The organism is Vibrio ostreicida (assembly GCF_013074385.2).
GTDB lineage: Bacteria > Pseudomonadota > Gammaproteobacteria > Enterobacterales > Vibrionaceae > Vibrio > Vibrio ostreicida.
Genome location: NZ_JABEYA020000001.1, coordinates 288,358 through 403,700 on the forward strand (window position 1 = coordinate 288,358; position 115,343 = coordinate 403,700).

The 115,343-nt window shown below is 46.5% G+C and carries 112 protein-coding genes, 1 tRNA gene and 1 pseudogene (2 of these 114 only partly in view); 79 read left to right on the forward strand and 35 right to left on the reverse strand.

Going from position 1 to position 115,343, the window contains the following annotated elements:
• The 4 genes from HLM86_RS01265 to HLM86_RS01280 all read right to left on the reverse strand — a co-directional run.
• Nucleotides 1-575, reverse strand: partial view of an outer membrane protein transport protein gene (locus HLM86_RS01265; protein ID WP_076585403.1) — the start only. 694 nt of this gene lie to the left of the window's left edge; 575 of the gene's 1,269 nt are visible here — the first part of the coding sequence; it begins with the start codon at nt 573-575; its stop codon lies beyond the left edge, outside the window.
• A 320-nt stretch (nt 576-895) separates the two neighbouring features.
• Nucleotides 896-2,167, reverse strand: a complete 1,272-nt coding sequence (locus HLM86_RS01270) for an outer membrane protein transport protein (protein WP_076585401.1) — start codon at nt 2,165-2,167, stop codon at nt 896-898.
• Nucleotides 2,168-2,431: 264 nt separating this feature from the next.
• Nucleotides 2,432-3,160, reverse strand: coding sequence for a DUF3379 domain-containing protein (locus HLM86_RS01275; protein WP_076585399.1), 729 nt, complete (start codon nt 3,158-3,160; stop codon nt 2,432-2,434).
• Complete coding sequence (locus tag HLM86_RS01280; protein WP_143678112.1) at nt 3,153-3,728, reverse strand: sigma-70 family RNA polymerase sigma factor; 576 nt, start codon at nt 3,726-3,728, stop codon at nt 3,153-3,155. The genes HLM86_RS01275 and HLM86_RS01280 overlap by 8 nt, the downstream gene beginning before the upstream one ends.
• 452 nt (nt 3,729-4,180) lie before the next feature.
• Between HLM86_RS01280 and fadI the strand changes: the two genes are divergently transcribed.
• The 3 genes from fadI (at nt 4,181) to HLM86_RS01295 (ending at nt 8,262) form a co-directional block, all read left to right on the forward strand.
• Entirely contained in the window at nt 4,181-5,488 is a 1,308-nt protein-coding gene (fadI, locus tag HLM86_RS01285) for an acetyl-CoA C-acyltransferase FadI (RefSeq protein ID WP_076585395.1), read from the forward strand.
• Entirely contained in the window at nt 5,488-7,608 is a 2,121-nt protein-coding gene (gene fadJ / locus HLM86_RS01290) for a fatty acid oxidation complex subunit alpha FadJ (RefSeq protein ID WP_170882137.1), read from the forward strand. Before fadI ends, fadJ begins: the two co-directional genes overlap by 1 nt.
• 105 nt (nt 7,609-7,713) lie before the next feature.
• Entirely contained in the window at nt 7,714-8,262 is a 549-nt protein-coding gene (locus HLM86_RS01295; RefSeq protein WP_170882136.1) for an NAD(P)H nitroreductase, read from the forward strand.
• Between the two features lie 43 nt (nt 8,263-8,305).
• Here HLM86_RS01295 and HLM86_RS01300 read toward each other — a convergent pair whose 3' ends face one another.
• Complete coding sequence (locus HLM86_RS01300) at nt 8,306-9,181, reverse strand: LysR family transcriptional regulator (protein WP_076585389.1); 876 nt, start codon at nt 9,179-9,181, stop codon at nt 8,306-8,308.
• A gap of 239 nt (nt 9,182-9,420) precedes the next feature.
• On the opposite strand from HLM86_RS01300, the gene HLM86_RS01305 reads away from it, so the two are divergent.
• From HLM86_RS01305 to recR, 6 genes are all read left to right on the forward strand, one after another.
• A complete protein-coding gene (locus HLM86_RS01305) occupies nt 9,421-10,521 on the forward strand; it encodes a response regulator (RefSeq protein WP_170882135.1) in 1,101 nt (366 codons plus the stop codon).
• 331 nt (nt 10,522-10,852) lie between these two features.
• Nucleotides 10,853-11,218 (forward strand): YbaN family protein, encoded by a 366-nt coding sequence (locus HLM86_RS01310; RefSeq protein WP_170882240.1) that lies wholly within the window; start codon nt 10,853-10,855, stop codon nt 11,216-11,218.
• 157 nt (nt 11,219-11,375) lie between these two features.
• Nucleotides 11,376-11,921, forward strand: coding sequence for an adenine phosphoribosyltransferase (apt, locus tag HLM86_RS01315; protein WP_076585382.1), 546 nt, complete (start codon nt 11,376-11,378; stop codon nt 11,919-11,921).
• 12 nt (nt 11,922-11,933) lie between these two features.
• Entirely contained in the window at nt 11,934-13,964 is a 2,031-nt protein-coding gene (dnaX, locus tag HLM86_RS01320) for a DNA polymerase III subunit gamma/tau (protein ID WP_170882134.1), read from the forward strand.
• 65 nt (nt 13,965-14,029) lie between these two features.
• Nucleotides 14,030-14,359: a YbaB/EbfC family nucleoid-associated protein gene (locus HLM86_RS01325; RefSeq protein ID WP_076585378.1), complete on the forward strand. Its 330-nt coding sequence runs from the start codon at nt 14,030-14,032 to the stop codon at nt 14,357-14,359.
• 15 nt (nt 14,360-14,374) lie between these two features.
• Complete coding sequence (recR, locus tag HLM86_RS01330; protein ID WP_076585376.1) at nt 14,375-14,974, forward strand: recombination mediator RecR; 600 nt, start codon at nt 14,375-14,377, stop codon at nt 14,972-14,974.
• Nucleotides 14,975-15,096: 122 nt separating this feature from the next.
• On the opposite strand, the gene folD is transcribed toward recR, so the two are convergent.
• Nucleotides 15,097-15,954, reverse strand: coding sequence for a bifunctional methylenetetrahydrofolate dehydrogenase/methenyltetrahydrofolate cyclohydrolase FolD (folD, locus tag HLM86_RS01335; protein ID WP_076585374.1), 858 nt, complete (start codon nt 15,952-15,954; stop codon nt 15,097-15,099).
• A gap of 200 nt (nt 15,955-16,154) precedes the next feature.
• Between folD and HLM86_RS01340 the strand changes: the two genes are divergently transcribed.
• From HLM86_RS01340 to HLM86_RS01390, 11 genes are all read left to right on the forward strand, one after another.
• Nucleotides 16,155-16,231 (forward strand) — tRNA-Arg (locus tag HLM86_RS01340).
• 380 nt (nt 16,232-16,611) lie between these two features.
• A complete protein-coding gene (locus tag HLM86_RS01345) occupies nt 16,612-17,505 on the forward strand; it encodes an N-acetylmuramidase family protein (protein WP_170882133.1) in 894 nt (297 codons plus the stop codon).
• Between the two features lie 19 nt (nt 17,506-17,524).
• Nucleotides 17,525-18,640, forward strand: a complete 1,116-nt coding sequence (locus HLM86_RS01350; protein WP_170882132.1) for a hypothetical protein — start codon at nt 17,525-17,527, stop codon at nt 18,638-18,640.
• Between the two features lie 62 nt (nt 18,641-18,702).
• A complete protein-coding gene (locus HLM86_RS01355) occupies nt 18,703-19,479 on the forward strand; it encodes a lamin tail domain-containing protein (protein ID WP_076585368.1) in 777 nt (258 codons plus the stop codon).
• Nucleotides 19,480-19,493: 14 nt separating this feature from the next.
• On the forward strand, nt 19,494-20,426 hold the full coding sequence (locus HLM86_RS01360; protein ID WP_076585366.1) for a hypothetical protein: 933 nt from the start codon (nt 19,494-19,496) through the stop codon (nt 20,424-20,426).
• A gap of 218 nt (nt 20,427-20,644) precedes the next feature.
• On the forward strand, nt 20,645-21,076 hold the full coding sequence (locus HLM86_RS01365) for a hypothetical protein (protein WP_076585364.1): 432 nt from the start codon (nt 20,645-20,647) through the stop codon (nt 21,074-21,076).
• Entirely contained in the window at nt 21,069-21,368 is a 300-nt protein-coding gene (locus HLM86_RS01370; RefSeq protein WP_076585362.1) for a hypothetical protein, read from the forward strand. The genes HLM86_RS01365 and HLM86_RS01370 overlap by 8 nt, the downstream gene beginning before the upstream one ends.
• A gap of 339 nt (nt 21,369-21,707) precedes the next feature.
• Nucleotides 21,708-22,415, forward strand: coding sequence for a hypothetical protein (locus HLM86_RS01375; protein ID WP_076585360.1), 708 nt, complete (start codon nt 21,708-21,710; stop codon nt 22,413-22,415).
• A 100-nt stretch (nt 22,416-22,515) separates the two neighbouring features.
• Nucleotides 22,516-23,103: a hypothetical protein gene (locus tag HLM86_RS01380; protein ID WP_170882131.1), complete on the forward strand. Its 588-nt coding sequence runs from the start codon at nt 22,516-22,518 to the stop codon at nt 23,101-23,103.
• A gap of 41 nt (nt 23,104-23,144) precedes the next feature.
• A complete protein-coding gene (locus tag HLM86_RS01385; RefSeq protein WP_170882130.1) occupies nt 23,145-23,312 on the forward strand; it encodes a hypothetical protein in 168 nt (55 codons plus the stop codon).
• Between the two features lie 15 nt (nt 23,313-23,327).
• Nucleotides 23,328-24,551, forward strand: a complete 1,224-nt coding sequence (locus HLM86_RS01390; RefSeq protein ID WP_170882129.1) for a hypothetical protein — start codon at nt 23,328-23,330, stop codon at nt 24,549-24,551.
• A 307-nt stretch (nt 24,552-24,858) separates the two neighbouring features.
• On the opposite strand, the gene HLM86_RS01395 is transcribed toward HLM86_RS01390, so the two are convergent.
• From HLM86_RS01395 to HLM86_RS01445, 11 genes are all read right to left on the reverse strand, one after another.
• Nucleotides 24,859-25,113, reverse strand: a complete 255-nt coding sequence (locus HLM86_RS01395; RefSeq protein ID WP_076585352.1) for a hypothetical protein — start codon at nt 25,111-25,113, stop codon at nt 24,859-24,861.
• An 11-nt stretch (nt 25,114-25,124) separates the two neighbouring features.
• Entirely contained in the window at nt 25,125-25,316 is a 192-nt protein-coding gene (locus HLM86_RS01400; RefSeq protein WP_076585350.1) for a RebB family R body protein, read from the reverse strand.
• A gap of 59 nt (nt 25,317-25,375) precedes the next feature.
• Nucleotides 25,376-25,642, reverse strand: coding sequence for a RebB family R body protein (locus HLM86_RS01405; RefSeq protein WP_076585348.1), 267 nt, complete (start codon nt 25,640-25,642; stop codon nt 25,376-25,378).
• 11 nt (nt 25,643-25,653) lie between these two features.
• Nucleotides 25,654-25,914, reverse strand: coding sequence for a hypothetical protein (locus tag HLM86_RS01410; protein ID WP_076585346.1), 261 nt, complete (start codon nt 25,912-25,914; stop codon nt 25,654-25,656).
• Nucleotides 25,907-26,299, reverse strand: a complete 393-nt coding sequence (locus tag HLM86_RS01415) for a RebB family R body protein (RefSeq protein ID WP_170882128.1) — start codon at nt 26,297-26,299, stop codon at nt 25,907-25,909. Before HLM86_RS01415 ends, HLM86_RS01410 begins: the two co-directional genes overlap by 8 nt.
• Nucleotides 26,300-26,367: 68 nt before the next feature.
• Nucleotides 26,368-26,658 carry a hypothetical protein gene (locus HLM86_RS01420; RefSeq protein ID WP_076585342.1) on the reverse strand — a complete coding sequence of 97 codons (291 nt, stop codon included), beginning with the start codon at nt 26,656-26,658 and terminating at the stop codon, nt 26,368-26,370.
• 61 nt (nt 26,659-26,719) lie between these two features.
• Nucleotides 26,720-26,983, reverse strand: a complete 264-nt coding sequence (locus HLM86_RS01425; RefSeq protein WP_076585340.1) for a RebB family R body protein — start codon at nt 26,981-26,983, stop codon at nt 26,720-26,722.
• Between the two features lie 47 nt (nt 26,984-27,030).
• Complete coding sequence (locus HLM86_RS01430; RefSeq protein WP_076585338.1) at nt 27,031-27,294, reverse strand: RebB family R body protein; 264 nt, start codon at nt 27,292-27,294, stop codon at nt 27,031-27,033.
• Nucleotides 27,295-27,316: 22 nt separating this feature from the next.
• A complete protein-coding gene (locus HLM86_RS01435; protein WP_170882127.1) occupies nt 27,317-27,583 on the reverse strand; it encodes a RebB family R body protein in 267 nt (88 codons plus the stop codon).
• Between the two features lie 52 nt (nt 27,584-27,635).
• Entirely contained in the window at nt 27,636-27,836 is a 201-nt protein-coding gene (locus HLM86_RS01440; RefSeq protein ID WP_076585336.1) for a RebB family R body protein, read from the reverse strand.
• A gap of 95 nt (nt 27,837-27,931) precedes the next feature.
• Complete coding sequence (locus HLM86_RS01445; protein ID WP_170882126.1) at nt 27,932-29,098, reverse strand: AraC family transcriptional regulator; 1,167 nt, start codon at nt 29,096-29,098, stop codon at nt 27,932-27,934.
• A gap of 370 nt (nt 29,099-29,468) precedes the next feature.
• Between HLM86_RS01445 and HLM86_RS01450 the strand changes: the two genes are divergently transcribed.
• From HLM86_RS01450 to HLM86_RS01475, 6 genes are all read left to right on the forward strand, one after another.
• Nucleotides 29,469-30,080: a DUF2913 family protein gene (locus HLM86_RS01450; protein WP_170882239.1), complete on the forward strand. Its 612-nt coding sequence runs from the start codon at nt 29,469-29,471 to the stop codon at nt 30,078-30,080.
• A gap of 468 nt (nt 30,081-30,548) precedes the next feature.
• Nucleotides 30,549-32,000 (forward strand): protein adenylyltransferase SelO, encoded by a 1,452-nt coding sequence (locus HLM86_RS01455; RefSeq protein WP_170882125.1) that lies wholly within the window; start codon nt 30,549-30,551, stop codon nt 31,998-32,000.
• A gap of 240 nt (nt 32,001-32,240) precedes the next feature.
• A complete protein-coding gene (locus HLM86_RS01460) occupies nt 32,241-33,239 on the forward strand; it encodes a DctP family TRAP transporter solute-binding subunit (RefSeq protein WP_076585330.1) in 999 nt (332 codons plus the stop codon).
• A gap of 81 nt (nt 33,240-33,320) precedes the next feature.
• The gene (locus HLM86_RS01465; RefSeq protein WP_076585328.1) at nt 33,321-33,992 is read left to right on the forward strand and encodes a TRAP transporter small permease; all 672 of its coding nucleotides are present in this window, start codon (nt 33,321-33,323) and stop codon (nt 33,990-33,992) included.
• A 3-nt stretch (nt 33,993-33,995) separates the two neighbouring features.
• A complete protein-coding gene (locus tag HLM86_RS01470; protein WP_076585326.1) occupies nt 33,996-35,357 on the forward strand; it encodes a TRAP transporter large permease in 1,362 nt (453 codons plus the stop codon).
• Nucleotides 35,358-35,499: 142 nt separating this feature from the next.
• Nucleotides 35,500-35,733: a DUF2789 domain-containing protein gene (locus HLM86_RS01475; RefSeq protein ID WP_076585977.1), complete on the forward strand. Its 234-nt coding sequence runs from the start codon at nt 35,500-35,502 to the stop codon at nt 35,731-35,733.
• A gap of 60 nt (nt 35,734-35,793) precedes the next feature.
• On the opposite strand, the gene HLM86_RS01480 is transcribed toward HLM86_RS01475, so the two are convergent.
• Entirely contained in the window at nt 35,794-37,137 is a 1,344-nt protein-coding gene (locus HLM86_RS01480; protein WP_170882124.1) for a sigma-54-dependent transcriptional regulator, read from the reverse strand.
• A gap of 14 nt (nt 37,138-37,151) precedes the next feature.
• Entirely contained in the window at nt 37,152-38,939 is a 1,788-nt protein-coding gene (locus HLM86_RS01485) for a sensor histidine kinase (RefSeq protein WP_170882123.1), read from the reverse strand.
• Between the two features lie 504 nt (nt 38,940-39,443).
• Here HLM86_RS01485 and tig point away from each other — a divergent pair.
• The 13 genes from tig to pyrF all read left to right on the forward strand — a co-directional run bounded on the left by tig (nt 39,444) and on the right by pyrF (nt 53,754).
• The gene (tig, locus tag HLM86_RS01490; RefSeq protein ID WP_076585320.1) at nt 39,444-40,748 is read left to right on the forward strand and encodes a trigger factor; all 1,305 of its coding nucleotides are present in this window, start codon (nt 39,444-39,446) and stop codon (nt 40,746-40,748) included.
• A gap of 102 nt (nt 40,749-40,850) precedes the next feature.
• On the forward strand, nt 40,851-41,477 hold the full coding sequence (gene clpP, locus HLM86_RS01495) for an ATP-dependent Clp endopeptidase proteolytic subunit ClpP (RefSeq protein ID WP_076585318.1): 627 nt from the start codon (nt 40,851-40,853) through the stop codon (nt 41,475-41,477).
• 89 nt (nt 41,478-41,566) lie between these two features.
• Nucleotides 41,567-42,850 (forward strand): ATP-dependent protease ATP-binding subunit ClpX, encoded by a 1,284-nt coding sequence (gene clpX / locus HLM86_RS01500; RefSeq protein WP_076585316.1) that lies wholly within the window; start codon nt 41,567-41,569, stop codon nt 42,848-42,850.
• Between the two features lie 129 nt (nt 42,851-42,979).
• Nucleotides 42,980-45,331 carry an endopeptidase La gene (lon, locus tag HLM86_RS01505; protein ID WP_076585314.1) on the forward strand — a complete coding sequence of 784 codons (2,352 nt, stop codon included), beginning with the start codon at nt 42,980-42,982 and terminating at the stop codon, nt 45,329-45,331.
• Between the two features lie 193 nt (nt 45,332-45,524).
• Nucleotides 45,525-45,797, forward strand: coding sequence for an HU family DNA-binding protein (locus HLM86_RS01510; protein WP_076585312.1), 273 nt, complete (start codon nt 45,525-45,527; stop codon nt 45,795-45,797).
• Between the two features lie 169 nt (nt 45,798-45,966).
• Nucleotides 45,967-47,820 carry a peptidylprolyl isomerase gene (ppiD, locus tag HLM86_RS01515; protein WP_076585310.1) on the forward strand — a complete coding sequence of 618 codons (1,854 nt, stop codon included), beginning with the start codon at nt 45,967-45,969 and terminating at the stop codon, nt 47,818-47,820.
• Nucleotides 47,821-47,958: 138 nt separating this feature from the next.
• Complete coding sequence (locus HLM86_RS01520) at nt 47,959-48,270, forward strand: ComEA family DNA-binding protein (RefSeq protein WP_076585308.1); 312 nt, start codon at nt 47,959-47,961, stop codon at nt 48,268-48,270.
• Nucleotides 48,271-48,410: 140 nt separating this feature from the next.
• Entirely contained in the window at nt 48,411-49,091 is a 681-nt protein-coding gene (gene cmk / locus HLM86_RS01525) for a (d)CMP kinase (RefSeq protein WP_076585306.1), read from the forward strand.
• 103 nt (nt 49,092-49,194) lie between these two features.
• Nucleotides 49,195-50,865: a 30S ribosomal protein S1 gene (gene rpsA / locus HLM86_RS01530; protein ID WP_076585304.1), complete on the forward strand. Its 1,671-nt coding sequence runs from the start codon at nt 49,195-49,197 to the stop codon at nt 50,863-50,865.
• Between the two features lie 213 nt (nt 50,866-51,078).
• On the forward strand, nt 51,079-51,360 hold the full coding sequence (gene ihfB / locus HLM86_RS01535; protein ID WP_076585302.1) for an integration host factor subunit beta: 282 nt from the start codon (nt 51,079-51,081) through the stop codon (nt 51,358-51,360).
• 137 nt (nt 51,361-51,497) lie between these two features.
• Entirely contained in the window at nt 51,498-51,782 is a 285-nt protein-coding gene (locus HLM86_RS01540; protein ID WP_076585300.1) for a LapA family protein, read from the forward strand.
• A gap of 24 nt (nt 51,783-51,806) precedes the next feature.
• On the forward strand, nt 51,807-52,976 hold the full coding sequence (gene lapB / locus HLM86_RS01545; protein WP_076585298.1) for a lipopolysaccharide assembly protein LapB: 1,170 nt from the start codon (nt 51,807-51,809) through the stop codon (nt 52,974-52,976).
• A gap of 82 nt (nt 52,977-53,058) precedes the next feature.
• On the forward strand, nt 53,059-53,754 hold the full coding sequence (pyrF, locus tag HLM86_RS01550) for an orotidine-5'-phosphate decarboxylase (protein ID WP_076585296.1): 696 nt from the start codon (nt 53,059-53,061) through the stop codon (nt 53,752-53,754).
• A 78-nt stretch (nt 53,755-53,832) separates the two neighbouring features.
• Here pyrF and miaE read toward each other — a convergent pair whose 3' ends face one another.
• Together miaE and HLM86_RS01560 are read right to left on the reverse strand one after the other, a co-directional pair.
• On the reverse strand, nt 53,833-54,612 hold the full coding sequence (miaE, locus tag HLM86_RS01555; RefSeq protein WP_076585294.1) for a tRNA isopentenyl-2-thiomethyl-A-37 hydroxylase MiaE: 780 nt from the start codon (nt 54,610-54,612) through the stop codon (nt 53,833-53,835).
• Nucleotides 54,613-54,677: 65 nt separating this feature from the next.
• On the reverse strand, nt 54,678-55,442 hold the full coding sequence (locus tag HLM86_RS01560) for a DNA repair protein (protein ID WP_076585292.1): 765 nt from the start codon (nt 55,440-55,442) through the stop codon (nt 54,678-54,680).
• Between the two features lie 298 nt (nt 55,443-55,740).
• On the opposite strand from HLM86_RS01560, the gene cysB reads away from it, so the two are divergent.
• The 5 genes from cysB (at nt 55,741) to HLM86_RS01585 (ending at nt 60,882) form a co-directional block, all read left to right on the forward strand.
• A complete protein-coding gene (gene cysB, locus HLM86_RS01565) occupies nt 55,741-56,715 on the forward strand; it encodes an HTH-type transcriptional regulator CysB (protein WP_076585291.1) in 975 nt (324 codons plus the stop codon).
• Nucleotides 56,716-56,769: 54 nt separating this feature from the next.
• Nucleotides 56,770-57,978, forward strand: coding sequence for a methyltransferase (locus tag HLM86_RS01570; RefSeq protein WP_170882238.1), 1,209 nt, complete (start codon nt 56,770-56,772; stop codon nt 57,976-57,978).
• 148 nt (nt 57,979-58,126) lie between these two features.
• Nucleotides 58,127-59,092, forward strand: a complete 966-nt coding sequence (locus HLM86_RS01575; protein WP_076585289.1) for an ABC transporter substrate-binding protein — start codon at nt 58,127-58,129, stop codon at nt 59,090-59,092.
• A gap of 56 nt (nt 59,093-59,148) precedes the next feature.
• On the forward strand, nt 59,149-60,033 hold the full coding sequence (locus tag HLM86_RS01580) for an ABC transporter permease (RefSeq protein WP_076585287.1): 885 nt from the start codon (nt 59,149-59,151) through the stop codon (nt 60,031-60,033).
• Between the two features lie 54 nt (nt 60,034-60,087).
• Nucleotides 60,088-60,882 carry an ABC transporter ATP-binding protein gene (locus HLM86_RS01585; protein WP_076585284.1) on the forward strand — a complete coding sequence of 265 codons (795 nt, stop codon included), beginning with the start codon at nt 60,088-60,090 and terminating at the stop codon, nt 60,880-60,882.
• Nucleotides 60,883-60,897: 15 nt separating this feature from the next.
• Here the strand turns inward: HLM86_RS01585 and dusC are convergent, their stop codons facing one another.
• The gene (dusC, locus tag HLM86_RS01590; protein ID WP_170882122.1) at nt 60,898-61,881 is read right to left on the reverse strand and encodes a tRNA dihydrouridine(16) synthase DusC; all 984 of its coding nucleotides are present in this window, start codon (nt 61,879-61,881) and stop codon (nt 60,898-60,900) included.
• A gap of 165 nt (nt 61,882-62,046) precedes the next feature.
• On the opposite strand from dusC, the gene HLM86_RS01595 reads away from it, so the two are divergent.
• The 4 genes from HLM86_RS01595 (at nt 62,047) to serS (ending at nt 66,088) form a co-directional block, all read left to right on the forward strand.
• Nucleotides 62,047-62,658, forward strand: a complete 612-nt coding sequence (locus HLM86_RS01595) for an SEC-C metal-binding domain-containing protein (protein WP_076585280.1) — start codon at nt 62,047-62,049, stop codon at nt 62,656-62,658.
• A gap of 82 nt (nt 62,659-62,740) precedes the next feature.
• Entirely contained in the window at nt 62,741-63,337 is a 597-nt protein-coding gene (gene lolA, locus HLM86_RS01600) for an outer membrane lipoprotein periplasmic chaperone LolA (RefSeq protein ID WP_170882121.1), read from the forward strand.
• A complete protein-coding gene (locus tag HLM86_RS01605; RefSeq protein ID WP_217702080.1) occupies nt 63,334-64,686 on the forward strand; it encodes a replication-associated recombination protein A in 1,353 nt (450 codons plus the stop codon). The genes lolA and HLM86_RS01605 overlap by 4 nt, the downstream gene beginning before the upstream one ends.
• A 94-nt stretch (nt 64,687-64,780) precedes the next feature.
• Nucleotides 64,781-66,088, forward strand: a complete 1,308-nt coding sequence (serS, locus tag HLM86_RS01610; RefSeq protein WP_076585273.1) for a serine--tRNA ligase — start codon at nt 64,781-64,783, stop codon at nt 66,086-66,088.
• 46 nt (nt 66,089-66,134) lie between these two features.
• Here serS and HLM86_RS01615 read toward each other — a convergent pair whose 3' ends face one another.
• The gene (locus HLM86_RS01615) at nt 66,135-67,007 is read right to left on the reverse strand and encodes an NAD(P)-dependent oxidoreductase (protein WP_170882120.1); all 873 of its coding nucleotides are present in this window, start codon (nt 67,005-67,007) and stop codon (nt 66,135-66,137) included.
• 281 nt (nt 67,008-67,288) lie between these two features.
• On the opposite strand from HLM86_RS01615, the gene HLM86_RS01620 reads away from it, so the two are divergent.
• The gene (locus HLM86_RS01620) at nt 67,289-68,629 is read left to right on the forward strand and encodes an aminotransferase-like domain-containing protein (protein ID WP_170882119.1); all 1,341 of its coding nucleotides are present in this window, start codon (nt 67,289-67,291) and stop codon (nt 68,627-68,629) included.
• Nucleotides 68,630-68,692: 63 nt separating this feature from the next.
• On the opposite strand, the gene ansA is transcribed toward HLM86_RS01620, so the two are convergent.
• Both ansA and sppA read right to left on the reverse strand, forming a co-directional pair.
• Nucleotides 68,693-69,709: an asparaginase gene (ansA, locus tag HLM86_RS01625; protein WP_076585267.1), complete on the reverse strand. Its 1,017-nt coding sequence runs from the start codon at nt 69,707-69,709 to the stop codon at nt 68,693-68,695.
• Between the two features lie 145 nt (nt 69,710-69,854).
• The gene (gene sppA / locus HLM86_RS01630) at nt 69,855-71,705 is read right to left on the reverse strand and encodes a signal peptide peptidase SppA (RefSeq protein WP_170882118.1); all 1,851 of its coding nucleotides are present in this window, start codon (nt 71,703-71,705) and stop codon (nt 69,855-69,857) included.
• Nucleotides 71,706-71,906: 201 nt separating this feature from the next.
• On the opposite strand from sppA, the gene HLM86_RS01635 reads away from it, so the two are divergent.
• Nucleotides 71,907-73,910 (forward strand): NADPH-dependent 2,4-dienoyl-CoA reductase, encoded by a 2,004-nt coding sequence (locus tag HLM86_RS01635; protein ID WP_170882117.1) that lies wholly within the window; start codon nt 71,907-71,909, stop codon nt 73,908-73,910.
• A gap of 96 nt (nt 73,911-74,006) precedes the next feature.
• Here the strand turns inward: HLM86_RS01635 and purU are convergent, their stop codons facing one another.
• Complete coding sequence (gene purU / locus HLM86_RS01640) at nt 74,007-74,840, reverse strand: formyltetrahydrofolate deformylase (protein ID WP_076585261.1); 834 nt, start codon at nt 74,838-74,840, stop codon at nt 74,007-74,009.
• A gap of 234 nt (nt 74,841-75,074) precedes the next feature.
• Between purU and yoaA the strand changes: the two genes are divergently transcribed.
• From yoaA to rnd, 7 genes are all read left to right on the forward strand, one after another.
• The gene (gene yoaA, locus HLM86_RS01645) at nt 75,075-77,000 is read left to right on the forward strand and encodes a DNA repair helicase YoaA (RefSeq protein ID WP_170882116.1); all 1,926 of its coding nucleotides are present in this window, start codon (nt 75,075-75,077) and stop codon (nt 76,998-77,000) included.
• 12 nt (nt 77,001-77,012) lie between these two features.
• Nucleotides 77,013-77,714 (forward strand): tRNA (adenosine(37)-N6)-threonylcarbamoyltransferase complex dimerization subunit type 1 TsaB, encoded by a 702-nt coding sequence (gene tsaB / locus HLM86_RS01650; protein WP_170882115.1) that lies wholly within the window; start codon nt 77,013-77,015, stop codon nt 77,712-77,714.
• Nucleotides 77,715-77,734: 20 nt separating this feature from the next.
• Nucleotides 77,735-78,037: a chromosome partitioning protein ParA gene (locus HLM86_RS01655; RefSeq protein WP_076585255.1), complete on the forward strand. Its 303-nt coding sequence runs from the start codon at nt 77,735-77,737 to the stop codon at nt 78,035-78,037.
• A gap of 19 nt (nt 78,038-78,056) precedes the next feature.
• The gene (locus HLM86_RS01660; protein WP_170882114.1) at nt 78,057-78,614 is read left to right on the forward strand and encodes a Slp family lipoprotein; all 558 of its coding nucleotides are present in this window, start codon (nt 78,057-78,059) and stop codon (nt 78,612-78,614) included.
• Complete coding sequence (locus HLM86_RS01665; RefSeq protein WP_170882113.1) at nt 78,611-79,468, forward strand: alpha/beta fold hydrolase; 858 nt, start codon at nt 78,611-78,613, stop codon at nt 79,466-79,468. Before HLM86_RS01660 ends, HLM86_RS01665 begins: the two co-directional genes overlap by 4 nt.
• 110 nt (nt 79,469-79,578) lie before the next feature.
• Nucleotides 79,579-81,267 carry a long-chain-fatty-acid--CoA ligase FadD gene (fadD, locus tag HLM86_RS01670; protein WP_076585248.1) on the forward strand — a complete coding sequence of 563 codons (1,689 nt, stop codon included), beginning with the start codon at nt 79,579-79,581 and terminating at the stop codon, nt 81,265-81,267.
• Between the two features lie 96 nt (nt 81,268-81,363).
• Nucleotides 81,364-82,482 (forward strand): ribonuclease D, encoded by a 1,119-nt coding sequence (gene rnd / locus HLM86_RS01675; RefSeq protein WP_076585246.1) that lies wholly within the window; start codon nt 81,364-81,366, stop codon nt 82,480-82,482.
• 54 nt (nt 82,483-82,536) lie between these two features.
• On the opposite strand, the gene HLM86_RS01680 is transcribed toward rnd, so the two are convergent.
• Together HLM86_RS01680 and rne are read right to left on the reverse strand one after the other, a co-directional pair.
• Nucleotides 82,537-84,093, reverse strand: coding sequence for a SulP family inorganic anion transporter (locus HLM86_RS01680; RefSeq protein ID WP_170882112.1), 1,557 nt, complete (start codon nt 84,091-84,093; stop codon nt 82,537-82,539).
• 294 nt (nt 84,094-84,387) lie between these two features.
• The gene (rne, locus tag HLM86_RS01685; protein WP_076585242.1) at nt 84,388-87,306 is read right to left on the reverse strand and encodes a ribonuclease E; all 2,919 of its coding nucleotides are present in this window, start codon (nt 87,304-87,306) and stop codon (nt 84,388-84,390) included.
• A gap of 571 nt (nt 87,307-87,877) precedes the next feature.
• Between rne and rluC the strand changes: the two genes are divergently transcribed.
• Complete coding sequence (gene rluC, locus HLM86_RS01690; RefSeq protein ID WP_076585240.1) at nt 87,878-88,828, forward strand: 23S rRNA pseudouridine(955/2504/2580) synthase RluC; 951 nt, start codon at nt 87,878-87,880, stop codon at nt 88,826-88,828.
• Nucleotides 88,829-88,888: 60 nt separating this feature from the next.
• On the opposite strand, the gene HLM86_RS01695 is transcribed toward rluC, so the two are convergent.
• Complete coding sequence (locus HLM86_RS01695) at nt 88,889-89,470, reverse strand: Maf family protein (protein WP_076585973.1); 582 nt, start codon at nt 89,468-89,470, stop codon at nt 88,889-88,891.
• A 147-nt stretch (nt 89,471-89,617) separates the two neighbouring features.
• On the opposite strand from HLM86_RS01695, the gene yceD reads away from it, so the two are divergent.
• From yceD to HLM86_RS01770, 15 genes are all read left to right on the forward strand, one after another.
• Nucleotides 89,618-90,142: a 23S rRNA accumulation protein YceD gene (yceD, locus tag HLM86_RS01700; RefSeq protein ID WP_076585238.1), complete on the forward strand. Its 525-nt coding sequence runs from the start codon at nt 89,618-89,620 to the stop codon at nt 90,140-90,142.
• 30 nt (nt 90,143-90,172) lie between these two features.
• Nucleotides 90,173-90,343, forward strand: coding sequence for a 50S ribosomal protein L32 (gene rpmF / locus HLM86_RS01705; RefSeq protein ID WP_006959289.1), 171 nt, complete (start codon nt 90,173-90,175; stop codon nt 90,341-90,343).
• 9 nt (nt 90,344-90,352) lie between these two features.
• Entirely contained in the window at nt 90,353-91,375 is a 1,023-nt protein-coding gene (gene plsX / locus HLM86_RS01710) for a phosphate acyltransferase PlsX (protein ID WP_076585236.1), read from the forward strand.
• Between the two features lie 8 nt (nt 91,376-91,383).
• Complete coding sequence (locus HLM86_RS01715; protein WP_076585234.1) at nt 91,384-92,334, forward strand: beta-ketoacyl-ACP synthase III; 951 nt, start codon at nt 91,384-91,386, stop codon at nt 92,332-92,334.
• 77 nt (nt 92,335-92,411) lie between these two features.
• Entirely contained in the window at nt 92,412-93,347 is a 936-nt protein-coding gene (gene fabD / locus HLM86_RS01720) for an ACP S-malonyltransferase (protein WP_170882111.1), read from the forward strand.
• A 16-nt stretch (nt 93,348-93,363) separates the two neighbouring features.
• Nucleotides 93,364-94,098, forward strand: a complete 735-nt coding sequence (gene fabG / locus HLM86_RS01725; protein ID WP_076585971.1) for a 3-oxoacyl-ACP reductase FabG — start codon at nt 93,364-93,366, stop codon at nt 94,096-94,098.
• 235 nt (nt 94,099-94,333) lie between these two features.
• Entirely contained in the window at nt 94,334-94,567 is a 234-nt protein-coding gene (gene acpP / locus HLM86_RS01730) for an acyl carrier protein (protein ID WP_076585229.1), read from the forward strand.
• A 91-nt stretch (nt 94,568-94,658) separates the two neighbouring features.
• Nucleotides 94,659-95,903: a beta-ketoacyl-ACP synthase II gene (gene fabF, locus HLM86_RS01735; RefSeq protein WP_076585227.1), complete on the forward strand. Its 1,245-nt coding sequence runs from the start codon at nt 94,659-94,661 to the stop codon at nt 95,901-95,903.
• A 75-nt stretch (nt 95,904-95,978) separates the two neighbouring features.
• Complete coding sequence (pabC, locus tag HLM86_RS01740; protein WP_170882110.1) at nt 95,979-96,782, forward strand: aminodeoxychorismate lyase; 804 nt, start codon at nt 95,979-95,981, stop codon at nt 96,780-96,782.
• Entirely contained in the window at nt 96,779-97,795 is a 1,017-nt protein-coding gene (gene mltG / locus HLM86_RS01745) for an endolytic transglycosylase MltG (protein ID WP_076585222.1), read from the forward strand. Before pabC ends, mltG begins: the two co-directional genes overlap by 4 nt.
• Nucleotides 97,792-98,421 (forward strand): dTMP kinase, encoded by a 630-nt coding sequence (gene tmk / locus HLM86_RS01750; RefSeq protein WP_076585220.1) that lies wholly within the window; start codon nt 97,792-97,794, stop codon nt 98,419-98,421. The genes mltG and tmk overlap by 4 nt, the downstream gene beginning before the upstream one ends.
• Nucleotides 98,422-98,423: 2 nt before the next feature.
• Nucleotides 98,424-99,386 carry a DNA polymerase III subunit delta' gene (gene holB, locus HLM86_RS01755; RefSeq protein ID WP_076585217.1) on the forward strand — a complete coding sequence of 321 codons (963 nt, stop codon included), beginning with the start codon at nt 98,424-98,426 and terminating at the stop codon, nt 99,384-99,386.
• A complete protein-coding gene (locus HLM86_RS01760; protein ID WP_076585215.1) occupies nt 99,377-100,144 on the forward strand; it encodes a TatD family hydrolase in 768 nt (255 codons plus the stop codon). The genes holB and HLM86_RS01760 overlap by 10 nt, the downstream gene beginning before the upstream one ends.
• 446 nt (nt 100,145-100,590) lie before the next feature.
• Nucleotides 100,591-102,201 carry a PTS transporter subunit EIIC gene (locus HLM86_RS01765; protein WP_076585213.1) on the forward strand — a complete coding sequence of 537 codons (1,611 nt, stop codon included), beginning with the start codon at nt 100,591-100,593 and terminating at the stop codon, nt 102,199-102,201.
• Nucleotides 102,201-102,638 (forward strand): hypothetical protein, encoded by a 438-nt coding sequence (locus HLM86_RS01770; RefSeq protein ID WP_076585211.1) that lies wholly within the window; start codon nt 102,201-102,203, stop codon nt 102,636-102,638. Before HLM86_RS01765 ends, HLM86_RS01770 begins: the two co-directional genes overlap by 1 nt.
• 128 nt (nt 102,639-102,766) lie before the next feature.
• On the opposite strand, the pseudogene HLM86_RS01775 reads toward HLM86_RS01770, so the two are convergent.
• Nucleotides 102,767-103,371: pseudogene (locus HLM86_RS01775) on the reverse strand (IS3 family transposase).
• A 36-nt stretch (nt 103,372-103,407) separates the two neighbouring features.
• On the opposite strand from HLM86_RS01775, the gene HLM86_RS01780 reads away from it, so the two are divergent.
• Both HLM86_RS01780 and HLM86_RS01785 read left to right on the forward strand, forming a co-directional pair.
• The gene (locus HLM86_RS01780; protein ID WP_076585209.1) at nt 103,408-103,722 is read left to right on the forward strand and encodes a P-loop NTPase family protein; all 315 of its coding nucleotides are present in this window, start codon (nt 103,408-103,410) and stop codon (nt 103,720-103,722) included.
• A 160-nt stretch (nt 103,723-103,882) separates the two neighbouring features.
• On the forward strand, nt 103,883-104,269 hold the full coding sequence (locus HLM86_RS01785; protein ID WP_390225203.1) for a hypothetical protein: 387 nt from the start codon (nt 103,883-103,885) through the stop codon (nt 104,267-104,269).
• Between the two features lie 48 nt (nt 104,270-104,317).
• On the opposite strand, the gene HLM86_RS01790 is transcribed toward HLM86_RS01785, so the two are convergent.
• Nucleotides 104,318-104,416: a MetS family NSS transporter small subunit gene (locus HLM86_RS01790; protein WP_143678096.1), complete on the reverse strand. Its 99-nt coding sequence runs from the start codon at nt 104,414-104,416 to the stop codon at nt 104,318-104,320.
• Nucleotides 104,416-105,879, reverse strand: coding sequence for a sodium-dependent transporter (locus HLM86_RS01795; protein WP_076585205.1), 1,464 nt, complete (start codon nt 105,877-105,879; stop codon nt 104,416-104,418). Before HLM86_RS01795 ends, HLM86_RS01790 begins: the two co-directional genes overlap by 1 nt.
• A gap of 653 nt (nt 105,880-106,532) precedes the next feature.
• Here HLM86_RS01795 and cydH point away from each other — a divergent pair.
• Both cydH and HLM86_RS01805 read left to right on the forward strand, forming a co-directional pair.
• Entirely contained in the window at nt 106,533-106,625 is a 93-nt protein-coding gene (gene cydH / locus HLM86_RS01800) for a cytochrome bd-I oxidase subunit CydH (protein ID WP_143678094.1), read from the forward strand.
• 10 nt (nt 106,626-106,635) lie between these two features.
• Entirely contained in the window at nt 106,636-107,766 is a 1,131-nt protein-coding gene (locus tag HLM86_RS01805) for a patatin-like phospholipase family protein (RefSeq protein WP_076585203.1), read from the forward strand.
• A gap of 50 nt (nt 107,767-107,816) precedes the next feature.
• Here the strand turns inward: HLM86_RS01805 and pyk are convergent, their stop codons facing one another.
• Nucleotides 107,817-109,259: a pyruvate kinase gene (gene pyk, locus HLM86_RS01810; RefSeq protein WP_170882109.1), complete on the reverse strand. Its 1,443-nt coding sequence runs from the start codon at nt 109,257-109,259 to the stop codon at nt 107,817-107,819.
• A 289-nt stretch (nt 109,260-109,548) separates the two neighbouring features.
• On the opposite strand from pyk, the gene mlc reads away from it, so the two are divergent.
• Nucleotides 109,549-110,766: a sugar metabolism global transcriptional regulator Mlc gene (gene mlc / locus HLM86_RS01815; RefSeq protein ID WP_170882108.1), complete on the forward strand. Its 1,218-nt coding sequence runs from the start codon at nt 109,549-109,551 to the stop codon at nt 110,764-110,766.
• A 123-nt stretch (nt 110,767-110,889) separates the two neighbouring features.
• Nucleotides 110,890-111,840, forward strand: a complete 951-nt coding sequence (locus tag HLM86_RS01820; RefSeq protein ID WP_076585197.1) for a chemotaxis protein CheV — start codon at nt 110,890-110,892, stop codon at nt 111,838-111,840.
• Between the two features lie 41 nt (nt 111,841-111,881).
• On the opposite strand, the gene HLM86_RS01825 is transcribed toward HLM86_RS01820, so the two are convergent.
• Both HLM86_RS01825 and HLM86_RS01830 read right to left on the reverse strand, forming a co-directional pair.
• Entirely contained in the window at nt 111,882-114,953 is a 3,072-nt protein-coding gene (locus HLM86_RS01825) for an error-prone DNA polymerase (protein ID WP_170882107.1), read from the reverse strand.
• Nucleotides 114,954-114,966: 13 nt separating this feature from the next.
• Nucleotides 114,967-115,343: the end of a Y-family DNA polymerase gene (locus tag HLM86_RS01830; RefSeq protein WP_170882106.1), read on the reverse strand. The gene runs 1,024 nt beyond the window's last position; 377 of the gene's 1,401 nt are visible here — the last part of the coding sequence; the start codon falls outside the window, past its right edge; the stop codon is at nt 114,967-114,969.

A 115,343-nucleotide genomic window follows, 5' to 3' on the forward strand; every position in this document is an offset into this window, starting at 1 on the left:
CCAGATAACGGCGAGTGAGTAGGTGCGATCGCGCCAAAACTCCCTTCACCCACTATGTAACGGATACCTCCCCCGATACTAACTGAGTCGTTAAGCTTATAGGCAGCATTCAAGTTGGCTTCCATTGTAGTAACGCTAGCTTCGTTACCAAAATGAGAGGCCGCAAAGTCTGTGCCTAGATTTGTTTCCATACCGTAGTTAGTACCCAATGCTAGGCCAAGTACTAGTTGTTCGGAGTATTGATGAGATAGGTAGACGTTTGGAATGACAGCGTCGTCAGCAAAGTCTTCTGAATCTGCTCTCAGAGAATGATTAATCGTTCCGCTAACATCAACATTCGGATTTACATAGATAGCACCGACAGAAACCTGAGTCCCTTCGAGATAGGTCAGCATTGCTGGGTTGCGCCACTGTGTACTTGCGTTGTCGGCCATCGCTGCTTCACCCGCGTACGCGCGACCCAAACCTGTTGCTGAATACTCAGCGAGCTGAAAACCTGCGGCTCCAACGGTTGTTGACGTTGCAATCAGGCCACCTATCACTGCAATGGAAAGAAGGGTTTTGTTAGTTTTCATTTTTATGTTCGCTGAGTTTAATCATATTAGGTCGAGCGATCATAAGGTTAGAGCTAATACTTTAAAAATAAAAAACAGTGTTAATATTGTATTTAGTATAAAATATCGCGATGTGACCACTCTCCTGCTTAATTAACTGAATGTTAAGGACTTGTTTTTAATTTTGGGCGTACACACGTAGTCCGAAAATGTGGTTTTCTCGTAAATAGGTAAGCTGAAAAGACGGGAGAAAAAAGAGGTTTAAGGTGGGCTTGATGGTTCAGCTAAAAGAAAGGACCAGTAAAACTGACCCTTGGGATAATTCAATCTGATTCTCTTAATTAGAAGCTGCGGCTGTACTGCAAACCTAGTAGGATTGCATCTGCATGGGTTGTTGCAGTTACGCCTGTTGACAGGGTGCTTCCGAAATCGATAGATTCCGACACCGCGACATCGTCACCCATTAGGTATGTGAAGCCAAAGTCTACGTTAGAAACCCCATCGATATGATAAGTAAAGCCAGTCGATAACCACTGACGATCAGAATCAGGGACAGAAATAGATGTTAGGCTGTCTTGGGCACTTGTGTCGTACATATAGCCTGCGCGAAGTGTCCAATCACTATTGAGGTAATAGGTACCTCCGATTGCGTAGTGCCACCCATCCTGCCATTTATATTGCTTCTGATAGCTCGAACCTAACAATGAACCTTGTAAGTTTTCAAAATCGATCTGATCAAAATCACTCCAGCCTATATATTGAATACTATAGTGGACAGCGAATTGAGTATCTTCAATTTTGTGGAAACCAGAAAATTCTGCGATGTCAGGAAGGGGCAATGTTATTTCTTGGCTTTTATCATCTTTAGCTGTGATGTCAGGGCTGAATCGGTAGGATAAGCCAAATCGGTTGTTTTCGTCCAACTCGTACACGGTACCAACGTTGAAGCCAACGGCCCACCCTGTCGCACTGTCGACATCGATTAAGCTTGTGCCCGCAGGAACCTGCCCACCACTTAAAGTACCTAGCGTTGAACTTGTCACGCGTTTCATGGTGCCTTTGCCGTAGATTAAATCTAGTCCAGCTCCCAAACTCCATTGTTGATCGACCCGATAAGATGCTGCCAGACCAAAGTTAAAACTTTGGACATCTGTTAAGCCAGCATATTCAGTTGCAGTATAGTCGTCTTTAAATTCGGTTTTTGTGCCAAAATTTGAATAAGCGTTAACACCAACGGCAAACTTTTCGTTAATCGGAATAATTAAGTGGATATTGGGCGCGACTGAGGTGTCCCCTACATCGTCAGTGCTATCAACAGAAGTACTAAACGTGTTTACAGAATAAGAAGCATCTTTTACTTCGATCATTGATGTGATGCTTTCAAAACCCAAAGAGAGAGACATATCTTCAAATAGCGCCATTGTCGCTGGGTTTCGAGCCATGGATGAAGCGTTATCTGCAATGACAGCATCACCCGCGAAGGCTCGACCGATACCTGTAGCAGATTGAGCATTAAGTTGGAATCCTGCAGCAAGAGCTTGGTGTGAAGCCATAGCTGTTGAAGCGATGGTCACTGCTAAAAGCGTTTTTTGGAACACACGCGTGTTATTCATTGTATTTTCCTTTTTCGTTCGTCTCTAACCGGACGTTTTACTTGAGCAAAAGCTCAGTTGGTGGCTGATACTAGAGACAAGTATACGAGATAGAAATCCGACCATTCCCTAATTGGATGATAAAATTACGGAAATGATGACTAACTGACAGGAAAAGAGGGAAAAGAAACTCATATTAGAGTTAGAACTCTATTTTTTTTGAAAAAAAATGGCTTGAGCGCGATACTCAAGCCATGATGTATGTCACAAAATGTTAATTTTTTGTTAATTCATGGGTTTGATCATTGTAGCGATATTTTCGGCTATTTTAGCGACGTCTTCGCCTTGTTCTCCCACGAGTATCAAACTGGTGTTCCCAATAGGTTCGACGACGCCAGCCATGCCTTGTTTGTCAAAATCGACGCTTTTCTCACTGGCTATCCCAGTGAAAAACAAGGTTATTTTCCCTTTCTCACCCTGAAATACCATGTGGAGGGCATTCGATTGACCGAAGCCGCAATGATTAAGGTAGTAGACATGGTAGGGGAAGCGATCTCCAAGCTGGTAATCAAATGGCATCATTTTGGCGTTTATCTGCGACGATTGGACCTTTTCATCTAGGTTGTCGACAAAAGGCTTCTCATCCATAACGTGTTGAATCGCGGTTTCCGCGAGACTGGCCTGTGCTGGTGTAACCACTAAGTGACTCCAGTTGACTTGCCCGACCAATAAACCAAAAACAAATGCAATAGAGGCGGCCATTGCCATCGCGCGTTTGGCAACATTGGGTCTGTTTACACTCGCATCAAGGGTTGATGTCTGATTGAATAATATTCTGTCGGCCAAATCCTCGGGCACATCGACATTGAATGCTTTATTTATCTGAGTATCAAGATCAAGAATCTCTTCAGCGAATTTGCTGTTGGTTTCATGCAAGTTTATGGCTTGCATCATATCGTTGTCTCGGTCTTTTGGATCGGACATAATGCGACGACGAAATTCTAATTCATCCATTTTGCTGCCCTCTGTGACGGTTTTCAGTATCTAGCATATCTTTGAGCTGGTTCCTTGCTCGGAACAGTCTCGTCATGACGGTATTCTTGTTCAGGCCTAATATTTCGCCAATTTCTTCGCCACTAAAGCCACCCACGACTTGGAGAAAAAGCGGTTCACGATACTCATCTTCCAGTTTCATTATCTGGGCCTGAACCCATTCTGACTGATGATAAGGGTCATCGCTCACGTGCGCATCATTGCCGTGATCGTCAATATCAACAAGGTCGAATTGCTTTCGTTCGAAGCGGCGGGCGTTTTCTCGCCTCAATATGGTGATCAGCCAAGACTTTGCCGCTTTTTCATCGAGTAAACTGTCAAGGGACTTCCAAGCCCGCAGGCAGGTTTCCTGAACTAAATCCTCGGCAACCGACGGGTCTTTACATAACCAATAGGCATAGCGGTAGAGATCTCGGTGATACGCTCTGACCAGCGCTTCATATTTTCTTTGTCTATCCATATCCGAACTGACCGGACTGGGCGACTTTTTCTTTCCAAAAAAGCTGATGACTGACACATGAGCCTCCAAATTTGCTCTGTGGTGTGTGGTTGAATGGCGTCCAAGTATAGTATTGGCGAGTTCAACGGGTTTACCAACGAATGATCTCATAGTGATCGTTAAAGTAAAAGGCGGCTTTAACAAAATAGGCGCGAACATTGGCAGACAAGCAGCAAACTGAATTAACGTGCGGTCATGGAGTGAGCCACAAAACCCTTTGGATGCGAACGTCGGACAACATCGCTTTGCTGTTTGAATGATGACTGAAGGTGTTAAACATTATCGGATTATCGCCAATTCATCGTTTATGTGCGCGTATTCAAGACTTACGTCAAATGAATATCGTGTTCAGGCGATGTTCATCTGCTTGGGTTAACCTTGCTTTTCGGTCCGAAATCACGTTTATCTAAACACTGGTTTGATTGAGTTAACAATCTGATTACAATGACTCTGGTCTGACCTCTATTCTTAAAGGAGAAATAATGGGCAAACAGGAAGTGAAAACAGGTTCCGGGGAACGGGTCGCAGTCGTCGCTGGTTTGCGTACGCCATTTGCACGCCAAAGTACCGAGTTCAGTCAGGTACCGGCGGTAGACTTAGGCAAAATGTTGGTCAATGAACTGATGGCACGTACCGATATTGATCCCAAGTTGATCGACCAGCTGGTGTTTGGTCAGGTTGTTCAAATGCCAGAGGCGCCGAATATAGCGCGTGAGATTGTATTGGGTACCGGAATGAACATTCACACCGATGCCTATAGTGTGACTCGCGCTTGTGCGACGAGCTTTCAATCTGCGGTGAACGTCGCAGAGAGCATTATGGCCGGGACGATTGATGTCGGCATTGCTGGGGGGGCCGATTCCTCTTCGGTATTGCCGATCGGTGTTTCTAAGAAACTTGCGGCCAACTTATTGGCATTGAGTAAAACAAAAACCATGGGGCAGAAGCTTAAAATCCTCAAAAGCTTATCGTTTAGAGACCTGATGCCAGTGCCACCCGCAGTGGCAGAGTATTCGACGGGGTTGTCTATGGGGCAAACCGCGGAACAGATGGCCAAATCTCACGGTATTAGCCGAAAAGAGCAAGATGAATTGGCGCATCGCTCTCATCTTTTGGCGTCACAAGCATGGAATGACGGCAAGATTGAGGGGGAGGTGATGACAGCCTTCCCAGAGCCTTACAAACAATGGTTAGCGAAAGACAATAATATTCGTCATGACTCAACGGTAGAAGGGTACGCCAAGCTGCGTCCCGCTTTTGACCGTCAGTTTGGCAGTGTCACGGCTGCGAACAGCACGCCTCTCACTGATGGCGCAGCTGCAATCATGTTGATGCGCGAAGGTAAAGCCAAAGAACTTGGTTTAGAGATTATGGGGTATATTCGCTCTTACGCCTTCTCTGCGATTGGTGTGGAAACGGATATGTTGATGGGGCCTTCTTACGCAACGCCAATTGCTCTTGACCGTGCTGGTATTCAACTTTCTGATCTGACGTTAATTGATATGCATGAAGCCTTTGCCGCACAGACTTTGTCCAACGTTAAAATGTTCGCTTCTGATCAATTCGCTCAGAAGAACCTCGGTCGTTCAAAGGCTATTGGGGAAATCGATATGGACAAGTTTAACGTTTTAGGTGGCTCGATAGCCTACGGTCACCCATTTGCAGCAACGGGTGCGCGTATGATCACGCAAACCTTAAGAGAGTTAAAGCGTCGTGGTGGTGGACTGGGTTTGAATACCGCTTGTGCAGCGGGTGGTTTAGGCGCAGCAATGGTTTTGGAGGTTGAGTGATGAGTGAGCAAAAAGCGTTTAATCTAAACATCGATGAGCAAAATGTTGCTTGGTTGTCTATTGATGTGCCCGGCGAGAAAATGAATACTTTGCAAGCGGCCTTTGGTGCGGAGATGGAGGTTATTTTTGGCCAGCTAGAGGCACAATCTCCTCAGGTTAAAGGCTTGGTTATCCATTCCCTTAAACCGGATAATTTTATTGCGGGCGCTGATGTTCGAATGCTTGAAGCCTGCGGCAGTGCGCAGGAGGCTCAAGCTTTGGCTGAAAAAGGCCAGCACATGTTTCAGCGTTTGTCGGACTTGCCTTATCCCGTTGTTGCGGCCATTCATGGCCCTTGCTTAGGGGGGGGATTGGAGCTTGCCTTAGCTTGTGACTATCGTGTGTGCACTCAATCAGACAAAACGCGCTTGGGCTTGCCAGAGGTTCAATTGGGCTTGTTGCCGGGCTCGGGGGGTACGCAGCGCTTACCGCGATTAATTGGTCTGTTACCGTCGTTGGATATGATCTTAACCGGTAAGCAACTCAGAGCTAAAAAAGCGAAAAAGCTTGGAGTGGTTGATGCGGTTGTCCCGGAAAGCATTTTACTCGAGGTCGCTCAGACCTATGTGGAAAAAAATGCTGGGAAGTCGAAGGCAAAACGAAAGCTATCAGCAAAGGAAAAACTGATTGCGAATACTGGACTTGGTCGCAAAGTCATTTTTGAACAGGCAGCGAAAAAGACCCAGCAAAAGACGCGAGGGAACTATCCTGCTGCAGAGAGGATACTAGACGTTATCCGTGTTGGTTTAGAGAAAGGTTTCGTGAGTGGGCAACGAGAAGAAGCACAGCGTTTTGGTGAATTAGTGATGACGCCAGAATCCAAGGCGCTACGTTCCATTTTCTTTGCCACGACCGACATGAAAAAAGACAATGGCAGCGAGGCGCAGCCACTGCCACTTGAACGAGCAGCGGTGTTGGGCGGCGGCCTAATGGGGGCAGGGATTGCTCATGTCAGTCTTGCAAAAGCGAACCTTCCTGTACGACTTAAAGATGTTGCTAATGAGGGGGTTTTCAATGCACATAAGTACAACTATAAGCTGTTTGATAAACAACGTAAGCGACGTATTCTTTCGAAGGCTCAACTGCAGTCAAAGATGCTGATGCTGACGGGCGGCACAGACTTTACCCAATTTAAACATGCTGATGTGGTTATAGAAGCCGTGTTTGAGGATCTGGCCTTAAAACAGCAAATGGTTGCGGATGTTGAAGGGAATGCCAAACAGAGTACGATTTTCGCCACCAATACTTCGTCTATTCCGATTCGAAACATTGCCGAGAAAGCATTAAGGCCACAAAATGTGGTTGGCTTGCATTATTTTAGTCCGGTAGAAAAAATGCCTTTGGTGGAAGTGATACCGCATGAAACCACATCGGATGAGACCATTTCAACCGTGGTCGAATTGGCGCGCAAACAAGGAAAAACCCCGATTGTTGTGAAAGATTGCGCAGGCTTCTTTGTCAATCGGATTCTGGCCCCTTATATGAATGAAGCGGCGCAAGTCTTGATGTCGGGAGAGCCTATAGAGCAACTGGATACGGCATTACTCAACTTTGGGTTTCCGGTGGGTCCCATTACCTTGCTTGATGAAGTCGGTGTGGACATCGGCGCTAAGATAGTCCCGATTTTAGTTGAAGAACTTGGCGAGCGATTTAAAGGGCCTGATGTCTTTAAAACGTTACTGGATGATGGCCGTAAAGGTCGTAAAAATGGTAAGGGCTTTTACACTTATAAAGGCAAGAAAAAGGACGTTGATAAATCCGTATACAAGCTATTGAATCTATCACCTCAGTCAAGTATGGCGGAAAAAGACATCGCTATGCGTTGTGTACTGCCGATGTTAAACGAAGCGGTACGCTGCCTTGATGAAGGCATCATTCGTAGCCCAAGAGATGGCGATATCGGTGCCATATTCGGTATTGGATTCCCTCCTTTCCTTGGTGGTCCCTTCAGGTATATCGATCAAATTGGTATAGCTAAGCTGGTCGAGATCATGAATGAGCATGCTAAAAAGTATGGCGAGAGATTCGCGCCCTGTGATGGGCTACTTACGCGCGCAGGTCTGGATAAATCGTTTTATTGAGAATCCATGGCGGTCATAGACTTCGGCGAACTTAAGGGTTCGCCTTTTTTATTACTCGAGGTTATGATCTGAGTAAACTGACCAAAAGACCAATGAGGATTTTTCATGGATGCGTTAGATTTGTTGCTCAATCGTCGTTCTATTGCCAAGCTTAGAGCGCCGGCTCCAGAGGGGAGCAACTTAGAGAATATTATTCGTTCAGGGTTACGAGCTCCCGATCACGCGGGGCTAACGCCCTGGCGTTTTGTGATTGCTCAGGGGCAGGGGCTGAATCGACTGGCTGACATATTAATGTCCGCAGCTGAACAAGAAAACAGCGAGCAATCAGTGAAAGATAAGTTAAAAAATGCCCCATTTCGTGCTCCAATGGTGATCACCGTTATTGCAAAAGTGACCGTGCATGACAAGGTACCGGCAATTGAACAACATTTGTCAGCAGGATGCGCGGTTCAAGCGATGCAAATGGCAGCCATCGCCCAAGGCTTTCAAGGGTTTTGGCGTTCGGGAAAGTGGATGTTCCACCCAAGCGTAAAGCAGGCCTTTGATCTCAAAGGGGATGATCAAATTGTTGGCTTTCTTTATCTAGGAACGCCTGACTGCACGCCAATGAAAGTCCCTACTCGGGATTTAAGTCAGTTTGTCGAATACCTCTAGAGAGCGCATAAAGGTGAGGGGCTTGATGACGAAGCCCCAAACATTAGTGAATTTTGTCAGCGATGACGAAATCGATAAACAGGCGCACTTTTTCCGGCAAATGGTCTTTATGGTTATAAAGCATATAGATATCACGGGGGTTGGCACTCCATTCTTTTAGAACTTGTATCAGACTGCCGTCCTCCAGGTATTCTTTCAGCATCGCATCGGGCATCAGGGTGATACCTAATCCATCAGAGCACGCGCTGCGCACCACATCGAGAGCATTTGCCTGAAAGCGCCCCTTGTCGTTGTTAATGAATGTTTCACCGTTTGCATTAATCAGTTGCCATTTTAGTAACGGGGCCCCTTTGAGCAGTTGATGATTGTGCAAGTCTTCTGCGTGTTTTGGCGTCAGCTGACTCGCCAAATAGTCAGGGCTTGCAACCAAAATATCTTTGACTGAACTGATTTTTCGGGCAATTAAACTGGAGTCACGCTGGGGGCCGACTCGGAAAATGACATCCCACTCAGTTGGATCGAGTTGATCAGCCTGATTGCTTGTCGTGAGTTCGAGATTGATATCGGGGTAAGAAGCCATGAAGCGATTGAACATCGGCATCATCAATCGCTTGGTTAAATTCGAAGGAGCAGAAATGCGAATTTTTCCCGCGGCGCCTCGGCATTCATCGGTTATTTCTTCGGCGGCAGAGGTCAGTCGATCCAGTAAGGGCGAACATTCACTGTAGAAACGTTCACCCGCTTCAGTAAGAGAAAGCTTTCGTGCATGTCGATTAAGCAGCCTGAGGTTGAGTGACTCTTCTAACGCTTGTATTCGCCGCGTGATTGTCGCAACAGGAATCATAGTTTTGCGTGACGTAGCTGTATAGCTGCCATTTTCAACAACCAGCCTAAACAGGTTAAGATCATCTAATTTCATTATTTCTGACACATTATCTTACGAAGTTGGTTGAATTATATCTATAACAGATATCAACGTCGGAGTCACATCAGCAAGTTCAGCTTTCTGTCAGATTCGTACATATGGTATGCAACAGAGTAACAGAGTGGCAGATTTGTATAAATTCGCTTTCAAGACTACTTTTAAATGAGCGTTTGAAACGCGCATATAAAAACAATAATAAATTGAGCAGTACGTTAAAGTTGTGAGGCAGGTTTATGCATAAAACAATGGAAGTGGCGACAATGCCAATATCCCAATTGGCGGTCAGCCAGAAACGAATTATGGTTGTCGATGATGACCCCGTTTTTCGTAAGATTACCAGCGGATTTTTGAAATCACAGGGGTATCTAGTCACGGAAGCGGGAAACGGGTTAGCTGGGCTTAACTTACTCAGGAGTACCCATCCTGATTTAATCCTATGTGATTTGGCAATGCCCGTGTTAGGTGGCATCGAGTTTGTCGAGGAAGTGAGTCTTGAATATCCCTCGCTTCCTTTGATTGTCGTTTCCGCAACCGATGAAATGTCGGAAGTCGCGAAAGCACTGCGCTTTGGCATCAAAGACTTTCTACCCAAACCCATATCAAATCACCATCATTTGGCGAGTGCGATTGAAAATACGCTTGAGGACTCTGACAATCACTTGTGTGATCAGAGGGATTTTGCCAGTCAGTGGTTTCGTATTGAAAGTGGGGATATGCCTGAAGAACAGGAATTACATTGGCATTTGGAATATTTGCAAGAAAATCCGACGGCGGCGAAAGATTTACTTCATGCGTTGCTTCCAGATAAAGATACATCGCAGGGGGATTGGAAATGCAGTTATCGCCTTTTGCAATCCATCGATGTGATGCCCTTGGTCTTTGATTATGCATGGTTGATGAATGGCCAGTTTGCTTTTTACCTTGTTGATTCTTCGAGCGAAGGTGATTACGGTGCCGCCACCACTTTATTGGTGCGGGCCCTATTCCATGATTACCTGCGTAATTTGAAGTGTTTCAATGCGGATCTTAAAGATATTGTTGATTTACTGGAAAATGGGCTAGCTTGCTCTGAAGCGACGAGCCCCGTCAAAGCATTGTTTGGCGTGGTGGATGTTTCTGAAGGCAGTATGACAATATTACCTGCGGGGTTGGATGGGCAGTGGTCAAACGGTTATTTGTCACAGCATATAGCCGCAGGAGTAAAGTTGGGAGAAAACTGCCGAAAAAACGCGGTGACAACTAACTTGAGTATTCAGTCTGCATGCCAACTGACGCTAAGCTGTCTTGGTTCGAGTAGTTTTAGTCTCGACCTATATCAGGGAGGGCGAGCCTAGTCGCCTAATCCGAAGCGCAAAATAACCCTTGTCTTACTCGGTGTTAATGGTGTGTGGATTAGGGTATAGTCCGCCCAAAAATGGCTCAATCTGTTAACTAAGTTGCAACAGATTGAGGCCACGACTGTAACCAATACGTGAGAGACAAACCATGGCAGATAAAGATTTCAAAGAACCGTACAATATCTTATACTTTTTAGGGTTCATAGCTGCATTATTGATCCCCACACTACCCGCAACATTGACGTGGCTTCGTGTGATGAATGGATACGCCGGCTTCTAACCTAACGCCCAGGAGCAGACCATCAGTTTACAAAGAATTGGCTTAAATATTGTTGGTGGTCTTAGTTTGTGTTTGGGGTTTCTTGGTATTTTTCTACCACTACTCCCGACGACGCCCTTTATTCTCTTATCTAGCGCGTGTTTTATGCGCAGTAGCCCGACGTTTCACCGTTGGCTACACCAACATCAAACCTTTGGCCCAATCCTCGACAACTGGCATCGCCATGGAGCGGTCACGAGTAAGACCAAGCGGCGTGGAGCTATCTGTATGGTGGCCAGTTTTTGTTTTTCTATCTGGCTGGTGCCCCATTGGTGGTTGAAATTTGCACTCATTGCGATGCTGAGCATTTTACTCACATGGTTTATTCGACTCCCTGTGGTTGAGCACCTTGCTGACCAGCCAGAAAATCACTAAAATTAGTCGTAATCGCGCCCGCTTTTAGGTGGGCTTTGTTTTTGCGCTGATAAATCTGGCCATGTAGTATAGATACATTGATCTTGCTTACAATTGACACGAGTCCCAGCCTAAGATATTCGATAGGCTTAAGCCCAGCTAAATTAAGAAACGAATTATGACTACTGACGCTATTTCCCTGATTAAATCGAGCATAAAAAGTATCCCTGATTACCCAAAGCCGGGCATCATTTTCCGAGATGTGACCAGCTTAATGGAAGATGCTCAGGCGTATAAAGCCACTATTGAATTACTGGTGAAGAGATATCGAGCTTTGGGCTTTACTAAGGTTGTTGGTACCGAAGCCCGCGGGTTTCTGTTTGGTGCACCGTTGGCACTTGAACTGGGTATTGGATTTGTTCCGGTGCGCAAGCCGGGCAAGTTACCGCGAGAAACTGTTGCACAATCCTATGAGCTGGAGTACGGGACAGATACGCTTGAAATCCATACTGATGCCATTTCACTAGGTGACAAAGTTCTGATGGTGGATGACCTCTTGGCCACTGGCGGTACGATCGAAGCGACGACAAAGCTGATTCGCCAGCTTGGTGGGGAAGTCGAGCATGCGGCGTTTGTTATTAACTTGCCTGACATTGGTGGTGAAAAACGTTTGGAAGCTCTGAACCTGAATGTTTATAGCCTGTGTGAATTTGATGGTCATTAATCGGAAAGAGTCATGAGTTATCTTGCTTTAGCTCGAAAGTGGCGGCCCAGCCAATTCAACCAAGTGGTTGGGCAAAGCCATGTTTTGACGGCCTTAGAAAATGCCTTAACGCACAATAGATTGCACCACGCGTACTTATTTAGTGGTACTCGTGGTGTCGGAAAAACAACGATAGGTCGCTTGTTTGCTAAAGGCTTAAATTGTGAAACTGGGATCACTGCGACCCCTTGTGGGATCTGTGATACATGTAAAGAAATTGATCAAGGCCGATTTGTCGATTTGTTAGAGATTGACGCAGCGTCTCGAACGAAAGTCGAAGATACTCGCGAGCTGCTGGACAACGTGCAGTACAAACCAGCAAGGGGTCGCTTCAAAGTGTACCTTATTGATGAAGTACATATGCTCTCGCGCCATAGCTTCAATGCTTTGCTTAAGACATTGGAAGAGCCGCCAGAGTATGTGAAATTTTTGCTCGCAACCACCGACCCGCAGAAACTGCCGGTGACGATTCTGTCTCGTTGTTTGCAGTTTCATCTCAAGCCAATCAGCGTTGATCATATCCATCAGCAGCTGTCACATATTCTGGACCAAGAAAAGGTCTCTTCTGAATCAAAAGCTTTGGGTATGATAGCTCATGCAGCCGATGGCAGCATGCGTGATGCCTTGAGCTTAAGCGATCAGGCAATAGCACTGGGCAATGGTCATGTCATGACGGACAGTGTTTCGGCAATGTTAGGGACATTAGATACAGATCAAGCGCTCTCCTTACTGAAGGCGATTAGCAGCCGGCAGCCACAGGTGGTTATAGAAAGCTTGTCTGGTATGGCTGAAAATGGTGTCGATTGGGATGGATTGCTCCAGCAGCTTGCCGCCCAACTCCATCGCTTAGCCCTGTATCAGGCATTACCTGCGACCCTAGATCACACACAGCCTGATGCTGAAAAAATTGCGCTTCTTAGCCGTGATCTCAGCCCTCAAGACGTACAGTTGTATTACCAGATTGTATTGAAAGGTCGAGACGATTTGCGCTTGGCGCCTTCAGAAAAAATCGGGCTGGAAATGGTGGCCTTGAGGATGATGGCATTTCGGCCTTACTCTGCCCCTCAAGCCAATCACATTGATTCTATGATGACGGCTGCCACAGCCACCGATGAACAGCGAACAAGGTTGGCACCTGACAATACTCCGCCGATATCGGTGAAAGTACCAAGAGACCCTTTGCCATCTTCAAACGAAAGTCGATTAGATGGGAAGGAGGAGACTTCATTAGCTCCCACTGGTGAACCGCCAAGGGCACCCGCGCCAGTTCCGCCGATAGGGGAGTCTAGTGTGCCTTCGGTCAGTGGTTTGCGTCATCAACTGCGTTCACAGCGTCAGGGACAACCTCGAGTAAACCGACCAAAAAAGACTGAAGCGACATCTGTGATTGAATCCGATTCCGTTCTTGAGCGTGTTGCACAGCGACACACAGGAAAGGTGCAGGTGTCGCCATTGTCGAACGAACAACCGATGGTCAGTGCTGAATTAGAGAAGAATGAACCGTATCAATGGAGGCCAATCCGCCCTCAAGTACAAAAAGTGAACAACGAGCTCACGCCGACGCAGATCAAAAAAGCGCTCGATCACGAAAAGACGGCAGAGATGGTCCAAAAGCTGGCAGATGAAAGCATTGTGCAAAATGAGTGGGCAAAATTGATTAGTCAGCTAGAAACGGCAAAGATGACTGAGCAATTGGCCCTCAACGCCCACTTTGAGCAGCAAGGCAGCTCTATTATACTGACACTGAGATCGCAACAAGCGCACCTCAACAACGACCGTGCACAAAGCGAGTTGTTGGAGGCACTAAACCGTGTTCTTGGAGAGCCGTGCCAGTTAAGTGTTACTATTGGTGACCAAGGTGAAACGCCGTTGGAATTAAGAGAAAAACTCTATCAGGGTAAGCTGAAACAAGCCTTTATTAGCCTTGAACAGGACAGTTACATTCAGTTTATAACGAAACAGTTTGCGGCACAGATCGATAAAGACAGTGTCAGGCCCGTTTAATGGGGGGTTGAAAACGGTGAGTGTACCCCCATCTACTTATGAAATAACCAGAGAGATAAATCATCATGTTTGGTAAAGGCGGTATGGGCAATTTAATGAAGCAAGCCCAGCAAATGCAAGATCGCATGCAAAAGCTTCAAGAAGAAATCGCAACGATGGAAATCACCGGTGAATCCGGCGCGGGATTGGTGAAAATCACGATCACTGGTAGTCACAGCGTTCGTCGTGTCGACATCGATGAAAGTTTGATGGAAGACGACAAAGAAATGCTTGAAGACTTGATCGCTGCTGCGTTTAACGATGCTGCGCGTCGCGTTGAAGAGACTCAGAAAGAAAAAATGGCGGGTGTGACTGGCGGTATGCAATTACCACCAGGCATGAAAATGCCTTTCTAACTGATTAGGTATCTTATGCGCACCAGTCATATGCTGGAGCAATTGATGGAGGCCTTACGTTGTCTGCCTGGGGTAGGTCCCAAGTCAGCACAACGTATGGCCTTTCATTTGTTACAGCGTGATAGAAAAGGGGGGCTTCACCTCGCCGAAGCCTTGAGTCAGGCAATGACGGAAATTGGTCATTGTCATCAATGCCGAACCTTCACTGAAGATGAAGTTTGCCATATATGTACGAACCCCAAACGTCAGGAAAATGGTCAAATGTGTGTCGTGGAGAGTCCTGCTGACATTGCTGCGGTGGAAGCGACTGGACAATATTCTGGCCGCTACTTTGTGCTTATGGGTCACTTGTCTCCACTTGATGGCATTGGCCCCAGTGATATTGGTTTGGATGTACTGGACTACCGTCTGCGCCACGGTGATGTGACAGAAGTGATTTTGGCGACCAACCCAACCGTAGAAGGTGAAGCGACAGCCCATTACATTGCAGAGTTATGCAAGGCACATCAAGTGCAAGCAAGTCGTATTGCTCATGGTGTTCCTGTTGGAGGTGAACTCGAATTGGTTGACGGCACAACCCTATCCCACTCTTTGTTGGGACGACAGAAGCTGTAAGTTTTTCGGGAATGAAACCACTCGTGAGAGTCGTTTCATTCCACTTCTATGCCAGTCTAAAAAACATGGAACGATTCGGCTGAGAGTGTTGCAGCCCACATGGTTGGAGCGGCTCAAAGAGGTTATTTCGTGTGGAATTGCTCACAGGCAAGTATGGTATTCTCAATGAGAGATGCCACTGTCATGGGGCCCACACCGCCGGGAACCGGAGTGATAAAACTCGCTCTTTCTTTCGCATTTTCATAGTCAACGTCGCCAACTAATTTACCGGTATCGAGGCGGTTGATCCCGACATCGACCACGATTGCGCCGTCTTTAATCCAGTTTCCCGGTACAAAGTTGGGCTTGCCTACAGCGACCACAACCACATCTGCTTGACGGACATGGCTTTCGAGGTCTTTAGTAAACCGGTGACAGGTCGTGGTCGTGCAACCTGCTAACAGTAATTCCAATGTCATGGGTCGACCGACGATGTTCGAGGCACCTACAACCACGGCGTGTTTACCACGGAGATTTATGTTGTAGCGCTCAAGCAATGTAATAATTCCCTTTGGTGTGCACGAACGCAGTTTAGGAATGCGTTGAGCCAAGCGGCCAACATTATAGGGATGAAAACCATCAACGTCTTTTTCAGGATGAATGCGTTCCAAGACCTTTGTCGCATCAATACCTGCGGGCAGTGGGAGCTGAACAAGGATACCGTCAATCTCCGGATCTTCATTTAATGTATCAATGGTATCGAGTAGTACTTGTTGAGGGGTATCGGCGGGCAGATCGAAAGATTTGGAAACAAAGCCAACTTCCTCACAGGCTCTGCGTTTACTTCCGACATACACTTGTGAGGCAGGGTCTTCGCCAACCAGCACGACTGCTAAACCTGGGGCTCTTAAGCCGGCATTGACACGAGCTTTGACCCGGGCGGCAACTTCGGAGCGAACTGTTTGAGAAATGAGTGTCCCATCAATATTTTGCGCAGTCATGTCTTTCCTTTAAATAGAATGGCTATTTAGTTGCGCGCATTGTCGCAAATAAATCGGTAGACATCCATAGGCAAACGTTTGCTTTGGACATTTTTTGGGGAAGTAATGAGTAGCTGACCTTTTTTTAGGCATTCAGATCAGAATGTTAAGAAAAGGTCTTGTGTTAAGATTTTGAACTCGTATAATCCTTTCCCTGTAGCGCGCCCTTAGCTCAGCTGGATAGAGCACGTCCCTTCTAAGGATGTGGTCGAAGGTTCGAATCCTTCAGGGCGTGCCATATTCTATAAGGCCTGACAGCTTATCAAGTTGTCAGGCCTTTGTCGTTTTTGTTACCAAAGGCACGCGAGCGCAAACCCATTATGACGTCGAGAGCGTTGTGCAATGCTTGCTTTCCACGCGTGATGATAAACAAGTTTCTCCCTCTGTATTTTTTGTCCCCTCTCCACCGCGGTGGTAGCCAGCAAGTGAAGCGCGCGATGAATCCCACACTTTGCGTGTTATATGAGCGATCATTGCAAAGTTTACGCGTTGGATCCTCCATTTAGCCAACAGGGTAAAGGATACCCTTTATTCAACCTACTTATCCCGTATTCACCCCGATAATCCCTTCGACTAGGCTGGTAAATTTTCTTTTACCAACAACGTCGAGGAAGGAAAATGAAAAACGTCAAATTGGATGCGTCTGTCGGCGCATCAGGAAACAACCATAGTGAAGATGTACTCGCGATTCAAAAAGCGCTCAATACGATTTCCGATAGCCTTGGTTTTAAATTACCACTTAAAGAAGACGGAAAAATCATTGAAAATCACACTGAATCACCAACGTGCCGAGCGATTGGCGACTTTCAGGTTAAAGTGCTTGGCTTCCAAACTCCGGATTATCGAATTGACGCAGGGGGAAAGAGCCATTACGCACTTGAGAAGGCTTGTGCTAACTCATCAGGAACAAGGTCTTCCCTTTTTCTCCCTTTAATTGAACCCACAACGGGTCTTGAAGCGATTGATTTCAAACATGCGGCGATGGAACTGGATTGTGATGTGGCTGCGATCAAAGCGGTGTCTGCGGTTGAATCTGCAAGCAGTGGTTTTTTTCCATCGGGATTACCAGCGATACTGTTTGAGGCACATATATTCTCCCAATACAGTCAACGCCGTTTTGATGACTCTCACCCGAATATTTCTTCCAAAAAATGGGACCGAACGCTCTACGTGGGCGGAGGCAAAGAATATGATCGTCTGCAAAGAGCGATGGCGCTCGATCGAAGTGCCGCCCTCATGTCTGCGTCTTATGGACGTTATCAAATCATGGGTTTCAACTATAAAGCGGCCGGCTACGAGGACGTAGAAGCGTTTGTGCGTGACATGTTTTTGGCAGAGTCCAACCACCTCAAAGCCTTTGTCTGTTTTATAAAAGCAAACGCCAAGCTACACCGCGCGATCACGTTGCTGGATTGGGCGAGTTTTGCCCGTTACTACAACGGTCCCGCCTATGCTGAAAATCGCTATGACGACAAATTGCAAGCAGCCTATGACACATTCAACGCTCAATAAACCACAAAAAGGGAACCCCATGGATTGGAGACATATAAAAGGAATACTTCGTACTCACGCTAAATCAGTGAGCCTTACGGTGGTCGGGGGGGTGTCTGCGTTAATGATCCCTGTGTGGCAAATCTACTTTGTAGAGACGTCCGATATCAACGTTGAAATCGGAGAGATTAGACGAATCAACTCTGACAATTATCAGGTGGCTCTTGCCACTGAAGAGTTGCAGTTGTTGACTCCGTACATTGATGAAGATCTGTTTTATGGCCTTGAGTTTAACGGTGAGCGAGGAGACAGAATTCGTTATCCGACATTTGATGTTGGCACGTTGGAGAGGGCATATAATAGCGCGAAAGTGGATTTAAAAAATATTGCCCAAACCAAACGTCAACTTTCACAGCATATCATGACAATTGACGCCTATCTTGACCCTGAAAATAGAGAATCCCTCCTAACAGAATTTCGTGTTGGAGAAATGAAAAGTTGGGGGCTTAAGAACTATATTGATGGCGATGAAGCCGTTTATTACGAACATCAGGTGTTATCGATTACCCGCAATTACTCTGACATGACGTTTCAAAGAGGTAAAGGGCCAGCGCTGAATGTGCCTGCATTGAAATTTTTACTCTCTGATGTCAAAGAAGATTTGCAGGAGGTCATTACCACAAATGATGCGACGCTAGAAAAACTGCGTGACAACATGCGTGGTATTGATGCGCAACTTGCCAAAATCAAACGTGAACAGCAAGAATTGTACAGTTTTTTTGAGTTGGATGCGGTGGCCACAAATATTGGCCGAGCGAGTACGTCTCTTCGCCCCATAGGTATGGTGCGGGTCAACATCAGCGATAACAATTATGTGGATGTGAAACTTGAAATGATTGATTTTCAGGAACTCTCTGAAATACCCGCTTCATCCACTCGTTTGTTGAGCTATCGCTCACAGGAACTCCACCAAATGCCAGTAGAAGATCGCAACCTCGTCAATGCATTTTGGGGCAGTACCGGACAGGCACGATTATTAAATTTAGATACAAAAATGCAAGTGTATTCCTCTAACCCGACCGCGTTCGCCTACAACAGCAATCAAAAGGTGCTGTTTGACCACCTCAAAAAAGCGGCAGCGTCATTATCATATTGATACAGCTCGTAGATATTACGGCAACCAATAAACCTTACAGATTAAAACTCAAGGAGAACAATGTGTCCAAAATAGAGAAAAACATACGGGAACTTTTATTGGAAATATTGGCAAAGCTGTCGGAAGGCGGCGTAAAAAGCAAAAATGAAATAGATAACTTCTGGCTCAAACTCAACCAACTTCAAGCGAGGAGTCAGGTGGAAATTCGCCATATTCAATTCCAAGGCGAGGGCGATCCATTTGATGAACATATCGTGCTACATAATCGAGGGGAGTTGACGATAAATATTAGCGGTTGGCGAATTGAGGCGGGTTCACCTGATCAAACTTTTATTTTCCCAGAGGGCAGTTTTCTTTTACCGGATGAAAGCCTTAACGTTGAAACACTGGGTAACGGCCAGTTTTCTTTCGATTCAAATCAACCGATCTGGAATAATCGAGGAGACGTGGCCAGATTGATCGATGCTCAGGGAGCGCTGATATCAAGCTTTGCCTACGGCAATAAAGCACACCAGTACGTAACCATCAGCCATATCCATGTCGATGGGAAGAAATACAGAACCGAAGGCGATGAGTTTGTTGAACTGATTAACCTTTCTGAGCATCGCATTGATCTTGATGGTTGGCAGCTTGAGGCGTTGGGCAATCGATCCAGATTCGTCTTCCCATTCGGCGCAAAACTTGAAGCGTTTACTGGTATTAAAGTCTTCACCCAAAAATCCCCATTAGAGGCCGATGAATACAGTTTTGATAGCACTGTGGCCATTTGGAATAACCAATCAGGTGGGTGCAGATTGTTAGATTATCAGAACAGTGAAGTGTCGAGCTATCACTATTAACAAGAGGGCAAACCGTGGGGAATGAAAAAGCAACGCTGTCTGTGTTACCAACGCCAAACGCTCAAGAGAGTGTTAAGGTGCTGATCATAGAGGGGTATCAAATGCTTGAGTATATTGCCCGCCACGGAGAATTGACGATTGACCCTAAAGTCGCGGCAGGAATATATCGTGCCAATGAGCGTTTCAACGGCAATCAATGGGGGGTGGCCGACGACATGGTTCTTCTGCAATGTTATGACCAGCTCGCGAAACAGATATATCCTGTCACGCTGGAAAGTCTCATCGCCGTTAAACCCCAAATAGAGAGGCGTCAGTGGTTAGCACCAAGTGCTGGCAACGTGATTAACTGGTATCGACGCTATACGGTACTGACTTTAATTCTGTTGTTGATTGTACAAATGTACGCCCTGTTTGGTTATGCACTCACCGATGGGTTGAACGCAAAAAAAGCCACGCTCATGGTCACATGGCCAGACGATGTACAGGCGAATTATCAGCTTTTAAAGGCGTGGAATCGCATATGGTTGTTGGGACAAGCTCTGCCAGTGCCTGCTGAAAGCGCAAGGTCGGTACACCTATCAACCCAACTTATCGCCGCGCAAGGTGTCTTGCAAATGCTACAGATTTATATACTGCCATTAATGTACGGTTTACTGGGCGCCTTTATCTTTGTGCTTCGTAGTCTTTTATATCAAGTGAGAACGCTCACTTACACGGCGAGTCGAGAAGTGGCCTACCGACTTCGATTAACATTAGGGTGCTTAGCAGGCATGATCACAGGCTGGTTAATGAAGCCTGAACTGGGCGATATGACCCTTTCTCCAATGGCCTTGGCGTTCCTATCGGGCTACAGTGTTGACGTACTGTTTACTGTGCTCGATCGCTTCATCGATCAGATACGATATTCCGATTCAGTGGCGAAGGTAGCCCCTCGTTCATCCGATTAAACGCCGCTCCCGCTATTTCTGTCACAATAAGTTTGAGTGGCCGTTAGGTCGTGACCTTCCAATTCGTCCATCAATCCTGACCACAGGATCGGTTAAACTCTCCCATATTCATGTTGTTGCTATTCCCGGTACGATACCCCTGTAATCCACCCTATAAGACCGAGTCTTGTTGGCGAATCAGTATTACTGTGGCAGTACACTGTATGACTAAGGACAGCATGATGAAATACATTGGTTTTTGCCTGCTCTTGTTAGTAGGGTGCTCTTTACAACTGGTTGCGCCCTATGACCCCCCCACCGCGACTCAAATCAATCTGATAGAAAAGAAAATTGATTATATGTATCGAAAGGCCGAACAATTACCTCCAGACAAAAGGCAGTATCAGAGGTTTGCCAAAGATTATATAGAGGTTGATGTAGAAATCCGTGCGCTGCTGCGTCGGCAACAGCGACGACCAAACAATACCGAAACCATCAAGCAAGTGGATATTTTGTCGACTCTTTGGGAGCAAGACAAAATGATGCATTACAAGAAAAACGCCCTCTCCAATTTTATGATTAACCGCCGTACTGTGCAGTATCAAAGAATGTTTACAGCGCTAGTAAATGGTGAAAATGCAAAAAAACAACGAGGATCGCTTTATGACTGACAATCTACCTGACACGATCAGCCAAGCAATGGCACACATCGAACAATCGCCTATGGTGAAGACACTCGCCCAAGCGTTAGTGAGCCAATTGGAAAAGCAACGTGGGGCAATCAATGAATTGCTTATTGCAAAAGAACAAGGGCTATTAACCGCAGAAGAGTTTCACATTGAGCTTGAACGAGAGAAGTACATTACCGAGTCCGAAATGCTTAGCGTGCAGATTGCGACCAAAGCACAATTGCAGCATGCCATTAATAGCGCCTTTAACTTATTGCTTAACGCCGCGCTTTAAGATTTCCGGTGGATAAAAAAGCGTTCTTTGGGGCTAATTAATGTGAGAGTTAAAAAGCGTATCATCTGGCGTCGTTATCGATATAGGCTGAGAGCAGTGTATCGAAAGTCGAAGAAAACCGACACAAAAGGGTCTGTTCTCAAGGTCAAAATGTCAGATACCCCTCCGGAGAAGGTGACTCACGGCCTCAAGCCTAACCTGAGCGATTTATCCGGGATTCAATCCTGTTTGTTGGCTAGCGAGCCACGTCCATAGCCCCATATTCTTCGGTTGTTATGCCAAGTTTTTTTTCCGCCATCATTCTACTCTGACGAAGTAATGTTTTTACAGGAGATGAACATGAAACAACTGCGTTTTCGTTTATGCGAAGCCTCTGATGGGCGTATTTACGCATTGCTTTCCGATCAACCAGACACCGAAGAACTGTTTGATAGTGGCTACAAAGTGGCCTACAAGTATCGCGATAATGACACAGGACAAGCCCTGCTCGCACGCTGGCGCTCATCCTATACAGTGATATCGAAGGCCTTTGAGCAGATCCCAACTCATGGTGAATTGCCCGAGGAAGTCCAGCAGGCTTTCGATGCTATGGTCGCGAGTCTTTTATCTGGGGTTGATGTGATATTTTGCGATTATAACCTTTCGATCGAAGCGGACCTCCCTATCGGTAATGGCATGATGGATAATTATCGTTCCACTGATTGTGTGCTGTTTTCTTGTCAAGAGTTGATCGGGCACGACCCGATGACTCAACCTTATATGGTGTCTTACGCTGTGCCACGGTATCCAGACACGGCAAATGTTGGGTGTCAGCACCGTATTTACAGTAAAACCGACAGTTTTGCGTTTGCACAAGCCATCAATGCCATTGTGAACCAAAGAGAACGTGACGCGCTAAATGGGGGGCATATTCGCACAGAAACGGACAGCTACATCAACCAGCCTACTGTTTCTCAGGCGATGGCGGAACAGGAGGTGAACCGTTTTGTTGAAGCGTTAGTGCCATCGAGTCGCCGAGTTGCAGCCTTGAATGCGCCAGTGAATTAACCCGCTTGTGGGAACCGGTGAATGAAATATCACCAACAAGAATAATGGGCTCAACGGATAAATGGCTTGGTTTGTGAGTCGTTAAAGACAGGAGAGCACGATGCATCCGCAACAGTTATTGATTGAGCTAGCCTCTCAGTATGATGTTCAAACAGCCAACCAAGCGTTGGCTGATGCCCGAACACGTCAGTTTGCCAGAGCTTGGCTCGCCATCGATTTATCAAGACCGCTATCGGCAATATTACATGGAGACTTGGCAGGATTTGGCCTGCCGTACGTGAAAGGGCACACTTTTTATAGATATTGTCGGGACAGCCGTTTGGCTGAAGCCTGTGAAAAACGTGTGGCCTCAAAGGCTGATCTGGTTGTGACCGTCGATGATCGGCCTCATTTTTTTGAATTTCACTATTTGCATCACCAATGCTGCCATCGCACAGCATGGCAAAAACTTTATCAGGACGTCGAACGAGTGAGAGTGATGCAGTCGGTCACCGAACAAAAGGTGAACTTGATTGTTGCGCTGTGGGGCACATTTACAGGCAAACATATTGAAATGTTTCAATGGTTCGATAACAACCAGAATGCCGTCTACGCCCTAGACTCAAGCTTATCCGGCAGCTCGCAAGTTTCAAGGCTTGTCCATATACAAAAATCGGGTCATCCGAGGTTGATATTGGTGGTTGTTTAAACCAGTCACTAGAGACTTTGGTGCCCCAACAAGGAGTGACGATGTTGGAGAAAAATCCTATATCGACGGTAAGAACGCTGAAAGTCAAAATAAAGCGCCATCAAGAGGCTTCGCCACCAAGGAAGCCTCTGAGTGACGACACATCAAATTCTGTCAACTGGATTGACCTGTTTGATCTGGCCCTGAATGGCCAACAGAACAGCGAATAAAATTAAGGATCTAACATGGGAATAAGAACGAAAGCAATGAGGGCGGCTTTTAAAGCCTATCTGCAGGTTTTGCAGTCGAAATCGTATCAAGAGATTGAAATGATCAGTGACCTCTACGTTGACACAAGACGTTCGGCAGCCAGCCGTGAGGTGACCTTGTTGGTACGAGCGATGTTTGGTTTTTCGACCGGTTTGCATAACAGTACATCCGAACAAGGTTGGCTCAAAAAATATAACATTGCTGAGCTTACGTTTGATGCTGAACATGGTGAATTTGGCGGGGTTCAGTACCACCATGAGGGAGAAAGGAAACTTGCTGGCCACGTTTGGCTTGACTGGACTCATTGTCGAACGCCTGAAGGCGACAATGATTACGGGCTTTGGTTTTTTTACAATGCATGTAAAACCATCAATGAATTAGAGTTACAACTTTATGCCATGGCCCATGGCAAATGTTCACTACGCAACCGAGAAGTGGGTCAAAATGTGGCGACCCACGCCAGTGCTTTACTTGAGAGCCGTCAATTTTCAGACCTCAAAAACAAAGTATTGGCTTTGTATCCGGAGCGTTTGAGCGCGAGTGAATATAAGGTTTTGAAGTATTCCAAAATCAAAGGGGCGAGTTGGTCAACGCACAAAGACGTAAAAACGCTCAGTGTACTTAGAGAAAAGACCCAAGGCCGTCTTGATAGTACTTCGTTAGCAGGGTTGGTGATAGGCCAAGAACTGTGCAACGCATTTGGCGAGATCGTGTCTTCGGTGGACTTACAAATGAAGACGCTCACCCAAGGTCAGTTGGCTTGTTTTAGCACGCCCAATCCTAAAAGAATTGATTATAAAACGTGCACGACTAAAGATTCGCAAGTAGGCAAAGATATTAGAGCGCTTGCGAGTATCAAGACGTTTGTTACTTCGGAACAAAGTAACTTGCTAAAATTATTGATAAAAGCACGGGCGGAAAAAAAATTTGTGCTTTCTGCTGTTACCGTTACGGCTGCCATTGCATCGGGTTCTGTGTTAGTCGTTGGGGGGGTGCTTGGGCTGCCGTCTTCCGCTATCAAGGGAATGTTTGACAATATTGCCGCGGCTGCCAACAGTATCCCTATCGCAGGTGCGACGGTACCCGTACAGATCAATGCGGCAAAAATTGAATTCTTGGAAGCAGAAACGGAAAGGATACTGACACTGGCGGATACTTTAATGAGTAACTATGAAGTTGTGATGAAAATAGGGGAGTAGCGGGGAGGGGGGATTCTGCCCAAGAAGCAGCATTGCCGAGTCAGAAATCAGGGCTTGTGCTCCAAATTCATGCCAATCTCTATTCTCAATAAGGGGCATCATCTATGTTTGCTCCTTTCTCAAACATAAACAATTCCCCCCAGTTCATCGCCAAGATGATTTTGGACTCAAACAGGCGCTCCTTAGAATCTAACGGATCAATAAAGCGTGGGCAGAGGGGCGCCTTATTGGTTATGTCGAATGACGGCATTCAACGTAGTGAAATGGTGGTTATCGGGTTGTGCGGTTTGATGCATACTGTTGGTGATTAATCGAATCTCTTTACCACCTCGGCGGCTTTGTTCCCAAGTTCGGCGAAATTAGCCGTACCTTTTTCCATGATTTGCTGGGCTTGTGCTATCACTTTTAGGTACTTAGGATCGCCGGTGGCGATCAGTTCTGATAGAGCAACACCAATCGCAGTGGTGCTGATGGTGTTGAGGTTACGCAGGTTATCCGCCGCATCTTGAACCGCAATAGCGGTGGAATGAGCGACGGATTGCTTGGCTTTGGGGTCGGTCATCGTGAGCGTAATTAACTCCCTTTCTTAAGAATCAACGCGCACACCGTTGAGATTGCTGCGTTGCTCACCGTTTGCATGCCTTGTTGATTGATAACGGCATTTTGCATGAGCAATCCCATACTGTCTGACATTGAGGACTCGGCCAGTTGGTTAATCATATCGGTAACGGTTGAAAGGTCGTGATCAGAGCGGTTGTCTTTCATTATTCGTCTCCAATTAGGCCAAGGCAGGCCTTGGCCTAATGTGCGTCACTTTTAGGGGGTCATTCTTTTTCCACGACCTCTTCGGTGGTTCGTCCCAGCACGGCTGTACCTATCGTGGTGAGTGAGTTGACGCCTTGAACGGTTGCTGCTTGCATACCAATCTGTGCTTGTTGCTGCGTGTGGGTGGCATTATTGTTCATGTTTGACATTGCCAGCCCTATGGCGGTAAAGAGGTTGCCCATCGCATTGGCAGGTGTGCTGCCTAGAACCTGGGTGTTGGTTTGGGTGATAGAATCAGTGACTTGCTCATTAACGTTTTTGGCCATGTTAGTCTCACTTATTGTATAGGGTTTGGAGCAAGGTTTTGTAATTGCTCATTGATCTGTCCGAGTTGCTGTTCAATCTGCGTTTCTATGGTGTTCATCATGTTAAAGACTTGGTTTTGAACCGCATTGGCATTGTCGATGACCGTTGTGGAATATAAGCTGTGTTGATCATCGAAAAGTTCAGACATCTCTTGTTGATGGCGGAGGCTGAAGGATTCGATTTTCTTGAGCTGTTCATTCACATCAATCTCAAGGTAGTTGGGGTTACTCATTGTTTTGTTTCCTGTCGCGTTTTAAAAAACCAGTCAAGCTGAATTTCCTCTTTGGCTCGTTTTCTGCTGTGTGTAAAGCGCTGTCGTCAGGTGTCAAGACAACGGCAGTATCAGAGGTGTCAATTGCCTGCACGCTAGTGGGTTTGGTTTGGGTTTGTAATAGGCGAGCACAGGCATTAGTAATCGATGCAGATGTCGTCATTTGTGATTGTTGTTGGTTGCTGACGGCATTATGCATCGACAGTCCTAACGTATCAGCCAGCGTCGTTTCCAGAAGACCAGTAGACTGACTAGAAAACGCCTGAAGGGTATTGAATTGTTCTATGGTGCCCTCTGAGACGGGATGTTCGAATTCATTTTCAAGTAGGGTGTGTTTGGCGTTCATGCTTACTCCTTAGTGACGTTTAGCCCATCCGGCAAGCAGTGGGGCTTTATGCCATTCATTAATGGCAACTAGTAATGGTCATTGAGTACCGAAACGACTTTGTCGCCGACAACAGCAAAGTTATCTGCGCCGTTGGTGACGACTTTATGTGCTTGTTCGATAATGGTGAGATATTTTGGATCGCCAGTCTCGAGTAATTGACTGAGCGCGGTACCAATGGCTGTCGTACTCAACGTGTTTAAATTACGCAGATTATCTGTTGCATCGGAGAGTGCGATGGCGGTTGACTGCGCGACAGATTGATTGGCAGCCTGAAAAGCGGCTTCCGCTGAGCTGGGTGGTTGGTTTATAGGTTTCATGATTCATCCTTTACCATCAGAGACCTCCTTTACTGGTAAGCCAGAAAAGGAGGTCACCGAATTATCCGTCTTTTTCAATAATGCCTTCAGCACTGCGGCCAACCACCGATGAGCCGATAGACATCAGTGCGTTGACTCCCTGAACGGTGGCTGCTTGCATGGTGATTTGTGCTTGTTGCTGAGCGCTCGTGGTGTTGTGTGAAGCCGTGCCGAGTGCTTGGCTGGTGGACATCAGCAGATTCCCCATCGCCATGGCTGGTGTTTCGCCGACCACTTTCGTGTTGACCTGTGTAACAGAATCTGTGACTTGTTCATTTACTGGCATGATTTATTCCTTGTGTGTGTTTATTTTGAGTGTAAATAGGGCTTGTATTAGCCCTTTTCGATAATTGCTTCAGCGCCGCGTCCGATGACCGAGGAACCAATCGCCATCAGCGAATTCACGCCCTGAACGGTGGCTGCTTGCATGGTGATCTGTGCTTGCTGCTGTGCCGCCGTTGCATTGTGTGCCGCATTGCTCAACGCATGGCTAGTCGACATCAGTAAGTTTCCCATTGCCATGGCAGGTGTTTCGCCAACAACCTTGGTGTTGACTTGTGTGACAGAATCGGTGATTTGCTCATTCACGGTTGGCATAATATTCTCCTATATCAGTGGTTTAGATTGCTTTTTTTTCGATAATTAGTTCGATAGCCCGGCCCAGTACAGCGCCGCCGGTTGCGAACAAAGAATTGACGCCCTGTACCGTCGAAGTTTGGTGGAGGATCGTCCCTTGTTGGTTTGCACTTGTGCTGTTGAGGGCTGCAACGGCCATTGCTTGGCTCGTGGAAACGAATAAGTTTCCGCCTGCCATTGCGGGAATGTCCCCCACAACGCAAGTGTTCACATTAGTTACCGACTCTGTGACGGCATCATTTACTGGCATTTTCATGCTCCTTGGTGGTGCTAAGGTATCAGCGTGATACCTCAGATATGACTCAGGTACTTTTCGTCGCAATAGAGTAAATAAGGCCTGAACTCAACGCTGTATTGGTGATCATAATGGTTTGAATTTGTTGTTGGGCTTGGGCCGCATTTTGCGCAGATTTACCCAGCGAGTCAGCGACCATATTCATCACCATATTGCGAGCGAGAGTTGGGCATAATTGATTCATCATTGCCTTTAATTGAATATCCATTTGTGCACTTTCCCTGTCTTGATGTTGCTATATTAAAGCGCTTAAAAAAATGTAACTCGGCGTTTGTCATCAAACAAACGGGTTTAAAAATGGGGTTAGTTAGAAAGTAAGTTTTTGCACGCATCGCGCTGTTCGGCGCGAAATTGTCTAGGTGTAGAGCCTACGTAGCGTTTAAACATTTTTTCAAAGTGACTAAGATCGCCGAAACCTGATTGCAAGCAGACGTCGGTAATTTTGGCCATTGGTTGCTGTGCGATCAGGTCTTTGGCGTAGCGAAGCCTTAACTGAACCAAAATGCTTTTAAACGTCATGTTAACGTGCCGTCGGATTAAAAATGAAAGATGGGAAGAACTGGCAAATGAGGCATTGGCGACATCTTGCAACGAGATCTCATCGAGATAATTATGACTAATAAAATCTAAGCATTTATAGACAGCAGGGTGGGTGTTGCAATACTGTTGGATATCTTTTTCTAGTAAGCATTCAATCAGGTCTCGATTACCCGATGTCGGCTTAATAATATTAAGCGCGAGCACGTCTGGCGCGGTGATGTGTGTTTTATGGGAAGAGATCAGCAGCATCATGACACTTTGAAGCTCTGAAACATTACCTGGCCAAGCGTAACTGAAAAGTAATTCTTGTGCTTGTGCGGAGAGAGTCGGCGAGTGAGGGCCTTTGTATTGTTGAACAAAATACTCAACATAGGCCAATATGTCCTCTTTTCTTTTCCTTAAAGAAGGGATCTTCAATTCTAAGTGGGGAGTGCAATTGTCAATGATTTGAGATATGAGCGGTTGGATTTCGTTAGGCGATTGATTACAGGAGATAATCAATTGTGCATTGATGGTGGTCAACTGACGGTAGATATCTTGATTGGTTAATACAAAACTTAAATAGTCCTTGTGTTGTTCACCCAGCGTGTCAATTTCGGACAGGAATAATGTGCCGTTCTCAGATCGCTCAATACTGGTGTCCAAATTCCATTGAAATCCTTCCATGGATTGAGCGTTGAAAGGGAGGCAGGTGAAATTACCTTTGGGCGCCATTCTTTTATGATGAATATAGCGAGCAATAGCCTGTTTTTCTGTTCCAACTTCGCCATTAATCAAGATGGGTAAGTTTACCTGTGGGGCATAGATAAGTTGTCGTTTAATTTTTTGCATGCTGTCACTGTTACCTAAAGGCAGCAGTGGGGGAGTCAATGTGATGCTTTGATTGTGGCTTTTCCCGTTATTTTGGGCAATGATTTTGAACTTATTCATAGTAATATCTGCCTGACGGTGAAGTAAGACTTTAATGCTATTCCGTAGATGGTTATTTAAATCGGTGACAGCCACTATTTTTGCGGCTTCATGCATTAAAGGGGCCTGATAGAATATCGTATTTGTTTGAATTCACGCTTAAGCTGAATAAGGTATTATTTAGGCGTATTACTGGTAATATTTGATGTGTCTTCAAAAAATGGGTGCTAGCCTTACCGACTATTATTGTTTTTGATTAAAAAATCGATGGCGAGTTGTGACCAACTCGTCTCAATTCGGCTGTACATGGGGAGAGGTTTTCGGTAGCATATTCTTCCCCCTAGCAACATCGAACCAGCAACGCATCACAAGGCACCGACGTTCAGACAACATGCGCAGTATTCACACCAACATTAAACCTGAGTTTGAACCTCTTTTGTCCGAGTTGGCATTGCATGCTTTGCTGCACTTACGCACAAACCATACCTCGTCATCTCTTGCTCGTCAGTCACGAGCAGCCGTCAATGATATTCTTTCCGCATGGCTGAATAAGGCGGCAAACCGAAAAAAATATAAGCCGTTTAAAAAGAAAGTACGTGCTTTAGTGACCCACGCCCGTTCTCAGCGGTTGGATATGGAGTTGATGTTAAGTAACCTGTTATCGCCACTCAATGGCGACGAGTTGCCTCATTTGGATAGCTTCCTTCTTCTGATCAATACGTTGGAAAAGGATCTCAATACGACAGTACAAGTCTCTCAGCCGGAAGCCGTTGATCTTTCTTTTAACCCTAAAGGGTGTCTGCTGTGCGTATTATCTCCTGACTTAAATACCCATTTTGACAGCCGAAACCGTTTAGTTACCGACGTTTCTATGCTTTTTCGAGGAAATCACGGTGAAAAGCATACTGTTCTTCGTACCATTTATGCATCCGCTGTTTTTGAACATCGGCTTGAATATGAAGATGATGACTTTGTCAGAATTAGTTTAAGCCTTAAGTCATAGCGCCACGCTGGCGAATTATTGTCTGTTCGCGACAAAGAGAGTTTGTCCCCCTCACCTTCCATCTTTTCACGTCTGTCATTCCTTCTGCACGATGTTTTGTCACAATATTTATGTGCGAAAAATCTCACTTTTTAATCATTGTCATAAAAATTTAATCTTACTGTGGGTTGAGAAGTGGGCGGAATTTCATCATATTGTAATCAAGATGTAACAATAACCACGAGGAAACAGTAATGCAGCATCAAGAAATGATTCATCCTTCGTACTTCGGTGTCATTAGCCGCACTTGTCTGTTTTCACTGGCTGGTATGATCACTGTGTTTGCTTTTATCTAAGAAAATACGTCCTATAATTGAGCGCTAGCCCAGCGGGTGCCCCGCAATCTCAAGGTCACTCGGGCATCTTGCTAGCGCAAAACCTCAAATCTGTGTAACCTTGTGCGATATCAGACTTGCTACCGGAGTGTTTATGTCTCCTCTGTCATCGCTACCTTTGTCCCATCGTTTTAGTTTTCTGCCTTCTACGTTCTACTCGTTAGTGCGGCCCCAGCCCTTGGATAACACTCAATGGGTGATATGGAACTCAGAGTTTGCTCCGCAGTTTCAATTGCCTAAAAAGGCCCCAGATGGGGATCTGAAAGCTTGGCTATGTGGTGAGCTGGATGGATCTCTGACGCTGGCGATGAAATATGCAGGTCACCAATTTGGTGCCTACAACCCTGATCTAGGTGATGGTCGAGGACTCTTACTGGGAGAATTAACCAGTGCGACAGGCTCGGTATTTGATTTACATTTAAAGGGCGCTGGCCTTACGCCCTATTCGCGCATGGGAGATGGGCGTGCGGTGCTTCGCTCGACCGTGAGGGAATATCTATGCAGCGAAGCGATGGCAGGACTTGGCATCCCAACCACTCGAGCGTTGGGTATGCTAACCAGCGAAACCCCAGTGTATCGTGAAAAATCAGAAGTGGGTGCGCTTTTGCTTCGAATGTCTGAAAGCCATATCCGTTTTGGTCACTTTGAGCATTTCTTTTATACCAACCAGTTATCTGAGTTGCAGGTGTTGGCCGATAAAGTGATTGAATGGCACTGGCCTCAATGCCTCGATAAACCTAAACCATACCTTGCTATGTTTGAACAAATTGTCGACCGGACCGCCTATATGATTGCCATGTGGCAGGCGTACGGGTTTGCCCATGGTGTGATGAATACGGATAATATGTCTATCTTGGGCCAAACTTTTGATTTTGGTCCATTTGGTTTTTTGGATGAATATGAGCCAGGTTATATTTGTAACCATTCGGATTATCGGGGACGTTACGCCTTTAATCAGCAACCTCGAATTGGTTTGTGGAATCTGTCAGCCTTGGCCAATGCGCTATCGCCTCTGATTGATAAAGGCGATCTCGAGTCTGTGCTTTCTCATTATGACAATTTATTGGGCGTCTATTTTAGCCAGTTGATGCGTCGTAAATTGGGGCTTGGCAATCAACGAGATCAAGATCGTCAGCTGTTTCAGTCAATGTTCGAGCTGCTCCATCAAAATCGAGTCGACTACACGCGCTTTATGCGTGAGTTGTCCCAATTGGATCAAAAAAATACCGATGGTGTGACGGATTTATTTATTGACCGTCAGGCTGCGTTATCTTGGTTAACCCTCTATCAGGAAAGGTGTAAAGACGGTCAATTGACGGATGCTACAGAGCGCTGCAAACAGATGCGTCAGGTAAACCCCAAGTATATCTTGCGTAATTATTTGGCGCAGATCGCCATTGAAAAGGCGCAAGAGGGCGATTTTAGCGAAGTGCATAAATTGGCGATGCTGTTGCGTCATCCTTACGATGCGCAACCTGAATATGATGAATACGCCAATTTACCGCCGGAGTGGGGCAAAAAAATGGAGATAAGCTGTTCATCTTAGCGGGTACGCTGACTTCGATCCCGAAGGTTAATGGTATGTTAAAAAATGGGTGGAAAATGACACATTTGATACATTCTATGTGTCATTGACTGCCTTTTTCCCCATTTTATTACTGTTTTTCAAGATGAATTTTTGTTTAAGTAATTGATAATTAAGGTTTAAGATGTAGTGGCCTAGTTATTGCCTTGTTAAATGAATCAATACCCAATGATGGTTTGTTCATTCAACAAGGAGAAAATAATGGTTAAGTCTTGGACCTTACTAGCAACATCGGTACTGGCTACTGCCAGTTTTGGCGCGGCCGCGACTTGTGATCCTGGCGAAACAGTAATTAAGTTCAGTCATGTCACCAATACAGACAAGCACCCAAAAGGAATTGCGGTGTCATTGCTCGAAAAGCGTGTCAACCAAGAAATGAACGGCAAAGTCTGTATTCAGGTGTTTCCTAACTCGACACTTTATGATGATGATAAAGTGCTCGAAGCCTTGTTAAACGGTGATGTACAGCTCGCAGCGCCGTCACTATCCAAGTTCGAAAAGTTCACTAAAAAGTATCGCATTTTTGATTTGCCATTTCTATTTCAAGACGTGGATGCTGTTGATCGATTCCAAAATTCCGAGTCCGGCGAGACGCTAAAAAATGCCATGCAACGCCGAGGCTTACAAGGCCTTGCTTTTTGGCACAACGGCATGAAGCAGATGTCGGCGAACAAACCGCTGCTCACACCTGAAGATGCCAAAGGACTCAAGTTCCGTGTTCAGGCGTCAGATGTGTTAGTCGCTCAGTTTGAGCAACTGGATGCTAATCCTCAAAAAATGTCTTTTAAAGAAGTGTATGGTGGTTTGCAAACCAAAGTTATCGATGGTCAAGAAAATACTTGGTCAAACATTTATGGTAAGAAGTTTTTTGAAGTTCAGGACGGTATTACTGAAACAAATCACGGCATTCTCGATTATCTATTGGTGACGTCAAATGAGTTCTGGAAAGCGTTACCCGCAGATCAGCGTCAACAACTGAATACCATTATTCAGGAAGTCACTTTGCAGCGCAATGCGGAATCTTCGCAAGTGAACCTAACCAATAAGAACAATATCATTGAGGCTGGTGGGGAAGTCCGTGCTTTAACGGCTGAGCAGCGCCAACAGTGGGTGACCGCTCTAAAACCTGTGTGGAAAAAGTTCGAAAAAGATATTGGGTCTGATTTGATTGAAGCTGCGTTAGCGTCGAATCAAAAATAACCACCTCTAGCCCTCTGATTACGGCCTCACTCACAAGGGCCTAGAGGGCTTTTCTGTCGTTACTATAAAGTGAAGTAATTTATGGAACAGTCTATTTTTGCCCGAATGGGTAAGGTTACGGATGCCTTAGAGGAAACGCTGATTGCATTTTTTCTGGGCGCGATGACCTTACTTACTTTTGCTAATGTCATTTTCCGGTATGTCTTTAATGACAATATTCTTTGGGCGCTTGAGTTAACCGTCTTCTTGTTTGCTTGGATGGTCTTGGTGGGCGCTTCGTATGGTGTCAAAAAACATTTCCATATTGGGGTGGATGTGATCATCAATATGGCGACAGGGCGGATGCGAAAAGTGTATGCATTGTTGGCCGCTGCGTGCTGTCTCACGTTTTCAGTTCTGCTCCTGATTGGCTCGTGGAACTACTGGTACCCGTTTGTCACTGATCGTGCATGGTATGAAACCGATGATATTCCAATGCCAGAGATGATGCAGTTTCTCGCTGACTGGCTCAATGACGGTGAGCGTTATGAGAAGCTGCCCCGTTTTATCCCCTATATGGCTTTGCCTATTGGCATGGCGTTAATGACGTTTCGTTTCCTACAAATAACCGTTGAAATCGTGACAGGTAAACGTGACCGCCTGATAGCGGGCCATGAGGCTGAGGATGAATTGGATGCGCTCAAAGAACAATTCAAAGACGCTGGCGACATGCTAGAACCTCGGCAATCTAACCGCAAGCATAAGGAGAACTAATCCATGGATATTTGGTTGTTGTTTATCATGGTCATCGGTTTCATGCTCATTGGAGTGCCGATAGCGGTCTCTCTTGGTTTATCCAGTATCTTGTTTTTAATGATTCACTCAGATGGGTCGTTGGCTTCAGTGGCACAAACCCTATTTAATGCATTTGCTGGTCACTATACCTTGCTTGCTATCCCGTTTTTTATATTGGCGTCGAGCTTTATGTCTACTGGTGGTGTGGCAAAACGTATTATTCGATTTGCCATTGCTATGGTTGGCTGGTTCAGAGGCGGTTTAGCGATGGCTTCAGTGGTCGCTTGCATGATGTTTGCCGCTTTGTCAGGTTCCTCCCCCGCGACGGTCGTTGCCATTGGTAGCATTGTGATTGCAGGGATGGTCAAGAATGGCTATTCAAAGGATTTTGCCGCAGGTGTGATTTGTAATGCGGGTACGTTGGGTATTTTGATTCCGCCATCGATAGTGATGGTTGTGTACGCGGCGGCCACCGATGTATCGGTAGGTCGTATGTTTCTCGGAGGCGTTATCCCAGGTCTGCTCGCAGGGGTCATGTTGATGATCGCTATTTATATTGCTGCGCGCGTAAAGAAATTGCCCAAGCAACCCTTTGTTGGCTGGAAGGAGATCGTTGACTCTGCGAGAGATGCCAGTTGGGGGTTGTTGTTGGTCGTGATCATTTTAGGTGGGATATATGGAGGCATTTTTACACCAACCGAAGCTGCAGCAGTCGCGGCGGTGTATGCTTTCCTCATTGCTAACTTTATCTACAAAGACATGGGGCCGTTCGCCGACAAGAAAAATACCCGACCAGCGGTTATAAAAATGTGTCAGACCTTTATTCATCCTGACACCAAGAAAACGTTGTTTGAGGCCGGCAAGTTAACGATAATGCTGCTGTTTATTATCGCGAATGCCCTGATTCTAAAGCATGTGCTGACAGAAGAGCGTATTCCGCAAATGATCACGGAGTCGATGCTGTCTGCAGGCCTTGGTCCGATCACGTTCCTCATTGTTGTCAACCTCTTGCTCTTGATTGGCGGCCAGTTTATGGAGCCTTCTGGTTTGCTCATCATCGTTGCCCCACTGGTGTTCCCTATTGCGATTGCTTTGGGTATCGACCCGATTCACCTTGGGATCATGATGGTTGTTAATATGGAAATTGGCATGATAACACCACCCGTTGGCCTCAATTTATTTGTCACGGCTGGGGTAGCGAAAATGTCGATGATGCAGGTGGTTAAAGCCGCATTGCCTTGGGTGGCGGTGATGTTCCTCTTCCTAATTATTGTGACTTACGTTCCTTGGGTGTCGACCTGGCTGCCCACGACGTTAATGGGACCCGAGATCATCACCAAGTAATCCAATTGAGAAACCAACCTAAAGCTTCACTCAAAAAGTGAGGCTTTTTTTGCGGATTGACGAATTAGGGGGCTATAGTTAATTTTATTAGTTGTTCTTGATCGAGAACAACGAGACTGAAAATGCTATGAGTGAGGCTCTTATGGAAATGCACCAACACGGGTTACCTGATTTATTTCAGCAACTTGGACTCGATAGTTCTGATGAAAATATAAAAGATTTTGTCAATAGCCACAGTGGCTTAGTGGTTGGAACAGTGTTACATGAGGCTTTTTTCTGGTCACCTTCTCAGGCTGCGTTTTTGCGAGAAGCCATTGAAGAAGATGCGGATTGGGCTGAGTTGGTCGATCAGCTTGATGCCATGTTAAGAGCGTAGCCGCTATGCTTAATAAAAATCGTCATCAGCCATGGGACGGGCTGTTTTGACAGGTAACGCTCAGTCAGGTTTGTAATTGGTCTTGTCGAGGCCAAAGCGCTGCATTTTGTCATAAAGCGTTTTTCTAGCCAGACTCAATTTACTCATGGTCAACTTAAGACTGCCCCCACATTCAATTAACGTTTTTTCCAGCACCTGCCGTTCAAATTCTGCTACCTGCTCTGCCAGTGTCAATGTCTCAACTTGGCTTTCAGTACTTTCACCCAATTGAGTTAGGTTGCCCAATAGGACAAATCGTTCTGCTGCATTACGCAGTTCTCGGACGTTGCCAGGCCAGTCATGGTTGAGCAGTAAAGCCAATGTATTGTTAGGGAGTGCCGGAACGGATTTGGCGTAACGAGACGCCGCGACCAACAAGAAATGATGAAACAATGCGCCAATATCATCTCGCCTTTCCCTCAGGGCGGGTAATGTTAGAGTCACGATATTGAGACGATAGTAAAGATCTTGGCGAAATTGCCCAGTCTCAGCGGCTTTCTTTAAATCAACTTTGGTTGCCGCAATGACTCTTATATTGACTGGAATCAGTTCATTTGAGCCGATACGCTCAATCACACGTTCCTGAAGCACTCTAAGTAAACGAATTTGTGCTTGGATGGGCATGGATTCAATTTCATCAAGAAACAGAGTGCCTCCGTGTGCATGCTCAAACTTACCAATTCGCTGAATCTGCGCGCCGGTAAACGCCCCTTGTTCATGCCCGTAGAGTTCGCTTTCAATCAAACTTTCTGGGACAGCCCCACAATTGATTGCAACAAAATTTTCATCGCGCCGTGCACTTTGTTCATGCAGAGAGCGGGCAACCAGCTCCTTACCTGTCCCTGTTTCACCGAACAAGAGTATATCTGCATGGGTATCGGCGATATGGGCAATGGTATCTCTTAATATTTGAATCGGTGGGGCATTACCTATGATCCTTGGCCCAAGAGTTTGGCTAGCCTTAAGGCTTTGTTTAAGTTTGTGATTCTCTAGAGTCAGGTCGCGCATTTCGCAAGCGCGTCGAGTGGTATCAACTAAACGCTCGACGGCAAAAGGTTTTTCAAGAAAATCGTAGGCACCGTTTCTTAGGGCGTTAACAGCCATAGAAATGTCTCCGTGTCCGGTAATCAGGATCACGGGAATGTCTTTATCTCGATACAGGATCGACGATAGCAGGTTCTCTCCTGACAGACCGGGCAAACAAATATCAGAAATAATGACTTTGGGCATACCTTGGTGCTTTATGGCCAGCAATGCTTCTTCAGCGTTCGAAAAAAATTGGGCGGATATGTCTTCGAGTTCGAAACACTGTTCGATGGCCAAGCGTATGTCGCTTTCATCATCGATAAAAAATACATCGTACATCCGAGGTCCTTGATTCAATCTGACGTTAGAGCATTGGGCAAAGAGATAATAAATCGCGCACCACCAAAAGGCGAGGTCGAGACACTCAATTCTCCTTCCATCGCTTGAATAATTTGCTGTGAAATAGAGAGCCCCAAGCCTAATCCATTTGTTTTGGTGGTGAAAAATGGTTCGAAAATATGGGATAACTGGTCATCAGGGATACCAGAACCATTATCGTCAATGTAGATTAGCACCGCGTCTCCAGATTGTTCGGTCGTCAAACTTACGTACTTGTTTGACTGTGCTTCGACGGCCTGAGCGGCATTAGTAATCAGATTAATCAGAACCTGCTCAATTTGGATGGCGTTAATGTTCACTGCGCCAACCGTATGAGTGCAACGGTATACCAATTGGACACCAAACGACTTTATCTGAGGAGCAACCAGATCTTTCGCGGAAATGAGAATTGGCTCTAAATCTAACACGGTTTTATTGCGAGTCTCTGACTTGCGTGCAAAGGCTTTCAGTTGGCGACTGATCTTAGCCATCCTATCAGTCAGCGCTGATATGCGGCTCAAATTTTCATCGACGCGATCCAGCTTATTGTTCTCCAAGTAACGACGACCATTGTCAGCGAAACTGCGGACAGCGGCCAGTGGGTTATTTAACTCATGACTGATACTCGCCGACATCTGACCAAGAACCGCCAGTTTTGCCGCTTGCACCAACTCGTCTTGAGTTTGGCGCAAGGCTTGTTCGGTTCGGCGACGTTCGGAGACTTCCGCTTGCAGTTCAGCGGTTCTCTCCATCACCAAAAACTCGAGTTTCTGCGTGGCTTCCGACTGGATGTGTTCCAGCTGAAGCTTTTTCAAATAGCGTTGGTGGAACAGTTGAATCATCAAAAAAGCAATGACAAACAGCATTGTCAAAACGAGAGAAAAACTGAGCGTTGCCCAAAAAAGTGCGATCTTTTCGCTCAGCACGCGAATGGTCAGATCGAGAGTAGGTAGAGTGCGACTGGAGACCAAATAGTCACCCTGAATCCAGCCGTTGGATGGATTCTTAAGCTCGGAATGCTTGGTCAGAAGGTCGCCTTCTAGTCCAAGTGACTGGATTTCCGTGTTGAGATATTGCCGACTGTCGGTGATTGTTTTCCGCTCTATTGCAGATAACGATGTCAAACTTTTAAACAACCATTGGGGGTGGCTCGACATAAAAATGACATCGTATTGGTCGGTGGCGACGAGTGTGTCTTGTTTACTTTTCCAGTTTTCCTCTATGGCGGATAGGTCCATTTTTATCACAATAACGCCGATGACCTCAGTCGCATACGTCACAGGATAAGAATAGTAGTACCCCCTTTGTCCAGAGGTAGAACCCAGAGCGAAATATTGGCTGGCACGTCCTTGTATTGCCTCGGAGTAGTAGGGCCTCCAGGCAAAGTTTTTTCCAACGAATGAGACCTCAGATTGCCAGTTGCTGGCTGCGATGGTGTTGCCCCATTTATCGAGTAAGTAGGTATCCGAGGCTTGAATAATTCGATTGACGTTACCCAAATACTGGTTGGTCAATGTCAATTGCGCGACATTCGCCGAATGTTGTAAGGCTGAAATTAGCTCCGTATCCTTGGCGAGTAATTTCGGTAGATGGGCATACTTATCCAATTTAGCTGAGATATGGCTGGAAAAACGGTCCAGCTGAGCCTGATGTTGTTCAAGGAGTGATTGATAGTTGTAACGCCAGACCCACTGTGAACCGGCTGTGATGCACACGAAATACACGACCAGTAGGTAACCATTGGCGCGGCGAAAAGGTGACATGATGTTTCCAATGATTCAAAAAAGGGTATAAAGAGTACGGCTTTTTATGCCTAGCGGGTCTGATTGGATGACGAAAATGCGTTACAAAACCGGACTTAGATCTAGTTTTTCTATTTAAATGAGAAAAAAGGGCCGTTTATCTTGAAAAACCAATCAACGACCCCATTTCTTGTTTGCTAAACAAGTCTATTTGATGGTTTTTATAGCAGTTGACAGAGATTTCAGTTGAATAACTCAGAGAAGCGAGGGATCGGCTCGACAGCTGTCGAGTAGGTCGGTAGAATGCTGCGTCTGAATTTTTATCCTGAGGCTAATCGGAGATACCTTTGGCGGTAATGCTTGAAAGATATCGCTCATTAGTCCGATAACTGACTGGTTTAGTTATCGATACTCGATCTACGAATTGTACTCATAGAGTGCAAACAAACATGAGGTCTGCCTTCAGAATGTAGGGTAGCCACATAAGCTCAGCTCAGTCTGAGCCAGTTTTGAGGTTAAAGAATAATGCAAGTTACTGTTGAAACTCTAGAAGGCCTAGAGCGCCGTCTAAACATTACTGTTCCTGCTGCTAATATCGAAGATGCGGTAACAGCTGAACTACGCAATATCGCTAAAAATCGTCGCTTCGATGGTTTCCGTAAAGGTAAAGTACCTTTAAAAATGGTTGCGAAGATGTACGGCAAAGCAGTACGTCAAGACGTGATGGGTGAGGTTATGCAACGTCACTTTATCGAAGCCATTGTTAAGGAAAAAATTAACCCTGCTGGCGCGCCAACTTTTGCGCCTGTTGACACCAAAGAAGGTGAAGACCTCGTCTTTAATGCTTCATTCGAAGTTTACCCAGACGTTGAACTGAAAGGTCTAGAGAACATCTCTGTTGAAAAACCAACGACAGAAGTTCAAGACTCTGACGTGGAAGAAATGATCGAGACACTTCGTAAACAACAAGCAGGTTGGACTGAAGTAGAAGACGCTGCGGAAGAAGGCAAACGTGCAACGATTGACTTTGTCGGTTCTATCGACGGTGAAGAGTTTGAAGGCGGAAAAGCTGAAAACTTCCCATTAGAGATGGGTGCAGGTCGTATGATCCCAGGTTTTGAAGACGGTATTGCTGGTAAAACAGCGGGTATGGAATTTGAAATTGATGTGACGTTCCCAGATGATTACCACGCTGAAAACTTGAAAGGCAAAGCGGCGAAATTTGCTATAAAAGTCAACAAAGTTGAAGCGCGTGAATTGCCAGAAATCGACGATGAGTTTGTGTCTAAGTTTGGTGTTGCTGAAGGTGGTGTGGATGCACTTAAAGCCGAAGTTCGCAAAAACATGACTCGTGAGCTTAAGCAAGCGGTCAAAAATCGCATCAAAGAGCAGGCGTTGGATGGCTTAGTCAAAGAAAATGACATTGACGTACCTTCTGCACTGATCGATCAAGAAATCGGTACGTTGCGTCAGCAAGCTGCACAGCGTTTTGGTGGTAACCCAGAAGCGGCAGAGCAGCTTCCACGTGAGCTATTCGAAGAACAAGCGAAGCGTCGAGTGGTTGTAGGCCTTCTACTTGGTGAAGTGATCAAGACTGAAGAGCTGAAAGCGGATGACGAGAAAGTGAAGTCACTGATCGAAGAGATGGCGACGGCTTACGAAGACCCATCAGAAGTGATTTCTTACTACGAGCAAAACACCCAAATGATGGAAAATATGCGTAACGTTGCTCTTGAAGAGCAAGCCATTGATGCCATTATCGCGAAAGCACAGGTTTCAGATAAAGAAGTAAGCTTCAACGAACTAATGAACCAACAGCAAGGTCAATAAGCAATATCTTGCGTAGAAGGTTGACGATACGTTAACTATTCTGCTAACAATGGTCCGTATGAGGTTTATCATTCGGGCCATTTATTTTAGGGACATAAGAATATGAGCTACCAAGAAAAAAATGCAATGTCGCCAATTCTAAACGCGTTGGTACCCATGGTTGTTGAGCAGACTTCCCGTGGTGAGCGTTCTTACGATATTTACTCTCGTTTGCTAAAGGAACGTATCATTTTTCTGACAGGCCAGGTGGAAGACCAAATGGCCAACCTAGTGGTAGCACAGCTACTATTCCTAGAGTCAGAAAATCCAGATAAAGACATTTTCTTGTACATCAACTCGCCGGGCGGCAGTGTGACAGCGGGTATGTCTATCTACGACACCATGCAGTACATTAAACCTAATGTAAGTACTGTATGTATGGGTCAAGCGTGTTCTATGGGAGCCTTTCTCCTAGCAGGTGGTGCACCAGGCAAACGTCACGTACTTCCTAATTCACGTGTGATGATTCATCAACCCCTTGGTGGTTTCCAAGGTCAGGCGTCTGATATCCAAATTCATGCTCAGGAAATTTTGACTATCAAGCAGAAGTTAAACAAACTTCTTGCCGAGCACACTGGCCAGCCTCTTGATGTGGTTGAACGTGATACTGATCGAGATAACTTTATGTCGTCAGATCAAGCAGTAGAGTACGGGTTGGTAGACTCGGTCTTGACTCATCACAACGAGTAATACCACATCGCTAAAAGATACAGGCGAAATTTGGTCAAAATTGATATAAACTCAAAACAAGACAGTGAAAGCTAATAAGAGGTTAGCGAATGACAGATAAAAGCAAAGAGAGCGGTAGTAGTAAGCTTCTTTACTGCTCTTTCTGCGGCAAAAGCCAGCACGAAGTTCGCAAGCTAATCGCTGGTCCATCCGTATATATTTGTGACGAATGTGTCGATTTATGTAATGACATTATTCGAGAAGAAATCAAAGATGTGTTACCGAAGAAACAATCTGAGGCACTACCCGTGCCAAGAGAGATCCGTGAACATCTTGATGACTATGTGATTGGACAAGATTACGCTAAAAAAGTGTTAGCTGTAGCCGTTTATAACCACTATAAGCGCTTACGCAACGGAGACACCACCAGTGAAGGTGTTGAACTCGGCAAGAGTAACATTCTTCTCATCGGTCCCACCGGAAGCGGTAAGACTCTACTGGCTGAAACATTAGCTCGTTTCTTGGACGTGCCTTTTACTATGGCCGATGCGACGACGCTGACTGAGGCAGGTTATGTGGGTGAAGATGTTGAAAACATTATTCAGAAACTGCTTCAAAAATGTGATTACGATGTAGCAAAAGCGGAACGTGGAATCGTCTATATTGATGAAATTGATAAGATCTCACGCAAAGCAGAAAACCCTTCCATTACTCGAGATGTCTCGGGAGAAGGTGTTCAGCAAGCGCTACTCAAACTGATCGAGGGCACAGTAGCATCCGTTCCTCCTCAAGGTGGACGCAAGCATCCTCAGCAAGAGTTTTTGCAAGTAGATACATCTAAAATTTTGTTCATCTGTGGCGGTGCGTTTGCAGGCTTGGATAAAGTGATTGAGCAGCGTGTTGCAACTGGTACTAGCATAGGTTTTGGCGCTGAAGTACGCTCCAAAGATGAAACAAAGACCGTCGGAGAGTTGTTCACACAGGTCGAACCAGAAGATTTAGTGAAGTATGGATTGATTCCAGAATTCATTGGTCGTCTGCCTGTTACGACTACATTGACCGAGCTTGATGAAGAAGCCTTGATTCAGATTTTGTGCGAGCCAAAGAATGCACTGACGAAGCAGTATGCAGCGTTATTTGATATTGAGAATTCAGAACTTGAGTTTCGTGAAGATGCGTTACGAGCCATCGCGAAGAAAGCGATGGAGCGTAAGACCGGTGCTCGCGGATTACGCTCTATTCTAGAAGGCGTTCTCCTCGAAACCATGTACGAGTTACCGTCTATGACTGACGTTAGCAAGGTTGTTATTGATGAATCTGTTATCAATGGCGAGTCTGAACCTCTGCTTATTTACAGCAGCTCAGATAACCAAGCGGCTGGTGCAGAATCTTAACCAGATTCACATAAATTACTAAATATTATAAGGAGGTAATCATTTACCTCCTTTTTTTTATTCTTTCATTGAATCCAACCAATTAGCCCCCATATACTGCTCATAAGACTAAGCGGAAGAGAGAAGAATATGAACTTGGAACGTTCCGAACGTATCGAGATCCCCGTACTACCTCTAAGAGATGTAGTCGTTTACCCGCACATGGTAATCCCTTTGTTTGTTGGACGTGAAAAATCCATTGCTTGTTTAGAAGCGGCGATGGATAACAACAAGCAAATACTGCTAGTGGCGCAAAAAAAAGCGGAAACAGATGAACCTGTAAAAGAAGATCTGTTTGATGTGGGTACGGTTGCCACGATTCTTCAATTGCTTAAGCTACCTGATGGTACAGTGAAAGTCCTGGTTGAAGGTCAGCAACGCGCAAAAATACATCAGTTTTCGGAAGACGAGTTCTTTACCGCTGATGCTGAATATTTGTTGACAGAACAGCTTGACGAACGTGAAGAAGAAGTCATTGTCCGCAGTGCGATAAACCAATTTGAAGGTTTTATTAAGCTGAATAAGAAAATTCCGCCAGAAGTCCTTACGTCTTTGAACGGCATCGAGGAAGCCGCTCGGTTAGCGGATACCATTGCTGCCCATATGCCGCTAAAGCTTTCAGACAAACAAATTGTACTCGAAACCTTAGGTGTTAGTGACCGTCTTGAGTTTCTGATGGGGCAAATGGAGTCTGAAATTGATTTGCTGCAAGTGGAAAAGCGCATTCGCACCCGTGTGAAAAAACAGATGGAAAAATCTCAGCGTGAGTATTATTTGAATGAGCAAATGAAAGCCATTCAGAAAGAGTTGGGTGAAACAGAAGACGGTGTTGACGAGTTTGAAACGCTTAAGCAAAAAATTGTCGACTCGAAAATGCCGAAAGAGGCCAGCGAAAAGACCAATCAAGAGTTACAAAAACTCAAAATGATGTCTCCAATGTCAGCAGAAGCGACGGTGGTTCGTGGCTACATTGATTGGATGTTGGGTGTCCCATGGCACAAGCGCTCGAAAGTGAAGAAAAACCTCGCTAAAGCGGAAGAAGTGCTCAATGAAGATCACTTTGGTTTGGAGCGTGTGAAAGAACGAATTCTTGAGTATTTGGCGGTGCAGAACCGAATCAACAAACTCAAGGGGCCTATTTTATGCTTAGTTGGACCTCCAGGGGTGGGTAAAACCTCACTGGGACGTTCAATTGCTGCCGCGACTGGCCGTCAATACACTCGAATGGCTTTGGGTGGCGTGCGCGATGAAGCAGAAATACGTGGACATCGTCGGACTTATATTGGCTCAATGCCAGGGAAACTGATTCAGAAAATGTCGAAAGTTGGCGTTAAGAACCCCCTATTCTTGCTTGATGAAATAGACAAAATGTCATCAGACATGCGTGGTGACCCGTCGTCCGCACTGCTCGAAGTTCTCGATCCCGAGCAAAATAATGCGTTCAATGACCATTACCTTGAGGTTGACTACGATCTATCTGATGTGATGTTCGTCGCAACATCAAATTCAATGAACATCCCAGGCCCCTTACTCGACCGTATGGAAGTCATTCGTTTATCAGGGTATACCGAAGACGAAAAGCTTAATATCGCGAAACGCCATTTGGTTGATAAACAAATTCAACGAAATGGTCTTAAGGCTGGGGAAATTGACATCGAGGACTCGGCAATCATAGGGATCGTTCGTTACTACACTCGCGAAGCGGGTGTTCGTAGTTTGGAACGTGAAATTTCTAAGATCTGTCGTAAAGCGGTTAAAAACATTCTGCTGGATAAAAACCTGAAAACGGTCAACGTGAACATGGACAACCTAAAGGAATATTTAGGTGTTCAGCGTCACGATTTTGGCAAAGCAGACGACAGCAACCGCATTGGTCAAGTCACTGGGTTGGCGTGGACGGAAGTTGGCGGTGATCTCCTCACTATTGAAACAGAATCAACGCCTGGCAAAGGTAAGCTAACTCAAACCGGATCGTTGGGCGATGTGATGCAGGAGTCAATTCAGGCTGCGATGACCGTGGTGCGTTCACGAGCGGTCAAACTGGGTATCAACGTCGATTTTTATGAAAAGCGTGATATTCATGTGCACGTTCCTGAAGGGGCGACCCCGAAAGACGGTCCAAGTGCTGGTATTGCAATGTGTACAGCACTTGTGTCCAGCTTGACAGGTAACCCAGTCAAAGCTGAGGTCGCGATGACCGGTGAAATCACGCTGCGTGGTGAAGTGCTGCCGATAGGGGGGCTGAAAGAAAAACTGCTCGCCGCTCATCGTGGTGGTATCAAGACCGTCTTGATTCCCAAAGACAATGAACGTGATTTGGAAGAAATCCCAGACAATGTTATCGCTGACCTAAAGGTCATTCCTGTGCAATGGATTGATGATGTCCTGAAAGTTGCGTTGGAAAAAGACCCGTCAGGTGTTGAAATTGCTGCTGTAAAATAGTGATGTGTAGCAAAAATAAGTAAAAGATTACGCTGATAAGCACAAAAAGCCTTGTCAGCGTTTTTTTTGGGAGCTAACGTTACCAACATAGCTTCAGGCCTTGTCATATAAGGGGTTGAGGTTAGTTTTAAATTGAAATGGAACGAATGCCGTCTTTACAAAATAATAACGGGCGGCGCAAAGGGGAATCACAGTGAATAAAACACAATTAGTAGAAAAAATTGCTGAAAGCGCAGACCTGTCTAAAGCATCAGCAGGTCGAGCTTTAGATGCATTCATCGAAGCAGTGGGTGACACGCTACAGTCTGGCGATCAAGTCGCACTTGTCGGCTTTGGTACGTTCAGTGTGCGTACTCGTGCTGCTCGCACTGGTCGTAACCCTAAAACGGGTGATGAAATTCAAATCGCTGAAGCCAAAGTCCCAGCCTTTAAAGCCGGTAAAGCGCTGAAAGACGCTTGCAATTAAAAAATTGCCTTAAATGCAGTTTTTGTCAGAACCTTTTTAAATTATGCGCATCCTACTGATGCGCATTTCTTTTTCTGGTACTATCGCGCTATCTGATTTTAATTATAACGTACATCGTGTTAACGACAGTTGAGTTAAGTGCGATCTACATGTGGAGAGTGTTTTAAATATGATGGATCGATTACGCGAGGGCGTTAATAGCATCGCGGTTAAAATTATCCTTGGATTAATTATCCTGTCTTTTGTTTTCACGGGTGTTGGTGGTCTTGTCGGTGATGGAAGTAACCCTGCCGCTAAAGTCGGTAACAGTGAGATTGGGCGTAATGAGTTTGAACAGGCCTACCAAAATGAACGTAATCGCATGCAATCTCAGCTAGGTGATTACTTCTCTAATTTGCTCGCCGATCCGACCTATGTAGCCTCATTCCGTAAATCCGTCTTAGACAGAATGGTCAATGATTTATTGCTTGAGCAACACGCCGAGGCACTTGGTTTAAGGATCAGTGATGCACAGATCAGCAAAATGATTACTGAATTGCCTCAGTTTCAGGTTGAGGGTAAGTTCGATCAAGATGTATATCTGGCTACGCTTCGTCGTGCAGGTTATACCCCAGATGGATTTGCGGAGTATTTGCGTAAAGATTTGGTTCGCAACCAGTTACTAACGGCCGTTCAAGCTAGCGATTTTTCACTTGACGGTGAGATCGAAGCACAGAGCAAACTGCTGACGCAAACTCGTGAAATAAAGAAAATGACACTTTCTTTATCAGACTTTGCCAACAAGGCCGAGTTGTCTGAGCAAGAAATTAATGACTTCTACTCTGAGAATACGGACCAGTATACCCGTCCAGAACAGTTCAAAGTTGCCTATATTGAGCTTTCTGCCCAACAGCTCAAACAATCTGTTGTGGTCACAGGTACGCAAGCTTATCAATATTATCAGGATCACCTCGACCAGTACTCTTCTCAAGAACAACGTCGAGTGAGTCACATCCTAGTCGAAGGTGATGATCAGGCTAAAGCTCAAGCGATGCTTGATGAGCTTAATAACGGAGCTGATTTTGCCACTCTGGCCCAACAAAAATCTGAGGATGTTGGTAGTGCGTCAGAGGGAGGTTCACTGGGTTGGATTGAACGTGATGTCATGGACCCTGCCTTTGAAGAGGCGGCGTTCGCTCTGAAAAAAGCGGGTGATGTGTCGGCTCTAGTGAAGTCCGACTTTGGTTATCACATCATTAAGCTTGATGAATTAAAGCGTTCTGAAGTCAAGCCGTTTGGCGATGTCGTTGCAGAGATTAAGCAAGAGATGCAAGATCAGCAAGCCGTCGATAAATTCTATACACTTCAGAGTGAATTGGAAAAAGTGGCTTTCGAGTCACACAAGTCACTCGATGATTCTGCCAACGTGATCAAAGCAGAAATCCATACGACTGATTTTGTATCACAGGCTGAAGCGCCAGAATTACTGAAAACGCCTGCCGTAATGCAAGCGATTTTAAGCACTGCCGTAAAAGAAGACAGAGACAACTCAGAGGTTATTGAGGTGGCACCTGAGCATGTAATTGTTGTGCGTGTTGAAGATCTTCGTGAGGAAACGGTCTTGCCATTAGAGCAAGTGCGTGACCAGGTCACAGCATCGTTGGCAAAAGTGAAAGGCGAGCAAACTGCGATTGAATTGGCGGATACCTTGGTTGCTGAATTGAAGAAAGGTGATCAAACATTACTGGCGGAAAATGCCCTTGAGTTTGGTGCTGAGGAAAGTATTGATCGCAGTTCACCGTTAGCTAATATTGTCTTTTCGATGAAAAAACCGGAAGAGAATCAGGTCGAATTTGCTCAGGCTAAAGATTTGAATGGTGATATTGTAGTGGTTGAGTTGACAAACGTGAAGTCAGAGAATGATGCGCAATATCATAGCCAAATCGGTGAGCAATTAGTTCAGGTTAACTCACAACAGAACCTGTCAGGGTTGTTGAGTATCTTGCGTAAGGACACAGAGATTCAGTACTTTATCTCCCAATAACATCAATATCTGTAATTGATTGGTTTATCACTAGGGGCTGCTTTTGCAGCCCCTAGCATTTCTATTTCTCCTCACCTCGGTTGGTGCTTCGTCTACGTTATGCTGTGAACTCAGTGTTTAGTCAAAAGGGAGAAAACAATGAAGAAGATACGGTTAATCGTAATGGTTATAGTGGCAATCATATCGCCGATGTCACTGGCTGATCAAAAAGTGGGTGTTGAAAAAGAAGTAGATTCGAAATATGAAGGTATTGATATTACCGTGAATATTAACGCGGCTAGTGCCACTGAGCTTGCTGATCTATTGACAGGGATTGGGCTTAAGAAAGCACAGGCGATTGTGCACTACCGGGAAAAGAATGGTCCCTTTGTCAACGTCTCGGATCTTACCTTAGTGAAAGGAGTAGGTCAGGGGTTGGTTGAAAAGAATCGCCGTCGTCTGCGTTTATGAATAAATAGAGCGCCCTGCGCTCTATTTATTGCATTATTCCTTTCAATCCTGACTGGTGTCACGCGATAAATCCCACTATAATTCACGCCGAATATTGGTCAGCGGTTTGGCCAAAATTTCCAATCAATGTGGAGTAAAACATGTCGTCTCATACGCCGGTCGTCACCGTTGATGGTCCCAGTGGTGCAGGTAAAGGCACTCTCTGTATGCTTTTAGCGAGAAAGCTCGATTTTCATTTACTTGATTCAGGCGCCATATACCGCGTATTAGCCTTAGCGGCGCTGCATCATGGTGTCGATTTAGAGTCAGAAGATGCATTAGTCCCGATCGCCTCTCACTTAGACGTTCAATTTATTGCCGAGGGTGACTTGGTTAAAGTCATTCTTGAAGGCGAAGATGTTTCGCGCGAGTTACGTAAAGAACAGACGGGTATGGCGGCGTCGAAAATCGCTGCTCTACCTCGCGTACGAGAAGCTTTATTACGCCGTCAGCGTGCTTTCAGTGAAGGGAGTGGCCTTGTTGCAGATGGGCGAGACATGGGCACCGTTGTCTTTCCTCAGGCCGAGGTGAAAATTTTCCTTGATGCAAGTGCTGAAGAACGGGCCAGTCGCCGGTTTAAACAGTTGCAAGGCAAGGGCTTAGATGTTAAATTTGAGCACCTTTTGAGCGAGATCCAAGAGCGTGACGATCGAGATCGTAATCGCCCGGTGGCACCGTTACGCCCCGCTGAGGATGCGCTTGTGCTGGATTCCACTACGTTATCTATCGACGAAGTGGTTGAAAAAGCACTACAATATACCGAATCTAAACTAGTAGTTTAGGCTACTAGGTAAGAGCGTTGGTCGCAAGGATGATGGCTGGCGAATTTAATAACCCCATGTGGTAGGACACCCGTGGACGTTTAATTTATTGAAGATTAACTAAATGACTGAATCTTTTGCTCAACTCTTTGAAGAGTTTCTAAACGAAACTGAATTCCAACAAGGCACTATCGTTAAAGGTACTGTTGTCGCTATCGAGAACGGTTTCGTTCTTGTTGATGCGGGCCTTAAGTCTGAATCTGCAATCCCAGCAGAACAGTTCAAGAACGCTGCAGGCGAACTTGAAGTTGAAGTGGGTACAGAAGTCGACGTAGCGCTAGACGCTGTAGAAGATGGTTTCGGTGAAACTCAGCTTTCTCGTGAGAAAGCGAAGCGTCACGAAGCTTGGATCGTTCTAGAGAAAGCTTACGAAGAAGCTGAAACTGTTGTTGGTATCATCAACGGTAAAGTGAAAGGCGGTTTCACTGTTGAACTTAACGGTATCCGTGCTTTCCTTCCTGGTTCTCTAGTAGACGTACGTCCAATTCGCGACACTGCTCACCTAGAAAATAAAGAGCTAGAGTTCAAAGTTATCAAACTTGACCAGAAGCGTAACAACGTTGTTGTTTCTCGCCGTGCGGTTATTGAGTCTGAGAACAGCGTTGAGCGTGATGAGCTTCTTGAGTCTCTACAAGAAGGCGCAGAAGTTAAAGGTATCGTTAAGAACCTAACTGACTACGGCGCGTTCGTAGATCTAGGTGGTGTTGACGGTCTACTGCACATCACAGATATGGCTTGGAAGCGCGTTAAGCATCCTTCTGAGATCGTTAACGTTGGTGACGAAATCCAAGTTAAAGTTCTTAAGTTCGATCGTGAGCGCACTCGTGTATCTTTAGGTCTTAAGCAACTTGGTGAAGATCCATGGGTAGCAATCGCTAAGCGTTACCCAGAAGGTCACAGACTTTCTGGTCGTGTTACTAACCTAACTGACTACGGCTGCTTCGTTGAAATTGAAGAAGGCGTTGAAGGTCTAGTACACGTTTCTGAAATGGACTGGACGAACAAGAACATTCACCCATCTAAAGTTGTTAATGTTGGCGACGAAGTTGAGGTTATGGTTCTTGAAATCGACGAAGAGCGTCGTCGTATCTCTCTAGGTCTGAAACAGTGTAAAGCGAACCCTTGGCAGTCTTTCGCTGAAGCGCAAGCTAAAGGCGACAAAGTAACAGGTAAGATCAAGTCTATCACTGACTTTGGTATCTTCATCGGTCTTGACGGCGGCATCGACGGTCTAGTTCACCTATCTGACATTTCTTGGAATGTGACAGGCGAAGATGCAGTTCGTGAATACAAGAAGGGTGACGAGATCTCTGCAGTTGTTCTAGCTGTTGATGCTGAGCGCGAGCGTATCTCACTAGGCGTTAAGCAAATGGAAAATGACCCATTCAACGCTTATGTTGCTGAGAAGAAGAAAGGTGTACTTGTTAACGGTACTGTTACGGCAGTAGACGCGAAAGGTGCAACTATCGAGCTTGAAGAAGGCGTAGAAGGTTACATCCGTGCTTCTGAAGCATCACGTGACCGCGTTGAAGATGCTTCTCTAGTCCTAAGCGTTGGCGACAGCGTTGAAGCGAAGTTCACAGGTGTAGACCGTAAGAACCGCGTAATCAACTTGTCTGTTAAAGCCAAAGATGAAGCTGAAGAGCAAGAAGCAATGGCGACTCTGAACAAAACTGATGAAGCTTCGTTCGGTAACGCAATGGCTGACGCATTCAAAGCAGCTAAAGGCGAATAATCATTCGTTTTATTAAGAAAAGGAGCCGATAAGGCTCCTTTTTTATGTGGCTAACGACTATCTTTATAATATCAATCCCAACAAGCCACTCACATAAATCATAATTATTAATTACACAAACCCCTGATTTTGTGTCTAGAATTGATAGCAAGTGTTTGTTGGAATTAGTATTACTTACTATAATAAGTGATGAATGACTCTATGAGGGAAACTATGACTAAGTCTGAACTAATTGAGAGACTCTGTGCTGAGCAAACCCACCTATCAGCAAAAGAGATTGAAGACGCCGTTAAAGACATTTTAGAGCATATGGCTTCGACATTAGAGGATGGAGACAGAATCGAGATTCGTGGATTCGGTAGCTTCTCTCTTCACTATCGCGAGCCTCGTGTAGGGCGAAACCCAAAGACCGGTGATAAAGTAGAGTTAGACGGTAAATACGTACCGCATTTTAAACCGGGTAAGGAATTGCGTGAGCGTGTTAATCTCAGTTGATCGCTGAGCACATTTTTCAAAACGGCATACTGAAGGTATGCCGTTTTTTTATGAAACGAAATTCTCAGATAACCATGGTTTGTTTTAAGGTTTTACTGCATAATCGTACCAGCAGATCTCCATATAGGTGACACAATATGAAAATTATAAAAACGCTTATCGTGCTGGTCTTATTTCTGATGACGTTGTTTTTGGGCTCTCTAAACCGAGAAGTCGTTAACTTTAATTACTTACTGGCACAAGGCGACTTTTATCTTTCAACCCTTTTGGGCAGTGTTTTTGTTGTTGGCTTTGTATTGGCTTGGCTTATCTTTGGTAGCTTGTATTTGCGTGCTCAGCTCCAAGTAAAAAAGTTAAGAAAGCAACTGATTGAGTTGTCACCAAGAGAGGGTGAAACGCAACAACAGGTCAACGCCAAATAAGCAGTATAGGTAGATGTTTACTCGATGCTAGAAATACTCTTCTTGTTACTGCCAATCGCCGCCGCTTATGGTTGGTACATGGGCAACCGAAGTGCCCAGCAAGACAAGCAGAAACATTCCAATCAAATATCTCGTCAATACGTGACGGGCTTAAACCTGCTTTTGTCAGACCAGTCCGATAAAGCGGTTGACCACTTTATCGAACTCCTTCAAGTCGACAATGAGACCATAGATACTCACCTTGCGCTGGGTAACTTGTTCCGTTCGAGGGGAGAAGTCGACCGCGCGATACGTATTCACCAGAACTTGATTTCACGTTCAGGGCTCACCGTCGACCAAAAGAACATTGCTTTGCAGCAACTCGCTAAAGATTACATGGTTTCTGGCTTCCTTGACCGTGCGGAAAAAATCTTCGAACAGTTGGTTAGTGAGCCGGATCATAAGGAAGCTGCTTTACACCAGCTGGTTACGATTTATCAGCAGACCCGTGAATGGTCAAAAGCGATTCAATATGCCTCTCAACTCGTTAAGCTCGGTAAAAAGCGGATGAGAAGCACGATTGCCCACTTTTTATGTGAATTGGCTCTGCAGGCGAAAACCGACGGCGATGATAGTGGTGCAATTCAGTATTTTAAACGTGCCTTGTCCGAGGATGACAAATGTGTGCGTGCCAGTATCTCTTTAGGTAGACATTATCTCGACGTTGAAGATTATGCGCAAACTATCAAGTATATGAAAAGGGTCATCGAGCAGGATATCGATTTTATCAGTGAGGTATTGCCGATTCTAGCGGATTGCTACCATCATCTTGGTCAGGAAGAAGAGTTGCTTGATTTTCTGCGTCAGTGTATTTCGGCTAAGGCGGGGGTTTCTGCAGAGTTGATGCTGGCGCAGATGGTGGCGCAGCATGATGGCGCTGGCTCAGCCCAAGAGCTGTTGACGCGCCAGTTGGTTATTAACCCGACGATGAAAGGTTTTTATCGGTTGATGGATTACCATCTCGCCGACGCAGAGGAAGGCCGAGCCAAAGCCAGTTTGCAAACCTTGCAAAAATTAGTTGGCGAACAACTTAAAGTCAAACCGCATTACCGTTGTCGAAAGTGTGGTTTCTCTACGCATTCGATGTACTGGCACTGCCCGTCATGCAAAGGGTGGGGAACCATTAAGCCAATACGTGGCCTTGATGGTGAATAATGAATAAGATTGGTGTTCCAATCAAAAAAATAGCAGCGGTGATCCCGCTGCTTTTTTTAGGCATGTGTAAGTAGGAGATGAAATGATTGATCAAAAAGTAATTGTCGCACTAGATTACGCTAATCAAGCGGAGGCACTGGCGTTTGTCGACAAAATTGACCCAAGTGCGTGCCGGTTGAAAGTGGGTAAGGAAATGTTCACCTTATTCGGCCCTGAATTTGTGAAACAATTGCATCAGCGCGACTTTTCGGTATTTTTGGACTTAAAGTTTCATGATATACCCAACACATGCTCTAAAGCCGTACGAGCTGCGGCTGACCTTGGAGTATGGATGGTCAACGTTCATGCCAGCGGTGGCGAAAGAATGATGACAGCCTGCCGAGAAATTCTTCAACCGTATGCCAATGAGCGTCCTTTGTTAATTGGCGTCACGGTTCTGACTAGCATGCAGCAAACGGATCTCGCAGGCATAGGCATTGATGTGGATCCTAAACAGCACGTCGGCCGCTTGGCAACGTTAGCAAAAAACTCTGGCTTGGATGGGGTTGTCTGTTCGGCTCAGGAAGCCACGATGTTGAACGCTGATCTCGGTAAAGAGTTTAAGCTTGTTACCCCAGGAATACGACCTCTCGGTGCTGATGTGGGTGATCAAAAACGGATTATGACACCAGTAGAAGCGATTCAATCGGGGGCAGATTATTTGGTGATTGGTCGCCCAATTACGTTAGCCGAAAACCCAGCGGCGGTACTGAAAGAGATTAATGCATCTTTGATCTAACCACGTGATGTTATCAGCATGGGGCTCTGAGGCTTTACATCTGTGCCTCGTGAGCCTCTTGTTTATACGATGGCGTGGTCAACACGAGAGGGCAGGTGCCCCACTATGGAACTTAAAATCATTATCTGGGCTGGAAATGAACTCAGCTTCAAGTTGACCAAAAAACGCTACTCGTTGAGAGATGTCTTTCCCCGCGATGTCCTTCGCCAGAGTCAGGTAGTCTTGAAAATGGCGGGCTTCTGATCGTAACAAGGAAAGATAAAACTTAGCTATGTCGTCATCCATATGGGGCGCTAGCTTGGCAAAGCGCTCACAAGAGCGTGCTTCGATATAAGCCCCGATAATGAGTTTATCGATTAGGGTTTGAGGCTCATGGGTTTTCATATGAGCTAAAAGCCCTTTTGCGTAACGGCCAGCGGGAATTGGTTCGTAGGTTAGCCCGCGTTGCTCGATTATTTCCAACACCTGATAAAAATGGTGCAATTCTTCTTTAATGAGCAAGACCATTTTGTCTATCAGGTTTTGGCTATACATCGATTCTGATTTGGCTATGATTGATTTAGAAATCGCGCTTTTTCCTTTCAACGTCGCCAGAGAACCGATTTTTTTATAGGCAAAGTCTTCATAAGGTTTGAACCAATCCAACAGATTGAGCTGGCTGGATTTATCAACAGCGTATTTACGAATTAGATACATTGCTGATTGTCCAGCTTTCAGCTCGCACATTAAATGATCCATCAACACGGTCTTCAGGTTTTCTGGTTTACGTGCTTCCACCACCCATGATTCTGGTGTAGAGCATTGCAGAAAACGGTTGATAGGAAGAAGCAGAGAATCGTAGTTATCGAAGTCAGTCATAGTTATTCAATCAAGAGAAAAGGCCGCAATTGCGGCCTTTTGAGATAATGGCTGAAGGGATTATATTACCATTTTTTCTTTTCGCCAAAGAGTTCGTCCATATCATTTTTACGCTGATCTTCTTCGATTTGATGAAGTTCTTCGGCATTTTTAGAATGGCGCTTATTCTCAAGGTCATCGAGCATCTGTTGTAGCTTTTCTCGGGCTTGGTTGGAGTAGTTATCATTCTTGTTACTCAACACGTCCAGCCCTTTTTTCAAGAGCTGTAATGCCGTTCCGGGCTGGCCACGTACAATGGAATCATTGGCCCTTTTGATGACATTTTCGATGTTGATCCGCACCTGAATCGTCTCTAAGCGTCCATTTTCTGCGACGTAGCCTTGGGTATCGAGGCGTCCCTTATTGTGTTCACTGCGGATGGTATCGCGTAGGCGTTTAACCAATTTCAGCATGACGATTGCTTGTTTGTCACTCGATGGGGTTTTGAATTCGGTGCTTTCGCCGCCCTTAGCGTTTTCCTTGAGCTGCTTTATTTGTTGCTTAACGTGTGCAACGCGTTGTTCAAGCTGTTTGTTCTTAGGATCAAGTTCAAACATACTCTCTAAAGAATCGAGAATCCGACCGTTAAGACAGATCAAAAGCTCTTTGCTGTAAGGGACATTGTTTGCGTGCCCAATCAGCTCTTCAGTGGCGTCGATAATTGCCAGATATCTGGCCCCTTCCTGCTTGCGAGCACTTTCGACTTTGACTTTGTACTGCAGCATAATGTTATAGCCAAGGACTAATACTAGTAAGATGGCAACTAAAGCTATGATTAACCCAATATTCATAAATTCCGTATCTTATGTTTGTTGGCTAGCGAGTAAGGATACACGCTTTCAAAGAAACCCTGCACCCTATTGTACATTATTATGTTTTCGCCGCTAAATATTAATGAAAACTCTGATCTATGAATGAATTATGAGTCATAGATTACAAAAAAGTCATCTAATTTTTAAAATTGCTCTTAAGTGAGATTACCGATTTATCCAAATAGGCTATCAATTTCAATCAAGAGGCGTTATAACTAAATATTATAAACCAAATTAGCTCAATGTGAGCAACTGACAAAGGATGGCCGGGGGCAGAATGAAGCTACAGCAACTGAAGTATATTGTTGAGGTACTCAATCACAATCTCAATGTCTCTGCTACGGCAGAAAATTTGTACACTTCTCAACCCGGTATTAGCAAGCAAGTTCGACTCTTAGAAGACGAACTGGGGATCCAGATTTTTGAGCGTAGCGGTAAACACCTCACTCAAGTGACATCAGCGGGTGAAGATATTATACGTATCTCTCAAGAAATTCTGTCCAGAGTAGAGAGCATTAAAGCGGTTGCTGGGGAACATACTCATCCAGAAATGGGCACTTTGAATATTTCAACCACGCACACACAAGCTCGTTATGCGCTGCCTGATGTGATCAAAGGCTTCACCGCGAGATACCCAAAAGTTTCATTGCACATGCATCAAGGTACTCCGACACAGATGTCCGAGGCCATCGCCAAAGGGACGGCTAATTTTGCTATTGCAACCGAAGCGTTACACTTGTATCAAGATGCCATCATGTTGCCTTGTTACCACTGGAACCGTTCGATTGTAGTACCTAAAGATCACCCACTGGCGCAGAAAGGCGAGCTGTCGATTGAAGATCTGGCCGCTTACCCTATCGTGACTTATGTCTTCGGCTTTACTGGTCGCTCAGAGTTAGATGCGGCATTCAACAAAGTGGGCTTGACGCCCAGAGTCGTCTTCACCGCCACGGATGCTGATGTTATTAAGACCTACGTGCGTATGGGTATTGGTGTGGGCGTGATTGCCAGCATGGCCATCGATAAAGAACAAGATGAAGACTTGGTGGCGATTGACGCCAGTCATCTGTTTGGTGCGAGTACGACCAGCATTGGTTTTCGTCGCGGCAGTTTTCTTCGCTCCTACATGTTTGATTTTATGGAACGTTTCGCTCCTCACCTGACAAGACCTGTGGTGGAGCAAGCTTTGTCGCTAAAGTCGAGTGTAGAGATAGAGAAAATGTTCAAAGATATTGAGCTCCCGGTGCGTTAAGACTTTCTTATGAACAAGCTTCTCTCTAAAATAGGCAAAGATCTGGGGGGAAGTATGCAAAACACCTTTAAACAACTCGACGCCTTTTTACTGCTTCATCAGGAATTTTGGCGTTTGGAGCCCTTCTTCGCGAGTTTGGATGATTGTTTACCCTGGCAATCAAGCCACCCTGAATTATGCGCTTGGCTATCCGCACTGACACCATCACAAATACAATCTCTTAAATCTGACCCTGACCATTTGTCTCAACATCTGCTGCCATTTATTCCATCTTTGTCGCAGACAGCGCTGTTAACTCGGCTTGAACGCATTACTCTAAAAGGTCTGGCTCTAAGCCGGGGCATTGATGCTGGTATACCAGGTCGAAAATTGGCACAAATTGTTGCATTAGGTGAGGCGGCGCTTTCTGATCATCAGCAAAGTGAGTGGCTGGAGTGGTGTGCTGGAAAAGGCTTTTTGGGTCGAATACTCGCTAGCCATAGCCAGCAACGGGTAACCAGTTTTGAATTTCAGCCTGCTTTGTGTGAAGCAGGCCAGCACATCGCACAAGAGTACAAGCTGCCGATGACGTTTGTTCAGGGAGACGCTTTAACCGAAAACGCCGCTGTTGTGCTTAATTCCCGTCAACATGCTGTTGCTTTGCATGCTTGTGGTGACTTGCACGTTTCATTAATCGAAAAGGCAGTCAAAGCGGGGGTTGCTGCCGTCACGCTTTCTCCGTGTTGTTACCACTTAATTACTGCCCAAGCATACCAGCCTTTGTCTCGATTGGCCCAGACATCGGATCTTGACCTCAATAAGAAAGAACTTCGCATCCCGCTCCAAGAAACGGTTACAGGAGGTGAGCGGGTCAGAAAGCATCGTTTCCTTGAGATGGTTTATCGGCTGGGTTTTGATGTACTGTTAAGGCAAGCTGTCGGGCACCACCAGTACGTTAATGTTCCCAGCATTAAGAAATCACAGCTTACAGACGGGTTTGAGGCTTTTTGTCATTGGGCTGCGGATCAAAAAGAGATCACCTTACCTCAAGGAATTGCTTGGCAAGAGTTTGAAGATAAAGGCGAACAACGTTATTGGCAAATGGAGCGAATAAGCCTGATTCAGCAGCCGTTTCGCCGTAGCCTTGAAATGTGGTTGGTTTTGGACAAATCCCTGTATCTGGTTGAGCATGGTTACCATGTCTGTGTCGAAACATTTTGTGATAAACAGGTAACACCCCGCAATATACTTATCCGAGCTCGCAAAAAGGCGACCGCTACGTAGCTCTAAGTTTGTTGATTTATTGTTAAATCACTCTTTCAATTTCTCTAACTTGTTGGTAATAATGAATCAGGTGAACAAAAAGTGTTCACTTTGACTGGTCAGTCACGAACACCAGTTTCCTCATTTTCGCCGAATCCAAGGAGTTGAAATGAAAGCAAGAATAGCGACGGCAACAGCGGTTGTGATCAGCACTGCGTTGCTGTTTTCACCAAGTACCATGGCAAAAACCGCCAAGGTCGCAGTGTCACAGATCGTAGAGCATCCTGCTCTCAATGCGACTCGTCAGGGTCTTCTTGATGGCTTGGAGTCACAGGGCTACCAACAAGGTAAGAACTTGGTCTTTGATTACAAAACTGCACAAGGCAACCCGGCGATTGCCGTTCAGATCGCGCGCCAATTTGTGGGTGAAAAGCCTGATGTTTTGGTGGGTATCGCGACCCCAACCGCCCAAGCTTTGGTCTCTGCGACCCGTACCATCCCGATTGTGTTTACTGCAGTCACCGATCCGGTTGGTGCCAAATTGGTGAAAAACGTGCAGCAACCGGGCAAAAATGTTACCGGACTATCAGACCTTTCCCCCGTCAGTCAGCACGTTGACTTGATCAAAGAAATCTTACCCGAAGTGAAATCAATTGGCGTTGTCTACAATCCAGGGGAGGCGAACGCGGTTACTTTAGTCAAACTGTTTAAACAAAGTGCTCAGGCGCAGGGCATCAAGGTTGTTGAAGCCACGGCACTCAAAAGTGCCGACGTTCAGTCCGCCACACGAGCCATCGCAGAACAATCCGATGTGATTTATGCGCCAACCGACAACACTGTAGCCAGTGCTATCGAAGGCATGATCGTCGCGGCCAATCAAGCGAAAACCCCCGTATTTGGTGGTGATACTTCCTACGTCGATAAAGGGGCATTAGCCAGCTTGGGTTTTGATTACTATCAGGTGGGGATCCAGACGGCCGACTACGTGGTTGCGATTCTTAATGGTGCTGCGCCCGGCACTCTAGAGGTCAAGGTCGCGAAAGGCTCCGATCTTATTGTCAGTGCTCGCGCCGCTAAAGCTCTCGATATTACCCTGCCTGCATCGGTGTTAAGTCGGGCTACCAGCATTAAATAAGCAACCACATTAAGGAGAAGATCTTCTTTAACTGAAGAGCAGGAGAGGGAGCCGATATGTCTGCTTTTGCATTTTTTGGCGCGATAGAAATTGGTTTGGTCTATGGATTAGTGGCGTTGGGCGTCTATCTGACTTTTCGGGTACTGGATTTTCCGGATCTTAGTGTAGACGGCAGTTTCCCCATGGGCGCCGCGGTCGCTGCAACCGCGATTGTCGGCGGCGTTAACCCATGGCTGGCAACTGTCATGGCCATACTAGCTGGTGCGGCGACAGGCTGGGTAACCGCATTTTTGGCTGTTCGATGTGGCATATTGCATTTACTTGCGTCCATATTAACCATGATCGCTGCCTTCTCCATCAATATACGCATTATGGGCAGGCCAAATATGGCGTTGTTAGGTGAAGACACTATATTGACGCCTTTCGACGCTTGGGGAGAGCCGATGTTGGTGCGACCATTGTTGGTCGGGGGGCTGGTTTTATTGTCGGCTTGGTTGGTGATCCGCCTACTCAACAGTGATTTTGGCCTTGGCCTGAGATCAACGGGTGTCAATGCACGAATGGCGTCCGCGCAGGGTGTGAATACCGCATTTTACACCTATTTTGGTTTGGCCTTGTCGAATGGTTTTGTCGGTTTTTCCGGCGCATTGTTTGCCCAAACCAATAGTTTTGCTGATGTCACGTCAGGGGTTGGTACCATAGTGGTTGGTTTGGCTGCGGTGATCTTGGGCCAGACGTTACTGCCGGGCAAAAAAATTTGGGTCGCAGTGGTGGCCGTGGTCCTAGGCTCAATTTTGTATCGTCTTGCGATCGCATTTGCACTCAGTACTGGTATGTTTGGTCTTCAGGCATCTGACCTTAATTTGGTCACGGCTATTTTGGTGGCAATGGCCTTGATCATGCCCAAGATAAAAGGGAACCTGAAGTCAAAAAAAGCCTAACATGACTTTGTCTGAATGGTGCAACGGTAGTGGTTATAAACGAGGGGTGAGTCCATGATTGAGCTAGACAATATTCAGGTTACTTTCAACCGAGGTACTATTCTCGAACATGTTGCACTCAAAGGGGTGTCACTGGTTGTACCCCAGCATCAATTTCTTACAGTTATTGGTTCCAATGGTGCAGGAAAATCAACCCTACTTGGTGCCGTTACTGGAGAAACGTTGATGGCCGGAGGGCGGGTACTTATCGATACCCTTGAGGTCACTCATAAAACGGCAGCGCAGCGCGCTAGCCAATGTGCACGGGTCTTTCAAGATCCCCTTGCGGGAACCTGTGCCAACTTAAGCATCGAAGAAAACATGGCACTTGCCTTGATGCGCGGTAAGCGACGGGGGTGGCGACTGTCCCTGTCGACCCAACGCCGAAAACTCTTTCAGGAGCGGATCCGCATCTTGGGCTTAGGGCTTGAAGATCGCTTAGGTGACAACATCGGCTTATTGTCGGGTGGTCAGCGCCAAGCTGTGAGCCTGATCATGGCCACCCTGTCGGAGTGTAAATTATTGCTGTTGGATGAACATACGGCAGCGTTAGATCCCAGAATGGCTTCTTTCATCATCGATTTAACGCAGAAAATTGTGGACGAGTTTAAGTTGACCGTCATCATGGTGACCCATTCAATGAAAGATGCGTTAGCATGCGGCGATCGTACTGTGATGCTCCATCAGGGTGAGGTAGTCCTCGATATTGCTGGGCAAAAGAGGGCCAGCATGCAAGTTGCTGACCTACTGGAGATGTTCAGTAAAGTGAGGGGGGAGGAGCTGGCAGATGACAGCTTGCTCCTTAATTGAGCCAATCATAGTCGCTTACAAGCCAGTTGAAGCTTGGGACGCCTGTAGCGTGGTCTGATGTTGCTGCTGGTACTCAGTGATACGGGCGACAATGGGCTCTGCCTTGTTAAAGGTGCGAATCTCACGAAAAAGATCGCTGGCCTGTGCGTATTGGTTACGGAGGTAGGAGAACCACTGCTTGACACGATTAGGATAATAGAGGCCTTTGTCTCCTTTCATTTCATACTGAGAGTAAAGCAGTAACAATTCGACGACCTCAGGCCATGGCATTATATTGTGATTGTGTTTAACCACATTACCTAAGTTAGGGACATTGAAAGCGCCGCGACAGACCATCAGTGAGTCTACCCCTGTTGTGTCGATGCACGACTGGCCATCTTGGTAATTCCAGATTTCACCATTGGCAATCAAAGGAATGGTAAAGCGTTCGCGGATTTGGTTGATGTAATCCCATTTGATTTCACTGGCCTTATAACCGCCGGTTTTAGTTCTGGCGTGTACGGTCAGTTCATTGGCTCCAGCGCTTTGAATGGCATCGACGATCTCAAAACAATCGGCGGGGTTATCCCATCCAAGACGTATCTTCGCAGTCAGGGGAATGTGCGGTGGAATTGCATCACGGCATGATTTTACGACTTGATGTATCACTTCTGGGTGTTGTAGCAGTGCCGCACCGCCTTTACTTTTGTTGACAAGTTTAGCTGGGCAACCAAAGTTGATGTCGACCCCTCTTGCCCCCAGCTCTGCAGCACGCACGGCATTTTCAGCCATCCAGTGAGGATCTTGGCCCAACAACTGAATATGAACGGGAACGCCAGATTTGGTTTGAGAGCCTTGTTTAAGCTCTGGACAAAGGCGATAGAATACGTGCTCTGGTAATAACTGATCCACAACTCGGACGAACTCGGTAACACAGAGATCATAGTCATTGATATCGGTTAAAATTTCTCGCATTAAATGGTCTAGCACACCCTCCATAGGGCCCAGAACAACTCGCATAACAATCTCTCCAGTTAGGGAGGCGTGATTTTAGAGGTACAACACAAAAATGTCACTATTTGCGTCGGTTTTGATCAACAATGATTTTCACTGGTATGCTTAGTGATCCCAACCGCGGCATCAGGTTATACTATCCCTTCACTCTCTTAACCCAAAGACAATAGAATGCGCGACCAATTACTCAACCTTGCTCTTGCCCACAGCGATGCATCGCCTCTTTTTCTGGAAGGCGTAGTTCTGGCGGCGAATATGGCCATGAAGCCATTGGCCCCAGAAAGTTGGCTTGCTGATGTATTTGGAGAGGATGCCCCGTCGGTCAAAAAGTCCATTGAGGCGCATATTCATCAGCAATACAACGCGCTAAAGCGAAATGAATACTCGCTATTGGCGTTGCTTACTCCTCCTGAAGAGGAGCAGTTTTCTGATTTTTCTGCAGGTTTTATGACGTTATGGCCTGTGATTGAACCACAGTGGCGCGAGGCTGCGGTCGGCGATGGCACTTTACGCATGCTTCAAGCAATGCTCACCACCATGATGTTGGCGATTGACGAGTCACAAACGCAAGCGCAGATGATGGCCTCCGGCATTGACACGCCTCCGGCTTTGGCTGATTTACTTGACGCCTTTGATTTGATGATAAACGAAGTCGCTCAAGCAGCGGATGCCGTTTTAGTTGGCAGCCAATCTCAACGCGTCAATCCATTCAAACACATCGGCCGCAATGATGACTGTCTGTGCGGCAGCGGAAAAAAATTTAAACAGTGTTGTGGTCAATAGAACAAAGTTAACGTTCTTCGGTCAAAAACACCGATATATCGCGGTATAAGGTCGTATTCACGGCGAAATAGGAAGATAAAAAATGAAAAAAATGACGGTGTTATTTTTGTTGAGCTTTTCGGTAATGGCAGCACCCAAAGACGAGTTAAGCCAGCGGCTACAGATAGCGGACGGATTCACTGCCAACTTTACACAGCAACTGATTAGCCCTGAAGGCGACATGTTGACAGAAGGGCAAGGTCAGGTAGAGATAGCCCGCCCGAGCCTGTTTCGCTGGACCACGACCGCTCCAGATGAAAATGTACTGGTGTCGGATGGTCAGTCCTTGTGGTATTACAGCCCGTTTATTGAGCAGGTCAGCATTTATTCACAGGAGCAGGCGACACAGCAGACTCCCTTTGTGCTGTTGACCCGAAACCGCGCCAGCGATTGGGACAACTACCGCGTTGCCCAGAAAGGCGATATGTTTACTTTAACACCGACGGCAGCTGACAGTAATCAGGGCCAATTCAAATTGAATATCAATACCAAAGGCGTGGTGAAGGGCTTTAGTGTCATCGAACAAGATGGGCAGCAGAGCACTTTCAAGTTTAACGAGGTCAAGTTGGTTAAGCCCAGTGCGGAGCGTTTTACGTTTACTATTCCTGAAGGTGTTGAGGTTGACGATCAAAGGAACTGACCGTGAGTAACTATTCATTGGACTTCTCAGGTGATGAGGACTTCCGTCCTCTCGCGGCTAAGATGCGTCCACAAACGCTCGACCAATACATAGGGCAACAACACATACTTGGCCCCGGTAAACCCTTGCGACGTGCGTTGGAATCTGGCCACGTGCATTCTATGATCTTGTGGGGACCGCCGGGCACGGGAAAAACGACTTTGGCGGAAGTCGCGGCAAACTACGCCAATGCTGAAGTGGAGCGTGTTTCTGCAGTGACATCGGGGGTAAAAGATATCCGTGTCGCGATTGAAAAAGCACGTGAAAACAAGCACGCAGGTCGCAGAACCATCCTATTTGTTGATGAGGTCCACCGTTTTAATAAGTCACAGCAGGATGCTTTTTTGCCGCACGTCGAAGATGGCACCATTACCTTTATCGGCGCGACCACTGAAAATCCGTCATTCGAGTTAAACAACGCCTTGCTGTCTCGGGCTCGGGTCTACAAGTTGACCTCATTATCACAACCGGACATCCGTTTGGCGCTGCAACAGGCGATTTCCGACAAATCGCGTGGCCTAGGCCAGTTTAAAGCTTGCTTTGTCGACAATGTGATTGACCGTTTGGCGGAACTGGTTAATGGTGATGCGCGCATGTCACTCAATTACTTAGAATTGCTCTATGATATGGCGGAGGAAACGCCGCAGGGTGAAAAACACATCACCTTGGCTTTATTGGCGGAAGTCGCTGGAGAAAAGGTGGCTCGTTTCGACAACAAAGGCGATATCTGGTACGACTTAATTTCGGCGGTTCATAAGTCGATTAGAGGCTCCAACCCTGACGCCGCTCTTTACTGGTCGGCGAGAATGATCGCTGCGGGTTGTGATCCTCTCTACATCGCACGGCGACTGCTGGCGATTGCCTCGGAAGACATCGGTAATGCTGACCCGCGAGCGATGCAGATCGCCTTATCGGCGTGGGACTGCTTTACTCGGGTAGGTCCAGCCGAAGGGGAAAGGGCGATCGCTCAGGCGATTGTATATCTGGCTTGCGCTCCCAAAAGTAACGCGGTCTACACGGCTTGGAAACAAGCACTCCAAGATGCCAACAATCAACCTGAATACGAAGTTCCCGCACATTTACGCAACGCCCCAACGGATTTAATGAAAGATCTCGGTTACGGAGCTGAATACCGTTACGCTCATGATGAGCCTGGAGCGTATGCGGCGGGTGAACAATATCTCCCGCCCGAATTGGCTCAAAACCGCTACTATTTTCCTACAAACCGGGGTTTGGAAGCGAAAATTGGCGAAAAGTTAGATTATCTAGAAAGTTTAGATACAAAAAGCCTACAAAAGCGCTATGAATAAGCGCTTTTTTTGGATACATTTGTCCGGTTAATAACAAAAGCGTTTGAGCAGCAGGCTCAGGCGTATTTTCACAACTCAAAGCATAGGATTAACAATGCTGGATTCTAAATTACTTCGTACAGAGCTGGATGAAACAGCTGCAAAACTGGCGCGTCGGGGCTTTACGCTCGATGTAGAGACAATCCGTACACTTGAAGAACAACGCAAGTCGATTCAAGTAGAAGTTGAAAATTTACAATCCACGCGTAATTCAATCTCCAAGCAAGTTGGCCAGAAAATGGCGTCGGGAGACAAACAAGGTGCTGAAGAGATTAAAAAGCAGATTGGCACCCTAGGCAGTGATCTAGATGCTAAGAAGTTGGTGCTGGCAGAGATTCAGCTAAAGCTTGAGGACCTGACCCTATCGCTACCTAACTTGCCGGATGATCAAGTGCCTCAGGGTAAAGATGAAAATGACAACCTTGAAGTTGCTCGCTGGGGCGAACCTAAATCCTACGATTTTGAAGTGAAAGATCACGTTGATCTTGGCGAAATGGGCGGCGGTCTTGATTTCGCCAGTGCAACTAAGATTACTGGAGCACGTTTTATAGTGATGAAGGGGCAATTTGCCCGTTTGCACCGTGCCATCGCTCAGTTCATGCTTGACCTTCATACCGAACAACATGGCTATACTGAAATGTATATGCCGTATCTTGTCAACACGGATAGCCTTATCGGAACGGGGCAGTTACCTAAGTTTGGTGAAGACCTCTTCCACACTGAGCCGCTGACCGAAAAAGTCAATGATGAAGAGCCACGTAAACTGTCTCTGATCCCAACGGCTGAAGTGCCAATGACCAACATGGTTCGTGATACCATTGTCGATGAAGCTGATTTGCCCTTGAAGATGACAGCTCATACGCCTTGTTTCCGCTCTGAAGCCGGATCTTATGGGCGTGATACCCGTGGTCTGATTCGTATGCACCAGTTTGATAAAGTCGAGTTGGTCCATATCACTAAGCCTGAAGATTCAATGCAAGCGCTCGAAGCACTGACTGGCCATGCGGAGAAAGTTTTGCAGTTGCTGGAACTGCCTTACCGTAAAGTCATTCTATGTACCGGTGACATGGGCTTTGGTGCCTGTAAAACATACGATCTTGAAGTATGGGTTCCTGCACAACAAACTTATCGTGAGATTTCTTCTTGTTCCAATACAGGTGACTTCCAAGCACGTCGAATGCAAGCGCGTTTTCGTCGTAAAGGTGAAAAGAAACCTGAGTTGGTCCATACACTTAATGGCTCGGGTCTGGCGGTAGGACGCACCATGGTGGCGATCTTAGAGAACAATCAGCAAGCAGATGGTCGAATCGCGATCCCGTCTGTGTTGCAAAAATACATGGCTGGTGTGACTCATATCGGTTAACTGGTCAATAAAAGCCGGCGGTTTTGAAGCCGGCTTTTTTGTCTGTTTAATCTTGGTAAGCTTTGATTAATACCGAGGTATCCATTCGCCCATATCCTTGCTGTTGAAGAGAGTGATACATCGTATCGACCGCTTCAGTCATGGGTAGGTCTAAGCCCTGTTTTTTGACCTCATTGAGGCAAATACCCAAATCTTTTCGCATCCAGTCAATTGCAAAGCCAAAATCAAATTCTCCGCGTGACATAGTCACTGCACGATTTTCCATCTGCCAAGAGCCGGCGGCGCCGTGTTTCAGTACACTGGCAACCTGCTCAACATCCAGATTGACCGACTGGGCAAGTTGCAAAGCTTCACTCAGGCCTTGCAAAATTCCGGCGATACAGATTTGATTGACCATCTTACAGCGTTGCCCTTGGCCGTTTTCCCCCATAAGCACAGCTTGTTTAGCATAGACATCAAATACGGCAGTGAGAGAATCAAAGACTTGGGGCTGGCCGCCACACATAATGGTCAGAGTGCCGTTTTCGGCGCCTGCTTGCCCGCCGGAGACTGGGGCATCAATAAAGTGTACACCCTTATCTTGACACGCTTTGGCCAGCTCTAATGCCAGCTCGGCTGATGTCGTTGTGTGGTCAATAAGAATCGAACCGGAGGTCATGCCACTCAATACGCCATTAGCACCCAGCACTACACTACGAACATCGTCATCGTTACCGACACATACGGCGACAACATCGCGATCTTGCGCGGCTAATTTGGGTGTGCTGGCAAAGTCGCCATCATACTCTTTAGCCCATTGGCGTGCTTTCGCTTCAGTCCGGTTATAGACACAAGTCTTAAAACCAGCCTTGGCAAGATGACCCGCCACGGGGTAGCCCATGACACCTAAGCCAATAAAAGCAATGTTCTTTATTTCCATCCTGTTTCCCTTAATCAATCGTATCTATTTTTAAATCGTTAAATCGTTAAATCGTTAAATCGTTAAATCGTTAAATCGTTAAATCGTTAAATTCGTGAATTTGTCTTAATCATACGCACAAAACTCACACAGTGAACGAGTCCGTGATAACTTATGTCATTAATTAGAGCTCCTTAAATGACATATGTCAATATTAAATTAAAATAAGTGATGTGTGATATTTTTTCGATTAAACTAAGTCATAATGAAGGATTGACGACTCGGTAAACGGCAGAAAAGGGATGAGTGAGAGTAAATTTAACCAGATAGCAGACACCATAGAAGCGAGAATTGACCAAGGTGACTATCCAATCAACTTCAAGCTGCCCCCTCATCGTGCCTTAGCGGATGAATTGTCGACTACCCCTGCCACCGTGGCAAAAGCTTACAAATTGTTAGCGGATAAAGGTCGGGTTGAATCCTTTGTTGGACGAGGTACCTTTGTTTGCGGTGATACCTCGCTCACCCAAGCGATCCAACCACAAGACGACCAAAAAGAATTCAATTTTTCTATTCTTCAGCCGTGTCTGCAAAACAATATTCCCAGTTTAAAGGCAGCGATGATGAATGTCAGCGCCGAACTGACGGCAGATTCGATCGGGTACGCGGAGCACTCGGGTCATCATGCCCATCGCGAAGCTGGGGTTGCGTGGGCACGCGCCTTCGGGCTGAAGGGTGGCAATGCCAATAATACCTTGCTTACCCATGGCGCCCAGCATGGTTTGTCATTATTGATCCATGCTCTAACCGAACCTGGTGATAGCATTGCCGTTGAAGCTTTGACCTATCCCGGAATATTGGCGATTGCCAGCTTGTCTGGCCGGCAGGTTGTGTCGGTTGCAATGGACCAACAGGGCCTAATGGCAGACGAGTTAGAACAGGCGATTGCTCAGCACGATATCAAAGCTGTGATTACCTTGCCATCCCATCAGAATCCAACGGGCATCACCATGCCAATATTGCGGCGCCAAGAGATAGCCAAAGTGATTAACGATAACGAAATATGGCTAATAGAAGATGATATTTACGGATTTCTTAACCAGAGGCCATTGCCAGCGATCAGCAATTATGCCCCCGACTATGCTTTTCACTTGTCCGGTTTGTCTAAAGCAATCAGCCCAGCGCTTCGCTGTGGTTTTATGAAAGTACCAGAGAGTCAAGTTGGTGTTATCAGTGCACACATCCGAGCGAATATCTGGCTGTCTTCACCGCTCAACTATATGGCAGCCAGTCACCTTATTACATCGGGCGAAGCGTTTAAAATCAGTGCGACTCAGCGAGACATTGCTGACAGGCGGCAACGCATTGCGCGGGATATTTTAGCCGATGTACAGTGTACAGCTTCTGGTTATCACCTTTGGCTGCCATTACCTGCAGGCTGGGCACCAGAGCGATTCATCATCGAAGCGAAGGACCGAGGTCTGATTGTGAGCAGTGGCAGTTACTTCGATGCGTCTGGGCAAGGTACCCGACACATACGCCTGTCACTGATGTCGATCACTGAAGAGGGGCGCTTTAGGCAGGGCCTGAGTCAGTTGAAAGTATTGCTAGATTCACCGATGAGTGCGGCTTTTCCAATGTAAAACGATCCAGACGAAAAAAACCGGCTTTTGAAGCCGGTTTTTATAAAACAGAGTGTGGTTTGGCTAGACGCTCATTTCACCACGCAGAACCTGCTGCATCTCAACTTTGACTTGCTCGTAACTGAGATCTTGACTGAGCAAATAGTGAAGCTTGGCCAGCGCCGCTTCCGGCGTCATGTCGAAGCCACTGATCACCCCAGCTTCCGCGAGGGCACAACCCGTCGCATAGCCTCCCATATTCACTTTGCCTGCTAAACATTGGGTCAGGTTGACCACGATGACACCACGCTCTGAAGCGTCTTTCAAATGATCGAGTAATTCAGGGTTCTGTGGTGCATTGCCGACGCCAAATGTCAGCAGAATCATTGCATTGACCGGCTGCAACAAGGTATTGCGGATCACCTCGTGGGAAATGCCTGGGTACATGGTAATGACACCAATCGGTTGCGGCGTAATGTCGTGAACTTTGAATTGGCCTTGTGGTGTCGCTCCGACTTGGATGTCATTGCTGATCTGAATATTGATGCCCGCTTCAAGCAGAGCGGGGAGGTTGGGTGAAGTAAACGCATTGAAACCGTCAGCATGAGATTTGGTGCTGCGGTTGCCTCGCATCAATTTGTTGTTGAAAAACAACGTTACTTCATTGATCGGGTAATTTGCGGCAATGTGCAGCGCATTCAGCAAATTGGCTTGCCCATCAGAGCGCAGTTCGGCCAGCGGGATCTGTGAGCCTGTCACAATCACCGGCTTAGCTAAGTTTTCTAGCATAAAGGATAAGGCAGATGCGGTGTAGGCCATGGTATCGGTGCCATGAAGAATAACGAAACCGTCATATTTTTCATAGTTATCACGAATATCGTCTGCGATTTGTTGCCAATCTCTCGGCGTCATATCTGAAGAGTCGATTAAGGGGTCGTATTCGTGAATGGTAAACGCTGGCATTTCAGGACGCTGAAACTCTGGCATGCTGGCTAATTGTTTTTCCATAAAACCAGCGACAGGAACATAGCCGTGGTCATGGGATTTTTGCATACCAATGGTACCGCCCGTATAGGCGATATAAATGTGTTTTCTTGCCATTGCTTAAAAACCAGTAAATTATAGGGAACAGGAGCTGGGATTATATCTTAATCAGTAACAATAAAAAGGGGTATCCCGCACGGAATACCCCAGCACGGTACACACCCAGTTCAGTGGTCTGTACCGACAGGTCGAGCGTTGCAGATTACTGTGTTTGGCAGTTGAGGCAAAACGCGTATTGCCCTTTTGGATCATTAAAGCTGTTTAGTAAGTTCGCGTCCCCTGCCACTTGGCTGGCCAGAGGTTGCAGGGCTTTGGGTAACAAAGCCGTCGCATCAAGACCACTACTGATCTTGATTTGATCGACCAAACTCTGGAAGAACTGTTCTGTGGGGGAGAGTGGTTCCTCAACCCAATACAGGTTGTAGCTCTGTATGTCGGCCAAATCAGCAGCCACTTTGACCGCATCGTCAAAGTCACCCATTTGATCGACTAAACCATATTGTTCGGCATCAAGCCCTGTCCACACTCTACCCTGAGCAATATCATCCATTGTTTCTAACGGAATATTGCGGTGTTTGCTCACCAGTCCGACAAAGCGATGGTAACCATGCTCAATCCCCATTTGGAAAGCATCTGCCGCACCTTGTGACAAACCTGTGGTGATGCCGATACCTGAGAACGGGGACGTTCCGACACCATCGGTGTACACGCCCAGCTTGTTTAATCCTTTTTCGAACGTCGTGAACACACTAAAAATACCGATGGAGCCAGTGAGAGTAGTGGGTTGAGCAACAATGCGATCGGCATTCATCGAAATCCAGTAACCGCCGGACGCCGCTAAACTCGACATCGACGCGACCACAGGTTTACCTGCTTGTTTGAGAGCCTCTATTTCATTACGAATTACCTCAGAGGCAAATGCGCTACCACCTGGGCTGTCGACGCGCAGTACCACAGCTTTGACGTTGTCATCATTGCGCGCTTGGCGTAACAAATCGGCGACCGTATCGCCACCCGTGGCGCCGCGAGGTTGTTGACCATCCATGATAGCTCCGCTGGCGACCACAATCGCAATGTCTTGCTGCGATATCTTGTACTGAGATGGCATCGTTGCCAGATATTGGTAGTAACCGATCGACTTATAGTTGTCTTCGCCATCACTGCCAAAAACGTCCACCAAAGCGGCACGCACTTGCTGGCGGTTGGCGAGTTCATCGACCAAGCCTAGGTCGAGCGACAAGGCTGCCACATCGCCTCCTTGTTGTTTCAGTAAAGTAAGGAATTCTTCCATAGTTGGATTGAGCGTTTGCGCGGAAAGTTGGCGATTAGTCGCCACATCGTCGACATAGGCGCCCCAAAGTTGATCTAACCAGCGTGACGCAGAGGTTTTAGCGGGCTGTGACATACTGTCACGCGTAAACGGTTCAATTGCGGATTTGTAAGTGCCGACACGGAACACATGCGTATTAACATCGAGCTTTTCCAGTAAGGTTTTGTAGTATAACGAATACGCGCTATAGCCTTTAATCATCACCGCGCCATCGGGGGACAAATAAACCTTATCGGCATAACTGGCGAGATAATATTGGCTTTGATTATAAAAATCGCCGACGGCATAGATGGGTTTGCCCGCCGCTTTAAACTCATTGAGCGCTTTCGCTATGTAGCGCAGCTTGGTGAGGTTGGTTTCCGGCATATCTTGTAAAGCCAAAACTATGCCAGTGATTTTTTCATCATCCTTGGCATGACGAATGGCGTCAACAATATCAAACAATACGTTTTCCCGCGGGATCTCCTGACCAAACATGGAACCAGTAAATGAGTCCATCGGGTTGATATAGGAAGATTGTTCGACAATTGGGCCTGAAATATCAACCACGAGAGCTGATGCTTGAGGCACAGAAGGTACTGGCGCCTCAGCGCTCGAATAGAGAAAGTAGATCACCCCGAGCGTCAGGATAAAAATCAGGTTCACTAAAGCAAGTCGAATAAATGAGATCAGTTTCCAGATCCCTTTAAAAATTAAACCCACTGACTTAAATAGTTTTTTCATTGTGGCTCCGCTGTGTCTGGCACAGGTATAGGCCTTTGTGCTAAGGCGGTCTCAGTATGGAAACGTTACATCCTACTTAAACTAGTATATCCAAACAACAACAAGATGATCGGTGTTACACAATTGTAAACGCTTGTTTGATTTTTATTACAATTACAATTATCGTGGTCAGACCAGAAAAATAACAAAGCGATGTCAGCCATGTACCCAAATTTGTTAAAGCCACTTGATCTCGGATTTACCCAAATTAGAAACAGAGTCTTGATGGGCTCAATGCATACCGGCCTTGAAGAACATAAACAAGGCCTGGATAAACTGGCGGCGTTTTATGCGGAGCGGGCAAAGGGTGGAGTGGGTTTGATAGTCACTGGGGGCTTTTCTCCAAATTTGCGCGGTCGTTTACACCCCTTCAGCGCTGAATTTAGCAAAACCAAACACGCTAAAGCCCATCAGGTGGTTACCGAAGCGGTACACCAACATGGTAGCAAGATAGCCTTGCAACTGCTCCATGCTGGGCGATACGCGATGCACCCTTTCTCTCAAAGCGCGTCTGCGATCAAAGCGCCCATCGCCCGTTTCGCACCTCGCGAAATGAGTAATAGACAGATTAAGAACACCATTAAGGCATTTGCTCATAGCGCAGGGCTGGCAAAATCGGCTGGATACGATGGTGTTGAAGTCATGGGTTCGGAAGGCTATCTCATCAACCAATTTATTTGTAAGCGGACTAATACCCGCTACGACGAATGGGGTGGTAGCTATGAAAACCGTATCCGTCTTGCACTGGAAATTGTGCGTGCTATCCGCCACGAAGTGGGTGACGAGTTTATTATTATATTTCGCTTATCCATGCTTGATTTGGTTGAAGAAGGCAGCACCTTTGAAGAGGTGGTGATGCTGGCAAAAGCCTTAGAAAAAGTCGGCGTAACCCTGATCAATACCGGTATAGGCTGGCATGAGGCGCGCATTCCGACCATTGCTACACAGGTGCCACGCGGAGCCTTTACCTGGGTTACGGATAAAGTCAGACCACACGTTACGATACCTGTGGTGACTTGTAACCGGATTAACACGCCCGAAGAAGCCGAACGTATTCTCGCTGGTGGTGAGGCCGATATGGTCTCCATGGCTCGTCCATTTCTGGCCGATCCTTATTTTGTCAGTAAAGCAGAGCAGCAGCAGTCTCATTTGATCAATACTTGTATTGGTTGCAATCAAGCCTGTTTGGACAACGTGTTTAAAGGAAAAAGAGCGAGTTGTCTGGTCAACCCGCTAGCGTGCCGTGAAGATGAATTAACTATTACACCCACCCAAGCCCCGAAAAACATCGCGGTGGTGGGGGCAGGCCCAGCGGGCCTTTCCTGTGCGACGACTTTGGCTCAGCGCGGTCATCATGTTGATTTGTTTGAGCGTAACGACCGCATTGGTGGCCAATTTCGCTTAGCGATGCAAATCCCCGGCAAGGAAGAGTTTCGTGAAACGATTCGCTATTTCGCCAATCAGATTGATCAAACAGGGGTCAAACTTCATCTGGAAACTGACGCCAATATAGATTTGCTTCGTGAGTATGATGAAGTGGTGCTCGCGTCGGGTGTCACGCCACGTCAGGTCAAGATTCCAGGGATAGAGCACCCTGAAAAAGTGATTGATTATCAAACGCTCATCAAAGAAAAAACATACGTCGGGGAAAAAGTGGCAATTGTTGGCGCTGGCGGGATCGGCGTTGACGTCGCGACCATGCTTACTGAGCCGACCGATCACAACCTCGATGACTGGCTACACGAGTGGGGGATTGACAAGTCCATCGCTCATCCTGGTGGCTTGTTCCCATATCCTGACTCACTCAGTAACAAGGAAGTCTGGGTACTGCAACGCCGTCAAGGTAAAGTGGGCAAAGGGCCGGGTAAAACCACTGGCTGGATCCACAAACGCACTCTCGAAAAACGAGGAGTGAACCTTGTTGGTGGTGTGAGCTATGAAAAAATTGATGATCAAGGATTGCATATTACCCGAGATGGAACCCCACAATTGCTTGAGGTCGATACGGTCATCATCTGTGCTGGCCAAGATTCAGTGCGTCCTTTTGAAGATCAGTGGCAGCAATTTGGTGATAAACTCCACGTCATTGGCGGCGCTGATCATGCTGGTGAATTGGATGCTGTTAGGGCAATCAGACAAGGCGTAGAATTGGCGAGCAGGTTATAACCTTCTTCATTGGTCATTCTAATAACCTAACAACACTGCACCGATGCTATTGTTTGGCTTGGTGCAGTGACGAGGGCTAGGCTTACGTCTAGGTGATTAAAGAATCACGGTTTTGTTACCATCGACAAACACATGGTCGTTAATGACTTTCCCTAACGCCTTACTCAGCACGTTTTTTTCTACGTCTCTGCCCGCCTGCGCCATATCCGCAGCACTGAAATTATGGTCCACTGGGATCACGTCTTGCTGGATGATAGGACCTTCATCTAAATCATTGGTCACGAAGTGCGCCGTGGCGCCAATAATCTTAACCCCACGTTGGTAGGCTTGTTGATAAGGTTTTGCCCCAATAAAAGCGGGTAAAAAACTGTGGTGAATGTTAATGATTTTATGATGGTACTTCTCGACAAAGCTTGGCGTCAGGACCCGCATATATTTCGCCAGCACCAGATAGTCAGCGTTGTACTGATCAATCACTTCCAACATCTTGTTTTCATGGCTTTCACGATCTAAGCCGACATGTGAAACATGGTGGTAAGGAATATCAAACTTTTCAGTGAGGCTTTGTAGTGTGTCATAGTTGCCGATGACGGCCGCAATGTCGACATCGAGACTGCCATCGTAACTTTTCATCAGAATATCCCCAATACAGTGGGCTTCTTTGGTCACCAAAATGACAATGCGCTTTCGATTTGCGCCAATCAGCTGACGTTTGGTTCCCTTGGGCAGGGCTTGATCCAGATCGGCGAGTAAGGTGTGATCATTAAAGTACCCTTTTAACTCGGTCCGCATAAAAAAGTGGCCGCTGGTGTTATCAACAAACTCATTGTTGTGCACGATATTGAGCTGGTGCTTGTAACAGATATTGGTGATTTTTGAGATCAATCCGGGCGCATCTGTACAGTGAGTAAGGAGTGTTTTCTTTTCCATTGGTGGCATACTTCCGTGAATAAATGTTGTGTGATAATGGCGCAGCGCGGGTATTGAACGGTCATCAACCCGCTTGCCTTGGGGATACAATTAAACTAATCCTGCTTTGGTTTCAACCATTAATCTGAATTAACCGATTGGTTGGAGTGATGGGATTGGATTTGATTCGCACCAAGTGAGCAAACCTGCCATAATTCTGGGCTGTAACTCGCTGACAACCTGATACTGAATTTGATGATCTCTAAAACTTTTTCCGCTCAGGGCGCGCTGGGCAAAGCGATTGCTGGGTTTCAGCCACGGCAAGCGCAATTGGATATGGCCGAGTCGGTCGGTCAGGCGATTCGCGACAATCGCCAACTGGTGATTGAAGCAGGGACAGGGACCGGGAAAACGTTTGCTTATCTCGTCCCCGCGTTGCAAAGTGGCAAAAAAGTCATCATAAGCACGGGATCCAAAAACCTACAGGAACAACTCTTTCATCGTGACTTGCCTTTAATGGTTGGCGCATTGGGTTTTTTGGGGCAGGTTGCTCTGCTAAAAGGGCGAGCCAATTATCTTTGCCTTGACCGGCTAAGCCGACAGATGCTCGAAAGTCATGGCCATCACGCTGATCCTACGTTATTAAGCCAGCTAGTCAAAATTCGCTCATGGGCGAGTGAGACGAAAAGTGGTGATCTTGGTGAGTGTACCGCGATTGCTGAAGACAGCCCAGTGATGCCAGCTATTACCTCAACCAATGATAACTGTCTAGGGAAAGAGTGCCCCAGTTATCAGGACTGTTATGTGCTCAAAGCGCGTAAAAAAGCCATGGATGCCGATGTGGTGGTGGTCAATCACCACTTGTTTTTGGCCGATCTTGCGATTAAGGAGACTGGCTTTGGCGAATTGATTCCAGAGGCTGAGGTGTTTATCTTCGACGAAGCCCACCAGTTGCCTGATATTGCCAGCCATTATTTTGGGCAGTCGTTGTCGAGCCGCCAGATTCAGGAATTGTCGAAAGATATTGAGATTGGCTACCGGACTGATGCAAAAGACATGCGTCAATTGCAAAAAGTGGCGGAAAAGCTCGGACAAACGAGCATGGACCTGCGTATTGCCCTCGGCGAAGCGGCGTTTCGCGGTAACTGGCGTGAAGCGCTTCAGTCTGTGGGGATCACGACCCAACTTGATCGATTGCGCGAATCGTTAGACTTTTGTTTGGACGTACTCAAGTTGGCTTTGGGCCGCAGCCAGCTACTCGATGCGGCTTTTGAAAGGGCCAACTTGATACAGACACGCCTTACCCGAGTATGCGATGTGTCAATTACGGGTTATTCCTACTGGTATGAAACCACCCCGCGCCACTTTAGTTTGCACATTACGCCGTTGTCGGTTTCGGACAAGTTCAAAGAGCTGATTGAGCTTAAATCAGGGGCATGGATTTTTACCTCTGCAACGTTGGGGGTCAGTGGTGATTTTGGCCATTTTACCTCCAGGTTGGGTTTGCAGCCAACGAGTGAGTTGTCTCTACCGAGTCCATTTGACTATCAGACTCAGGCGAGGTTGTGTGTCCCCCGTTATTTGCCAGAACCGAATAGTCCGGGTCTTGCACAAAAATTGGTGGCGATGTTGAGCCCAGTGATTGAGCAAAACCAAGGGCGGTGCTTTTTTCTGTGCACGTCCCACAGTATGATGAGAGACTTGGGAGAACAATTTCGCGATAGCTTGACATTGCCGGTGTTAGTGCAAGGGGAGACCAGTAAGCAACAAACTTTGGCGCAGTTCATGGATTTGGGTAACGCGTTGTTGGTCGCGACGGGCGCGTTCTGGGAAGGGATTGACGTTAGAGGTGATGCCCTGAGCTGTGTTATTATTGATAAATTGCCCTTCACGGCCCCTGACGATCCTCTGCTCAAAGCACGTATTGAAGATTGTCAGTTAAGAGGGGGAGATCCGTTTGCTCAGGTCCAGATTCCAGATGCCGTGATCACCCTAAAGCAAGGCGTTGGGCGTTTAATTCGGGATAAAAAAGACAAAGGTGCGTTGATCATTTGTGATAACCGCTTAGTTACCCGCGATTATGGCGGTATTTTCCTTGCCAGCCTGCCCCCGATCCCTCGGACTCGGGATTTAGGGGCAGTGAAAGATTTTCTTAAACAAATTTCATCCATCAACCAATAATCAGAGAATTCAATGAGCGCAAAAATTCTTGCCCTAGATACGGCAACAGAAAATTGTTCTGTTGCCCTGTTAGTCAATCAAAAGATCTATGCCCGCAGCGAAGTTGCCCCGCGTGACCACACCAAGAAAATTCTTCCCATGGTTGATGACGTTCTCAAAGAGGCAGGGGTTGCCCTAACAGAATTGGACGCGCTGGCGTTTGGTCGAGGCCCAGGCAGTTTTACCGGAGTAAGGATTGGCATCGGTATTGCACAAGGTTTAGCGTTTGGTGCCGATTTGCCCATGATCAGTGTCTCAACATTGGAAGCCATGGCTGAAGGCAGCTATCGCAAACACGCTGCGCATCATGTGGCGTGTGCGATTGACGCTAGAATGAGTGAGGTGTATTGGGGCCGATTTGTGCGTCAAGAAGATGGCACTTGGCAAACACTACAAACAGAGAGAGTGATTGCCCCCGAACAATTGGTGGCGTCGGTCGCGGCAGATGAGCACCCATGGACCCAAGCTGGCACCGGTTGGGATGCTTATCAGGCGGTCTTGGCAGAGCTCAAACTGAATGTCTCCTCAGGTGATGTCTTGTACCCTGAGGCGCAAGATATTGTGGTGTTGGCCGCACATGAATTTGCCAAGGGCAACACAGTGTCGGTTGAACAGGCCAGCCCTGTTTACCTGCGTGATACGGTCACATGGAAAAAACTGCCAGGCCGTGAGTAATATGAAAACAGACGGATTTTATGGTTTCAATTAATGGATTACCTGCGTCGGTTCCGGGGCCAAATAAAGCCAACAAGGCCAGTCGCAAAAAAGAGTCAAAAAAATCGTCGGAGACGAGCGCGATTGGCCAACCTTCGAAAGTCGCCAACGCGGTCGCCCATTCTATCCGTCATGTTGATGAATCGGACATTCATAAAGCACAAGTGCAATACGACTTGCCCGAAGGACAAGGCCGCCAAGCTATGGAAGCCTACCTAAAGGTGATGAATCAAGCCAAACGCGATGAACTATCACAGTTGCTGGGTGTCGATATTTATATCTAAATTAGTAAGGTAAGTGGTGATGAACAGGCGCTTTTTGACATCGATTTCTCTTTTTAGTGCAACGTTATTATTGAGCGCATGCACTACGTTGCCCGATAATCTGGTCTCGAGTGATCCCCATCTCTTGACCGATTATGCGCGCTGGGACCCAGATGCCTCTGGCGGTCAAGATCTGCGTCTAGGTGGTGTGATTGCCTCGGTCACTAACCTTGAAACCGTCACCCGAATTGAAGTGGTCAACCTGCCGATAAACAGCGATGGAAAACCCGATATCAATCGGGAGCCCAGCGGTCGTTTTGTTGGCTACGTTGATGGGTTTATTGACCCAGTTTCCGCCACACAAGGTAGGCTGGTTACTTTTCTCGGTAACAATCATGGCGTTGAGCATGCCAAAGTGGGTGAATATGATTACCGTTTCCCAGTGATGGATATCAAGAGCTACCACCTATGGCGCATTGAAGAACAGGTGATTTTTCACGATGATTTTGGACCCGCTCGGTATTCGTGCCGAAGCCTTTATTGTCGTGACATTACCCGCGGTAGGCGTCAGGGTAAGGTGATTCAGCAAGTCAAATGAGTAAAACACAGACCTCTTTTCAGATTGATGGGACGACGCTGGCGGCAGTGGAGTATGGGGATCGCCAGTCGGCACAATGTTCGCTAGTGTTCTTGCATGGTTGGCTTGATAATGCGGCCAGCTTTGAATCTGTGATGGACAGCCTTCATCATCAGGCGCCCTATTTGCACCTGATTGCGATTGATCTGCCCGGCCATGGTTACTCTCCCCACAAAGCGGCAACCCACTTTTATTCCTTTCATGATTATATCGACGATCTACACCAGTTTTTGGTTAACTTGTCAGCAAACAGTGTGGTTCTGGTCGGTCATTCACTTGGTGCTTTGATAGCTAGTTGCTATAGTGCGGCCTTTCCTGAACGCATTAATGGATTAGTTCAGATTGAAGGACGAGGTCCAATAGCGGAAGCGCAAAACCTGAGCGTGTCGCGACTGCGTGATGGTGTACTCAGCCGTCAAGCGATTCGTCGCAAGCCGAAGCGAGCCTTTGCCCGCGTCGCTGACGCCGTTGAGCTGAGAGCCAAAATTAATCATATCGCTCCTGAGCTCATCTATCCTATTGTTGAGCGAGGTTTGGTTGATACAGGCTCTGGGTGGCAATGGCGCCATGATGTGAAGTTACAGAGCCAGTCTTTGTACCGAATGTCATTCGAACAGGCGCAGTCCATTGTTGAGCATATTGTTTGTCCGCAGCTTGTTGTGCTCGGCAAACATGGGTTTCCCCAATTACAGTCTGTAGATAACACTGAGTCGTCCGCTGTCGAGGTGGTGACCGTCGAGGGTGGGCACCACTGTCATCTACAAGCCCCTTCTAGAGTATCTAATCTAATTTTTGGTTTAGTTAACAAAATTTAAACAAGTGTTTGAGTGTTACGTGCTCAAGCTTGCCGCCTGTGTTGTAATAGTCGTCATTAAAAACACGGCGTTTAGGCGACACAAGCCCGCTTATTTCGAGGAGTATTACCGTGGATAAACCTTGGTTATCACGTTACCCAAACGATGTGCCAGAGCATATCGATCCAGAGCAATATCCGTCATTGGTAGAAATGTTTGAACAGTCGGTGCAGAAATATTCTGATCAACCGGCCTTTATGAACATGGGTTCGATAATGACCTTTCGTAAGCTCGAAGAGCGCAGCCGTGCATTCGCTGCGTATTTGCAAAATGAACTTAAGTTGAAAAAAGGCGACCGCGTCGCTCTGATGATGCCCAATTTACTGCAATACCCTGTGGCGCTGTTTGGGGTGTTGCGCGCGGGTTTGATTGCGGTGAATGTCAATCCACTTTATACCCCACGAGAGCTTGAACATCAGTTGAATGATGCCGGTGCCAAAGCGATTGTCATTGTGTCTAATTTCGCTAATACGTTAGAGCAGGTGGTGGCCAACACGCCAGTGAAACACGTGGTGTTAACTAGCTTGGGTCAGATGCTTCCGCGAGCGAAAGGGACGTTGGTCGACTTTGTGGTCAAATACGTCAAAGGTATGGTCCCCAAGTATGATCTGCCAGGGGCGATTTCGATGCGAAAAGCCCTACATAAAGGCCGCCGACTTCAATATGTTAAGCCCTTTATGTCAGGGGATGATATTGCATTTCTCCAATACACGGGTGGGACCACAGGGGTAGCAAAAGGTGCGATTCTGACTCACCGCAATATGATCGCGAATATCATGCAGGCTAAAGGCATGTATGGGCCTGTGCTCAAAGAAGGGCGTGAAGTGGTGGTAACCGCGCTACCGCTTTACCATGTGTTTGCGCTTACGGTGAATTGCTTACTGTTTCTGGAACTTGGCGGGCGAAACCTCCTGATCACAAACCCACGTGATATCCCTGGATTTATCAAAGAGCTGCACAAGTATCCGTTCACCGCGATTACTGGAGTCAACACCTTATTTAATGCTTTAGTCAATAATGAAGATTTTCAGGAGCTGGATTTTAGTCATCTTAAGCTGTCTGTTGGTGGAGGGATGGCGGTTCAACGAGCGGTGGCCCAACAGTGGAAAAAGACCACGGGTATTCACTTACTTGAAGGGTATGGTTTAACCGAATGTGCACCGTTGGTGACGGTCAACCCGTATGATTTGACGGAATATACTGGCGCCATTGGGCTGCCAGTTCCTTCGACAGAAATACGTCTTATCGACGATCAAGGAACGCCGCTTTCAAATCATGAGGTCGGTGAGTTACAAGTGCGCGGCCCACAGGTCATGCAAGGCTACTGGCAACGGCCGGAAGCGAGTAAAGAAGTGATTGATAGCGATGGCTGGTTGTCGACTGGCGATATCGTTAAACTCGATGACAATGGTTTACTCTATATTGTCGATCGTAAGAAAGACATGATTTTAGTGTCAGGTTTCAACGTGTATCCCAATGAAATTGAAGACGTGGTGGCGTTACATGGTAAGGTGCTTGAGGTGGCGGCGATCGGTCAACCTCATGAAGTCTCAGGTGAGGTAGTGAAAATTTATGTGGTTAAGCGTGATCCGAGCCTCACCAAAGAAGAAATCCTCAGCCACTGTCGTCAACACCTCACAGGCTATAAGATACCGAAATTGATCGAATTCCAAGATGATCTGCCAAAAACCAACGTGGGAAAAATATTGCGTCGTGAGCTTCGCGAACAAAATGATGCGCGTTTGGCTAAGGCCAGCTAGAGTTAAAGAGAAGCAGAACCAAACGTTTAGTGTTAATATGCCGACCCATCAGTCGGCATTTTTCGTTTTCGCCCCATCAGTCACAGTGAGAGTTTTGTGAATTATCAAATTATTACTCAGTCCACTCAGTTAGCAAAGGTCTGTCAGCAAGCCAGAGAGGCTGAGGTTGTCATGTTGGACACAGAGTTTGTCCGTACCCGCACCTACTATCCGCAATTAGGGCTTATCCAACTGTTGGCGGGAGAGACACTTGTCTTAATTGATCCTACTGTGATTGACGACATGACAGCGTTGGTTGAATTACTTAAGGACCCATCGGTCCTCAAAGTGCTTCACGCGTGTGGAGAAGACCTTGAAGTGTTCCATAATAGTTTTGGATGTCTGCCTGAGCCGATGTGTGACACTCAGTTAATGGCCGCGTTTTTGGGCCATGGCTTATCGACTGGGTTTGCAAGTTTGGTCGAGCACTATCTTGGTGTGAGCTTAGACAAAAGTGAGTCGCGTACTGATTGGCTCGCGAGACCTTTAACGGACAAACAGCTGGATTACGCGGCGGCTGATGTATTTTACCTGCAACCTTTGTACGAGAGGTTATTCAATGATCTTCATCAGGTGGGTTGGTGGGATGCGGCGCAGCAAGAAAGTTCTTTGCTAATGAATAAGCGTATAAAAACCCTAGACCCAGAGCGCGCCTATCTGGATATCAAAGGGGCTTGGCAATTGAAACCCAAGGAATTAGCGATTCTAAAACCCCTAGCGTCATGGCGGCTCAAAGAGGCTATGCGTCGTGATCTGGCAGTTAATTTTGTGTTCAAAGAAAACGATTTGCTGAACCTTGCTCGACTGGGCTTGCAAAATAAACAACGGATGGAACAGGAAGGTATGGACGTGCGTTCTGTGCAGCGTCATAGTGCCCGTTTGATTGCCTTGGTGAAGTCCGCGAAAATGACCCCCGAAGAAGAGTACCCGCAACCAATAGAACGTTTGATGGACATGCCGACGTACAAACAAACATTTAAAATACTTAAAGATGAAGTGAAAAAAGTTTCGCAGGGCTCTGGTCTTGCCACGGAGTTTTTAGCGTCGAAAAAGCAAATTAATCAGTTGATTAGCTGGGTATGGAAAAATCAGCGTGATCCACTAATTGTGCCTGACCTAATGCAAGGCTGGCGATTAGACTTGCTTGGTGAAAAACTCAATGCGTTGATCAAGTGAATCAGAATCGGTAAGAAAAAAGGGCTTCCAGATGGAAGCCCTTTTAGGTTTTAGTTAGCCAGCCATATCGGTGGCGACTTTATAGCGTGGGTCTTCTTTGACGTTGATCTCAACCAGACTGCCAGCTTTGTCTAACAGTTTACGACAATCTGGACTCAAGTGGCGCAAATGCAGGGTTTTACCCAGCGTAGAATAGCGCTCAGCCAGCGTTTCAATCGCTTCAATGGCAGAATGATCCGTGACTCGAGAATCGGCAAAGTCAACAATCACATCGATGGGATCTTGAGGGGAATCGAACAGTTCCAAAAAGTTGGCGGTTGAACCGAAGAAAATAGGGCCGTGGATTTTATACTCTTTTGACCCTTCATCGTTGATCGAGGTGTCAGCATAAATGTGTTTAGCATGCTGCCACGCAAACATCAATGCTGAGGCAATCACGCCCACGGCGACTGCGACGGCGAGATCGGTCATCACAGTGACTACGGTGACTAGCACAATGACAAAGAAGTCTTGTTTCGGAACACGGCGTGCGAGTTTGAAGGTCGCCCATTCAAACGTGCCGATGACCACCATAAACATGACACCCACGAGTGCTGCGAGTGGAATCATTTCAATTAGGGCAGAAGCGAACAGAATGAAGGTCAGCAAAGCCACTGCCGCTACGATACCGGATAAACGTCCTCGACCACCTGAGTTAACGTTAATCATTGATTGACCAATCATGGCACAGCCACCCATAGCCCCAAACACAGAACAGGTCATATTCGCCATGCCTTGGCCAATACATTCTCGGTTGGATTGTCCACGGGTGTTGGTCATCTCATCAAGGACGGTCAACGTCAGTAGAGACTCAATCAGACCAATTGCAGCGAGGATCACCGCATATGGCAGGATAATCTGTAACGTTTCTAAGCTAAGCGGTACTGCTGGAATTGAGAACGTTGGCAGTGAGCCAGCCAATGTAGCAGCGTCATCACCAGACATAGTGCGCAGAAAGTCAACCACTGTACGAGTTTCCAGATCAAGTCCGACGACTAAGGCGGTCACGGTCACAATCGCGACTAAAGAGGAGGGTACCGCTGTCGTCAACTTGGGTAAGAAGTGGATAATACCCATGGTCAAAGCAACTAGACCCAGCATCAACATCATCTGATCTTGTGGTAGCCAGCTTAGTACTCCATTGAGGTCAGGCGCTTTAAATTGACCAAGCTGAGCTAGGAAAATCACGATCGCTAAACCGTTAACAAAGCCGATCATCACTGGGTGTGGCACGATACGGATGAATTTACCCAGTTTAAACAAGCCAGCCGTTACCTGAAGTATCCCAGCCAAAAGGATGGCGGCAAACAGGTATTGTACGCCGTGGTTAGCGACCAAGGCGACCATTACTACAGCCATTGCGCCAGTCGCACCTGATATCATTCCAGGACGGCCTCCAAAAATGGAGGTAATAAGGCCGACGATGAAGGCTGCGTAAAGGCCCACCATAGGATCAACACCTGCGACAAAGGCAAAGGCGACCGCTTCAGGCACGAGAGCCAACGCCACGGTCAGGCCGGATAACACATCATTTTTTACAGAGTGTTTCGAAAATTGTGGAAATTCAAACATGCTTGCTCAGTTTTGCTAAATGTTTATGGTTATTCTGAATATCAGAGAACCTCAAATTAGATTATAGGTTCTGGCTCAGTTTTCATATGAATAAAATGCGATACAAAAGTGCATTGAGAACAAAGCGAGTGATTCAGATCGAGTCGGCGAATGCTACCTAAAACTGTGATTAAGTTCAACAATGATGCAAAGGTTGACTAATATTTGTGACAAATAGGTGGCTTTGGCGGATGAGGCAGTCGATTGTAAAAAAAAGCCCCAATTAAGGGGCTAGATATTTGTTGGTGTTATGACCTAGAAACTCTGAGGTTTGGTCATATCAGCACTGGCCTTGGTTCGGGCAACCTGACTGCCGGCGCCTTTTGGAAGGTAACGTTCTTCGCGTAGAGGTGCGGCGACAACCGTAATTTCTTTCAGCTCGGTTGTGCCTGGTGCCTTCGCCATGGGGGCGGAGGCATGGCCTCCGATCAAGGTTTCAGGAACCACAATCTCAGAGCTGGTTGGTTGCGGAGCGATGTCCACTTTCTCCAGAACTTCAATCGATGTAGGTGCAGCGACGTCGATTGTTGGGGATTGCATAGGTTCGGCCGTGTGTTCAATAGCCGTCGTTTCAGCGATCTGGACTTGTTCCTGTGGCGTGTTGTGGATAATGACTTTACCCATGGCCATTTCAGGGCAAGCAAAACCATCAAGTGGCGCCTTTGCTGCTTCCTGATCTGCTGGTGTCGACTCCGGCTTTGACTCTTGCGCAATGATGCCGTAGCTTGGCATGACTTTACCCATCGCCATTTCAGGTGATGCCACCCCACCTTTACGCAGACGGAAAGGGTTAGGACGACGATCACGACCGCGACGACGACGTTGGCCGCTTGCACGCAAATGACGCGGTGAACGGCGGTTACGACGTTGCTTTGGCTGTTCATCGTCTTCAATAACGGACGCTGGTTCTGCAGACACTTCACTCGCATCCGCGGCCGCTTTAGCTTGCAGTTGTTTCGCTTCTTCTGCTGAGTCAGCCTGCGCTTTCTGATCTTTAACGCGGATCTTGCTGTTCAGTTTGCGGCGCTGACGACGTTCTTTGACTTTGATGGTCTTTTCTTCGGCACGGTGGTTGGGCTGTGCGTCATCTTTTTGTGCTTCTTGCGCAAGTTTGATGCCTTCTTCAACCACTTTACTCGCTTTAGCATCATCATGTTTGCTGCGGCGCTCATGCTTAGCTTTACGCTCTTGCTTGGGCTTACGCTCATGAGTGCTGTTAGCTTGAGAGCTTGCTTCATCACGTTCGTGCTGAGGTTTCTTACGCTTGTTATCACGCTTATCTTCACGATTGTCACTGCGATTATCGCGCTTGTCTTCACGATTGTCGCGAGGGCTACGACGACGTTGATCGTTTCGATTACGACGGTTACGTGGATTACGCTGGCCTTCTTTTGAACGATTCTCGTCTGGCTTAGCTTCGACTTTTTTCTCTACGTTTTCAGGACCCGCTAGTAGGGCACTGACTGCGTTAAACAAACGCTTAAACAATCCCGGTTTTTCCTCACCTGTCGGAACGTGACTCGGAGATGCTTTAGGCGTTGATTTAACCTCAGGAGCAGATTGCGTTGGAGCAGAGAAGCCCTTCAGAGCTGGCTCTTCGATTTTCTTTGGTTTGACATCAGACTCGCTGACTTCGCGGCCTTCTGTTTCTTTAATCGCTTCGAGTTTGCTCGGCATGAGGTAAGACAGCAGATCGATCTGCTCACCTTCGCGGAAACGATGAACGTCAAAGTGCGGTGTTTCCATATCCGAGTTCGGAACAATGGTGATCTTAACATCTTGAATGCGCTCGATATGATTGACCGAACGACGTTTCTCATTAAGCAGGTACGAGGCAATCGGCACAGGTACGACAGCCAGTACTTGGGCTGTGTTGTCTTTTAGTGCTTCTTCTTCAAGCAGACGAAGTACAGAGAGAGCCAGTGATTCGTTATCTCGAACCACGCCGGTCCCTGTACAGCGAGGGCAGATGTGATGACTTGCTTCAGCTAATGAAGGGCTCAAACGCTGGCGTGACATTTCTAGCAAACCAAAGCGAGAAATGCGACCGATCTGGACGCGAGCTCTGTCGAGACGTACAGCATCACGCAAGCGGTTCTCAACTTCTCGTTGATGACGAACCGGCGTCATGTCGATAAAGTCAATCACGACGAGGCCACCCAGATCTCGCAAGCGAAGTTGACGAGCAATCTCATCGGCGGCTTCTAGGTTGGTATTGAGGGCGGTTTCCTCAATGTCACTGCCTTTCGTTGCGCGGGCTGAGTTAATATCAATTGATGTGAGAGCTTCCGTCGGATCGATGACGATTGATCCCCCCGATGGCAGACTGACTTCACGTAGGAAGGCTGACGCTATCTGAGTTTCAATTTGATAATGGCTAAACAGGGGCACTTCACGATCATGTTTGGTCACGCGATCGGCAAAATCAGGACGGACAAGGCTAATATGCTCCAGCGCTTGTTCGTGGATAGTGTTGCTATCGATGATGATCTCACCAATGTCCGGACGCAGATAATCACGGATAGCACGTTTGATGACGTTGCTCTCCTGATGGATCAGAAGCGGTGCCGGGCTTGATTTAGAGACCTCTTTGATAGAGCCCCAATACTTAAGTAGAACATTCAGGTCCCACTTGAGCTCTTCTGCACTTTTCCCCACACCCGCGGTGCGAACAATTAAGCCCATCCCCTGCGGTAACTCAAGTGTGTTTAAGGCGGCTTTCAGTTGGGTCCGTTCGTCACCTTCGATACGACGCGAAATGCCACCTGCACGAGGGTTATTTGGCATTAGAACAAGGTAGCTACCCGCAAGAGAAATGAAAGTGGTCAAGGCAGCGCCTTTGCTGCCTCGTTCTTCTTTCTCAATTTGCACGATGACTTCTTGACCTTCAGTCAAGACTTCCTTGATACTCGGTCGACCTTGATAAGTGTAACCTTGCGGGAAGTATTCACGGGCGATTTCTTTAAGAGGAAGGAATCCATGTCGTTCTGCACCATAGTCGACGAAGGCGGCCTCCAGACTTGGTTCAATACGGGTGATACGTCCTTTATAGATATTCGCTTTTTTGGATTCGTGGCCAGGGCTTTCGATGTCTAAATCGTATAAGCGTTGACCATCAACCAAAGCAACACGCAACTCTTCTTTTTGAGTGGCGTTGATTAACATTCTTTTCATTGATAAATCTCGTTGTCATTCTTTATGTTTTGACCTTGTTGCCTTTCTTTCTTTCACGGTGCCGGATCCCATGGCTATATGTTTGCAGCCTCCCGGCTGGAGGGATGCTCTGTGGGCACTTCAGTCTTACAAACGATTGGGCTTGTAAGCCGCTTAATGGCGGATAACACTCAACATGAAAGAGTCATGAGTAGGGCAACAAGCGGTACTAATTATGAAAATGTCTTACGCCGTATGCGGCATTTTGGTAAATTAGCGAGCTACTCAGTGTTTTGCTTCAAAATGTTTAGGTTTGTGTAAAATGAAGCCTAATCATCTATTGCAGATGTGAACTATAGCAGTACCCATTAAACTCAGCAATCTGCTTTATTATAAAACGCCAAAAAACTCATTTTTTATTTTTCTAACCATTTGTAATAAAAGCGTTTATTTTGCACTATATGAAAATTACCAATTGAGATGATGTTTTTTTAATCGTAGGCCAGCAGAAAACGATGCATATAAGATAAATTTGCCAAGTTCTTGTCGAGAAAACGTGAACCTAAGCAGGCTAGAGTGCTACAATGGCCAAATGAGTGAAATGAGAACAAAAGTCCAGTTTGTCGATATTGACGACGACATGGCGGGTCAGCGTATTGATAACTTTCTGCGCAACCAACTGAAAAGTATCCCCAAAAGTATGGTTTATCGGATCTTACGTAAGGGTGAAGTCCGTGTGAATAAAAAGCGGATCAAAGCAGAATACAAGTTGAAGGCGGGTGATGTGGTCCGCATTCCTCCGGTGACGATTGAAGAACAGGCACAACCCACTGTGGTGAGTACCAAACTCAACAAGGTGGCTGAGCTTGAGCATAGAATCATCTTTGAGGATGAGCATTTGCTTATTCTCAACAAACCTTCAGGTACAGCGGTTCATGGCGGGAGCGGGCTCAAGTTTGGCGCGATTGAAGCCTTGCGCGCGTTGCGGCCAGACGCGCGTTTTCTTGAACTGGTGCATCGTATTGACCGCGACACCTCGGGTATTCTTTTGGTGGCGAAAAAGCGTTCGGCGCTCCGACACCTTCAGGCACAGTTTCGCGAGAAAACAGTAAAAAAATATTACTTCGCGCTGGTGATGGGGGAGTGGAAAAGTCGGTGTAAGCAGGTGAACGCCCCTTTGTTAAAAAATGAAGTGAATAGTATCGTTCGGGTCAATCCGCAAGGAAAACCGTCTGAAACACGCTTTAAAATTATAGAAAAATTTGTCAATGCGACGTTGGTGCAAGCCAGCCCGATCACTGGTCGTACCCACCAAATTCGCGTCCATACTCAATACTCAGGGCACCCTATTGCATGGGACGATCGCTATGGTGACCGCCGATTTGATGCATACACGGCGACAGTCGGCCTCGACAGGTTATTCTTACATGCTGCGAATATCCAATTTAAACATCCCTTGAATGATGAAAAGGTTGAGATCAGTGCACCCATGGATCATAAGCTTGAAAGCGCGCTTGAAGGGTTGCGTGCGTTAACGGGTTAAGTCGTCGAATAAAAGGAAACCGTTTTGGTTTCCTTTGGTGGGCCAGTGGTCAGCTCACCATCAGAGCACATGCATTCCTTGTGCTTCAAGTAAGGTAACGAGATCAATCAGGGGCAAACCTATCAAGGCATTAGGGTCTTTGCCTTCGAGTTTTTCAAACAGAGCGATCCCTAAACCTTCGCTTTTGAAGCTGCCAGCACAATATAAAGGTTGTTCTATATCTATGTAGTGTTCGATTTGCTGACGCGACAATGTTCGAAAATGGACGGTAAAGGTGTCGACACTGACGTGAGTTTTCTCCGTTTCACTATTGAAAACCGCTAATCCGGTAAAAAATTGAATGGCTTGGCCACTTTGTTGGGTGAGTTGTTGTATCGCGTTTTCACGAGTGTGAGGTTTACCTATGATCTCACCCTCAATGACGCACACTTGATCGCTTCCGATGACCAGACTTGGGACATCGCTGCGACAGGATTCGGCTTTAGTGCGTGCCAAGCGCGTGACTAACTCGATCGGTGTTTCGCCTTGAAGGGGTGTTTCATCACATTTGGGTGAGATGGTCACGAATGGTAGCGCGAGCTTGTCGAGAAGCTGTGCACGGTATGGTGACGTCGAAGCTAAAATAAGTTGGTGATTTGGCATCATTTATTACAGTGGTTGCTAGAGTCTTATTAGCATAATAGATCTTGACCTAGTAATCCCAGCACATAACAGGAGTAGGAAAAAAAGTACAATTTATTGTCCTTTTTCTTTGACTCAAAACGAATTGGGAGATAGAATCCGCGCCCTATGCAAAAGGTAAAAATACCGCGAACGGTCGATCCGGCCCGAGCAGCTCAAAAGCGTCTTGACTTCGATGGTTTCATTCAAGTTAGCCTCTTTAAGCGCTTATTCGAATCGGTTGAAGGCGTTAAACGCGACGCTCAAGTGTCATTGTCATTTGAATTAGATGAACAGCGACTTGTTGTTATCTCTGGTAAAGCTAACATCGAAGTTGATTTAGAGTGTCAACGCTGTAACGAGGTTTTCGCACATAAATGCGAAGTTAACTTCACTTATACGCCATACTATAGCGAACAAAGTGAAGAAGACGCACCGGAAGAGTACGATTTGGTAGATCTGAACGAGTACGGTGAATTGGACCTGATACAGTTAGTTGAAGACGAGTTCATTCTTAACTTGCCTCAAATAGCAATGCATGATGAAGCGGATTGTAGCGTTGATTCAGATAACATGGTGTTTGGTGAGATTCCAGAAGAAATTGTGGAAGAAAAGCCGAATCCATTCGATGTTTTGAAAAACTTAAAGAAGTAATTCTTTAAGAACTTACATAGGAGTAGGGTCATGGCCGTACAAAAGAGCAAAAAGTCACGTTCTAAGCGTGGTATGCGTCGTTCACACGATGCCCTATCTACAGCTGCACTTTCTGTAGACGCAACTTCAGGTGAAACTCACCTGCGTCACAACGTAACTGCTGAAGGTTACTACCGTGGCAAAAAGGTCATCAACAAGTAAGGTTGACCTTTGCAAACGATTACCGTTGCAGTTGATGCAATGGGCGGGGACCGTGGTCCTCGCGTCACAGTGCCTGCCGTCGTGCAGGCACTGTCGCATTTCCCTGAACTGAACGTGATCCTCACAGGTGATCAAACTGCGATCACCACTCAGCTTCTTTCCCTCGGTCATCAACCCGATGAGCGACTGTGCATTGTACACACTGATAAAGTCATTTTAGATTCCGACAAACCGTCAATGGCGCTGCGTCATGGTCAAGGAACCTCTATGGGCGCTATTATTGATGCAGTGGCCCAAGGTCAGGCTGATGCCTGTGTCAGTGGGGGGAATACGGGAGCGCTGATGGCGCTCTCTTTGGTGAGGTTGAAGTTGCTTCCCGGAATCACTAGACCAGCATTAGTCACGGCTCTGCCGACCGCGGAAGGCGGACGTACTTGGATGTTAGATTTAGGGGCGAACGTTTCCAGTGATGCCCAGTCGTTATTCCAATTTGCTCTCATGGGCAGCGCACTGGCGGAACAATATCTTGATCGTGCCCCGAGAGTGGCCCTTTTGAATATTGGTGCGGAAGCGAGCAAAGGCAATGAGGTCATTAAAGGCTGCGCTGACATACTTTCCCAGACAGATTCGCTGAATTTTGTGGGTTATGTCGAAGGAAATCAGATTTTACACGATGCAGCAGATGTAGTGGTTTGTGACGGTTTTGTCGGTAATGTGTGCTTAAAAGCTTGCGAAGGCACCGCACAGTTATTCATTAAAAAATTGAAATCAAGCATGATGACCTCATCTATAAAGGGTTGGCTCGCAAGAAAATTGTTTTCTGGGCTGTTTAATGAGCTAAAAACACTGAACCCCGACCAGTATAATGGCGCAAGTTTGCTAGGATTGCGCGGCATTGTCATAAAAAGTCACGGAAGTGCGGATGTAGACGCCGTCACTAATGCCATTGGTGAGGCACTGCATGAGGTCAAACGACAAGTACCCAGCCGTATAAGCGATCGTTTGCAAGCGGTTTTACTCGAGAGGCATTGATAGTCTTCATGTATAGCAAAATTTTAGGTACTGGCAGCTACCTGCCATCAAAGGTGCGTACCAACGCAGATTTAGAAAAAATGGTAGACACAAGTGATGAGTGGATAGTGACTCGCACTGGGATCAAAGAGCGTCGCATCGCAGCCGAAAATGAAACTGTCGCGGATATGGGCTACCTTGCTGCAAAAAACGCCATTGAAATGGCGGGCATTGAGAACAGTGAAATTGATCTGATTATTGTTGCAACGACTAGCAGCAGCCATACGTTCCCATCATCGGCTTGTCAGATCCAAGCTAAACTCGATATTCGAGGGTGTCCGGCATTTGATATCGGAGCGGCCTGCTCTGGTTTTGTTTACGCGTTATCTGTTGCTGACCAGCACATCAAAACGGGCATGTGTAAAAATGTATTAGTTGTGGGCGCTGATACCCTGTCGAAAACGTGTGATCCAACCGATCGCTCGACGATTATTTTATTCGGCGATGGCGCAGGCGCCGTCGTTGTTGGTGCGAGTAAAGAGCCGGGTATTTTGTCCACTCACCTTTACTCGGATGGCCGCTTTGGTGATTTGCTCAGTCTTGAAGTCCCTGAACGTGGCAAAGATGCTGACAAATGGCTGCATATGGCCGGCAATGAAGTCTTCAAAGTGGCGGTCACTCAGTTGTCCAAACTAGTCAAAGATACGCTGGCAGCGAATAATATGCATAAGTCGGAACTCGACTGGTTGGTGCCACATCAAGCCAACTACCGCATTATCTCTGCAACGGCGAAAAAGTTATCGATGTCGTTAGACCAAGTCGTTCTTACTCTAGATAGGCATGGTAACACTTCAGCCGCCACGGTTCCGACTGCGCTGGATGAAGCCGTGCGGGATGGCAGAATTAAGCGTGGTCAGACACTATTGCTAGAAGCGTTTGGCGGCGGCTTTACTTGGGGCTCGGCTCTGGTTAAGTTTTAAATCTAATATTGAGCTTCAAATATTAAGATACCTACCTAGGTATCTTTCATTTTCAACTTTGTTTTAAGGACAAGAGAATGAGCAATTTTGCGATCGTATTTCCTGGTCAGGGCTCACAAGCTATCGGTATGCTTGCGGAACTTGGCGAACAATATGAATCAGTAAAACAAACATTTGACCAAGCGTCAGAGGTACTAGGCTATGACCTATGGGCCTTGATACAAAACGGTCCTGCGGAGGACCTAAATCAGACATTTCGTACTCAGCCAGCGTTACTGGCGGCGTCCGTGGCGATTTGGCGCGTATGGCAAGATCTCGGCTTAGAGCAACCTTCTCACTTGGCAGGCCACAGTCTTGGCGAATATTCGGCACTCGTCTGCGCGGGTGTGATTGATTTTCAGCAAGCGATTAAACTGGTTGAATTGCGCGGTCAGCTAATGCAAGAAGCAGTTCCGGCAGGCACGGGGGCGATGTATGCCATTATTGGTCTTGATGATCAAGCGATTGCTCAAGCTTGTGAGATGGCGGCTCAGGGGGAGGTGGTCTCACCTGTTAACTTTAATTCACCTGGTCAGGTGGTGATCGCGGGCAGTAAGGAAGCGGTTGAACGAGCCGGTGCTCTCTGTAAAGAAGCAGGAGCTAAGCGTGCGCTTCCTTTACCTGTCTCTGTCCCGTCACACTGTGCATTGATGAAGCCTGCTGCGGATAAGCTGGCGATTGCTTTGCAGGATATAGAGTTTAATATGCCTGCGTTGCCCGTTATTAATAACGTTGATGTCATGCCTGAAATCGATCCAGCCAAAATAAAAAGCGCCTTGGTTCGACAGCTTCATAGTCCAGTTCGCTGGACAGAAACGGTTCAGTTGATGAATGAGCAAGGTGTGGAAAGATTGTTTGAATTGGGCCCTGGTAAAGTATTGACTGGCCTGACTAAGCGTATTGTTAAAACACTCAGCGGCGCGGCAGTCAACGATACTGCCTCACTAGATGCCGCTAAGTCATTGACGAGTTAGAGGAATAGATAAGATGATGAATCTAGAAGGTAAGATTGCCTTAGTCACAGGTGCTAGCCGCGGTATTGGACGCGCGATCGCCGAGCTTTTAGTCGAGCGTGGCGCCACTGTTATCGGTACCGCAACCTCAGAAGGCGGGGCGTCGGCCATCAGTGACTATTTGGGTACGAATGGTCAGGGCATGGCTTTAAACGTGACGGATATCGAATCAATTGAAGCAACTCTGAAAAACATTAACGATCAGTTTGGTGCAATCGATATTCTGGTGAACAATGCAGGTATTACTCGTGATAATCTGCTGATGCGCATGAAAGATGATGAGTGGAACGATATTATCGATACCAATTTGACGCCTATCTTTAGAATGTCTAAAGCCGTGTTGCGCGGCATGATGAAAAAGCGCGCAGGTCGCATCATCAACGTGGGCTCTGTGGTGGGCACCATGGGTAATGCTGGGCAAACTAACTACGCCGCAGCGAAAGCTGGTGTGATTGGTTTCACAAAATCTATGGCTCGTGAAGTCGCGTCTCGAGGTGTGACAGTTAACACAGTTGCTCCTGGTTTTATTGAGACAGATATGACTAAGGCCCTGAATGACGAGCAGCGAGCGGCCACATTAGCGAACGTGCCGTCCGGTCGTCTGGGCGATCCACGTGAAATTGCAGCGGCTGTTGCGTTCCTCGCTTCTCCCGAAGCGGCGTACATTACTGGTGAAACTCTCCATGTAAATGGTGGCATGTATATGGTTTAATGCCTATGTTTGAACGATTCGGTTTATTTGCTGTCACAGAAATAGCCTATAGTTGATGACGACCAGTATTGATGTGCGCAAGATTTGTGCATGATATAAGTGCAAAATGTATTGAATTTCGGTTAAAATCGCGAAAATTGTGGTTTGACCAGCAAGGACCCCCTTGCAACTTTCAGTAGTTCGAATAAACTACGGAACCATCGCATTGAGCGAAATCTGTAAAGGAAAAGAAAAAATGAGCAACATCGAAGAACGCGTAAAGAAAATCATTGTTGAACAGCTAGGTGTAGACGAAGCAGAAGTTAAAAACGAAGCTTCTTTCGTTGACGATCTAGGTGCTGATTCTCTAGACACTGTTGAACTAGTAATGGCTCTAGAAGAAGAATTTGACACTGAGATTCCAGATGAAGAAGCTGAGAAGATCACTACTGTTCAAGCTGCTATCGATTACGTGAACAGCGCGAAGTAATGTCTTTCCCAGGCGGCCTTCCGGCCGCCTGTGTTCTTTTTAACACTTCTATACCTTTCATAGAATCACTTCAATCCCGGAGAATAAAATCGTGTCCAAGCGTCGTGTTGTTGTCACTGGCATGGGTATGTTGTCACCGGTAGGCAACACTGTTCAATCATCCTGGAATGCCCTGCTAGACGGTCAAAGTGGTATCGTAGATATCGAGCACTTTGATACTGAAAACTTCTCAACTCGCTTTGCAGGCCTAGTCAAAGATTTTGACTGCACTGAATACATGACTAAAAAAGAAGCACGTAAAATGGATTTGTTTATCCAATACGGCGTTGCAGCAGGTATTCAAGCTTTAGATGACTCTGGCTTACAAATTAACGAAGAAAATGCGCCACGTGTTGGTGTTGCCATCGGATCAGGCATTGGTGGATTAGATCTTATTGAATCTGGTCACACGGCATTGGTCGAAAAAGGCCCTCGCAAGGTCAGTCCTTTCTTCGTTCCGTCAACCATAGTGAATATGGTGGCAGGAAACTTATCTATTATGCGTGGTCTGCGTGGTCCTAATATCGCAATATCGACGGCGTGTACAACGGGTTTACATAACATTGGTCATGCAGCACGCATGATTGCCTACGGCGATGCAGATGCGATGGTCGCTGGCGGTGCTGAAAAAGCATCCACACCGCTTGGTATGGCAGGGTTTGGTGCAGCTAAAGCGCTATCGACTCGCAATGATGAACCGCAAAAAGCCTCGCGTCCTTGGGATAAAGACAGAGATGGCTTTGTTCTCGGCGATGGTGCAGGTATTATTGTACTTGAAGAATACGAGCAAGCTAAAGCCCGTGGCGCTAAGATCTATGCTGAGCTGGTCGGTTTTGGCATGTCTGGAGACGCGTATCATATGACCTCTCCGAGTGAAGATGGCTCTGGTGGCGCGTTAGCGATGGAAGCGGCGATGCGCGATGCTGGGATCACGGGCACTCAGGTTGGCTATGTTAATGCCCATGGAACTTCAACGCCAGCAGGTGATGTTGCCGAAGTGAAAGGTATCCGGCGCGCTTTGGGTGAAGAGGGGACTAAGCAAGTCAAAGTTTCTTCAACGAAGTCGATGACGGGGCACCTGCTTGGTGCGGCTGGCTCGGTTGAAGCGATCATTACCATTATGTCGCTGATTGACCAGAGAGTGCCACCGACGATCAATCTCGATAATCGTGACGAAGACCTCGGTGATATCGACCTTGTACCACACACATCTCAACTTATTGATTCAGAATACGCTATCTGCAACTCATTTGGTTTTGGTGGTACCAACGGTTCTTTGGTTTTCAAAAGAATCTAAAGAGTCGCTGATCGATTTGTGATAAAACGGCTTAATGCATTGGCATTAAGCCGTTTTTTATTTGGAGCTATTATTATGCACTGGGTTAATGGACAGCTCACAGATTCCATCTCTCTGACAGATCGCTCGTTTCAGTATGGCGATGGTGGCTTTACGACTATGCGGGTTGAAAGCGGGGTTATTCAGCATTGGGATAAACACCGGTTACGTATGGAGTCTTGCTTACAGGCTCTCGACATTAGATTACCTGATTGGCAGATTATCGAGACTTGGCTTGAGTCGGCGATCATTGATGCGCCAGTATCTGGATTAAAGCTCCATGTCAGCCGTGGGGTTGGCGGGCGCGGATATAGCCCTACTCAAGTGACCTTACCCAATGTTACTATTAGTGCCTTCCAATACCCCGATCATTATGCTCAGTGGCAGAAACAGGGCATGGTGTTGGGTGTGTGTGACAAGCGTCTCGGCATCAATCCGATGTTGGCAGGCCATAAACACAATAATCGTCTTGAGCAAGTGTTGCTGAAAGCAGAAATGGACAAAGCTGGTTTCATGGATGGGCTTTCTCTCGATGTGGATGGGCATGTAATTGAAACTACGATGGCGAATGTGTTTTGGCTCAAAGCTGATCAGGTTTATACGCCAGAGCTTAAACGATCTGGTGTTTCAGGGGTTATGCGTCGGGTCGTTATTGATATACTCTCAGAGTCCGGATATGACGTAGCCTCTGGCAACTATACACTTGATCATGTCAAACGCGCAGATGAGGTGTTTATTTCAAATTCTATTTTGGGCGTTGCGCCGATAACGCGTATTGGCGGGCGCAGCTTTCCAATAGGGACGACAACAAAATCAATTCAGGAGAGAGTCAATCCGTGATTAAGAAAGTCACTTTTTTTCTGGCATTTATCGCCTTGGTACTTGCGGTCGGATATGGGTACGTTACTCGTACTATCGATCAATATATTGCTCAACCTTTGCAGCTTGAACAACAAGAAATCTATACCCTTGAGTCTGGTATGAGCTTTCATCATCTGCTTGCTGACTTGACGCAAAAACAGTTGATTGAAGCTAATAGTTTGTCTAAGTTAGTCGGGTATTTTTATCCTCAGCTGACGCAAGTCAAAGCAGGGACGTATTTACTGACGCCAGAGCTGAACTTAAATCAAACATTAGCCCTGTTTAAAACGGGTAAAGAGCATCAGTTTGCGATCACGTTCGTGGAGGGTTCGACGTTCGCTGAATGGCGTGAAGCATTGCAAAACTCTCCGTATCTTGAGCACACAATTGACGGGATGAGCGAGCAAAAAATTGCCAAAAATCTTGGGCTTGAGTACGACAGACTGGAAGGATTGTTTCTGGCGGAGACCTACCACTATACGATGGGGACATCTGATCTTGATATTCTTGCTCGCGCCGCCAAGAAGCTAAAGAACATCATTGATGAGCAATGGCAGCAACGCCAAGACAACCTGCCGTTAAAAAACCATTATGACGCCCTGATCCTTGCTTCCATCATAGAAAAAGAAACCGCCGTTGAGACTGAGCGGAGCCGAATTTCTTCAGTATTTGTTAATCGACTCAATAAGCGAATGCGTTTGCAGACCGACCCCACTGTTATTTATGGGATGGGTGAGGAATATGACGGTAATATTCGTAAAAAAGATCTCCGTACCCCAACACCCTACAATACTTATGTGATTTTTGGTCTGCCTCCCACTCCTATTGCAATGCCAGGGGAGGCATCTATTGTCGCGGCTTTGAATCCAGAACAAAGTCGTTATCTCTACTTTGTTGCCAGTGGTACAGGTGGACACGTTTTTTCCAAGTCGCTGAATGAGCATAACCGCGCAGTGCGCGCCTATCTAAAAAAATTAAGAAGTAGCCAATGACAAACGCCAAATTTATCGTTATCGAGGGCCTAGAAGGGGCCGGTAAAAGTACCGCGATTAACACGGTGCTAGAGACGCTTCAGCAGGCAGGTATTTGTGATATACAACAGACTCGTGAGCCCGGTGGTACAGGGCTTGCCGAGCAGTTACGTGTTTTGGTAAAACAAGATCACCCCGATGAAGATCTCCAAGATATGACCGAGCTTCTGTTGATGTACGCCGCCCGAGTTCAACTGGTCGAAAATATAATTAAGCCCGCTCTCAATGACGGTCGCTGGGTGGTGGGTGATCGTCACGATATGTCCTCTCAGGCCTATCAGGGAGGGGGGCGCCAAATCGCTCAGCATACAATGGAAACCCTCAAGCAAACGACGCTGGGAGATTTCACGCCGGACTTGACGATCTACTTAGATATTGATCCGCGTATCGGGCTTGAGCGAGCCCGTGGACGCGGTGATCTGGATCGGATTGAAAAAATGGATATTGGTTTTTTCGAGCGTACGCGTACTCGTTATCTAGCACTCGCGCAAGCCGATCACCGTGTGGTGGTGATTGATGCTGAGCAAAGTATAGAGAGTGTGGCTCACGATATCAGACAGGCATTGAACCTATGGCTGGAAATCTAACCATGGACAGACTTTATCCTTGGTTAGAGCACCTGTGGCAGGAGTGGCAACTCGGTCTGGATTCAGAGCGCTTTTCCAATTCGGCCTTGCTTTGCGCCGATGAGGGTTTGGGCGCTGAGCAGTTAGTTGAGCGCTTCAGCCGTGCGGTGATGTGCCGTAACTACACCAGTGAAGCGTGTGGATTTTGCCATAGCTGCCAATTGATGTTATCCCACACACACCCTGATTTTCACAGAATTGAACCTGAAAAAGTGGGTAAGGCGATCACGGTTGAGCAAATTCGACAATGCAATCGCTTGGCCCAAGAGTCCTCACAGCTATCGGGGGTGAGACTGTTTGTGATTGAACCGGCTGAATCGATGAATGAGTCTGCGGCGAATGCCCTACTGAAAACACTCGAAGAGCCGGCCCAAACTTGTATGTTTCTATTGGTGAGTCATCGGCCTCATCAACTTTTGCCAACCATCACAAGCCGGTGCCAACAGTGGCATGTTGCGTCACCGAGTGCCGAGGCGTTAACGGTGTGGCTCAATGGTCAGACAGGCTCATCCATACCCGCTTATGTCGCTCATATTCACAATAATGCGCCGGTCAAAACTCAGCAATTTTTTGATGCAGGCAGTATGGAAAAATATCATCAAATAGAATCTGAGATGCTCGCCGTCGCCGCTCAGAAGGGGAATTATGCTGCGTTTGCCAAGCAATTGGCCGGTGAGCCGACCGAGTATCTTAAATGGCTGTGGTATCTCATGACGGATGCGCAAAAAGTCCATTTTGGTATTGAGCAGTCTTTCTCTACCCCTCGTGCAAAGGAGCTTGCCGCAAAGTTAAGCTATGATGTACTCTATCAGCAGAGTGAACGCTTGAGCCGTCTAATAGAACAGTTAACGGAGCATTCAGGCTTAAACACTGAGCTTCTCATCTTAGATTGGTTAATAAAATTTGACGAGGAAACATGTTTGTAGACTCACATTGCCATTTGGATAAATTGGATTATCAAAACTTGCATTCGGGCATTCAAGACGTGGTTGCTAAAGCACAATCGGTCAATGTTAGTGAGCTGCTGTCTGTTGGAGTGACACTTGATGCGTTTCCCGCTATGGTGAAAATGATCGAGCCCTTTGACAACATTCATGCCTCCTGCGGCGTTCACCCGTTAGATGTTGAAAGTGAATTTGCGTTAGATCGCTTACACGAGTACGCCTCACACCCGAAAGTGGTCGCCATCGGTGAAACCGGATTGGATTACCATTACAAACCCGAGACAGCGGAGCTACAAAAGCTAAGGTTCGTTCAGCAAGTGGAATTGGCCGTTAAGCTGAACAAACCACTGATCATTCACACACGTCATGCTCGACAAGATACATTGAGTATTTTGCGCAGCGGTGGAGCGGATAAGTGTGGTGGGGTGATCCACTGTTTTACCGAGGACTTGCCTTTTGCCCAAGCGGCGATGGAACTCGGGTTTTATATTTCCATTTCTGGGATAGTGACCTTCAAGCAAGCGACCGAGCTGAAACAAGTCGTCAAAGCGTTGCCGTTAGACCGATTGCTGATAGAAACAGACTCGCCTTACCTTGCACCGGTTCCCTACCGAGGTCAGCAAAACCAGCCCGCTTATGTTGTTGAGGTTGCTGCGTACATCGCTCAACTTAAAGGTCTGTCGATCAGTGAAATTGGCCAAGAAACAACGAAAAACTACCGAGATCTTTTTTTTAGATGAAAAAATAGTTTTGGATAAAAAAGGGGCTTTGGCCTTTTTTTTTGGCTTATTGGTCATGTGATACGCTGGGTTATGGTCGGGGTAGTGGCTTTATTGACCGATAGTGATGAAATTTCCAATTGAATAAATTTGTTACGTAAAATAACAATCCCATTTAATTTATTTACCCTTCAAAATTAATTGGCATCAATGATAACTTCTTAAGTATCATAGGTATATATTGAGTTTTGTGTTTAAATTTGCCGGTTTTGGATTGTGATCTAGCTAGTAGTTTGCAACTAAATCCTTTAACCAGCTAGAAAGTTTGTTCACCATCAATATATATTTAGAGCCGGAAAATATAATGACAGATGTGGTTACATTTTCTTCGGGTGCTAACCTTTAGGCTACGGGGGTGTGCCGTTAGTACCCAACAATTCTTATAATTTAATCAGGAGCATAAATGTATGAAAGGTTTCTTTAGTAAACTTTCTCAAGCCATTATGTTACCCATAGCATTGTTGCCTGCTGCGGGTATCATGTTGGGTATTGGTGGCAGTTTTACAAACCCAACGATGATCGAAGCATACGATATTGGTATGCTTCAGGACGGAAGTGTATTAAATAGCTTTCTTCAGGTAATGACGGCGGCAGGCGGTATCGTTTTTGCCAACTTACCCGTAATGTTTGCTTTGGCGATAGCGGTGGGCTTCGCAAGAGCTGAGAAAGGTGCAGCCGCATTAGCCGCATTAATTTCTTATTTGGTTATGAACGTTGCGATCGCAAAAACATTGATTGTGGCAAATATGATCAATTTGGACACCAATACGGTTGTCCTAATGGGCAGTGAATACCCAGGGGTATTGGCAGACATCCTAGGGATTTCTAATACCTTAAGCATGGGTGTATTTGGTGGCCTGATTGCCGGTGCGATTACCGTTGTTTTACATAACAAGTACCACGACGTCAAACTGCCAGATTATTTGGGTTTCTTCGGTGGAGCACGTTTTGTTCCTATCATTAGTGCCTTTGCTGCTTTGTTTTACGGTATCGTGCTGACCTTTATCTGGCCATTTTTTGGTGCAGCATTTGGCGCGATTGGTGAAGCTCTTGGTCAAATGACAGCGGGCGGCCACGGCTACATTGCCTCTCTTATTTTTGGTGTTATTGAACGTTCTCTTATTCCTGTTGGCCTGCACCATGTCTTCTATCTCCCTCTGTGGCAGACAGAGATTGGTGGTACAGCGGAAGTTGCGGGTGAATTGATCAAAGGTACTCAGAATATATTCTTTGCTTCATTGGCAACTGGCGATTTCTCGCAGTTTACATCGACAAACTTTATGACTGGTAAGTTCCCATTCATGATGTTTGGTTTACCAGCGGCTGCTTACGCCATGTACTCATTGGCGGATGACAAGAATAAAAAAGCGGCAGGTGGTTTGTTATTTTCTGTTGCTTTGACTGCGTTCCTAACGGGTATTACAGAGCCGATTGAATTTACATTCTTGTTCTTATCTCCTGCTCTTTATTATGCGATACATGTGCCGTTAGCAGGTTTGTCGTTCATGCTTATGGATATGCTTAACGTTAAAGTGGGCATGACATTTAGTGGCGGCTTTATTGACTTTACTTTGTTCGGTATGCTTCCTGGCCTGACTGGTGCGGAAAACAACTGGTTCTATATCCCGCTAGTGGGTATTGCTTATGCGTTCATTTACTTCTTTGTGTTCCGTTGGTACATCCTGAAATTCGATGTTAAGACACCTGGCCGTAAAGGCAGTGCTGTGGCTGTGGTATCGAAGCAAGATTACCACGCGTCTAAGGATGATAATAACGAACAAGCACAGCAGATGATTGAAGCGCTTGGCGGTGCAGACAACATTGTTGACGTAGACGCTTGTATCACTCGTCTACGGATCACCGTCAAAGATGGTAACCAAGTTAAAGGTAATGATTACTGGACGGGTGAGCTGGGTGCGAAAGGCTTAGTTAAAGTAGGCGATAGCGGCATTCAGGCTATATATGGTGCAGAAGCTGCCGGTTACAAAGCGCAAATCAATGCTTTATTAGGTAAGTGATGAGTGTTAGTGAGAAGTTTCGTAGAACAGGTGCGTTTTTGGTTGATCTATTAATCGCCAAAATGTTTACTCAGGTGATTGTGTCTGTTCTGGCCTTTTTCACTTATGACGTCATGAACACAATGGAACAGAAGTTTTCGTTGAATGATGACGTCGCTTTGCCACTGATTTTAGCTTTGATCGTGTTCTTAATGCTGTCTTATATTGGTGTTTACTTATCGTATTGCTCGATATGTTATCGCCTCATTGGACGGTCTTTGGCCAAATATATGTTAGCGGTACCTGAGTATACGACCTCTGATACCCCTTGCCTGAGCCAATACTTAAGGAAAGAGGCGCGTAAGGTTGTGCTTACCTTTGCATCCCTTGGACTTTACCCGGTTTATTCGGGGTTGCAACTGTACGTCTACAATAAACCACCTTGGCATCAAGCTTAATCAATCACTGTTTCTCATCAAGCCGGTAACTGAGTTTGCTGGCTTGATGAGTTTTCAAGACAGATATGCTTGTGGTAAGTCGTGAACTTATCTCGACATGATCTGCTCCAGCAAGACAGGGCACCACATTAAGCGACATTTTGTTGTTCAAAGTTAACTGGGCTTAGATACCCAAGAGCCCTGTGCGGTCTTGTCCGATCACAATCAACCCCTATGTACTCAAACATCGTTTGGCGCATCTGGTCTCTCGTCACTATCGGCTCATATTGGGTCGCTTCAACTTTTATCTTATGCTTGCTGTCCGTCGTACACTTGAATTTGCGTGCGGCTTTCGCAACTAATCCCTGACGTTTCATACTCGCGGCAATGGTTTTTACATTATGGCTATCACCGTTTTCCGCCAGCTCTTTCTGGGTACGCCTTGCACCATCTCGGCCTTTACTGTGGTCAAAAGCCTCTTTTGAACTTTGTATCAAGTTCTTGGTGAGTAGCCTCGCGCTGGATGGTCTTGTGGCGAGGCTCAAGCCAGTAATAAAACCCTACTTCGGTATACCCCAAAAACCTTAGCCATGCGGGCGACGCTGAAGCATAGCAGGTGCCTTTCTGTAGATCTGGGATTCGTCGTAACCCGAGCGGTCTGGCTGCCACAGCAACTCCCACTTTATCTGCTAGCTTTAGGGCTTTTGCATTAAATTCAAGGGGAATGTTTAATTCCAGTTTTTGTCGTTGTCATTGTTCACCTCGTTAGTGATTGTACTCACTGAACTCGGTGTTCAAAACTGCTGGGGCGGATCATTCGGAATACAGCCATTCAGCAGACATTATACAGCTGCGATGGACTACCACTCTCTGGTCGGAGATATGGGTAACGTATTTTCCGGAGGACAGCGACAAAGACTTTATTTGCCAAGTGCTTTGCCTTGATGAGTCGACTCGTCATCTAGATGGTGCGACGATACAACGTGTTGACGGTAATATTTCTGGCCTTTCTATGACGAGAATTATGTTTGCTCATCGAGAGGAGACGATGCAAATGGCCGATAGAGTCATAGATTTTTCCCAACTGAACACTCAGTCAGTGTGAGTGGGTATACCGTTGTGGCTTAGGAACTGTCTCAATCCTTACCGAGTTTGACTTGGGACTGACATCTGGGAAAGGCGCTTGATTATGATCTTACGCCGTTTAAAGATTGCAGAGATGAGTCATGACAAAGAGAGTATTGATTAATAGCGTTGTTGCTGCGATGTTGCTGCCTGTCAGTGTCGCGGGCATGTGTGAGGGGATGGAGTCAAATCACCTTTCAGTTGGCATGGCCCTTGATCAAGGACTCAGTGCGGTGATTGAATGGGATGACCAGTATCGAGCGACCCTAGGGAATGATGGCATTGCCTTTGACTATATTCTGGCAAGCGGAGAGTGGCGAGACGACTTGCCTATTCACTGGTACGTGGGTGCCGGTGCTTGGAGCGAATGGGATCATGATGAATTTGGCGCACGGGTTCCGCTAGGCCTGAACTGGAATTTAGGTCACGACTGGGATGCGTATGGGGAAATTCAACCGCAACTGGATCTCTATAGTGGCCCTGAATTGAAAATTGGGGCGGCTGTCGGCGTTAAGTACACATTTTGAACGCATAAAAAGCCGGCCTAGATGGCCGGCTTGTTTATTTTTGGCCTATCACTCTTGTTTATTCATCGCTTTTTTGATGCATATTGCAGCACCTCCCCAAGTAATGCCCAAACCCAGTACCATCATTATTATTGCGCCTGTTGTCATTATTTGGACTCCTTACGGTGAGTGGCGTTGATCAATACACCAATGATAAATAAGCCAGCGATCATCGCCCAGCCTAAAGTTAAATCGTAACCGCCGTAACCTTCCGTGAATAGGGCGTGGAGCTTGGTTGCTAGAATAATTGCCAGCATTATCGGCGTAACAAAACGTAGGCAAGCAATAAACCAAGTGCCGATCGAGAAGTCGGAGATGTCATTGACATATTGACGTACATCGCCCACTTTATTGAGCAACCATGCCATCAACATAATTTCGACAAAGCCGCCCACCATGATTCCAACGTTGTTGGCGAAATGATCGACTAAGTCTAGCAGTAGTAGGCCGCCATTGGTGGCGAAAGCCATCGAGACGACCACGCCGACACCGACAACAACACTGGCTGCTTTTTTACGGCTCCAATGAAGTTTATCGATAATGGCGGACGTGACGGCTTCCATAATGGAAATATGTGAACTTAAACCAGCGACAACCAAGGCAAAGAAAAATAAAGGACCAAGGATGTATGGCGCAGGCAATAAATTGATTGCAGCTGGAAGTGTTACAAAGGCAAGCCCGACACCTGCCGAAACCACTTCAGTGATCGGTTTGCTTTGTTCCTGAGCCATATAACCCAGTACTGAAAAGATCATAATGCCGGCTAAAATTGAGAAGCCGCAGTTAATCAGCACCGTCATAAAAGCATTATTAGTAATATCTGATTTTTCAGGCAGATAACTGGAGTAAGCCAGCATGATGGCGAAACCGATACTCAAGGTAAAGAAAATTTGCCCATAAGCTGCTGCCCAGACTTTAACATCCCAGATTTTGCTAAAGTCAGGCTCGAACATGTAGTTGACACCATCAAGTGCGCCTGGGAGAAATACCATTCGGCCAATCAGCAGCAGCACCATGATAAACAGAATGGGCATCATGATCTTTGAGGCGCGTTCGATGCCGGCTTTAACCCCACCGACAATCGCAGCATACGTGATAGCCCAAGCGAGTAGCATTGCGAATGCAATCTTCCACTGAATGCTGCCTAAATTGGTTGGTGAATTGTCACCTAAATTAAGGTATTCACTGAAGAAAAAGGCATTGGTATCGGTTCCCCAACCTTGGTTGAAGGACAGACCAAAATAGGAAATGGCCCAGCCAATCACGGCGACGTAATACACGGCGATCACGGCCGCGACACCGACCTGAAACCACCCAAGCCATTCAAACTTTGAGTGAATCTTAGACAGAGTTCGTGGTGCACTTCCTCGATACTTCTGACCCATACTGAATTCTAGGATCATAAAAGGGATACCGGCGGTCAGCATGGCAAAAAGGTAAGGGATAAAGAAGGCGCCACCGCCATTTTCATAGGCCATATAAGGGAAACGCCAGATGTTCCCTAAGCCGATAGCTGACCCCACTGCGGCTAAGATAAACCCAGCGCGGGATCCCCATTGTTCTCGTTTCATAAATGACTCCTGTCAGTCTGTACACTGAGAGTAAAGTTATCTAGTAGTGTGACTCAGACTGAACGGCAGTCTGAGCGTTAACTCGTTACAAAGATGACACAGTTGTCAATGAATGAACTAGTGTTTAATTCTCTTTGTTTAACTATTTTATGGTTTATTACACTGTAGATTAGGCTTTATATCAGTTTTTTATTCTTTATATTGGAATGTGTGTCTGCTCAAACTGAAATAATCAGCTGCGCTTAGGCAAAGACTAACTACTAATACGGTTTAAATCAATAGATTGTATTGGTAAATGGATGGTTGTCATATGGTTTTAAAATTGTATTTATCATTAATTTTTAGTGATAAGCATTGCTAATTTATAATTATTTAGTCTGGTGTCTTTGTATTTGTTGAAATTTTAAAATATAAATCTTTCTTAGCCTGTAGCGGGTATGACTGAAATTAGATCGAATTATTAACATTTTTAACAATTTATCAAGCAGAGGTTGGCAGTTCCAGCCAGTGATGTGAATATGGAATAGGTCTTGTGTCGTCTCGCTCTCGTGTCGGTTAACTGTGATGGTAACACCATAATTACACACTAAAAAAGAGGAATAATTGAAGATATCTCACATCGATGTTATTAATTTGTTATAGAGGAGAGTGCTATGGAACATGAATTTAAATATGCGTTGGCGATCGCGATCACTGTGTTGACCGTTCTGATTGGTTTTGGTGTCGTCGCCATCACGTCAGCATAGGAGCAGACTGATGGCGAATAGCGGTGTTGTCACCAACGCTGTTGTCCAATTGGATACTCAACGCCTAGCCCAGTATACGGGTGGTAAGAATGCTTTGGTGGCTCAGGGTGGTGGGCAGAGAGGTATTTTTACTTCTGGTGTTTTGGATGCCTTCTTGCTGTCTAATTTTGATCCCTTCCATACGTTTTATGGGACTTCGGCAGGTGCCTTAAATTTATGTGGTTACCTTTGTCGTCAGCAAGGTATCGGACGCTCATTTATTCTTGATTTGACCACGGATCCTCAGTTTTTCAATCTATTTCGCTATATCCGTCGCAAACAATATCTCGGCATCGATTGGGCACTAGATAAAATCAGTGCTGCTCCCTATCAGCTTGATATTAAGACCGGGCGTCGGGTGCTGGCCAATCGACAGGCCTTTGCGGCAGTGACAGATACGGCACGCTTATTTGACCACTATTTACCCATGCTGCAACAAGATTGGAAAAAGGTGTTAATCGCCACCTGCGCTATTCCCAGACTTTATAATCAAGCTATTGAGTTCGAACAAGGCTCGTACGTCGATGGGGGAGTGTCGGCCTCTATTCCGGTACAAGAAGCGTGGCGCAAAGAAGCTCGGTGTATTGTCGTGATAAGAACCGAAGGTGATGAGGTAGAAATTCCCCCCGAGGAAGCTATGGCTGAACCTCCAGTTCAATGGTATCGAGATTCCTTTAACGGGCTGCAGGAGCAGTGGCAACAACGATTGACGCAATGGAAATCTGACTGGGGAGCTTTTGTTACCGAGCAACTGCAACGTTCTAAAGAAGAGAAAATGACGCACGCAAAAGCAGACTCTCTCAACGGAGGGCGTTGGTTGTTTGGTGCTGATGACATTTATCGTCTCAGTTACTTGCTTGGGGAAAAGTTTGATTCTGGGTTAGCCGATATGTTGATGGTCCATTTTCAGACCTACTCCCTGACACAAGACTTTTTGCATAACCCGCCTGATGATTGTTTTATTATCCAGATAAAACCGGAAAAGCCTTTGCTTTCTAGTCCTTTGATGAGTGATCGTGAATCGTTACTCCATGATTATCAAATGGGTCTGGATTCGGGTTTCCGGTTTGTAGAAATGTTTTCCCAAGTGGTTTCTAAGTAACCACTTGGGAAGCCAGAGGGCTTTTTGATTGGCATAATTAGAGGTTCGGATCACGCGCAGAGTATTCTCATACAGTTGGTAGATCCGACGACATCCATCATGTCACCTTGAGTGGTAATGACGATATCGCCTTTGTCGACTAGCCCCTTGTTTTTTAAGCACTCGACCGCGGCTTGCGCCGTGGTTAACCCCGAATCGCCTTTTGAGTCGAAATAAACGGGAAAGACCCCGCGATAAAGGGCGATGTGGTTGAGCGTACCTTCATTGCGTGACAACGCGAAAATAGGTAACCCGGAACTCAGACGTGACACCATCAGCGCAGTGCGGCCTGATTCTGTCAGCGTAATAATGCCTTTGACGCCTTTCATGTGATTTGCGGCGAACATAGTTGACATGGAAATGGTTTCTTCACTGGTGTGAAAAACGGTGTCCATACGGTAGTTGGAACGGTTGATTGCTGACATTTTCTCCGCCCCAAGGCACACTTCCGCCATTGAACGTACGGTTTCCAGCGGGTATTTACCCGCTGCGGTTTCGCCTGACAGCATCACTGCGTCTGTCCCATCTAAGACGGCGTTGGCAACGTCCATAACTTCCGCTCGGGTAGGCATCGGGTTTTCCATCATCGACTCCATCATCTGGGTCGCGGTAATCACAGTTCTATTGAGGCTTCTGGCTCTTCTGATCAATTGTTTCTGTACACCGATTAATTCCGGGTCGCCAATTTCGACGCCTAAGTCACCGCGAGCTACCATTACCGAGTCGGATGCGAGAATGATGTCATCAATGTTCTCGTCGCTTGCGACGGTTTCAGCGCGCTCGACCTTGGCGACTAGTTTTGCCTCCAAGCCTGCGTCCCGAGCTAAGCGGCGGGCATACTTCATGTCTTCCCCATTACGAGGAAAGGAAACGGCGAGATAGTCTACTTTGATTTGTGCAGCAATTTTAATGTCGCTTTTGTCTTTTTCGGTGAGCGCATCAGCCGATAAGCCGCCGCCTTTTTTATTGATGCCCTTGTTATTGGATAAGGGGCCACCAATGAGGACTTGAGTGATGACCTGATTGCCTGAGACTTTCGTGATTTGGAGCTGCACTCTTCCATCATCGAGCAGTAAGATGTCTCCTGCGGAGACATCTTTAGGCAGAGCTTTGTAGTCAAGGCCAACAGCGCTTTGACTGCCCTCTCCAGCGGGTAAATCACTGTCGAGAACGAATGCATCACCAACTTTGAGGTGTATCTTTTGTTCCTTGAAGGTTGAAATACGAATTTTGGGCCCTTGTAAATCCCCAAGAATGGCGACGTGGGTCCCTTGTTGAGCTGCGATATTACGTATCTTAATGGCGCGTTGGATATGTTCATCGGCTGAACCATGAGAAAAGTTCATACGAACAACATTGGCTCCGGCTTGAATGATCGCTTCAAGCATCCCTTCTTCGTCGGTTGATGGACCTAAGGTTGTCACGATTTTCGTTCTTCTTTGGATTGAAGTCATGATAATTTCCTTGAACATGCCATCTCGGCATTATGAGTAAAGGTTATTGGATAAGTATATGCAATATATTGAGATATGAGAGCGCTAGACCCATGTTATCTTGGGAAAAAAGACATATTTATTAATGCAAAAAAATACAGTGTTATTTGTGATCTAAGCACTGCAATTTGACTTAACACGCAAAGAATCATGTTTATCCGTGACGTTTGTCACGGCAATCTACCAAAGCCCTTCACAATTACTTCGCAAAGTAAAAAAATTGCTCGGTTGTTGTTATTCGGAGTAGACCATGTACATGGCTCAACCAGGCCATATTGATCATATTAAACAGGTCAATGCTGGCCGTGTTTACAAACTCATTGATCAAAAAGGTCCTATTTCTCGAATCGATCTGTCAAAAGAGAGTGGGCTTGCTCCGGCGAGTATTACCAAAATCACACGTGAATTGATTGCCGCTCATCTTATTCATGAAACGACCGTTCAGGAAGCGACCAGTCGAGGTCGCCCTGCGATTGGATTGCAAGTGAATAATCAAGGTTGGCAGTTTCTCTCAATGCGTTTAGGGCGTGGTTATCTGACCATTGCTCTACATGAGTTGGGTGGTGATGTTCTCATTGACACAAAAATTGACATGCATGAAATAGATCAAGAGGACGTGGTTGCTCGCCTTCTGCATGAAATCGACGAATTCTTTCAAACCTATGCCCAGCAACTGGATCGTGTGACCAGCATCGCCCTGACTTTACCGGGTCTAGTCAACTCCGAAAAGGGGCTGGTCCTACAGATGCCTCACTACAATGTCGAAAATTTATCTCTTGGGCCTGAAATTTACAGAGCGACGGGTTTACCAGTATTTATCGCTAATGATACTCGAGCTTGGGCTTTAGCGGAAAAACTCTTTGGCCACTCTCAGGACAACGATAATTCGGTCTTGATTTCGATTCACCATGGTTTAGGAGCGGGGATCATTCTCGATGGCCGCTTGCTTCAAGGTCGTCACGGAAACATTGGTGAACTCGGGCATATTCAGATCGATCCTCAAGGAAAACGTTGTCATTGCGGCAATCGAGGTTGTCTTGAAACCGTTGCAAGCTCGCAAGCTATCCGTGAAGAGGTAGCCAAACGACTGAGTCGTGGAGAGCCTTCTCTACTGGCTGAGATCAACGAGGTTTCAATTGAAGATATTTGCGAAGCCGCAGCAAATGGCGATCCTTTGGCGGTGGATGTGGTTGAAACACTGGGAGGATACTTGGGAGCGGCGATTGCGATTGTCATTAACCTGTTTAATCCGGAAAAAATTCTCATCGGTGGGGCGATTAATCAGGCCAAAAGCGTTCTTTATCCGGCAATCCGTACCTGTATTCAACAGCAGAGCATGCCGGTTTATCATCAGGATCTTGAAGTGGTCGAATCTCGTTTTTACAAACAAGCCACCATGCCCGGAGCCGCACTGATAAAGCAGGCTCTCTATGATGGTTTGCTACTAATGAAGGTGGTAGAAGGTTAAGCCGATTACTATTAAGCTTTATCTTTTATCTAAACCCATATAACCTTCAAGTTGTATGGGTTTATTTTGTTTAGCCTGACTTTAGGCTATTTTTGATATATTACAAAGTAGTAGAGAGATCCTATGTCCGGAGTTTTAAATAGCGTTGACCAGCGAACGAATCTTGTTGGTGAAAACCGATTAGAACTGTTGCTGTTTAGTCTTAATAGCCGTCAGCTTTTCGCGATCAACGTTTTTAAAGTTCGTGAAGTGATTAAAGTCCCCCCAATGACGAAAATGCCGGGCTCCCATCACAACATCACAGGTGTTGCTTCTTTGCGTGGCGTCTCGGTCCCTGTGATTGATTTGCGCAGTGCGATCGGTTTTCCGGCTCCTCGTGAGGAGGATCAGGAGCATAATCTGATTATTACCGAGTACAACCGTTCGGTGCAGGGCTTTTTAGTGGGTAATGTACGTAATATCGTCAATACGGCTTGGACAGAGATCCAGCCACCACCTAAAACCGTGGGTAGAGCGAATTATCTTACGGCGATCACTCACATTAAAAGTAATGATCGGCAAGAGATCGTAGAAATCATTGATGTCGAAAAAGTGCTTGCTGAAATTATCGACTATGACGTATCCATCTCTGACGGGGTTTTGGATGAAGATCTCGCCGCGCAAATGATTGGAAGAAACGTCCTGATTGTTGATGATTCCTCAACCGCGCGCTCGCAAGTCAAAGGGACTCTTTCTCAACTCGGGCTCAATATTTTGGAATGCCGTGATGGTCTTGAAGCGCTTAGGCTGATCAAAGGTTGGAGCGAAGAAGGTAAAGATGTGCCTCGCGAGCTACTGCTGATGATTACCGATGCGGAAATGCCTGAAATGGACGGCTATAAATTAACGCATGAAATTCGCAGTGATCCCAAACTGAAAGATCTTTATATCACCTTGAACACGTCGTTAAGTGGTAGCTTTAACGAAGCCATGGTCAAAAAAGTGGGCTGTGATCGGTTTATCTCTAAATTTCAGCCCGACTTGCTGGTAGAAGTGGCGCAAGACCGTTTGCGTGATGTGTTGTCAAAGCACTAAACGTAGTAGGGAGTCATTCGTAGGCTCCCTTTTTTGAGGGTTTAGTGGAAGTCTCTCGATTGGCTATTGAGTCCCGTGAGTTTGTCCGTCAAATCAATTAAGCGGCCCGCAATAATATGTATGACGTCCCCTTCTTTTTCTAGGATGCCTTTGACCATCATGATCTTCGCCGTTAAATAGGCTTTTTTCTGGGCCTGGGCAGTTGCTTTCCATACCACGACATTCATGTTTCCACTGTCATCTTCCAAAGTAAAAAAAGTGACGCCTGCGGCTGTGCCTGGCGATTGTTTCCCCGTCACCACTCCAATGATGGTCACCATAGATTGGTGAGCTTTATGGACAAGATCTTTTTTTCGGGTGAAAGCATGAATGAGACCCGCCTGTTCTAGTAACGTGACAGGGTGTTGGTTTAATGACAGCCCAAGCGATGCGTAGTCTTCAAGTAAGCTACTAAGCTGTGAAGGTTTCGGCAGTGCGTTGTCTTGTTGATTGGCAAGGGACTGAAATAAGGGTAAATCGGATAAAGAATCCATCATTGCCCAGCGGGTTTGAAAGCGGTTTTCGGTAAAGCATTGCATCGCATTGGCCGATGCCAGACGTTCCAGATCTCGTTGATTTAGTCCTTGGTGTTTGAGTTGGTTGGGATGTTGAAAGCCTTGCTGAGGACGGGCTTTCAGTAATTGAAGTGCGCTTGTTGTGCTGAACCCTTTGATTTGGCGCAACCCTAATCGGATAGCCAGCCTCTTACCACATGGCACCACTTGGTGATCATACGTCGAGTGGTTTACGCAGACCGGAAGGACAAGAACTCCGTGCCGCTGTGCATCTTGAACCAGTTGTGATGCACTATAAAACCCCATGGGTGAGCTATTGAGAATGGAAGTATAAAAAGCTTCGGGGTAATAATATTTCAACCAAGCTGAGCAATACGCAAGCACGGCAAATGACGCCGCGTGACTTTCGGGAAAACCGTATTCACCAAACCCCAATATCTGAGCAAAAAGGCGCTCGGCAAAGGCGTGTTCATAGCCCCGGCTTAGCATCCCTGTGATCAACCTGTCTTTGAATTTCATCAGATGGCCATTCTTTTTCCAGGCTGCCATTGCTCGGCGTAATTGATCAGCTTCACCGCCACTAAACCCTGCTGCAACCATTGCGAGTTTGATGACTTGCTCTTGAAAGATAGGCACCCCTTCTGTGCGTGATAAGACGGCTTTGACTTCCTCTGAAGGGTAGGTGACGGCTTCAAGGCCATGACGACGTTTCAGAAAAGGGTGGACCATTTCTCCTTGGATTGGTCCAGGACGTACGATGGCAATCTGGATAACCAAATCGTAATAGGTTTGTGGTTTGAGCCTTGGTAGCATGCTCATTTGCGCTCTAGATTCAATTTGAAATACCCCGATAGTGTCTGCTTGCTGAAGCATACGATACACCTTGGGGTCGTCTTGCCTTTTCGTGATATCAGCGATAGTGAGATCGTGTTGATGAAAGCGTTGAATCAGATCGAAACATTTGGCAATGGCACTGAGCATACCTAATGCCAGAATATCGACTTTAAGCAGCTTGAGGCTTTCGAGGTCGTCTTTATCCCACTGAATGATTGTCCTGTCAGCCATAGCGGCATTTTCCACCGCGACGAGCTCATACAGCGGCCCTGCGGCAATGACAAACCCACCGACATGTTGAGACAGATGACGTGGAAAGCCAATAATATCATTGACCAAATTAATGAACTGTTCACCTTTGAGAGAGGCAGGATCAAGGCCCAGCTCAACAATCTGTGCTTGCCAACCCAGCGCGGGATCGCGGCGATTGACATTGTTTATAAAGTAATTGAGTTGGCTTTCCTCAATCCCCAGTGCTTTACCGACGTCTCGAACGGCACTCTTAAAACGATAGGTGATGACAGTGGCGGCGAGGGCGGCACGCTCCCGACCATATTTTCGATAAATGTATTGAATCACTTCTTCTCGGCGTTGGTGCTCAAAGTCGACATCAATATCGGGTGGCTCATCTCGTTCTTCACTGATGAAACGTTCAAATAACACGGAGATTTGTCTTGGGTCTACGGAGGTTATTTCCAGACAATAGCACACCACGGAATTGGCAGCTGAGCCTCGTCCTTGATACAGAATATGTTGCTGCTTGGCGAACATGACAATGTCGTGAATGGTTAGAAAATAGTAGGCGTAGTTGAGTTTTTCTATCAGGGTTAGCTCTTTGGTTATGATAGCGTCAATGTCTTGGGGAGTGCCTTCTGGAAAGCGAAAGGTTTTACCGTGTTCAACCAGTGTGCGCAAATGACTTATCGGGGTTTCGCCTTGAGGAACGAGTTCACTGGGGTATTGGTATTTCAGTTCACTAAGGTCAAACTCACATTGCTTGGCAAGAGACACACTGGCGGCGAGCCACTCGGGTTTAAAAAGTTTGGTCAGTTTTTCTTTACTGCGTAACGTTCGCTCAGAGTTGGTCAGTAAATGCCCCGATAGGCTTTCAATATTGCGGCCATGTTTGATCGCGCTGAGAGTATGTTGCAAGGGAAGGCGAGTCGCGCTGTGCATTAATACGCCGCCACAGGCAGTGATCGGCAGATCAAGCCTCTGAGCCAGTTGCTCACAATGCTCAATAGATGCTTTTTCATCGGCATTGAGGTGACGCTGTATGCCGACCCATAACCGAGTGTGATGGTGTTGCTTGAGCCAACGCCCCCATTGCTGATCATCGGGCTTGTTGCAAGGCAGCCAAACGATCAGGCAGTGATGTACTGACATTAAATCCCATTCAGAGAGTTGATACTGGCCTTTTTCCGATCGTCTTCTCGCATTGGTAATGATACGGCACAGCTCTGCATAGGCTTTGCGGCTCGGACAAAGCAACACTACCTGACACTCTGTATTGAGCCACAACATACTGCCGATGATAAGTTTGATACTTAACTGGTGCGTTTGGATCGTCCGATAAGCCCGTACAACGCCGGCCACTGAACACTCATCCGTAATGGCCAGTGAATGATAACGTAAAAAGTCAGCTTGGAGGATCAACTCTTCGGCGTGGGAAGCGCCCGTTAGGAATGAAAAATTGGTTTGGCAGAACAGTTCAGCATACGACATACAGCTCACCCGATTAGCAAAATAAGCCATGCAAGAACCATTGCATGTCATGATTACGAAAAACCCATAACCAACGGCCGTGGTCACTCTGCGCGATAAAGTAGTCACGGGTGATTTCTTCACCATCCCACCAACCGGTGACAAAGCGCTCCGGTCCATGGGTTATGCTGACTTTTTCGGCCAAAGGCTCAGGAGCAGGTAACATCATAGAAGGGCGTAAGTAGGTTGGGGAAAACGGGTGAGTAATATTGATCTCCGGTGGGCAAAATCGCGTTGATTTTTCAGGTCTGGGATCTTGCGTCAAAGCCAGTTTATGAATATGACCATTGCCTAGTTTAGCCTGTAATGTGCTGATCAATTCAATACTGGTTTGCTGGCCTTTATATCCCG

Excerpts from the sequence above, each read along its gene's own strand:
- HLM86_RS01585 (WP_076585284.1), top strand. The coding sequence starts at position 60,088 with ATGATTGAGCTAGACAATATTCAGGTTACTTTCAACCGAGGTACTATT.
- HLM86_RS01575 (WP_076585289.1), top strand. The coding sequence starts at position 58,127 with ATGAAAGCAAGAATAGCGACGGCAACAGCGGTTGTGATCAGCACTGCG.
- miaE (WP_076585294.1), bottom strand. The coding sequence starts at position 54,612 with ATGACTGACTTCGATAACTACGATTCTCTGCTTCTTCCTATCAACCGT.
- tsaB (WP_170882115.1), top strand. The coding sequence starts at position 77,013 with ATGAGCGCAAAAATTCTTGCCCTAGATACGGCAACAGAAAATTGTTCT.
- HLM86_RS01370 (WP_076585362.1), top strand. The coding sequence starts at position 21,069 with ATGACTGACAATCTACCTGACACGATCAGCCAAGCAATGGCACACATC.
- dnaX (WP_170882134.1), top strand. The coding sequence starts at position 11,934 with ATGAGTTATCTTGCTTTAGCTCGAAAGTGGCGGCCCAGCCAATTCAAC.
- lapB (WP_076585298.1), top strand. The coding sequence starts at position 51,807 with ATGCTAGAAATACTCTTCTTGTTACTGCCAATCGCCGCCGCTTATGGT.
- rpsA (WP_076585304.1), top strand. The coding sequence starts at position 49,195 with ATGACTGAATCTTTTGCTCAACTCTTTGAAGAGTTTCTAAACGAAACT.
- HLM86_RS01455 (WP_170882125.1), top strand. The coding sequence starts at position 30,549 with ATGTCTCCTCTGTCATCGCTACCTTTGTCCCATCGTTTTAGTTTTCTG.
- HLM86_RS01715 (WP_076585234.1), top strand. The coding sequence starts at position 91,384 with ATGTATAGCAAAATTTTAGGTACTGGCAGCTACCTGCCATCAAAGGTG.
- fadI (WP_076585395.1), top strand. The coding sequence starts at position 4,181 with ATGGGCAAACAGGAAGTGAAAACAGGTTCCGGGGAACGGGTCGCAGTC.
- HLM86_RS01415 (WP_170882128.1), bottom strand. The coding sequence starts at position 26,299 with ATGAACGCCAAACACACCCTACTTGAAAATGAATTCGAACATCCCGTC.
- HLM86_RS01615 (WP_170882120.1), bottom strand. The coding sequence starts at position 67,007 with ATGGAAATAAAGAACATTGCTTTTATTGGCTTAGGTGTCATGGGCTAC.
- pyk (WP_170882109.1), bottom strand. The coding sequence starts at position 109,259 with ATGACTTCAATCCAAAGAAGAACGAAAATCGTGACAACCTTAGGTCCA.
- HLM86_RS01420 (WP_076585342.1), bottom strand. The coding sequence starts at position 26,658 with ATGAAACCTATAAACCAACCACCCAGCTCAGCGGAAGCCGCTTTTCAG.
- HLM86_RS01790 (WP_143678096.1), bottom strand. The coding sequence starts at position 104,416 with ATGACAACAGGCGCAATAATAATGATGGTACTGGGTTTGGGCATTACT.
- mlc (WP_170882108.1), top strand. The coding sequence starts at position 109,549 with ATGTACATGGCTCAACCAGGCCATATTGATCATATTAAACAGGTCAAT.
- HLM86_RS01375 (WP_076585360.1), top strand. The coding sequence starts at position 21,708 with ATGAAACAACTGCGTTTTCGTTTATGCGAAGCCTCTGATGGGCGTATT.
- HLM86_RS01680 (WP_170882112.1), bottom strand. The coding sequence starts at position 84,093 with ATGTTTGAATTTCCACAATTTTCGAAACACTCTGTAAAAAATGATGTG.
- HLM86_RS01595 (WP_076585280.1), top strand. The coding sequence starts at position 62,047 with ATGCGCGACCAATTACTCAACCTTGCTCTTGCCCACAGCGATGCATCG.
- HLM86_RS01350 (WP_170882132.1), top strand. The coding sequence starts at position 17,525 with ATGGATTGGAGACATATAAAAGGAATACTTCGTACTCACGCTAAATCA.
- clpP (WP_076585318.1), top strand. The coding sequence starts at position 40,851 with ATGAGCTACCAAGAAAAAAATGCAATGTCGCCAATTCTAAACGCGTTG.
- HLM86_RS01520 (WP_076585308.1), top strand. The coding sequence starts at position 47,959 with ATGAAGAAGATACGGTTAATCGTAATGGTTATAGTGGCAATCATATCG.
- HLM86_RS01620 (WP_170882119.1), top strand. The coding sequence starts at position 67,289 with ATGAGTGAGAGTAAATTTAACCAGATAGCAGACACCATAGAAGCGAGA.
- sppA (WP_170882118.1), bottom strand. The coding sequence starts at position 71,705 with ATGAAAAAACTATTTAAGTCAGTGGGTTTAATTTTTAAAGGGATCTGG.
- HLM86_RS01390 (WP_170882129.1), top strand. The coding sequence starts at position 23,328 with ATGGGAATAAGAACGAAAGCAATGAGGGCGGCTTTTAAAGCCTATCTG.
- HLM86_RS01570 (WP_170882238.1), top strand. The coding sequence starts at position 56,770 with ATGCAAAACACCTTTAAACAACTCGACGCCTTTTTACTGCTTCATCAG.
- recR (WP_076585376.1), top strand. The coding sequence starts at position 14,375 with ATGCGCACCAGTCATATGCTGGAGCAATTGATGGAGGCCTTACGTTGT.
- acpP (WP_076585229.1), top strand. The coding sequence starts at position 94,334 with ATGAGCAACATCGAAGAACGCGTAAAGAAAATCATTGTTGAACAGCTA.
- HLM86_RS01560 (WP_076585292.1), bottom strand. The coding sequence starts at position 55,442 with ATGAATATTGGGTTAATCATAGCTTTAGTTGCCATCTTACTAGTATTA.
- dusC (WP_170882122.1), bottom strand. The coding sequence starts at position 61,881 with ATGCGAGTTGTTCTGGGCCCTATGGAGGGTGTGCTAGACCATTTAATG.
- HLM86_RS01400 (WP_076585350.1), bottom strand. The coding sequence starts at position 25,316 with ATGAAAGACAACCGCTCTGATCACGACCTTTCAACCGTTACCGATATG.
- fabD (WP_170882111.1), top strand. The coding sequence starts at position 92,412 with ATGAGCAATTTTGCGATCGTATTTCCTGGTCAGGGCTCACAAGCTATC.
- cydH (WP_143678094.1), top strand. The coding sequence starts at position 106,533 with ATGGAACATGAATTTAAATATGCGTTGGCGATCGCGATCACTGTGTTG.
- HLM86_RS01785 (WP_390225203.1), top strand. The coding sequence starts at position 103,883 with ATGTTGCTGCCTGTCAGTGTCGCGGGCATGTGTGAGGGGATGGAGTCA.
- clpX (WP_076585316.1), top strand. The coding sequence starts at position 41,567 with ATGACAGATAAAAGCAAAGAGAGCGGTAGTAGTAAGCTTCTTTACTGC.
- HLM86_RS01325 (WP_076585378.1), top strand. The coding sequence starts at position 14,030 with ATGTTTGGTAAAGGCGGTATGGGCAATTTAATGAAGCAAGCCCAGCAA.
- HLM86_RS01345 (WP_170882133.1), top strand. The coding sequence starts at position 16,612 with ATGAAAAACGTCAAATTGGATGCGTCTGTCGGCGCATCAGGAAACAAC.
- HLM86_RS01795 (WP_076585205.1), bottom strand. The coding sequence starts at position 105,879 with ATGAAACGAGAACAATGGGGATCCCGCGCTGGGTTTATCTTAGCCGCA.
- HLM86_RS01485 (WP_170882123.1), bottom strand. The coding sequence starts at position 38,939 with ATGTCACCTTTTCGCCGCGCCAATGGTTACCTACTGGTCGTGTATTTC.
- pyrF (WP_076585296.1), top strand. The coding sequence starts at position 53,059 with ATGATTGATCAAAAAGTAATTGTCGCACTAGATTACGCTAATCAAGCG.
- tmk (WP_076585220.1), top strand. The coding sequence starts at position 97,792 with ATGACAAACGCCAAATTTATCGTTATCGAGGGCCTAGAAGGGGCCGGT.
- HLM86_RS01695 (WP_076585973.1), bottom strand. The coding sequence starts at position 89,470 with ATGCCAAATCACCAACTTATTTTAGCTTCGACGTCACCATACCGTGCA.
- HLM86_RS01300 (WP_076585389.1), bottom strand. The coding sequence starts at position 9,181 with ATGAAATTAGATGATCTTAACCTGTTTAGGCTGGTTGTTGAAAATGGC.
- yceD (WP_076585238.1), top strand. The coding sequence starts at position 89,618 with ATGCAAAAGGTAAAAATACCGCGAACGGTCGATCCGGCCCGAGCAGCT.
- apt (WP_076585382.1), top strand. The coding sequence starts at position 11,376 with ATGACTACTGACGCTATTTCCCTGATTAAATCGAGCATAAAAAGTATC.
- HLM86_RS01580 (WP_076585287.1), top strand. The coding sequence starts at position 59,149 with ATGTCTGCTTTTGCATTTTTTGGCGCGATAGAAATTGGTTTGGTCTAT.
- HLM86_RS01480 (WP_170882124.1), bottom strand. The coding sequence starts at position 37,137 with ATGTACGATGTATTTTTTATCGATGATGAAAGCGACATACGCTTGGCC.
- ihfB (WP_076585302.1), top strand. The coding sequence starts at position 51,079 with ATGACTAAGTCTGAACTAATTGAGAGACTCTGTGCTGAGCAAACCCAC.
- rpmF (WP_006959289.1), top strand. The coding sequence starts at position 90,173 with ATGGCCGTACAAAAGAGCAAAAAGTCACGTTCTAAGCGTGGTATGCGT.
- HLM86_RS01825 (WP_170882107.1), bottom strand. The coding sequence starts at position 114,953 with ATGTCGTATGCTGAACTGTTCTGCCAAACCAATTTTTCATTCCTAACG.
- serS (WP_076585273.1), top strand. The coding sequence starts at position 64,781 with ATGCTGGATTCTAAATTACTTCGTACAGAGCTGGATGAAACAGCTGCA.
- pabC (WP_170882110.1), top strand. The coding sequence starts at position 95,979 with ATGCACTGGGTTAATGGACAGCTCACAGATTCCATCTCTCTGACAGAT.
- yoaA (WP_170882116.1), top strand. The coding sequence starts at position 75,075 with ATGATCTCTAAAACTTTTTCCGCTCAGGGCGCGCTGGGCAAAGCGATT.
- lolA (WP_170882121.1), top strand. The coding sequence starts at position 62,741 with ATGAAAAAAATGACGGTGTTATTTTTGTTGAGCTTTTCGGTAATGGCA.
- HLM86_RS01405 (WP_076585348.1), bottom strand. The coding sequence starts at position 25,642 with ATGGCCAAAAACGTTAATGAGCAAGTCACTGATTCTATCACCCAAACC.
- HLM86_RS01445 (WP_170882126.1), bottom strand. The coding sequence starts at position 29,098 with ATGAATAAGTTCAAAATCATTGCCCAAAATAACGGGAAAAGCCACAAT.
- HLM86_RS01770 (WP_076585211.1), top strand. The coding sequence starts at position 102,201 with ATGAGTGTTAGTGAGAAGTTTCGTAGAACAGGTGCGTTTTTGGTTGAT.
- HLM86_RS01450 (WP_170882239.1), top strand. The coding sequence starts at position 29,469 with ATGCGCAGTATTCACACCAACATTAAACCTGAGTTTGAACCTCTTTTG.
- fadJ (WP_170882137.1), top strand. The coding sequence starts at position 5,488 with ATGAGTGAGCAAAAAGCGTTTAATCTAAACATCGATGAGCAAAATGTT.
- HLM86_RS01305 (WP_170882135.1), top strand. The coding sequence starts at position 9,421 with ATGCATAAAACAATGGAAGTGGCGACAATGCCAATATCCCAATTGGCG.
- HLM86_RS01385 (WP_170882130.1), top strand. The coding sequence starts at position 23,145 with ATGTTGGAGAAAAATCCTATATCGACGGTAAGAACGCTGAAAGTCAAA.
- HLM86_RS01820 (WP_076585197.1), top strand. The coding sequence starts at position 110,890 with ATGTCCGGAGTTTTAAATAGCGTTGACCAGCGAACGAATCTTGTTGGT.
- HLM86_RS01760 (WP_076585215.1), top strand. The coding sequence starts at position 99,377 with ATGTTTGTAGACTCACATTGCCATTTGGATAAATTGGATTATCAAAAC.
- HLM86_RS01470 (WP_076585326.1), top strand. The coding sequence starts at position 33,996 with ATGGATATTTGGTTGTTGTTTATCATGGTCATCGGTTTCATGCTCATT.
- lon (WP_076585314.1), top strand. The coding sequence starts at position 42,980 with ATGAACTTGGAACGTTCCGAACGTATCGAGATCCCCGTACTACCTCTA.
- purU (WP_076585261.1), bottom strand. The coding sequence starts at position 74,840 with ATGGAAAAGAAAACACTCCTTACTCACTGTACAGATGCGCCCGGATTG.
- ansA (WP_076585267.1), bottom strand. The coding sequence starts at position 69,709 with ATGGCAAGAAAACACATTTATATCGCCTATACGGGCGGTACCATTGGT.
- cysB (WP_076585291.1), top strand. The coding sequence starts at position 55,741 with ATGAAGCTACAGCAACTGAAGTATATTGTTGAGGTACTCAATCACAAT.
- ppiD (WP_076585310.1), top strand. The coding sequence starts at position 45,967 with ATGATGGATCGATTACGCGAGGGCGTTAATAGCATCGCGGTTAAAATT.
- HLM86_RS01430 (WP_076585338.1), bottom strand. The coding sequence starts at position 27,294 with ATGCCAACCGTGAATGAGCAAATCACCGATTCTGTCACACAAGTCAAC.
- HLM86_RS01380 (WP_170882131.1), top strand. The coding sequence starts at position 22,516 with ATGCATCCGCAACAGTTATTGATTGAGCTAGCCTCTCAGTATGATGTT.
- HLM86_RS01765 (WP_076585213.1), top strand. The coding sequence starts at position 100,591 with ATGAAAGGTTTCTTTAGTAAACTTTCTCAAGCCATTATGTTACCCATA.
- HLM86_RS01425 (WP_076585340.1), bottom strand. The coding sequence starts at position 26,983 with ATGCCAGTAAATGAACAAGTCACAGATTCTGTTACACAGGTCAACACG.
- rluC (WP_076585240.1), top strand. The coding sequence starts at position 87,878 with ATGAGTGAAATGAGAACAAAAGTCCAGTTTGTCGATATTGACGACGAC.
- HLM86_RS01665 (WP_170882113.1), top strand. The coding sequence starts at position 78,611 with ATGAGTAAAACACAGACCTCTTTTCAGATTGATGGGACGACGCTGGCG.
- HLM86_RS01475 (WP_076585977.1), top strand. The coding sequence starts at position 35,500 with ATGGAAATGCACCAACACGGGTTACCTGATTTATTTCAGCAACTTGGA.
- holB (WP_076585217.1), top strand. The coding sequence starts at position 98,424 with ATGGACAGACTTTATCCTTGGTTAGAGCACCTGTGGCAGGAGTGGCAA.
- tig (WP_076585320.1), top strand. The coding sequence starts at position 39,444 with ATGCAAGTTACTGTTGAAACTCTAGAAGGCCTAGAGCGCCGTCTAAAC.
- HLM86_RS01465 (WP_076585328.1), top strand. The coding sequence starts at position 33,321 with ATGGAACAGTCTATTTTTGCCCGAATGGGTAAGGTTACGGATGCCTTA.
- HLM86_RS01660 (WP_170882114.1), top strand. The coding sequence starts at position 78,057 with ATGAACAGGCGCTTTTTGACATCGATTTCTCTTTTTAGTGCAACGTTA.
- HLM86_RS01440 (WP_076585336.1), bottom strand. The coding sequence starts at position 27,836 with ATGGATATTCAATTAAAGGCAATGATGAATCAATTATGCCCAACTCTC.
- HLM86_RS01365 (WP_076585364.1), top strand. The coding sequence starts at position 20,645 with ATGATGAAATACATTGGTTTTTGCCTGCTCTTGTTAGTAGGGTGCTCT.
- HLM86_RS01410 (WP_076585346.1), bottom strand. The coding sequence starts at position 25,914 with ATGAGTAACCCCAACTACCTTGAGATTGATGTGAATGAACAGCTCAAG.
- HLM86_RS01395 (WP_076585352.1), bottom strand. The coding sequence starts at position 25,113 with ATGACCGACCCCAAAGCCAAGCAATCCGTCGCTCATTCCACCGCTATT.
- HLM86_RS01270 (WP_076585401.1), bottom strand. The coding sequence starts at position 2,167 with ATGAATAACACGCGTGTGTTCCAAAAAACGCTTTTAGCAGTGACCATC.
- HLM86_RS01275 (WP_076585399.1), bottom strand. The coding sequence starts at position 3,160 with ATGGATGAATTAGAATTTCGTCGTCGCATTATGTCCGATCCAAAAGAC.
- cmk (WP_076585306.1), top strand. The coding sequence starts at position 48,411 with ATGTCGTCTCATACGCCGGTCGTCACCGTTGATGGTCCCAGTGGTGCA.
- folD (WP_076585374.1), bottom strand. The coding sequence starts at position 15,954 with ATGACTGCGCAAAATATTGATGGGACACTCATTTCTCAAACAGTTCGC.
- HLM86_RS01435 (WP_170882127.1), bottom strand. The coding sequence starts at position 27,583 with ATGCCAGTAAATGATGCCGTCACAGAGTCGGTAACTAATGTGAACACT.
- HLM86_RS01540 (WP_076585300.1), top strand. The coding sequence starts at position 51,498 with ATGAAAATTATAAAAACGCTTATCGTGCTGGTCTTATTTCTGATGACG.
- HLM86_RS01655 (WP_076585255.1), top strand. The coding sequence starts at position 77,735 with ATGGTTTCAATTAATGGATTACCTGCGTCGGTTCCGGGGCCAAATAAA.
- HLM86_RS01460 (WP_076585330.1), top strand. The coding sequence starts at position 32,241 with ATGGTTAAGTCTTGGACCTTACTAGCAACATCGGTACTGGCTACTGCC.
- HLM86_RS01295 (WP_170882136.1), top strand. The coding sequence starts at position 7,714 with ATGGATGCGTTAGATTTGTTGCTCAATCGTCGTTCTATTGCCAAGCTT.
- rne (WP_076585242.1), bottom strand. The coding sequence starts at position 87,306 with ATGAAAAGAATGTTAATCAACGCCACTCAAAAAGAAGAGTTGCGTGTT.
- fabG (WP_076585971.1), top strand. The coding sequence starts at position 93,364 with ATGAATCTAGAAGGTAAGATTGCCTTAGTCACAGGTGCTAGCCGCGGT.
- HLM86_RS01635 (WP_170882117.1), top strand. The coding sequence starts at position 71,907 with ATGTACCCAAATTTGTTAAAGCCACTTGATCTCGGATTTACCCAAATT.
- HLM86_RS01805 (WP_076585203.1), top strand. The coding sequence starts at position 106,636 with ATGGCGAATAGCGGTGTTGTCACCAACGCTGTTGTCCAATTGGATACT.